Origin of the sequence: Bacteroides sp. AF20-13LB, assembly GCF_003603065.1 — a bacterium.
GTDB lineage: Bacteria > Bacteroidota > Bacteroidia > Bacteroidales > Bacteroidaceae > Bacteroides > Bacteroides uniformis.
Map to the genome: position 1 here is coordinate 171,338 of NZ_QTMH01000005.1, position 115,343 is coordinate 286,680.

General features: G+C 46.1%; 82 protein-coding genes (2 of these 82 running past the window's edge). 45 read left to right on the top strand and 37 right to left on the bottom strand.

Translation table 11 applies throughout. The features are described 5' to 3' along the window. The 4 genes from DWX62_RS07375 to DWX62_RS07395 all read left to right on the top strand — a co-directional run. Positions 1 to 476, top strand: the final stretch of a protein-coding gene (locus DWX62_RS07375; protein WP_229075267.1) for a GH32 C-terminal domain-containing protein. Its footprint begins 1,438 nt before the window's first position; the window shows 476 of its 1,914 coding nt (coding positions 1,439-1,914); its start codon lies off the left edge, out of view; its stop codon occupies positions 474 to 476. Between the two features lie 16 nt (positions 477 to 492). After that, positions 493 to 1,653, top strand: a complete 1,161-nt coding sequence (locus DWX62_RS07380; protein WP_022401570.1) for an MFS transporter — start codon at positions 493 to 495, stop codon at positions 1,651 to 1,653. A gap of 234 nt (positions 1,654 to 1,887) precedes the next feature. Next, positions 1,888 to 2,775, top strand: a complete 888-nt coding sequence (locus tag DWX62_RS07390) for a carbohydrate kinase (protein ID WP_005835617.1) — start codon at positions 1,888 to 1,890, stop codon at positions 2,773 to 2,775. A gap of 71 nt (positions 2,776 to 2,846) precedes the next feature. After that, entirely contained in the window at positions 2,847 to 5,606 is a 2,760-nt protein-coding gene (locus DWX62_RS07395) for a substrate-binding domain-containing protein (RefSeq protein WP_005835619.1), read from the top strand. A gap of 62 nt (positions 5,607 to 5,668) precedes the next feature. Here the strand turns inward: DWX62_RS07395 and DWX62_RS07400 are convergent, their stop codons facing one another. The 3 genes from DWX62_RS07400 to DWX62_RS07410 all read right to left on the bottom strand — a co-directional run bounded on the left by DWX62_RS07400 (position 5,669) and on the right by DWX62_RS07410 (position 10,725). Next, positions 5,669 to 5,857 (bottom strand): hypothetical protein, encoded by a 189-nt coding sequence (locus tag DWX62_RS07400; protein WP_005826290.1) that lies wholly within the window; start codon positions 5,855 to 5,857, stop codon positions 5,669 to 5,671. A 90-nt stretch (positions 5,858 to 5,947) separates the two neighbouring features. Next, positions 5,948 to 9,505: a pyruvate:ferredoxin (flavodoxin) oxidoreductase gene (gene nifJ / locus DWX62_RS07405; protein ID WP_120172664.1), complete on the bottom strand. Its 3,558-nt coding sequence runs from the start codon at positions 9,503 to 9,505 to the stop codon at positions 5,948 to 5,950. 41 nt (positions 9,506 to 9,546) lie between these two features. Then, positions 9,547 to 10,725: an AAA family ATPase gene (locus DWX62_RS07410; RefSeq protein ID WP_005826292.1), complete on the bottom strand. Its 1,179-nt coding sequence runs from the start codon at positions 10,723 to 10,725 to the stop codon at positions 9,547 to 9,549. A gap of 128 nt (positions 10,726 to 10,853) precedes the next feature. On the opposite strand from DWX62_RS07410, the gene DWX62_RS07415 reads away from it, so the two are divergent. Next, positions 10,854 to 12,062 (top strand): hypothetical protein, encoded by a 1,209-nt coding sequence (locus tag DWX62_RS07415; RefSeq protein WP_005826294.1) that lies wholly within the window; start codon positions 10,854 to 10,856, stop codon positions 12,060 to 12,062. Here the strand turns inward: DWX62_RS07415 and DWX62_RS07420 are convergent. Further along, complete coding sequence (locus DWX62_RS07420) at positions 12,046 to 13,503, bottom strand: family 10 glycosylhydrolase (protein ID WP_243636250.1); 1,458 nt, start codon at positions 13,501 to 13,503, stop codon at positions 12,046 to 12,048. The genes DWX62_RS07415 and DWX62_RS07420 overlap by 17 nt on opposite strands. Positions 13,504 to 13,625: 122 nt before the next feature. On the opposite strand from DWX62_RS07420, the gene DWX62_RS07425 reads away from it, so the two are divergent. From DWX62_RS07425 to DWX62_RS07435, 3 genes are read left to right on the top strand one after another with little or no spacing between them, the layout of a single operon-like run. Beyond that, positions 13,626 to 15,056, top strand: coding sequence for a carbon starvation protein A (locus tag DWX62_RS07425; protein WP_008663941.1), 1,431 nt, complete (start codon positions 13,626 to 13,628; stop codon positions 15,054 to 15,056). Beyond that, complete coding sequence (locus DWX62_RS07430; protein WP_005826297.1) at positions 15,056 to 15,277, top strand: hypothetical protein; 222 nt, start codon at positions 15,056 to 15,058, stop codon at positions 15,275 to 15,277. The genes DWX62_RS07425 and DWX62_RS07430 overlap by 1 nt, the downstream gene beginning before the upstream one ends. Positions 15,278 to 15,302: 25 nt before the next feature. Further along, entirely contained in the window at positions 15,303 to 15,791 is a 489-nt protein-coding gene (locus DWX62_RS07435) for an outer membrane beta-barrel protein (protein WP_005826298.1), read from the top strand. Positions 15,792 to 15,914: 123 nt separating this feature from the next. On the opposite strand, the gene DWX62_RS07440 is transcribed toward DWX62_RS07435, so the two are convergent. Then, positions 15,915 to 16,223 carry a HigA family addiction module antitoxin gene (locus DWX62_RS07440; protein WP_172679934.1) on the bottom strand — a complete coding sequence of 103 codons (309 nt, stop codon included), beginning with the start codon at positions 16,221 to 16,223 and terminating at the stop codon, positions 15,915 to 15,917. 8 nt (positions 16,224 to 16,231) lie between these two features. Continuing rightward, on the bottom strand, positions 16,232 to 16,549 hold the full coding sequence (locus DWX62_RS07445; protein ID WP_005826303.1) for a type II toxin-antitoxin system RelE/ParE family toxin: 318 nt from the start codon (positions 16,547 to 16,549) through the stop codon (positions 16,232 to 16,234). 192 nt (positions 16,550 to 16,741) lie between these two features. On the opposite strand from DWX62_RS07445, the gene DWX62_RS07450 reads away from it, so the two are divergent. Continuing rightward, the gene (locus tag DWX62_RS07450) at positions 16,742 to 17,920 is read left to right on the top strand and encodes an energy transducer TonB (RefSeq protein WP_009036555.1); all 1,179 of its coding nucleotides are present in this window, start codon (positions 16,742 to 16,744) and stop codon (positions 17,918 to 17,920) included. Between the two features lie 99 nt (positions 17,921 to 18,019). Here DWX62_RS07450 and uvrA read toward each other — a convergent pair whose 3' ends face one another. Next, on the bottom strand, positions 18,020 to 20,803 hold the full coding sequence (gene uvrA, locus DWX62_RS07455) for an excinuclease ABC subunit UvrA (protein WP_009036556.1): 2,784 nt from the start codon (positions 20,801 to 20,803) through the stop codon (positions 18,020 to 18,022). A gap of 184 nt (positions 20,804 to 20,987) precedes the next feature. On the opposite strand from uvrA, the gene DWX62_RS07460 reads away from it, so the two are divergent. Next, positions 20,988 to 22,937 carry a HAMP domain-containing sensor histidine kinase gene (locus tag DWX62_RS07460; protein WP_120172666.1) on the top strand — a complete coding sequence of 650 codons (1,950 nt, stop codon included), beginning with the start codon at positions 20,988 to 20,990 and terminating at the stop codon, positions 22,935 to 22,937. Positions 22,938 to 22,977: 40 nt separating this feature from the next. Continuing rightward, complete coding sequence (locus DWX62_RS07465; protein ID WP_009036558.1) at positions 22,978 to 24,489, top strand: family 10 glycosylhydrolase; 1,512 nt, start codon at positions 22,978 to 22,980, stop codon at positions 24,487 to 24,489. A gap of 52 nt (positions 24,490 to 24,541) precedes the next feature. On the opposite strand, the gene DWX62_RS07470 is transcribed toward DWX62_RS07465, so the two are convergent. From DWX62_RS07470 to DWX62_RS07495, 5 genes are all read right to left on the bottom strand, one after another. Continuing rightward, the gene (locus tag DWX62_RS07470) at positions 24,542 to 25,111 is read right to left on the bottom strand and encodes a chromate transporter (RefSeq protein ID WP_005826308.1); all 570 of its coding nucleotides are present in this window, start codon (positions 25,109 to 25,111) and stop codon (positions 24,542 to 24,544) included. Between the two features lie 70 nt (positions 25,112 to 25,181). Further along, positions 25,182 to 25,724, bottom strand: a complete 543-nt coding sequence (locus DWX62_RS07475) for a chromate transporter (RefSeq protein WP_034523117.1) — start codon at positions 25,722 to 25,724, stop codon at positions 25,182 to 25,184. A gap of 17 nt (positions 25,725 to 25,741) precedes the next feature. Further along, positions 25,742 to 29,785: a two-component regulator propeller domain-containing protein gene (locus tag DWX62_RS07480; protein WP_120172667.1), complete on the bottom strand. Its 4,044-nt coding sequence runs from the start codon at positions 29,783 to 29,785 to the stop codon at positions 25,742 to 25,744. A 170-nt stretch (positions 29,786 to 29,955) separates the two neighbouring features. Then, the gene (gene purL / locus DWX62_RS07485) at positions 29,956 to 33,660 is read right to left on the bottom strand and encodes a phosphoribosylformylglycinamidine synthase (protein ID WP_120172668.1); all 3,705 of its coding nucleotides are present in this window, start codon (positions 33,658 to 33,660) and stop codon (positions 29,956 to 29,958) included. 189 nt (positions 33,661 to 33,849) lie between these two features. Beyond that, on the bottom strand, positions 33,850 to 36,102 hold the full coding sequence (locus DWX62_RS07495) for a family 20 glycosylhydrolase (RefSeq protein WP_120172669.1): 2,253 nt from the start codon (positions 36,100 to 36,102) through the stop codon (positions 33,850 to 33,852). 140 nt (positions 36,103 to 36,242) lie between these two features. Between DWX62_RS07495 and DWX62_RS07500 the strand changes: the two genes are divergently transcribed. The 5 genes from DWX62_RS07500 (at position 36,243) to DWX62_RS07520 (ending at position 41,192) form a co-directional block, all read left to right on the top strand. Continuing rightward, positions 36,243 to 36,896 (top strand): LysE family transporter, encoded by a 654-nt coding sequence (locus tag DWX62_RS07500; protein WP_005826316.1) that lies wholly within the window; start codon positions 36,243 to 36,245, stop codon positions 36,894 to 36,896. A gap of 37 nt (positions 36,897 to 36,933) precedes the next feature. Then, entirely contained in the window at positions 36,934 to 37,479 is a 546-nt protein-coding gene (locus DWX62_RS07505) for a DUF4924 family protein (protein WP_005826317.1), read from the top strand. Positions 37,480 to 37,539: 60 nt separating this feature from the next. Next, a complete protein-coding gene (gene rfbD / locus DWX62_RS07510; RefSeq protein WP_120172670.1) occupies positions 37,540 to 38,394 on the top strand; it encodes a dTDP-4-dehydrorhamnose reductase in 855 nt (284 codons plus the stop codon). A gap of 21 nt (positions 38,395 to 38,415) precedes the next feature. After that, entirely contained in the window at positions 38,416 to 39,990 is a 1,575-nt protein-coding gene (locus tag DWX62_RS07515) for a peptide chain release factor 3 (RefSeq protein WP_120172671.1), read from the top strand. A 221-nt stretch (positions 39,991 to 40,211) separates the two neighbouring features. Next, entirely contained in the window at positions 40,212 to 41,192 is a 981-nt protein-coding gene (locus DWX62_RS07520) for a hypothetical protein (protein ID WP_120172672.1), read from the top strand. A gap of 160 nt (positions 41,193 to 41,352) precedes the next feature. On the opposite strand, the gene DWX62_RS07525 is transcribed toward DWX62_RS07520, so the two are convergent. Then, on the bottom strand, positions 41,353 to 42,483 hold the full coding sequence (locus tag DWX62_RS07525; protein WP_117681326.1) for an ATP-binding protein: 1,131 nt from the start codon (positions 42,481 to 42,483) through the stop codon (positions 41,353 to 41,355). Between the two features lie 426 nt (positions 42,484 to 42,909). Next, complete coding sequence (locus tag DWX62_RS07530) at positions 42,910 to 44,205, bottom strand: Fic family protein (protein ID WP_120172673.1); 1,296 nt, start codon at positions 44,203 to 44,205, stop codon at positions 42,910 to 42,912. A gap of 695 nt (positions 44,206 to 44,900) precedes the next feature. Between DWX62_RS07530 and DWX62_RS07535 the strand changes: the two genes are divergently transcribed. The 11 genes from DWX62_RS07535 to DWX62_RS07585 all read left to right on the top strand — a co-directional run bounded on the left by DWX62_RS07535 (position 44,901) and on the right by DWX62_RS07585 (position 57,740). After that, positions 44,901 to 46,910 (top strand): hypothetical protein, encoded by a 2,010-nt coding sequence (locus tag DWX62_RS07535; protein WP_207806021.1) that lies wholly within the window; start codon positions 44,901 to 44,903, stop codon positions 46,908 to 46,910. Positions 46,911 to 47,371: 461 nt separating this feature from the next. After that, entirely contained in the window at positions 47,372 to 47,494 is a 123-nt protein-coding gene (locus tag DWX62_RS22465) for a hypothetical protein (RefSeq protein WP_279387155.1), read from the top strand. Positions 47,495 to 47,554: 60 nt separating this feature from the next. After that, positions 47,555 to 49,324: a DUF6035 family protein gene (locus tag DWX62_RS07540; RefSeq protein ID WP_120172675.1), complete on the top strand. Its 1,770-nt coding sequence runs from the start codon at positions 47,555 to 47,557 to the stop codon at positions 49,322 to 49,324. A gap of 30 nt (positions 49,325 to 49,354) precedes the next feature. After that, complete coding sequence (locus DWX62_RS07545) at positions 49,355 to 50,443, top strand: WG repeat-containing protein (protein WP_120172676.1); 1,089 nt, start codon at positions 49,355 to 49,357, stop codon at positions 50,441 to 50,443. A 58-nt stretch (positions 50,444 to 50,501) separates the two neighbouring features. Further along, a complete protein-coding gene (locus DWX62_RS07550) occupies positions 50,502 to 50,900 on the top strand; it encodes a hypothetical protein (RefSeq protein ID WP_133303666.1) in 399 nt (132 codons plus the stop codon). Between the two features lie 7 nt (positions 50,901 to 50,907). Next, positions 50,908 to 52,986 (top strand): sel1 repeat family protein, encoded by a 2,079-nt coding sequence (locus DWX62_RS07555; RefSeq protein WP_120172678.1) that lies wholly within the window; start codon positions 50,908 to 50,910, stop codon positions 52,984 to 52,986. Next, complete coding sequence (locus DWX62_RS07560; protein ID WP_243636251.1) at positions 52,970 to 53,311, top strand: ADP-ribosylglycohydrolase family protein; 342 nt, start codon at positions 52,970 to 52,972, stop codon at positions 53,309 to 53,311. Before DWX62_RS07555 ends, DWX62_RS07560 begins: the two co-directional genes overlap by 17 nt. Before the next feature lie 374 nt (positions 53,312 to 53,685). Next, positions 53,686 to 54,177 carry an HU family DNA-binding protein gene (locus tag DWX62_RS07570; protein ID WP_008663902.1) on the top strand — a complete coding sequence of 164 codons (492 nt, stop codon included), beginning with the start codon at positions 53,686 to 53,688 and terminating at the stop codon, positions 54,175 to 54,177. 192 nt (positions 54,178 to 54,369) lie between these two features. Further along, positions 54,370 to 54,627, top strand: a complete 258-nt coding sequence (locus DWX62_RS07575; RefSeq protein WP_005826326.1) for an OadG family protein — start codon at positions 54,370 to 54,372, stop codon at positions 54,625 to 54,627. 39 nt (positions 54,628 to 54,666) lie between these two features. Then, positions 54,667 to 56,505 carry a biotin/lipoyl-containing protein gene (locus tag DWX62_RS07580; RefSeq protein WP_005826327.1) on the top strand — a complete coding sequence of 613 codons (1,839 nt, stop codon included), beginning with the start codon at positions 54,667 to 54,669 and terminating at the stop codon, positions 56,503 to 56,505. After that, entirely contained in the window at positions 56,505 to 57,740 is a 1,236-nt protein-coding gene (locus tag DWX62_RS07585; protein ID WP_120172679.1) for a sodium ion-translocating decarboxylase subunit beta, read from the top strand. The genes DWX62_RS07580 and DWX62_RS07585 overlap by 1 nt, the downstream gene beginning before the upstream one ends. Positions 57,741 to 57,829: 89 nt before the next feature. Here the strand turns inward: DWX62_RS07585 and DWX62_RS07590 are convergent, their stop codons facing one another. The 6 genes from DWX62_RS07590 to DWX62_RS07615 form a co-directional block, all read right to left on the bottom strand. Continuing rightward, positions 57,830 to 59,104 carry a TolC family protein gene (locus DWX62_RS07590; RefSeq protein ID WP_120172680.1) on the bottom strand — a complete coding sequence of 425 codons (1,275 nt, stop codon included), beginning with the start codon at positions 59,102 to 59,104 and terminating at the stop codon, positions 57,830 to 57,832. 34 nt (positions 59,105 to 59,138) lie between these two features. After that, positions 59,139 to 62,168 carry an efflux RND transporter permease subunit gene (locus tag DWX62_RS07595; RefSeq protein WP_120172681.1) on the bottom strand — a complete coding sequence of 1,010 codons (3,030 nt, stop codon included), beginning with the start codon at positions 62,166 to 62,168 and terminating at the stop codon, positions 59,139 to 59,141. Positions 62,169 to 62,218: 50 nt separating this feature from the next. Next, on the bottom strand, positions 62,219 to 63,271 hold the full coding sequence (locus DWX62_RS07600; RefSeq protein ID WP_044467721.1) for an efflux RND transporter periplasmic adaptor subunit: 1,053 nt from the start codon (positions 63,269 to 63,271) through the stop codon (positions 62,219 to 62,221). Positions 63,272 to 63,447: 176 nt separating this feature from the next. Next, positions 63,448 to 65,763, bottom strand: a complete 2,316-nt coding sequence (locus tag DWX62_RS07605) for a family 65 glycosyl hydrolase domain-containing protein (RefSeq protein ID WP_120172682.1) — start codon at positions 65,761 to 65,763, stop codon at positions 63,448 to 63,450. Positions 65,764 to 66,084: 321 nt separating this feature from the next. After that, positions 66,085 to 67,458, bottom strand: coding sequence for an MFS transporter (locus DWX62_RS07610; RefSeq protein WP_120172683.1), 1,374 nt, complete (start codon positions 67,456 to 67,458; stop codon positions 66,085 to 66,087). Positions 67,459 to 67,477: 19 nt separating this feature from the next. Next, a complete protein-coding gene (locus DWX62_RS07615) occupies positions 67,478 to 68,482 on the bottom strand; it encodes a LacI family DNA-binding transcriptional regulator (RefSeq protein ID WP_022401549.1) in 1,005 nt (334 codons plus the stop codon). A 215-nt stretch (positions 68,483 to 68,697) separates the two neighbouring features. On the opposite strand from DWX62_RS07615, the gene DWX62_RS07620 reads away from it, so the two are divergent. From DWX62_RS07620 to DWX62_RS07650, 7 genes are all read left to right on the top strand, one after another. Next, on the top strand, positions 68,698 to 69,873 hold the full coding sequence (locus DWX62_RS07620; RefSeq protein ID WP_120172684.1) for a glycosyl hydrolase 53 family protein: 1,176 nt from the start codon (positions 68,698 to 68,700) through the stop codon (positions 69,871 to 69,873). Between the two features lie 28 nt (positions 69,874 to 69,901). Beyond that, positions 69,902 to 72,379 carry a glycoside hydrolase family 2 TIM barrel-domain containing protein gene (locus DWX62_RS07625; protein WP_117680540.1) on the top strand — a complete coding sequence of 826 codons (2,478 nt, stop codon included), beginning with the start codon at positions 69,902 to 69,904 and terminating at the stop codon, positions 72,377 to 72,379. A gap of 719 nt (positions 72,380 to 73,098) precedes the next feature. Beyond that, on the top strand, positions 73,099 to 76,101 hold the full coding sequence (locus DWX62_RS07630) for a TonB-dependent receptor (protein ID WP_057256366.1): 3,003 nt from the start codon (positions 73,099 to 73,101) through the stop codon (positions 76,099 to 76,101). Positions 76,102 to 76,112: 11 nt separating this feature from the next. Beyond that, positions 76,113 to 77,732: a RagB/SusD family nutrient uptake outer membrane protein gene (locus tag DWX62_RS07635; protein ID WP_005826347.1), complete on the top strand. Its 1,620-nt coding sequence runs from the start codon at positions 76,113 to 76,115 to the stop codon at positions 77,730 to 77,732. Positions 77,733 to 77,756: 24 nt separating this feature from the next. After that, a complete protein-coding gene (locus tag DWX62_RS07640) occupies positions 77,757 to 79,367 on the top strand; it encodes a SusF/SusE family outer membrane protein (protein ID WP_008663879.1) in 1,611 nt (536 codons plus the stop codon). A gap of 81 nt (positions 79,368 to 79,448) precedes the next feature. Next, complete coding sequence (locus DWX62_RS07645; protein WP_005826350.1) at positions 79,449 to 80,774, top strand: alpha-amylase family glycosyl hydrolase; 1,326 nt, start codon at positions 79,449 to 79,451, stop codon at positions 80,772 to 80,774. A gap of 176 nt (positions 80,775 to 80,950) precedes the next feature. Continuing rightward, positions 80,951 to 83,530 carry an alpha-amylase family glycosyl hydrolase gene (locus DWX62_RS07650; RefSeq protein WP_117951732.1) on the top strand — a complete coding sequence of 860 codons (2,580 nt, stop codon included), beginning with the start codon at positions 80,951 to 80,953 and terminating at the stop codon, positions 83,528 to 83,530. Between the two features lie 12 nt (positions 83,531 to 83,542). Here the strand turns inward: DWX62_RS07650 and DWX62_RS07655 are convergent, their stop codons facing one another. Next, complete coding sequence (locus DWX62_RS07655) at positions 83,543 to 84,526, bottom strand: GNAT family N-acetyltransferase (RefSeq protein ID WP_034525497.1); 984 nt, start codon at positions 84,524 to 84,526, stop codon at positions 83,543 to 83,545. Positions 84,527 to 84,628: 102 nt separating this feature from the next. Here DWX62_RS07655 and DWX62_RS07660 point away from each other — a divergent pair, with 102 nt between their 5' ends. The 6 genes from DWX62_RS07660 to DWX62_RS07685 all read left to right on the top strand — a co-directional run bounded on the left by DWX62_RS07660 (position 84,629) and on the right by DWX62_RS07685 (position 88,944). Beyond that, a complete protein-coding gene (locus DWX62_RS07660; protein ID WP_165859002.1) occupies positions 84,629 to 85,909 on the top strand; it encodes a DUF4026 domain-containing protein in 1,281 nt (426 codons plus the stop codon). A gap of 93 nt (positions 85,910 to 86,002) precedes the next feature. Further along, complete coding sequence (locus DWX62_RS07665; RefSeq protein WP_005826354.1) at positions 86,003 to 86,539, top strand: nitroreductase family protein; 537 nt, start codon at positions 86,003 to 86,005, stop codon at positions 86,537 to 86,539. A gap of 2 nt (positions 86,540 to 86,541) precedes the next feature. After that, positions 86,542 to 86,877, top strand: a complete 336-nt coding sequence (locus tag DWX62_RS07670) for a hypothetical protein (RefSeq protein ID WP_022401668.1) — start codon at positions 86,542 to 86,544, stop codon at positions 86,875 to 86,877. A gap of 4 nt (positions 86,878 to 86,881) precedes the next feature. After that, positions 86,882 to 87,679: a Rossmann-like and DUF2520 domain-containing protein gene (locus DWX62_RS07675; RefSeq protein ID WP_120172686.1), complete on the top strand. Its 798-nt coding sequence runs from the start codon at positions 86,882 to 86,884 to the stop codon at positions 87,677 to 87,679. 79 nt (positions 87,680 to 87,758) lie between these two features. Then, a complete protein-coding gene (locus tag DWX62_RS07680) occupies positions 87,759 to 88,289 on the top strand; it encodes an HAD-IIIA family hydrolase (protein ID WP_005826358.1) in 531 nt (176 codons plus the stop codon). Positions 88,290 to 88,362: 73 nt separating this feature from the next. Then, the gene (locus DWX62_RS07685; RefSeq protein WP_120172687.1) at positions 88,363 to 88,944 is read left to right on the top strand and encodes a Maf-like protein; all 582 of its coding nucleotides are present in this window, start codon (positions 88,363 to 88,365) and stop codon (positions 88,942 to 88,944) included. Here DWX62_RS07685 and DWX62_RS07690 read toward each other — a convergent pair. The 8 genes from DWX62_RS07690 to DWX62_RS07725 form a co-directional block, all read right to left on the bottom strand. Continuing rightward, positions 88,941 to 91,133 carry a tetratricopeptide repeat protein gene (locus tag DWX62_RS07690; RefSeq protein ID WP_005826360.1) on the bottom strand — a complete coding sequence of 731 codons (2,193 nt, stop codon included), beginning with the start codon at positions 91,131 to 91,133 and terminating at the stop codon, positions 88,941 to 88,943. The two genes, DWX62_RS07685 and DWX62_RS07690, sit on opposite strands and share 4 nt — an antisense overlap. A gap of 81 nt (positions 91,134 to 91,214) precedes the next feature. After that, on the bottom strand, positions 91,215 to 92,240 hold the full coding sequence (locus DWX62_RS07695; RefSeq protein ID WP_005826362.1) for a porin: 1,026 nt from the start codon (positions 92,238 to 92,240) through the stop codon (positions 91,215 to 91,217). A 74-nt stretch (positions 92,241 to 92,314) separates the two neighbouring features. Continuing rightward, on the bottom strand, positions 92,315 to 93,574 hold the full coding sequence (locus tag DWX62_RS07700; RefSeq protein WP_085929901.1) for a phosphoglycerate kinase: 1,260 nt from the start codon (positions 93,572 to 93,574) through the stop codon (positions 92,315 to 92,317). Positions 93,575 to 93,662: 88 nt separating this feature from the next. Beyond that, positions 93,663 to 94,337, bottom strand: a complete 675-nt coding sequence (gene nth, locus DWX62_RS07705) for an endonuclease III (protein WP_005826369.1) — start codon at positions 94,335 to 94,337, stop codon at positions 93,663 to 93,665. After that, positions 94,334 to 95,530: an MFS transporter gene (locus DWX62_RS07710; protein ID WP_005826370.1), complete on the bottom strand. Its 1,197-nt coding sequence runs from the start codon at positions 95,528 to 95,530 to the stop codon at positions 94,334 to 94,336. The genes nth and DWX62_RS07710 overlap by 4 nt, the downstream gene beginning before the upstream one ends. A gap of 106 nt (positions 95,531 to 95,636) precedes the next feature. Next, entirely contained in the window at positions 95,637 to 96,671 is a 1,035-nt protein-coding gene (gene pheS / locus DWX62_RS07715) for a phenylalanine--tRNA ligase subunit alpha (RefSeq protein WP_005826371.1), read from the bottom strand. Between the two features lie 215 nt (positions 96,672 to 96,886). Then, positions 96,887 to 98,245 carry a M48 family metallopeptidase gene (locus DWX62_RS07720; protein WP_243636252.1) on the bottom strand — a complete coding sequence of 453 codons (1,359 nt, stop codon included), beginning with the start codon at positions 98,243 to 98,245 and terminating at the stop codon, positions 96,887 to 96,889. Between the two features lie 177 nt (positions 98,246 to 98,422). Continuing rightward, a complete protein-coding gene (locus DWX62_RS07725) occupies positions 98,423 to 98,674 on the bottom strand; it encodes a type B 50S ribosomal protein L31 (RefSeq protein ID WP_005835945.1) in 252 nt (83 codons plus the stop codon). 188 nt (positions 98,675 to 98,862) lie between these two features. On the opposite strand from DWX62_RS07725, the gene DWX62_RS07730 reads away from it, so the two are divergent. Continuing rightward, on the top strand, positions 98,863 to 99,870 hold the full coding sequence (locus tag DWX62_RS07730) for an endonuclease (protein ID WP_005835947.1): 1,008 nt from the start codon (positions 98,863 to 98,865) through the stop codon (positions 99,868 to 99,870). 282 nt (positions 99,871 to 100,152) lie between these two features. After that, positions 100,153 to 101,163, top strand: coding sequence for a class II fructose-bisphosphate aldolase (locus tag DWX62_RS07735; RefSeq protein ID WP_005826798.1), 1,011 nt, complete (start codon positions 100,153 to 100,155; stop codon positions 101,161 to 101,163). Between the two features lie 447 nt (positions 101,164 to 101,610). Here DWX62_RS07735 and DWX62_RS07740 read toward each other — a convergent pair whose 3' ends face one another. From DWX62_RS07740 to mce, 7 genes are all read right to left on the bottom strand, one after another. Beyond that, positions 101,611 to 103,461: a glycoside hydrolase family 13 protein gene (locus DWX62_RS07740; RefSeq protein ID WP_120172688.1), complete on the bottom strand. Its 1,851-nt coding sequence runs from the start codon at positions 103,459 to 103,461 to the stop codon at positions 101,611 to 101,613. Positions 103,462 to 103,571: 110 nt separating this feature from the next. Then, positions 103,572 to 104,924 carry a tetratricopeptide repeat protein gene (locus tag DWX62_RS07745; RefSeq protein ID WP_005826790.1) on the bottom strand — a complete coding sequence of 451 codons (1,353 nt, stop codon included), beginning with the start codon at positions 104,922 to 104,924 and terminating at the stop codon, positions 103,572 to 103,574. A 169-nt stretch (positions 104,925 to 105,093) separates the two neighbouring features. Beyond that, positions 105,094 to 106,254, bottom strand: a complete 1,161-nt coding sequence (locus tag DWX62_RS07750; RefSeq protein WP_005826789.1) for a sodium ion-translocating decarboxylase subunit beta — start codon at positions 106,252 to 106,254, stop codon at positions 105,094 to 105,096. A 1-nt stretch (position 106,255) separates the two neighbouring features. Then, positions 106,256 to 106,690: a biotin/lipoyl-containing protein gene (locus DWX62_RS07755; RefSeq protein ID WP_005826788.1), complete on the bottom strand. Its 435-nt coding sequence runs from the start codon at positions 106,688 to 106,690 to the stop codon at positions 106,256 to 106,258. A 23-nt stretch (positions 106,691 to 106,713) separates the two neighbouring features. Further along, positions 106,714 to 107,646 (bottom strand): OadG family transporter subunit, encoded by a 933-nt coding sequence (locus tag DWX62_RS07760; RefSeq protein ID WP_008663742.1) that lies wholly within the window; start codon positions 107,644 to 107,646, stop codon positions 106,714 to 106,716. A 31-nt stretch (positions 107,647 to 107,677) separates the two neighbouring features. Continuing rightward, positions 107,678 to 109,231: an acyl-CoA carboxylase subunit beta gene (locus DWX62_RS07765; RefSeq protein WP_005826784.1), complete on the bottom strand. Its 1,554-nt coding sequence runs from the start codon at positions 109,229 to 109,231 to the stop codon at positions 107,678 to 107,680. A 58-nt stretch (positions 109,232 to 109,289) separates the two neighbouring features. Further along, positions 109,290 to 109,706, bottom strand: coding sequence for a methylmalonyl-CoA epimerase (mce, locus tag DWX62_RS07770; RefSeq protein WP_119962058.1), 417 nt, complete (start codon positions 109,704 to 109,706; stop codon positions 109,290 to 109,292). Between the two features lie 289 nt (positions 109,707 to 109,995). Between mce and DWX62_RS07775 the strand changes: the two genes are divergently transcribed. The 3 genes from DWX62_RS07775 (at position 109,996) to DWX62_RS07785 (ending at position 114,292) form a co-directional block, all read left to right on the top strand. Then, a complete protein-coding gene (locus DWX62_RS07775) occupies positions 109,996 to 111,483 on the top strand; it encodes a TolC family protein (protein WP_057088060.1) in 1,488 nt (495 codons plus the stop codon). Positions 111,484 to 111,626: 143 nt separating this feature from the next. Continuing rightward, positions 111,627 to 112,988: a sigma-54 dependent transcriptional regulator gene (locus DWX62_RS07780; RefSeq protein ID WP_005835956.1), complete on the top strand. Its 1,362-nt coding sequence runs from the start codon at positions 111,627 to 111,629 to the stop codon at positions 112,986 to 112,988. After that, the gene (locus DWX62_RS07785; RefSeq protein ID WP_009036792.1) at positions 112,979 to 114,292 is read left to right on the top strand and encodes an ATP-binding protein; all 1,314 of its coding nucleotides are present in this window, start codon (positions 112,979 to 112,981) and stop codon (positions 114,290 to 114,292) included. Before DWX62_RS07780 ends, DWX62_RS07785 begins: the two co-directional genes overlap by 10 nt. A gap of 26 nt (positions 114,293 to 114,318) precedes the next feature. On the opposite strand, the gene aspD is transcribed toward DWX62_RS07785, so the two are convergent. Further along, positions 114,319 to 115,343 carry the 3' portion of an aspartate 4-decarboxylase gene (gene aspD / locus DWX62_RS07790; protein WP_009036793.1) on the bottom strand. It continues 595 nt past the right edge of the window, so the window shows 1,025 of its 1,620 coding nt (coding positions 596-1,620); its start codon lies beyond the right edge, outside the window — the gene reads right to left on this strand; the stop codon is at positions 114,319 to 114,321.

The following is a 115,343-nucleotide window of genomic DNA, read 5'->3' on the forward strand; positions in this document are numbered from 1 at the left end:
ATGTGGATACATTGTTGAATGAGAATAGTGGGGCCTATGAAATTGAAATGCAGTTTGTCAATGGTACAGCAAATATAATGGGGGTTAAACTATTTAATGAAAAAGGTGAAGAGGTTGATATTTACTTAGATTTATTAGAAAGTAGATTAGTAATGGATCGCACGAAGAGTGGTATTGTTGATTTTGGTCGTAATAGTCAATCTCATATACTTGAAACCCATGATAAACGTATGAAAACTTCGATTAATTATATCGATGATTTTGCTCTTGCTACTTGGGGGCCTATAGTAAAAACAATGAGCCATACTTTAAATATATTTGTTGATAAGTGTTCTGTTGAGATTTTCCTTGATGGTGGTAAGGTAGCTATGACTAATTTGGTTTTCCCTAATGAGCCATATAATCGTATGAGTTGTTATGCAAAAGGTGGAAGCTACAAAGTGAATAATTGCAGAATTTACAGATTAGGATTTTAAAAAATAGGATATAATTATGCAAAAAACGAATTCTTTGGCAAAGCTCTTTCCGGTCATGCTTTGCTTCTTCGCCATGGGCTTTGTGGATTTGGTGGGCATCGCCTCCAACTACGTGAAGGCCGACTTGAACCTGACCGACTCGCAAGCCAACATATTCCCGTCTCTGGTGTTCTTCTGGTTCCTCATCTTCTCCGTACCTACGGGTATGCTGATGAACCGCATCGGACGCAAGAAGACGGTGCTTCTCAGCCTTGTCATCACGTTTGCCTCTTTGCTTCTCCCGGTTTTCGGAGACGGCTACGTGCTGATGCTGCTCTCGTTCTCATTGCTGGGCATCGGCAATGCGCTGATGCAAACGTCGCTCAACCCGTTGCTTTCCAACATCGTAAGCGGCGAGCGGTTGGCAAGTTCGCTCACCTTCGGACAGTTTGTAAAAGCCATTGCTTCGTTTCTGGCTCCATACATCGCCATGTGGGGAGCTACGCAGGCCATTCCGTCTCTGGGCATGGGCTGGAGGGTACTGTTCCCGGTCTATATGGTCATTGCGGTGATTGCCATTCTTTGGCTGAGCGGTACTTCCATCCGCGAGGAAAAGGAAGAGGGACGCCCTTCCACCTTCGGGGAGTGCCTCGCCCTGCTGGGCAAGCCGTTTATCTTTCTCTGCTTCCTGGGCATCATGTGCCATGTGGGCATTGATGTAGGTACGAATACCACAGCGCCCAAAATCCTGATGGAGCGTCTGGGCATGACGCTGGCCGATGCCGGCTTTGCCACCAGCCTTTACTTCATCTTCCGCACGGCGGGTTGCTTTCTCGGAGCCTTCATTCTTCAGAAGATGGCTCCCCGAACCTTCTTCGGCATCAGCGTGTTATGTATGTTGGCTGCGATGGTAGGGTTGTTCGTTTTCCATGAAAAGACAATGATATACATTTGCATTGCCCTTATCGGTTTCGGCAATTCGAACATCTTTCCGGTTATCTTCTCCCAAGCGTTGCTTGCTATGCCACAAAAGAAGAACGAGGTTTCCGGCTTGATGATTATGGGGCTCTTCGGCGGTACGGTGTTTCCGATAGCAATGGGCTTGGCAAGTGATGCTGTAGGACAAAGCGGTGCCGTGGCTGTGATGACGGTAGGGGTAGTGTACTTGTTCTTCTATATGCTGCGTATGAAGCGGTAATCTTTGTTCGCAGGCTGCGGACACATATCCCAAGGCTGCGGATATCTGTCCCAAGGTTGCGGATGTCTATCCCAAGCCTTGGGATAGAGATAATCCTTAGTTCTTAGAGACTTTTTAATAGATAATTGGCAACTTTTCATTCTATAGTTAGGAACTTTTTTATTAGGTTTGCAGCGGGTAGGACATTGAGTTTGCCGTGAATAAAATATATCATTCATTAAACAATATAATATTATGAATAAGATAATAGTAGGTATGGGCGAGGCTCTGTGGGACTGCCTCCCCGAAGGAAAGAAGATAGGCGGTGCTCCGGCAAACTTTGCTTACCATGCATCGCAGTTTGGTTTCGACAGCCGTGTGGTCAGTGCCGTAGGTGCCGATGCGGATGGGGACGAGATTCTGGATGTGTTCGCCCGGAAGGGGCTGCGCACGCAGATTGAGCGCGTGCCTTACCCCACGGGAACGGTGCAGGTGACGCTCGATGCCGTGGGCGTGCCGTGCTATGAGATAAAGGAAGGCGTGGCCTGGGACAACATCCCCTTTACCGACGAACTGAAGCGTCTGGCACTGAACACGCGTGCCGTATGTTTCGGCTCTTTGGCGCAACGCAGTGAAACAAGCCGCATCACCATCAACCGTTTTCTCGACACGATGCCCGATGCGGAGGGGCAACTGAAGATATTCGACATCAATCTCCGCCAAGGGTTCTATACCAAAGAGATACTCTGCGAATCCATGCGCCGCTGCAACATCCTCAAGATAAACGATGAGGAGCTGGTGACCATCAGCCGTATTTTCGGCTACCCGGGCATCGACTTGCAGGACAAATGCTGGATTCTGCTGGCCAAGTATAACCTGAAGATGCTTATCTTGACTTGTGGAACGAACGGCAGCTATGTGTTCACTCCGGGAGTGGTTTCCTTCCAGGAGACGCCCAAGGTACCGGTGGCGGACACCGTTGGAGCCGGTGACTCGTTCACGGCAGCCTTCACCGCTGCCATTCTCAGCGGGAAGCAGGTGCCCGATGCCCATAAACTGGCGGTGGAAGTCTCTGCCTATGTATGTACCCAGAGCGGTGCCATGCCGGAATTGCCGGACGCCTTGAAAGAAAGGCTGGCATAGATTTTTCTTATTCTTTTCACATTTTTCGTTATCTTTGCTCATCTGCAATCTTAAATCAGAGGAAAGTGAAGATGAGACAGCATAACCTTCGGATTTTATTCTTTCTGCTCGTGCTTTGGGGAGTGGCGGTTGCCTGCTCCCGGCGCGAGGCACGTTTCCGTATCGGCGTTTCCCAATGTAGCGAGGATGAATGGCGGCGCCAGATGAACAGTGAGATACTCCGTGAAGCCCATTTCTACGAAGATGTGGAGGTGGACATCCGTACTGCCGTCGACGATAATGACCGTCAGGCAAAAGACATTCGTGAACTGATAGCCGAAGGGGTGGACCTGCTGATTGTGGCCCCTAATGAAGCCACTCCGATAACTCCGGTTGTGGAGGAGGCATACAACCGGGGCATTCCGGTGATTGTAGTGGACCGTAAAATCCTTTCGGACAAATACACGGCCTACGTTGGTGCAGACAACTACGAGATAGGGAAAGCTGTGGGAGAGTATGTGGCCAATGTGCTGCACGGGCAGGGAGATGTGGTGGAAATCTCAGGTTTGGTGGGCTCCACACCTGCCGTAGACCGTCATCAAGGATTTGTGAAGGCTATATCCGCTTATCCCGGTATCCGGTTGCTGGCCGTTGAAGACGGTGCCTGGTTGCAACTCAAGGCCGGAGAGAAAATGGATACTCTGCTGAGCCGCTTTCCGCATATCGACCTGGTGTATGCGCAGAATGACCGTATGGCGGCCGGAGCCTATGCTGCCGCTGCCCGAGAGGGGCGGGAAAAGGATATGCGGTTCATCGGCATAGACGCCCTGTCCGGCAAAGACTATGGAGTGGAGAAAGTGCTTGCCGGCGAACTGGATGCCACGTTTATATATCCTACCGGTGGCGACCGCGTGATGCAGATTGCCATGGATATTCTGAACAAGCGTGATTTCCCCCGTGAAACTATCCTGGGCACTTCCGTCGTCGACCGCGACAATGCTCTCATCATGAAGATGCAGACCGCCCACATCGGCACCCTGGATGGAAAGATAGAAACCCTGAACGGAAAGATAAACCAGTATTTGGCCAGTTATGCCACGCAGCAGGTTGTCTTGTACGGCAGTCTGTCCGCCCTATTGTTGCTGGTCGGCTTGTTGGTGGCTGTCTACCTCTCCTTGCGTGCCAAGAACCGGTTGAACCGTGAGCTGTCCATGCAGAAAAAGAAACTGGAGGAACAGAAAACCCAGTTGATACAGCAGAAGGAACTGTTGGAAGTGCAGAAGTCGCAGTTAGAACAGCTTTCCCATGAACTGGAGGAGGCTACGCATGCCAAGCTGGTGTTCTTCACGAATATTTCGCACGATTTCCGTACTCCGCTGACGCTGATAGCCGATCCCATAGAGCAGCTTCTTGCCAACCGCACCCTTGACGGACAGCCGCGCCAGCTCCTCGAGCTGATGAAAAAGAATGTGCATATCCTGCTTCGCCTGGTCAACCAGATACTTGATTTCCGGAAGGTGGAGAACGGGCGCATGGAGCTCCATCTCGAACCTTTTGATTTGCTCGACAGCTTCCGGGGCTGGAACGACTCTTTCCGCATGGCGTTGCTGAAGAAACATATTGCTTTCAGCTTTGAGGCATCTCCCGATACGGACTTCCGGATGATGGCGGATGCGGAGAAGATGGAGCGCATTTACTTCAATCTCTTCTCCAATGCCGTGAAGTATACGCCGGAGAATGGGAAGATAGCTATACGCTTGTCAATGACAGAGCAGAACTATAGCTTGTCTGTTTTCAATTCCGGCAGTTACATTTCTTCGACCGATGTGGAAGCTATCTTCGAGCGTTTTTATCAAGTGGACGGACATCAGGCAGGTACCGGTATCGGCCTTGCGCTGGTACGTGCTTTTGTAGAGATGCATGGTGGCAACATTGCGGCACACAGTGATGATAAGGGTACTACCTTCACCGTCACTTTCCCAAAGCAGGATGTTTCGCAGTACCATCCCACCATAGTGACGTTGCCTGCCGAAGAGAAGGACGTGTCGTCCACCCTGATAGATACGGAAGTGAAGGCATGCGAAGAGGTGGTTGAGGCTGATTGTCCTACTGTGCTGGTAATTGACGATAATGCGGATATTCGCAACTATGTGAAGTCACTGTTGACGCAAGAATTTCGCGTGCTGGATGCTGCAGACGGGACAGAGGGTATCCGGCTGGCCATGAAGTATGTGCCGGATGTGGTTATTTCGGATGTAATGATGCCCGGTATGGATGGTGTGGAATGTTGCCGCCGCTTGAAGGGGGAGTTACAGACATGCCATATCCCGGTGATTCTGCTGACGGCCTGCTCGCTGGACGAACAGCGTATCCAGGGCTATGATGGCGGTGCCGATTCTTATATTTCCAAACCATTCAATTCGCAGTTGCTCTTGTCTCGTGTCCGTAATCTTATTGCAAACCGCCGTCAGTTGAGGCAGTTCTTCGGAGATAACCAGACTATCGAGAAGGAAGCCATCAGTGATTTGGATAAGGGTTTCGTCTCCCGCTTCAAATCGCTTGTCGAGGAGAGGATGAAAGATGCGGAACTCAATGTGGAGGATTTGGGACGGAATATGGGTATGAGCCGTGTGCAGCTTTACCGTAAGCTGAAATCGCTGACCAACTATTCGCCGAATGAGCTGCTGCGCCAGATGAGGTTGAAAAAGGCTGCCTCACTGCTTGCCTCCTCTGACATGACGGTAGCGGAGATTGCCTATGAAGTGGGCTTTTCGTCACCTTCCTATTTCACGAAATGCTATAAGGAACAGTTTGGGGAGAGTCCTACCGAGTTTCTGAAAAGAAGGGGATAGCTGTTGTCTATCCCCCTTGTTCTTAATACACGTCTGTTTACTTCTGTAAATGATACTGGAACTTATTTCAGTATTTGAGGCAGGTTTTCCCTTCCCCAGAAGTAGTAAACACAGATTCCAATCCAGCTTGTGAGCAGGATGATAATTGCAACTAATAGTTTCTTCACGCCGTCTACCGGCCACTTCATGATTTCAAGTACGGCTTTGACACACAGAACCACACCGATAATCCAAATGATAAATCCAATCATAACCTGTGATATTTAGTATTGTTAATTAAAAACAAATAGAGACTACGCCTTATTCAGGAGCAGCCTCTATTCTTTATTTAGTAATCGGAATTACTCTGTAACTTCAGCGCCCCAATTTTCTTTGGAAAGACGCTTGTAGCTGTTGTAACGCCATTTAGCGTTTTCTTCAGCAGCCTTGAACAGCTCGTCGGCCTCCTGCGGATATTGCTTCATTACGGATGCGTAACGAACTTCACCCTTCAGGAAGTCTTGGAATCCGCTCCAATCCGGTTCCTTGCTATCCAGCGTGAACGGATTCTTGTCTTCAGCCTCCAGAGCCGGGTTGTAACGCCACAAGTGCCAGTAACCGCACTTAACGGCCTTTTCTTCCTCTGCCTGGCTCTTGCCCATACCTGCCTTCAGACCGTGGTTGATACACGGAGCGTAAGCGATGATGAGTGACGGACCGGGATATGCTTCTGCTTCACGGATAGCCTTTAAAGTCTGAGCCTGGTCGGCACCCATAGCGATTTGGGCAACGTATACGTAACCGTAAGTAGTAGCCATCAGACCGAGGTCTTTCTTGCGTACACGCTTACCGGCAGCGGCAAACTTGGCGATAGCGCCTACCGGGGTAGCCTTGGAAGACTGACCGCCTGTGTTGGAGTAAACCTCAGTATCCAGTACGAGGATGTTGACATCCTTACCGCTTGCGATTACATGGTCGAGACCACCGTAACCGATGTCGTAAGAGGCACCGTCGCCACCGATAATCCACTGGCTGCGTTTTACCAGGTATTGAGACAGACTGGCGATAGTCTTGCAGCTGTCGCACTTGTCTTTGGCAGCTTCTACCATCGGAATAATCTTTTCAGCCAGTTCCTTGCTCTTGTCTGCATCGTACATGTTTTCAATCCAAGCCTGGAATACTTCTTTGTATTCAGCCGGAGTTCCTTCTGCTGCGATGGCATCTTCCATAGCCTTCACGATACGTGCGCGCATCTTTTCGTTGGCAAGCTCCATACCCAGACCGAATTCGCAGAAGTCCTCGAACAATGAGTTAGCCCAAGCAGGACCGTGACCCTTTTCGTTCTTGGTATAAGGAGTAGAAGGTACTGAACCGGAGTAGATGGAAGAACATCCTGTTGCGTTGGCTACCATTTCGCGGTCACCGAACAACTGGGAAATCAGCTTCACATACGGAGTTTCACCACAACCGGAGCAAGCACCTGAGAACTCGAACAACGGAGTGGCGAACTGAGAGTTCTTTACGTTGGCCTTGATGTCAACCAAGTGTTGTTTGCTCTTCACGTTTTCAGCACAGTAAGTCCAGTTGGCAGCTTCCGGCAATTGACTTTCGAGGTGCTTCATAGTCAGAGCCTTGCCACCCTTCTTCGGGTTGCCCGGACAGACATCGGCACAGTTGCCACAACCCAGACAGTCGAGAACGTCTACCTGAATACGGAATGTCATACCGTCGAATGCTTTACCTACAGCCTTCAGTTGAGTGAAGTTGGCACCCTTCTGCTCTTCAGCATCGAGTACGAACGGACGGATGGAAGCGTGAGGACAAACGTAAGCACACTTGTTACACTGGATACAGTTCTCAGCGTTCCATTCGGGAACGAATGCGGCTACACCACGTTTCTCATATTTGGCAGTGCCTTGTTCCCAAGTACCGTCTTCAATACCCTTGAATGCAGATACCGGCAATAAGTCACCGTCTTGTGCGTTGATAGGACGAACCACTTCGTTGATGAATGCAGGATCGTTGTTTTCAGCCTTGGCGTCGTCTGCCAGATTGGCCCAAGCCGGGTCAACGGTCAGTTGCTTGTATTCGCCGCCACGGTCAACTGCTGCGTAGTTCTTGTTGACAACGTCTTCACCCTTCTTGCCGTAAGACTTAACGATGAATTTCTTCATCTGTTCTACAGCCAGGTCAACCGGAATAACGCCGGTGATACGGAAGAATGCGGATTGCAGGATGGTGTTGGTACGGTTGCCCAAACCGATTTCTTGTGCAATCTGGGTTGCATTGATATAGTAAACAGTGATATTGTTCTGTGCAAAGTACTTCTTCACCTTGTTAGGCAGGTTCTTGGCAAGCTCTTCGCCTTCCCAGATGGTGTTCAGCAAGAAAGAGCCGTTCTTACGCAAGCCGCGGGTTACGTCGTACATGTGCAGGTAAGCCTGAACGTGGCAAGCCACGAAGTTAGGCGTATTTACCAGGTATGTAGAGCGGATAGGAGTGTCGCCGAAACGCAGGTGCGAGCAAGTGAAACCGCCTGATTTCTTGGAGTCGTAAGAGAAATAGGCCTGGCAGTGCTTGTCGGTGTTGTCACCGATAATCTTTACGGAGTTCTTGTTGGCACCTACTGTACCGTCAGCGCCCAAACCGTAAAATTTGGCTTCGAACATACCTTCGCCGCCCAATGCGATTTCTTCTTCCTGGGGCAGAGAAGTGAAGGTAACGTCGTCCACGATACCGATAGTGAAGTGGTTCTTCGGCATCGGCATAGCCAGATTCTTGTAAACGGCGAGGATTTGAGCAGGAGTAGTATCCTTGGAACCCAAACCATAGCGGCCGCCTACGATAACCGGAGCATTCTCTGCACCGTAGAAGCAGTCTTTTACGTCGAGGTACAACGGTTCGCCGTTAGCACCCGGTTCTTTCGTACGGTCCAGTACGGCAATCTTCTTGGCAGTCTTGGGAACGGCGGCAAGGAAGTGCTTGGCAGAGAACGGACGATACAAGTGAACGGCAACCAAACCTACCTTTTCGCCATTGGCAACGAGATGGTCGATAGCTTCGCGGGCAGCTTCCGTTACAGAACCCATGGCGATGATAACGCGTTCTGCATCTTCTGCACCGTAGTAATCGAACAAACCGTACTTGCGGCCTGTGATTTTGGAAATCTCGTTCATGTATTCCTCAACGATAGCTGGAACTGCTTCATAGTAGTTGTTGCAAGATTCACGGTGTTGGAAGAAGTGGTCGGGATTTTCTGCCATACCACGTGCCACCGGGTTCATCGGGTTCAATGCACGTGCGCGGAATTCAGCCAAAGCTTCCTGGTCGATAAGCGGAGCGAGGTCTTCGTTCTCCAACATTTCAATCTTCTGGATTTCGTGAGAAGTACGGAAGCCGTCAAAGAAGTTCATAAACGGAACACGGGCCTTGATGGTGGCCAGGTGGGCAACACCTGCCAAGTCCATAACTTCTTGTACAGAACCTTCGGCCAACATGGCGAAACCAGTCTGGCGTGCAGACATAACGTCCTGGTGGTCACCGAAGATACACAGTGCATGGCTTGCCAATGTACGTGCTGATACGTGGAATACACAAGGCAGGAATTCACCGGCAATCTTGTACATGTTCGGGATCATCAGCAACAGACCTTGTGAAGCTGTGTAAGTAGTAGTCAGCGCACCGGCTTGCAGAGAGCCGTGAACGGCACCTGCAGCACCGCCTTCTGACTGCATTTCCTGTACCAATACTGTTTCGCCGAAGATGTTCTTGCGACCTGCGGCAGCCCATTCGTCTACGTATTCAGCCATCGTAGAAGAGGGGGTGATGGGGTAGATGGCAGCTACTTCGGAGAACATATACGAGATATGTGCAGCAGCCTGGTTACCATCACAAGTAATGAATTTCTTCTGTTTAGTCATAACTAAATTGAATTATTTATTTAAGTAAAAAAATCTCTCTCTTAATACAAGAAACCGAATAACCAGAGAGGTATTTGGTTGCCTCGGCCTATTTCCGCCTTATGCAGTACATAAGTAACTCCCGGATTATTCTTTATCTTTGTTCCTTCCGGACAAATCTTGAAAGGCATCACCTCATCTACCATGAAGGAGATGTTCTTGTCACCCTTGTTCACTTTGTGGTCCTTCCACATTGTGTTGGCAAAGAAAGTGTCCAGTACGTCTTGTTCTTCCACCTTGACGGGATAGATGGAATACATCAGATTTGAATTATGCATCATTATCTTCGACGGCTTCTTGGGGAATTCTTCTCCTTTCGGATAGACCATATTGATGAGTCGTGCGTCTGCCAGATACTTGATGTAATTCATTACTGTGGCGCGGGAGGTCTGTATGTCGTTTGCCAGTTGGCTGACATTCGGCGCTTTCGGTCCGTCCACGGCCAACAAATATAGTAATTTCTTTATCTTCGAAAGGTATTTCAGCTCAATTTGTTTGATGAGCAGGATATCCACTTCCACCATCATGTTCATCGTCTTGAGCAGATTCTCCGAAAAGTTACGCTTTTCAAGGAAGAAAGGGTAGAAGCCGTGGTGCATATAGTCTTGCATGTAGTCCAATGGACGTACTTTGGAGAGGATGCCTTTGGCTATCTGTTCGTGGTTGCTCAGGATTTCTTCCAACGGATAGGCATGGAACTTCATGCCCGTCTGCAGGTTCAGGTATTCGCGGAAGGAGAAGCCGCGCAGGTTGTAGCTCTTCACGATGTCGCGCAACTCCATATTCTCCTCTTTCAGACGCATCACGGACGAGCCGGTGAACACGATTTTCAGGTTGGGGAAGCGGTCGTAGCACATACGCAGTTCCTTGCTCCATTCCGGGTACTTGAATACTTGGTCTATCAACAGCACTTTTCCTCCGCGGCGCTGGAATTCGGCGGCGAACTCCACGATGCCATGTCCGGAGAAGTAAAAGTTGTTCATGTTGATGAAGAGGCAGGAGCGGTCTGTGCCGAATTTCTCTTTGGCATATTGCAGCAAGAAAGTAGTCTTACCTACGCCTCTTGTGCCTTTGATACCGATAAGACGGTCATTCCAGTCTATTTCGTCCATTAGGTCGCGGCGTACGGGGGCATTGGTATGCTCTACGAGATAAGCGTGTGTACGGTAAAATGCTTCCATGCTTTAAATTCGGTTTATCGGGCGACAAATATACGGCTTTTTTATAGATTTGCAAAGTAGAGATGGCAAAATATTATATAACTTTGCACTCTCATACAAAACGTGAGTAATTGGTTAACATTTGAAAGATGAAACTTTATGTGTTCAATCCTGATGCAGATATGGCATTGGGAAATAATGAAGAAAATTATATGGCGCCCGCTACCATCCGCCGTATGGCTGAAGACTTGGCTTTGTTGCCGATTTGGTATGCCCAGCCGGGTAGTGGGGTACTGGCCTCTTCCGCCTATAATGCAGATTATCTGAAACAGATGCAACAGTTGTTCCGGCTGGATGTGCATTTGGTGACAGAGCCGGAGCTGCCCGATTATGCTGATGTGCGGGTAATGCCTTGGGGATGGAACCCCGCTATCCGTAAACGGATGTTGAAAGGCGGTGTTCTGGAAAAAAATCTTCCTACGCCGGATGCTTTGGATAAATATCGTATGAAGGCTGTCCGTAGTAACGCTTTGGCTTTTCGCGCACTTTTCTATTTCAATAAAATAGATTATACTTGTGGTGACGGTTGTTGCTTGGTGGAGGCTGATGGTAGAATGACGGATATCTCTCCGGATATTGTTGATCGTTACAAGGAGGGATGTGTGTTCAAATCACTTTGGTCGGGAAGTGGAAAGGGATTGTGTTGGTGCCGTCATGGCTTTACGAAAAATGTTTCCGATTGGTGTAGTAGGGCGCTGAAAGAAAATAGAGGTTTTGTGATGGAGCCTATATTTGATAAGGTGGAAGACTTTGCCATGGAATTTTATTCGGATGGTCGGGGAAAGCTTCTTTTTGTCGGCTATTCCCGTTTTGTTACGGATGACAAAGGGGCATATCGTGGTAATATCCTTACTTCGGATGAGCAAGTGGAGGAATGGATTCAGCAATATGTACCCTTTGAAGCATTTGTACGCATACGCAATATGATGCAGAAAGCATTGGAAACGAGTTATGCTACATCTTATATGGGTTTCTTGGGTGTGGACATGATGGTCTGCCGTCAGAAGGAAGGGCATCCGTATGCCATCAACCCCCATGTCGAAATAAATCTACGGATGAATATGGGAATCGTTTCCCATGTGCTTAGTGATCATTTCATTGTCCCCGGTGGGGAGGGACGTTTCTCCATTGATTGTTTTCCGACCCATGAAGCTTTGATGGAGCGGCATGAGCAGGATATGCAAAGCTATCCGCTGGTGGTGAAGGACGGCAGGGTTGTTTCCGGCTATCTGCCTCTGGTACCGGTCACTCCGAAGAGCCGTTACCGGGCTTTTGTCTGTGTCACTGCTGCTGAATAGCTTCGCTTTCGTTTCCGCAACGGTCTATGGCTGTCACGGCAAAATATTTTCGGGCAGTCCACGGGCGGATGGGGGCATAGGTATATTCCGTACCTTGTACTCGTTGTGCCAGGATATTCTCCGGATTGGAGGTATCTACGGGATAGGTGTCCGAACCGTAGATTACATACATCGGAGCATTCCGCTTGTCATTGTCCGTGGCGGGTTGCCAGCTTAGTTTCCAATAGCCGTTTTCCGGTGTTTCCACCGTGAGTCCGGAGGGAGGTGTAGGAGCTACATTGTCTATCCACGGCATGGCGGGTTGCAGGGCCGGGGCGGTATAGAAGTCTTCTTCCAGCGCCTCATAAAGCCCTTGCGTATTGTCCATCAGATACTTCACGCGGTAGTGTGCCTCGCCCGCCAGACCGTGGGCGCGGATAAAGTGCATCTGCCGTTCAATCTCGTCCAGCGTCCAGTTCCCTTCGCTGGGGTCGAGGAAGTAGATGCCCAGACCGGGAATGATTTGGCGTCCGTTACTTTGTTCCTGCCAGTCGAGGGCAAAGGGATAGAAATGATTGCCACGGAAATAGAGCATCGGATAAATCTGGTCCTGGATGCCCTCGCCCAGCCAACCCTGCACGTCTTGATAGACGGTGTGGAAGGCATTCCAGCCACGGGAGGGGTAGCGGGAAGTGTCTTTGTATTTTCCTACCGGGCAGGTGCTGACCTTTACCCAGGGTTTCATGGCTTTTACACCTTTATATATATAGCGTACTATTTCCGTCAGGTTGTCTCTGCGCCATTGGGCAAGGCTGCGTCCTTTGCTGTATTTGCGGTAGTCGTAGCTGTCGGGAAAACGGGGGGCGTTTTCCGGATAGCGCAGGTAGTCGAAGTGTATCCCGTCTACATCGTAGCGTTCCACCACTTCGCGGACAAGGCTCATCAGGTACTCTTTGGTTTGCGGATGTCCGGGATTCAGGAAGTATTCGCGTTTGTAGGGTACGCAGATGGCGCGTTTCTTTTTGGTGACGGACTCTTTACCGAGGGCGGCTACATGCTTGCGGTTGCCCAGAGGGATGGTCACCATCCAGGCATGGCACTCCATACCGCGCTTGTGGCATTCGGCTATGGCAAAAGCCAGCGGATCGTAGCCGGGGTCGCCGCCCACCTTTCCGGTCAGTATGGAGTTGTAGGGCTCGATGGCTGATTTGTAGAGGACATCTCCCCGTGTACGGGTCTGGAACAGTACTGTGTTGAAATTGGCGGCTTTCAGTCTGTCCAATATTTCAATCAGTTCGGCCTGTTGCTTGCGGATGCCTTCGGGCGAAGTGGCGCGTGTCTGCGGCCAGTCCAGGCCATAGACGGCGGTTATCCAGGCGGCACGCACTTCATGCTTGGGCGGTTGCGCAGCCAGTGGCAGCAAGATGGCCATATATAGTAAAATGGAAATAATTCGTTTCATTTTTCTCTTTTCTTCTTTATTTCTGTCATATTTCTCGGCGAAGATAAGCAAAACACCCGATTATTTTGTGCTGTTTACTTGGAAACTGTTACATTTGCATACATTAAAGATATTAACACGCCATGATTACATTTACGCTTTGCCTGCTGGCGTTGATAGCCGGCTATTTTATCTACGGACGCTTCATAGAACGCGTCTTTGGTCCCGATGACCGCAAAACACCCGCCCTTACCAAAGCCGATGGTGTGGATTACATTCCACTGCCTACTTGGAAAATCTTTATGATACAGTTTCTCAATATTGCCGGGTTGGGACCTATCTTCGGTGCCATCATGGGAGCCAAGTTCGGTACGGCATCCTATCTGTGGATTGTACTTGGCAGTATCTTTGCCGGTGCAGTGCACGACTATCTTGCCGGTATGCTCTCCTTGCGGCATGACGGGGAAAGCCTGCCGGAAATCATCGGACGCTATCTGGGGCTGACCACCAAGCAGGTGATGCGCGGCTTTACCGTCATCCTGATGATATTGGTGGGAGCTGTCTTTGTGGCAGGGCCGGCCGGACTGCTTGCCAAGTTGACCCCCGACAGCTTGGATACCACCTTCTGGATTATTGTTGTTTTCGCTTATTATATCTTTGCCACTTTGCTGCCGGTAGATAAGATTATCGGTAAGATATACCCGCTGTTCGCCGTTGCCCTGCTGTTCATGGCGGTCGGTATTCTGGTAATGCTTTACGTCAACCATCCTGCATTGCCGGAGATATGGGACGGATTGCAGAACACGCATCCCGATGCGGTTGCATTGCCCATCTTCCCCATCATGTTCGTCAGCATTGCCTGCGGTGCCATCAGTGGCTTCCATGCCACGCAGAGTCCGCTGATGGCACGTTGCATGACAAGCGAGCGCCACGGACGCCCCGTTTTCTATGGGGCAATGATAACCGAAGGCATTGTAGCTCTGATATGGGCTGCCGCCGCCACTTATTTCTTCCACGAGAACGGGATGGGGGAGACGAATGCCTCTATCATTGTAGACGCCATTACAAAAGACTGGCTGGGTGCCGTAGGTGGTGTACTGGCCATTCTGGGTGTTATTGCCGCGCCTATTACCAGTGGCGACACGGCTTTCCGTTCAGCGCGCCTCATTGTGGCGGATTTCTTGGGAATGGAACAAAAATCCATGCGTCGCCGTTTATATATATGCATCCCGATGTTCCTGGTAGCCATTAGCTTGTTGCTTTACAGCCTGCGGGACAAGGATGGATTTGATATGATTTGGCGTTATTTTGCCTGGGCCAATCAGACTCTGTCCGTCTTTACGTTGTGGGCCATTACGGTCTATCTGGTACGCGAGAAGAAAGGACGTTATTATTACGTCACCTATTTCCCGGCATTATTCATGACGGCTGTGTGTACCACTTACATCTGCATTGCTCCCGAAGGTTTCGGGCTCGGTCCGAATTATGCGCTGGGCATAGCCTTGATAGCTGTTGTGCTGGCTGCTATTTGGTTTAATATTTGGTATTTTAAGACGACTAAAAAACTTTGGTAATGAAGAAAATCAAGAAATCTACCGGGCTCACGTTGGCCCTGCTTATTTACGTTTCTGCTACTGCCGCTTATTTCCTTCCCCGCAATACGGAAATCAGCGATACTGAGAAGTATGTCACCGTAGCTGCTTCGTACCTCATTGTATTTGTGCTGTGGCTGGTGCTTCGCAAGAAGGAGGCGCTGCAACGCAAGCGATTCGAAGAAGACAATAAACAACATTGATTATTTACTCAAAAAACAGAACAAGATGAAAAAACTGGCATTATTCGTTTGCTTGCTTGTTGTCACAGTGGCAGCTCAGGCACAGTTTGAAAAAGGTAAGTGGATTTTGAACCCGTCCATCACCGGTTTGGAATTTTCTCATGACACGGGAACCGACAAGACAAGTTTTGGCCTTGAAGCCAAGGGAGGTGCTTTCCTGCTCGACAACATCGCCTTGCTGGTGCATGCCGGGGCTGCTTGGAATACCGGAGGGTCTGACCTCGATGTCTATACGCTGGGTGTAGGTGGACGTTATTATTTCGACAAGATTGGCGTGTATCTGGGTGCCGATGTCAATGTGGACCGTTGGGATTGGGGACATGATTTGGATGATACCAAGTTCTCTTTCGGTCTGGAAGCCGGTTATGCGTTCTTCCTGACCCGCACGGTGACCATCGAACCTGCAGCTTACTGGAACGTCAATAGCGACCGTTCTAAATTCGGTCTGAAGGTAGGTTTCGGATTCTATTTCTAATCTTATTTTCCTGCTACTGCAAGTTTTTTTGCAGTGCCGCTGTAAATGTGTTGCAGTGGCACTGCATAAATGTTTGCAGCAGTACTGCAAAAGATATGCAGTGGTTTTGCAGTAACGTTTTGCTTAGAGCAATGCTGCATATTTTCTAACTTGTTTCAAGCGCTCCATGAGTGTTTGGTCACTTTCAGCCAATTGCATGTTATAGTCTAGCTGCATTCGCATCAGCAAGCTGGCACTGATTCCCAAGGCTGCTTCAAAGAGCAATGCTGTAGATGTTGTGAGGGGACGTCGACAGTTCAAGATGTCGTTTAGTACCTTATATGAGATGCCGGTTTGTGCAGCAAGCTTAGTTTGGGGTAATTTTCTATTTTCCACCTCTTCTTTGAGTAATTCACCCGGATGTATAGGGCGTTGGCATTTATAATTTCCCATATTCATAATCATTTATAGTGGTTCGATAATTCCAGGATATTACATATTGTCACTACGGTTTCAGATGTACTCTGCTTTACTGTGAATTCTATGCGGTATTGGTCATTTACTCTAATGGAAGAAATACCTGCTTTATCTCCTTTCAATACTTCGTAATGAAACGACCGAATGGCGTAAAGCTCTTCGATATTTTGAACGTATTCCAAGGTCTTTATGCGCAACTGATATCGTTTCACCATTTGAGGCTGAAAGCGATATTTCTTATCCTTTGTTTTTCCTTCCTCATATAGTTGTTGCAAGTATTCCTTATCAAAGTGTATTTCCATTGTTTTTAGATTGTTTTCATTGTGCAAAGGTAATGTATATCTCCAATATTCCACTATAAAAGTGGATATTTGTTGGTTGCCTGGATAACGTGAAACTTTTTATATGTTAATGAAAGTAGAGGCTGGTTTTGAACATTATAGCAAAAATCCTTATATTTATACTCGAAGTATGAATCCTAAAAGCAAAATGCCATGAATAGAGTTTGTATTACCTTATTGCTTTGCTGCTTGTCATCTTGCCGAATGAATAAGACGGAACGCATGGAAATGTCTGAAGATTCCATAGATACAGTAAGGATAGACCAAGGGGTGGGAAAAAAAACAGTGAGCGATAGCCTCAAGATAGGGATTGCGGATGATGGTGACTACTTGCAAAGACAATTGCTTGCCATTCACGAAGAACTGAGAAAAAGATTGAATAATACACCATATACACACATTCAGAGGAATGTGACCGGATATGGGGTGGGGTTGCATTGCATCGATATAGATTTGATGGTGAATACTCCCGAGCGGCAGAAAGAGTTCCGGGAGAAGATAATGGACTCCCCCGTTTTCTGTTTTCATGGTGTAGAAGTCCCCGTCATCAACGAGAGAGTAGGCAGGAACCATATTCGTGGCATCTATATCCGTCCCGAATATCCGGTCTTTTCAACGAAAGCTCTCCATGCGACATTCATCCTCAGCAATCACAGCGGCGGAGATTTGATCTGCGGCGAGCATTACTACTTGACGTTCGAAGACGAAAAAGGTACTTGGCGGGAATTGCCGATAAACGCTGCCTTTTGGGACATCGCCTATGTGCTGCGAGATGGGGAGGAAAGGGTTATGAAAGCCTCCCTTTATCCGGATGTGCATCCCAACAAGCCGGGACGCTACCGTTACTTTTATGAGATAACCATCAGGAGGAAACCTGTCTTGATGATGGCTGAGTTCAGACTGACGGACAATGAGGAAGAATGGAGAACGGCGGAAAAGACATCTCTTTCCCCTTATGTTTCGGATGCAGGGAAGGGCGGGAGCCCACAATTGATAACGGAAGAGCCAATGGAAGAACCGGTCTATAAAGTAATGGAAGTGATGCCCGAGTTTCCGGGAGGTATGAAAGCCTTAATGGATTTTATTCAAAAGAATATCCGTTATCCGGAAGAAGCCCGTAAGAATGGCATTCAAGGAAGAGTTGCTGTCAGCGTGGTGATTGACGAGAATGGTCGTGTGACGGACCCCGTTATTATGCGCAGCAGGTATCCTGCCTTGGATGAGGAAGCATTACGGATTGTAGGATTGATGCCACAATGGAAACCGGGGATGCAGCAGGGTAAAGCCGTGAAGGTGGAATTTACTTTTCCGGTTACTTTTAAATTGGAGTAGTAGCACCGGTAAGATTAAGCACAAAGACACGGAGGCATAGAGTTTTATTCTTTTTCCTTGAATTTAATATCTCTGTGTCTCCGTGCCTCTGTGTTCTATTTAAGGAAGCGAGGGGTGTAATTTCTCTTGCAAGAATTGTCCCGTATAACTTGCCGCACACTTCGCCACTTCCTCCGGTGTACCGGTAGCTACGATGTTTCCTCCTTTGTCCCCTCCTTCGGGCCCCAGGTCTATCACATGGTCCGCACACTTCACCACATCCAGATTATGTTCGATGATGACAATGCTGTGCCCGCGGCGTATCAGGGCATCGAAGGCTTCGAGCAGTTTCTTGATGTCATGGAAGTGTAGTCCGGTGGTCGGTTCATCGAAGATGAACATGGTCGGGTCTGCTTTCTCCTGGCTGAGGTAGAAGGCGAGTTTCACGCGCTGGTTCTCTCCACCGGAGAGGGTGGAGGAGGCTTGCCCCAGTTTGATATATCCCAAACCTACATCCTGCAAGGGTTGCAGCTTCTTCACAATCTTTTTCTGTCCGTGTTGCGTAAAGAATTCGATGGCTTGGTTTACGGTCATCTCCAATACGTCGTAGATATTCATGTCGTGGAACTTCACTTCCAGCGTGTCCGCCTTGAAGCGTTTGCCGTGGCAGGATTCGCATTCCAGTACAAGGTCTGCCATGAATTGCATCTCCACCGTGATGGTGCCTTCACCCTTGCATTCCTCGCAACGGCCGCCTTCGCTGTTGAAGCTGAAGTATCCGGCACTGTATCCCATCTGCTTGGCAAGCGGTTGGTCTGCCCATAGTTTACGGATTTCATCGTAGGCCTTGATGTAGGTCACGGGGTTACTTCTCGATGACTTCCCGATAGGATTCTGGTCAACAAACTCTACATTGCGCAGGTTCTGCAAGTCTCCTCCAATGGAAGTGAACTCGCCCGGACGTTCGTTGCATTCATCCAACTCCCGTTTCAAGGCGCGGTAGAAGATGTCGCGTACCAGCGTACTCTTGCCCGAACCGCTGACACCGGTGACTACGGTCATTACATTCAGCGGGAACCGTGCCTCTACACCCTTCAGGTTGTTTTCGCGGGCCCCCTTTATTTCTATATAGTTGTTCCACGGGCGGCGGTGTTCCGGCAGTGGGATTGTCTCTTCCCCCAGCAGATAGCGCACGGTATAACTGTCACTGTTTTTCTGAAGGTCTTTCATGTCTCCCTGATAGACCACCTCTCCTCCCAAGCGGCCTGCCCGGGGACCGATGTCGATGATATAGTCGGCAGCGCGGATAATCTCTTCGTCGTGTTCCACTACCACTACCGTATTGCCCAACTGTTGCAGCTGGCGGAGCACGTGTATCAGTTTGTCCGTATCGCGGCTATGCAGGCCGATGCTCGGTTCGTCAAGAATATACAGGCTGCCCACTAAGCTGCTACCCAGTGAAGTGGCAAGGTTGATTCGCTGGCTTTCACCGCCGGAGAGCGAGTTGCTGAGGCGGTTCAGCGTGAGGTATCCCAGACCGACATCCAATAGGAACTGGATGCGGCTGTTGATTTCTGTCAGGATGCGGCGGGCTATGTCGGCGTCATGCGGGTCCAGTTGCAGGTTGTCGAAGAAGAGCTTCAACTCAGTGATGGGCAAATCTACCAGTTCGGAGATGTTGCGTCCTCCCACGCGTACGTAGTTTGCTTCGGGCTTCAGGCGGGTGCCGTGGCATTTGGGGCAGAGCGTCTTTCCGCGGTAGCGTGCCAGCATCACACGGTATTGTATCTTGTACTGATTTTCCTGCACCATCTTGAAGAAGGCGTTGATGCCCTCAAAGTAGGGTGTCCCTTCCCACAGCATCCGGCGTTGCTCGTCGGTCAGTTCATAATAGGGAGTGAAGATGGGGAAGCCGGCTTTCTCGGCTCCGTGTATCACCATATCCCTCCATTCGCCCATCTTTTCGCCCCGCCAGCATACAACGGCTCCATCATAGACGGACAAGGAGCGGTCGGGTATCACGAGATGCTCGTCGATGCCGATGACTTTCCCGAATCCCTCGCATACGGGGCATGCACCGATGGGAGAGTTGAAGGAGAACATCTGGTCGTTCGGTTCTTCGAAGGTGATGCCGTCTGCCTCGAACTTGGTGCTGAAACGATAGAGGCAGGTACTCCCGTCGGGCTGGTAGAAACGCAGCAGGCAGGCACCGTCTCCTTCATACATGGCTGTTTCGGCCGAGTCGGTGAGGCGGCTGACGGAATCCTTTTCTGAAGAGGCTGTCATACGGTCAATCAACAGAAAAACTGTGTCTCCGGCTTTCGGCTTGTATTCGTCGATGCGCATCATTTCACCGTTCACTTCCAGACGGGTGAAACCTTGCTTCATGTCTATCTCCAGTTGTTGTTGCAGCGTGCGGTCTTCGCGCAGCAATATCGGGGCGAGCACGGTATACTTGGTTCCTTCCGGATATTCCAGCATGCACTTCACGATATCTTCTGCCGAGTGTTTCTTCACTTCTTGTCCGCTGACCGGGCTGAAGGTCTTACCGACACGTGCGTAGAGCAACCGCAGATATTCGTATATTTCAGTGGAGGTACCCACGGTGGACCGTGGGTTACGGCTGCTTACTTTCTGCTCAATGGCAATGGCAGGTGGAATCCCTTTGATGAAATCGCATTCAGGCTTGCTCATACGTCCCAAAAACTGGCGGGCATAACTGCTCAAGCTCTCCACGTAGCGGCGCTGCCCCTCGGCATATAATGTATCGAAAGCAAGTGAGGATTTTCCGGAACCGGACAGTCCGGTGATGACTACGAGTTTGTTACGGGGAATCTCTACGTCAATGTTCTTGAGGTTATTGACACGGGCTCCCTTTATGATAATCGATGTATTTTCTGCCATATAAAAGTCACTTATGTGATTTAGGATTTGCAAAGATAATGCAAACCGGGGTAGAATAAAACGAACCTGCTGGAAAAATCGTATCAGATAGGCAAGGTTAAGATTTGTTATACTTTAGGATGACTGCTAATTTACATTAAATAAAAGCACTAAATTCGCATCCGACTCCTTTTAATGTCCGAACATGGTAAAGCGTAATATAAAATGGCTTCTTGTTGTGCTGGTGTTAGGTTTATGCCCCTCAATCCTGCATGCCGAAGACCCTTATGGAGAGATGAAAGCTCTGGCAGATAGTGCGCAGAAAGTGTTGGGACAAGACCGATTGCCTTCCATCAATGCCCGGTGGATAAAACTTGCCCGCGAACTGAACGATACGGTACAGATTAGTGATGCCCATAACAACTTGATTTCTCATTATTATCAGTTGGGGGACATTGACCAATTGAAAGCCGCAACCTATGAATATATGGACTGGTGCCGGAAATACCAACGGATACGAGACCGGTATATGGCGTGGCGGCAGTACATTCAGCGTATGACGGAGAAAGGTATGCAGGAGGAGGCGATGGCTGAAACCGTCAGGCTCCATCAGGATGCCGAGCAAGCCCGGGACAAATACGGATTGGCATGTGGCGAAATGTGCATCGGGTATAACCATCGGGTCTTTGGAAACAACGTAAAACTGTGTATAGAGAATTACAACAATGCACTGAAACTTTTCGAGGAAGGCAGCTATTATCGTGACGCATACGTGGTGTTGCTTAATATTATCCAGACTTATCTTTCACGCAGTGAGTATGCAGAAGCCGGCGAGTATCTGAGTAAATTGTCGCAACTGGAGGACAAACTGGACCGTAAACAAGTCAGCATGGCCCCTTCCCTGCACCTGCGTTTCTGTGAATTCAGGGTTATAGGCTTATTGGCCAATGAAGGTAGAAAGGCTACTGAGCCTTATATTGAGGAGACCGACCGCTTCTACCGTCAACATCCGGAGAGCTCGACGCCCGAAGCATGGTTTGGCTATAAGATAATGTGTTGCCGTATCCTCGGTGATTTGAAAGGTAACATTGCTTACGTGGATTCACTCATGGATTATCAGCATTCACTGGGGCTTTGCTATCCTTATAACCATTATATGAAAGGAGAACTGCAGGAACAGTTGGGCGATTATCGTGCGGCTTGCCGCAGTTATGCCAGATATGCCGCCGTGAGTGACTCCGTGCGTACGGCAGAAATGGATGACAAGCTAAGCAAATATACGGCACAGTTTGAGGTGGACCGGTTGAAGATGGAGAAGCTGGAGCTGAGTGCCAGATTGAACAAGGAACGACTGATGATAGCCTTGGCCGTTGGCGGACTGGTATTGTTGCTTTTGCTGCTCATTACTTATCTGTATATCCGCACCCTCTCCATGAACCGCAAGTTGGAAGCTGCACGCAGGGCGGTGGAAAAAATGAGCCAGGTCAAAAGTTCCTTTATACAGCATATCACCCATGAAATCCGTACTCCGTTGAATTCCATCGTCGGCTTTTCTACCTTGCTGGCTCAAGAGAAACTGGATGATGTGGAGAAACGCGAGTATGTTGAACAAGTGGAGGGCAACAATACATATCTGTTGAGTCTGATGGAGAACATACTCAATATTGCGGATATGGATTCGCGAGTGTGGGAGATGCCGCGGGAGGAGATAGAAGTGGATGCGTGTTGCAAGGAATGTATTGAGGGCTTCCGTCCGGAACTGAAGCCGGGAGTTGAACTGGAATATGTGCCTGCTTCCGGCATTATGGCCTTTTATGCAGCCCGGCAATGGCTGAAAATGGTGCTGGTGTCTTTGTTGGATAATGCGGTGAAGTTTACGGAAGAAGGTCATATACGCGTTTCCTGCGAGGAAGATAAGTCCCGACATGTATTGCGCTTCGTGATAGAGGATACCGGTATAGGCATCAGGCCGGACGAATCGGACCGTATTTTCGAACGTTTTTATAAAGTGGACACGTTTACCAAAGGGTCCGGATTGGGGCTTGCCATAGCCAATGAGATAATGGAGTTGGTGGGAGGCCGGATTTATCTGGATGACACCTATTGCGGAGGATGCCGCTTTATTGTGGAATGGCCGATGAAGGACAAACCTTAATTATAAACTATTTTAAGTATTAAAAAGCTGTAATTAGAGAATGAGAGTAAAATCCCTTTTATGTGTATTCTTCTTGCTGCTAATGGCGGGAGGAGTATTTGCGCAAGTGCAGACCGGGTCTGCCTATCCTAAACGTGAATTTCGTGCAGCATGGATACAGTCAGTAAACGGACAGTTCCGTGGAATGCCGACCGAAAAACTGAAGCAGAATCTGATCGGGCAGTTGAATTCCTTGCAGAAGGCGGGAATCAACGCCATAATTTTCCAGGTACGTCCCGAAGCGGATGCTCTGTATGCTTCCAGACTGGAACCGTGGAGTCGTTTCCTTACCGGAGTGCAGGGTAAAGAGCCCGAACCCTATTGGGACCCTATGCAGTTTATGATTGATGAATGCCATAAGCGTGGTATGGAGTTTCATGCATGGATTAATCCGTATCGCACGAAGACGACCTTGAAGAGTGAGTTGGCTCCCAATCATGTGTACAATATCCATCCGGAATGGTTTGTCACTTATGGCGACCAGTTGTATTTTGACCCGGCACTGCCTGAGAGCCGCCGGCACATCTGCATGGTGGTGAGCGACATCGTTTCCCGCTATGATGTGGATGCCATTCATATGGACGATTACTTTTATCCTTATCCCATTAAGGGAAAGGATTTCCCTGACGATGCAAGTTTTGCACGTTTTGGCGGAGGTTTCAGCAATAAAGGAGACTGGCGCCGGAGCAACGTGAATGTGCTGATTAAGAAACTGCATGAAACAATTCGTGAAATCAAGCCGTGGGTGAAGTTCGGGGTTTCTCCGTTTGGCATTTACCGGAATGAAAGCAGTGACCCGCTTGGCAGTAAGACCAAAGGCCTGCAAAACTACGATGACCTTTATGCGGACGTGTTGCTGTGGGCCCGTGAAGGTTGGATAGACTATAATATTCCGCAGATTTATTGGCATATAGGACATCCGGTTGCCGACTATGAGACACTGGTGAAGTGGTGGGCCAGGAATACGGAAAACCGCCCCTTGTTTATTGGCCAGTCCGTGATGAACACCGTGCAGAATGCCGACCCCAAGAACCCGTCGATAAATCAGCTTCCTCGCAAAATGGCCTTGCAACGGGCCTATCAGACCATCGGTGGCAGTTGCCAGTGGCCTGCCAGTGCGGTTGTAGAGAATGCAGGCAAGTATCGCGATGCCCTGATTGCCGAATATCATAAGTATCCGGCGCTGCCTCCCGTTTTCGATTTCATGGATAACGAAGCCCCGGCAAAGGTACGTAAGATGAAACCGGTGTGGACGGAAGACGGATATATTCTTTTCTGGACAGCTCCCAAGTATAAAGAGGAAATGAACCGTGCCGTCCAATATGTGGTCTATCGCTTTAATGACAAAGAGAAAGTGAATATAGATGACCCTTCCCATATTGTAGCCATCACGCGCGATAATTTCTATAAACTTCCTTATGAAGACGGAAAGACAAAGTACCGCTATGTGGTGACAGCCTTGGACCGTCTGCATAATGAGTCGAAATCCGTTGGAAAGAAGATTAAACTTTAAAAATTAGGGATTAAGGATTAGGGATTAATCATTAACGTTTAATCCTTAATCCCTAATAAAGTATCAATCCTGCTATTCCACAAGCTACAATCATTCCTATCGGGTTCAGTTTATATTTCTTTGTGCCTATAAATGTCACGAGGAAGATGAGGCAGCTGATGACGAAGGAATATATGTCTTCTTTGGGAGAACTGAAGTTTTCCGAATTCATCAATACCAGCGCGGCTGAGGCCAGCAGACCGACTACTGCCGGGCGGAGCCCACTGAATACCGCTTCCACGGAAGGATGTTTCTGGTATTTCAGAAAGAATTTGCTGATGGTCAGCATCAGTAGGAAAGAAGGAAGCACCACGGCAAACGTAGCAATAATAGAACCTAAAATACCATAGCTTGTACCGTAGCAATCAGCTATCGTAGTATAACCCACATAAGTTGCCGAATTGATTCCTATCGGACCGGGTGTCATCTGGCTGATTGCCACAATATCAGTAAATTCCTGCGCTGTAAGCCAACCGTAACGGGTAACTACTTCACCTTGTATCATAGACAACATGGCATATCCGCCACCAAAGCCGAAAAGCCCAATCTTAAAGAATGTATAGAATAACTGTAAGAAAACCATGATTAGTAATTAATGATAAATGGTTAGTGATTAATGTTGCTATCCTTTTTAATTTTTAATTCTTTAATTTTTACTTCTTCGGACGTTGAAAACGTCCGAAGAAGTATCCTCCTACACCTGCCGCAATGATAATCCAGATGGGAGAGAAGCCCAACAGCCAGATGAGCAGTGCTGAAACCACCGGTATCCATATGTTGTATCGGTTTATCCGGGCCGATTTAGCCATGCTGAATGTAGGGGCTGCAATCAATGCAACCACTGCCGGGCGAATACCTTTGAATATACGTTCCACAATGGTGTTGTCCTTGAAGTTGTGAAAGAACAACGCTATGGCGAGGATGATGAGAAACGAAGGAAGTATGGTTCCCAATGCAGTGATTATGCTCCCTCGTATTCCCCGTAGCCGGTACCCTATAAAAATGGATATATTGACGGCAAGGATGCCCGGAGCGGACTGTGATATAGCAAGCAGGTCAATGAAATCTTCTTTGGCTATCCAGTTTCGTTTGGTTACGATTTCGTTTTCTATCAGCGGTACCATAGCATAACCGCCGCCGATGGTAAAGGCTCCTATCTTAAAGAAAATGGAGAATGCTTCAAGATATATATTCATATTCAAAATGTTGTAATTTACTTTATTTCTTTATCATCTTTCCCTTCCTTCCCTCTCTTGGCATACTGGCTTGGGCTCATATTGAAATGTTTCTTGAATACTTCACGGAAATATTTCGCATCACTGAAACCGGTCAGCTCTGAAATCTCGGTGATGGTATGCTTTTGTTCTTTCAGAAGTTGGGCAGCATGTTTCAGTCGAATCAGCCGGATGTAGTCAGCCGGAGCTTGGTCGGTCAGTGCCTTTATCTTATTGTAGAAGCTGGTCCTGCTCATATTCAGCAGGTTGCAGAGCACGTCGACGTTGAAGCTTGGGTTGTCCATATTGTCTTCGACGCTCTTTTTGACGGTTGCAATGAATTTCCAGTCCAAGTCGTTGGAGCAGTTGATGCAATCCGTATTGTTCTTCTCGTCGTTCAGGTCCAGGCTGGTATATTTGTGGCGCAACAGTGCCCGGTTAGTCAGCAGGTTGGCAATGTTTGCTCGCAATATACCGATATTGAAGGGTTTCACAATATATTCATCCGCTCCGCTTTGCAGTCCCTCGATGATATTCTTGTCGGTATTCAGTGCTGTGAGCAGGATGATGGGGATATGTGATGTCTCGATGTCGTTCTTCAGGATATGACACAATTCGTCTCCTCTCATTTCCGGCATCATGATGTCTGAAATGACGAGGTTGGGCATATACTCCTTGACAATGGTCAGTGCCTCTTTTCCGTTGGAGCATACTTGTATGTTGTACTGTTCAGACAATGTTCTGCGCAGATATTCCCTTAGTTCGTCATTGTCCTCTACAATAAGAATTTTCTGGTGGCTACTGTTGTTTTGCGACTGTTGCTGCGTCTTGTCGTAGATGTCGCTGGAAGCAGGGGACGATGTGGCGGAGGCATTGATAGGCACTCCGGAAGCCGAATAAACAATACGTTCGTTTTGGGGCTGAGGGCGTTGGATTGCCTTGCGGAAATGCTTGTTCCCTTTGGGGAACGTGATTTTGATGCAAGAGCCTTTCCCTTCCATGCTGCTGAAGTTGAGCTTTCCTTTATGTAAGTGTACAAGTTTCCCTACCAGAAGTAGTCCGATGCCGCTGCCGGTAACTTTGGAATTGATAGCATTACTGCCACGGAAATGCATCTTGAACAGCTTTTTCTGTTCTGAAGCCGGAATTCCGATACCGGTATCTTTCACCTCAATACTCCAGGTATCTTCTGTCTCGGAAGTAAAGACATGTACATTGCCGCCGTCTGGTGTATATTTCAGTGCGTTGGATATGATATTTTTCAAAATGGAATCCATCTTGTCCTTATCTAACCATACGTTCAGATAACGGAAGCTGCTTTCGTAGGTCAGGTTGATGTGTTTTATGTTTGCGTATGAACGGAAAGCATCGATCGTCTCTTCCATATATGTGCTCAGTTCGTATTCGGATACGTATAGACTTCCGGAATAGGTGTCTGCGCGCTCGAAATTAATAAGGTTGGTGGTCAGGCGCAACAAGGCATTTACGTTTCGCAGGGCTGTATTGATGTTGCTCTGTCCGCTGGAAGTCAGTTGCTCGCGTTCGGTGATTTCTTCCAAGGGTGCTTTGATGAGCGTCAGTGGAGTACGTATATCATGCGCCGTATTGACGAAGAAGCGTATTTTCTCATCGGATTCTTTCCGCTGTTTTCTCAAGACTATTATTCGCAGAGTGATGCTTGCAATGGATATGATAATTACTGCATAGAGTATCAGCGCCCAGAAACTGAGCCAGAGGGGTTGCTCGATAATGATGTCCATACTGCGTTCCTCCAGGACAATACGACGGTCTTCGTTGGAGATGGCACGTACGCGGAGGGTATAGTTGCCCGGACTCAGGTTGGTAAAACGGATGACGTTTTCCTCTCCCGGACGGCTCCAACCCTCATAGAAGCCTTCCAGTTTCCAGGAGTACAGAATTAGGGAAGGATAGTCATAGTTGATGTCTGAGACCTGCAATGAGAAGATGTTCTGGTTGTACTTCAAACGCAAGGTTTTTGTCTCGTCAATATCCAGAATAAGTGGAGAACCTTCATCCTTGGGATAAACGGTCTGATAGAATACCCGCAGGTCATTGAATACCATTTTGAACTTATAGTCGCGAGGCAGGACCATGTCCTTGTCGAACTCTATGGCTCCATCCGTACTGCCGAAAATGAAATTGCCGTTTTTCCTCAAGGTGCCTGAGGCTGCGTTGAAATGGTCAGACTTCAGTCCTTGTTCTTTGGTCCAGTTATGGAATGTCTCTTCGGCAGGATAGAAGGTGGACAGACCGTGTTCTGTACTCAGGAAGATATTTCCTTTACCATCGGACAATAGTGTATAGATATTATTGGAAATCAAAGCGCAGTTGTCTCTATGATAATGTCTGAATGTGTTTTTGGTCGTATCATATACCAGTAAACCGGCATTGTTGGTACCGATATACAGCATTCCGTCGGAAGCTTGGTATAGAGAATAGATGTAATAGGATTCTACCGGCATCTGGATATAGCTATACTTACCGGTCACTTTTTCCAATAGGTACAAGCCGGTGGCAGTGCCTATCCACATATGTGTGGAGTCCTTCTCTATGATAGCGGTGATACCATTCAAGCCCGGGAAGTGCCGTATGTTTTTTCTGGAATAATCTATTTCTTTTAAGTTATAATACCCTCCGGACCAGATGTTTCCTGAAGAATCTTTCATAATGGAACGAATATACTTGTCTGGCCGGATATTCAGATTGCTGAATAAGGATGGGGTAAAGAAGTCTATGGACAGTTGCTTCTTGTTTATCTGGTAGATGCCGGAACTATACCCTCCGGCCCAGATGATGCCGGGCTCCACCTCGCATAGTGAGATGAAGGTGTGATTTTTGCTATGGCTTTCGGAGTCGAAGGTGCTGAGAAAAGAATGCCATTGTTTCGTCTTGCTGTAATAGAGGCTGATTCCGTTGTTCGTGGCAAACCATAAATCTCCGTCATGGTCCTCGATGATGGCGTTTACCTGGTCATTGATGAGTGATTGTTTATTGCCGATAGAGTGTTTTATCCATTGGTAATCGGTATATCGGTTGTTGCGTACAGTTATGCCGATGGGATAATTGGCCATCCAGATACGCTGCTCGCTGTCGATGTAAATGTCATTGATAGTATTTCCGTTCATTGAGTTGTACCGATTGTAGTCGGCAACGATATACGGTTCGGATGCATAGGTATCGGTATTCATCTTGTAGACACCGGCTCCGTCCGTTGCGATGAGAATCTCATTGTCATTGAAGGCACGGATACAGTTGATGCTGATGTCCATCAGTCCGGATGGTATATGCATGACCTTGTGCTTGTTTAGGTCATAGGAGAATATTCCCCGCTGGAAAGTACCGATAAAAACCTTGTGGGATGGTTTGTGATAGTATAGTTCGTTGATTTGTATCTTCAAGGTATCCAACTGGTTGCAGGGGCTGAGGGTGAGGATGTTATTGGCCAGTTCAGCATAGTGTATGCCGATGTCGGTTCCGATGAAGAAGTGGGTCGAATCAATCTGTGCGATATCCGTAATTCGTTCTCCTATTTCGTTTTGAATGAATGTTACCTTCTGGGTATTGCTGTCGTACAGATATAGGGCATCTTCATTGCAAAGCCATATTACGCTGTTGGCATCCACAAAACCGTAACTGATAGGGGTTGGACGTCCTTTCACTTCGCTTTCGGGTAGCTTGTATACCAGGACAAAGCGATCGTGTTTTGTATCATAGCGGAACACACGTCCTTTTTTGCCTATTTCCCATATGGTGCCTTTGGGGTCAACATAGAGCCAATTCAGGTTCATCATGGAATTCACTTCTTCATCTCCATCCATCAATTTGTACGGCTTGAAGTCCTTTCCGTTGTATCGGTCGATGCCGTCGTGGGTAAGAAACCACATGTAACCTTTAGGTCCCTTTTGAATTGCATATACCCGTCTGTTGCTCAAACCGTCTTCCACACCGATGTATTTGTATGTTTGTGCAATGCCTATAATTGGCAATAATAGTAGTATGTAGAAAAAGAAGTACTTTTTCATAATTGTCGAACGGTTTTTTGAATGTTGTACTGAGGGAGAGTTGAAAATAAACACAAAAATAATGCTTTTGTTTGAGAAAAACAAAAAGAAAGCGAAGAATAGAAATGTAACAAGCGCGAGATTATTCATAACCCGCGCTTGTTACATTTCTATAAAAAAGGAAGTTCAGCTCATTTTTTATTGGCTTCCACCCACTTGCGTGCATTGACAAATGCTTCTACCCAAGGAGTGATTTGGTCGCTGTTTACGCGGTCTGCGGGGTAGCAACCGTTCTGCCAGGGGAAGATGGCACGTTCCAAGTGAGGCATCATGGCCAGATGACGTCCGTCGGCACTTGCCAATCCGGCTATGGAATAATCTGAGCCGTTGGGGTTGGAAGGATATTCGTCGTATGAGTATTTCAGCACGACGTTGTATTTGTCCTCGTCGTATGGCAAGGAGAATTTTCCTTCACCGTGAGCTACCCAGATACCCAGTTTGCTGCCACTCAGTGAGCCGAGCATTACGCTGCGGTTGGTGGGGACGGTAACACCGAGGAATCTGGATTCAAACTTGTGTGAGTCATTATGAAGCATCTTGCCGTTTTTCTTGTGCTCGGGATTGATAAGATTAAGTTCCATCATGAGCTGGCAGCCGTTGCAGACACCCAGTGAAAGCGTATCCTCGCGTGCATAATATTTGTCGAGCGCTTCTTTTGCTTTCGGATTGAAGAGGAAAGCACCTGCCCAACCCTTAGCAGAACCAAGAACGTCGGAGTTGGAGAAACCACCGCAGTAAACAATCATGTTTACATCTTCCAGCGTCTCGCGGCCGCTGATAAGGTCGGTCATTGTAACATCCTTCACATCGAAGCCTGCCAGATAGAGTGAGTAGGCCATTTCGCGTTCGCCGTTGGTTCCTTTTTCACGGATGATGGCGGCGCGTATACCTGACGGTGTACGGCGGTCCGGATTAATGCCGTATTGTGAGAACTTGCCTTTGAAGTCCGGCATGAAGGCGAATTCCACCGGTTGCATCTTGTAGTTTTCGAAACGCTTCTTGGCGCAGCCGTTCATGGACTGCTTACGGTCAAGGAGATAAGAAGTAGAGTACCATACATCACGCATATAGTCGATGCCAAACTGATAAGTAACATCGCCTTTTGATACAAGAATATGGCGTTCGTCTGTCGGTTTGCCGAGCTTCACGTAACCTACGCCTGCATCTTCCAGTATTTGCTTTACAGCTTCCTTGTGCTTGTCGCTCACCTGGATAACGATACCCGGGTTCTCTGCAAACAGAATCTTGATAAGGTCTTGCTCCTTGATTTTATCCAGGTTGATTTCCATACCGCCTTCCACATTGGCAAAGCACATTTCAAGCAGTGTAGTGATAAGACCACCGGCGGAAATATCATGTCCGGCAAGAATCAGTCCCTTGTTGACCAGTTCCTGCACGGCAAGGAAAGCATCGCGGAAGTATTCGGCATCCTGCACGCTGGGAACTTCGTCACCTACCTTGCCCAGGGTTTGAGCAAAGGCGGAACCGCCGAGTTTCAGGTTGTCGAAACTGAAGTCTATATGATAAATGGTAGTCTTTTCATTGTTAACCAGCACCGGAGATACGACTTTCTTGACGTCGGAAACTTCTCCACCGGCAGAAACAATTACCGTGCCCGGAGAAATTACTTTGCTGCCGTCGGGGTATTTCTGTGTCATGGAAAGAGAGTCTTTACCGGTCGGTACATTGATTTGCAGGGAACAGCAGAAGTCACTCAAGGCCTTTACTGCCGTGTACAGACGGGCATCTTCACCTTCTTGCGAACGGCAAGGCCACATCCAGTTGGCAGAAAGGGAAACGCTGTCCAGACCTTCGGCAAGCGGTGCCCAAACCAAGTTGGTCAATGCTTCGCTGACGGAAAGAACGGAGCCGGCTGCCGGGTCGGCAAGTGCCGCCTGGGGAGCATGGCCCAGAGAGGTTGCGATACCCTTTTCGCCGCGATAGTCCAAAGCTACCACACCACAATCGCTCAGAGGCAACTGCAATTCACCCTGGCACTGTTGGCGAGCAATTTTGCCTGTTACAGAACGGTCCACCTTGTTTGTTAACCAGTCTTTACAAGCCACAGCTTCCAGTTGGAGCACATTGGTGAGGTATTCGTGTAGTTGGGAAACTTCGTATTGGGGCATTTCGTAGTGACGTTCTACGGTCTTGTCCACCATATAGGTCTTGGGGGAAGAGCCGAACATCTGTTCTACGGCGAGGTCGAACGGACGTACACCGTCAGCTTGCTGGAAGGCAAAGCGATGGTCGCCGGTCGTTTCACCGACTACGTACATCGGGGCACGCTCACGTTCGGCTACCTTGCGTACATGTTCGATGGCCTCTTCCTGAATCAGCAAGCCCATGCGTTCCTGGCTTTCGTTGGCTATGATTTCCTTGGCAGACAGCGTGGTGTCACCGATGGGTAACTTGCTCATGTCAATCAGGCCGCCGCATTCCTCTACCAATTCAGACAGACAGTTAACATGTCCGGCAGAGCCGTGGTCGTGGATGGAGACAACCGGATTGGTCTCTTCCTCACAAAGTGCGCGTACCACGTTGTAGGCACGTTTTTGCATTTCGGCGTTGGCGCGTTGCACGGCATTCAGCTCGATGCCACTGCTGTAGCGTCCGGTATCTACGGAAGATACGGAGCCGCCGCCCAGACCGATGCGGTAATTGTCTCCACCGATAACAACCACTTTGTTTCCGGCTTCCGGTGTACCTTTCAAACAGTCACGCTGGGTACCGTAGCCTACGCCTCCAGCAAGCATAATCACTTTGTCGTAACCATAGACTTCATCATTTTCCTTATGTTCGAAAGTGAGCACGGAACCGCAGATTAGCGGTTGACCGAATTTGTTTCCGAAATCACTGGCACCATTGGAGGCCTTGATCAGTATTTGTTCGGGAGTCTGATACAGCCATTTGCGTACCGGCAGAATCTCTTCCCAAGGACGTCCTTCTTCCGTACGGGGGTAGGAGGTCATATAGACGGCTGTTCCGGCAATCGGCCAAGAGCCCTTACCGCCGCCCATACGGTCGCGGATTTCACCGCCCGTACCGGTAGATGCACCGTTGAACGGTTCTACGGTAGTGGGAAAGTTATGTGTTTCCGCTTTCAGGGAGATGACACTCTTGATGTCTTTTACTTGGAAATAGTCGGGCTTGGAGTGGTCTGCGGGGGCAAACTGTTCGATAACCGGACCTTCGGCAAAGGCTACATTGTCTTTGTAGGCAGAGATAATTTTGTTGGGATTCTCTTGTGTGGTTTTCTTTATCATCTGGAAGAGTGAAGATTCCTGTTCCACTCCATCGATGATGAATGTCCCGCCGAAGATTTTGTGACGGCAGTGCTCGGAGTTGATTTGCGCGAAACCGAATACTTCGGAGTCTGTCAAAGGGCGTCCGAGGTCTTTCTCTACTTTCTTGAGGTAGTCCATTTCTTCTTTGGAGAGTGCCAGACCTTCCTTTTCATTGTATGCCTCCAGGTCTTCGATGTGTACAATCGGTTCCGGCTGCCGGTTGGTTGTAAATACATTCTGGTCCAGCCCCTTGTACATACGTTGCAGCATCGGGTCGTGGTCTGCGTTCTCATCTTCTACGGGGAAGTACTCCTCGATGCGTATGATGCCGTCCAGCCCCATATTCTGGGTGATTTCTACGGCGTTTGTACTCCAAGGAGTAATCATCTCACGGCGCGGGCCGACGAAATGTCCTTTCAGGTTGTCTTCACTTTCGGGGGTGGCTTCTCCAAAAAGCCAGCAGAGTTTGTCGCTGTCTGCCTGGGGGAGTTCATGATTACATTCTACGGCAATCACACTCTTGGATGGGGTTCTGAAAAAAAGAATCATAGTTATATTTACGATTTTACGATTTTACGATTTTACGATTGAAGTTACTTCTTTGAGTATCTTCATCTTTTCTTCTTGGGGGCAAAGATACGTAAAATCGGTGGGGAGGAGAAAAAAAGGAAAACAAAAAACGCATGCAATTTTACTCGTATGCGTTTTTTGTTCTGTTTCATAAAAACCGGATGTGTGTTATTGTATGACGATTTCATCCGTAAATAAGAATTGCTTCTTCCCTTGTATGGCATGGAAGCGTACATATCGTGCCTCAGTGGGGGTGCCAATCCAGCCGAAATCACGGAATATCACGTCCTTTCCGGCCTCTTCCTCGCTGCAGATATCACTGTCCAGCAGGGTGAAGTTCTTGCCGTCAACAGATGCCCATACTTCCACTTTGGCAGGGAGAAATACTTGTGGGGTACGGATTTGCATGAAGTTGGCCATGACCCGATGTATGGCGGTCACTTCGCCCAGGTCGATAATGACATCCAAATCATTGGGGCAGAAGCCCTGCCATCGTCCGTCCATGTAGCTTTTGCCGCCGCGAAGTCCGTCGAGGAGACCGGCGTCACCGCCGCCTTTGTATACTTCTTTATGCTGATAGTATCCGCCGCCCGGTGCATAGATTATCTTTTTGCCTATGCCCTTATGGTAGTCGGTACGCAGGTGAAGGCTTTTTCCGATAGGCTTTTCTCCGTCGAAAAGGCGTGCGGTCAGCAATATGGAGTCTTTTACGGCAAACGGTTTCTTGTATAACTTGGAAGATACAGTCGGTTCGGAGCCGTCCGTTGTGTAGCGGATGTCAATCGGATGTTTTTCGGAGGTGAGGGACAGCATGATTTTTTTCTTGGCATAGTCAACGGTCTGGCTGGTCTGCACTTGTTCCGACAAGGTGAACGGGTTGTACCCTTTCGTCCGGATGTATCGTATTTCGTTGTTGATACGTCTCTTGAAACTCTCCGGATGCTTGTTCTCCATGGGAGTCCAGCCTACTTCTGCCAGAGCGATGATGCGTGGGTATATCATATATTCGGCATGTTCGTAAGTGGGCAGATATTCAGCCCATACATTGCCTTGCACGCCTAATATGTATTTGCAGATATCACTTCCCAATGAATCGGGAGCCGGGTCGTAGGAGTAGGTCTGTCCGATGGGGATGCAGGCGCCAAACGCCAGCGGCTGTGTCTCAGGGTCATCCTGGTAGTGGTCCAGATAGCAGTGGCTCTCCGGTGTCATGATGGCGTAATGCCCCATGCGGGCGGCGGCAATGCCACCCTCCGTACCCCGCCACGACATGACGGTTGCGTTGGGGGCCAGGCCTCCATCCAGTATCTCGTCCCAGCCGATGATTTCACGCCCTTTGTCGTTGAGGTACTTCTCTATGCGGACTATCATATAGCTTTGCAGCTCACTTTCATCTTTGAGCCCTTCTTCCTTCATGCGCTTCTGGCATTTGGGGCATGCCTTCCAGTGGCGTCTGCTGGCTTCATCACCTCCAATATGGATATACCGGGAGGGGAACAGCCGTATCACTTCATCCAGCACATCTTCGAAGAACTTGAAGGTCTCTTCGTTTCCGATACAGACTTCACCGGATGTATAAGGCTTGCCGGTACAGGACAGCTGTGGATAGGCTGCCAGTACTTCTCCCGAGTGTCCTGGCATTTCTATTTCGGGGATAACGGTGACATGCCTCAAGCGGGCATATTCCAGAACCTCACGTACATCCGCTTCCGTATAGTAGCCTCCATAGGCTCCTTCTTCATCCTTCTCGCAGAAGTGGTGGTCATATTTCCCCCAATCCTGCAGATTGGCGGCTTTTCTCCAGGCTGCGAATTCTGTCAGGCGGGGATAGCCCGGAATCTCCAGCCGCCATCCGGCACCGTCGGTCAGATGCCAATGCAGGCGGTTGATTTTGTAGGTGGCTACCAGGTCTATTTGTTTCTTGACATAGTCCGTGTTAAAGAAGTGTCTTGAAACATCCAGGTGCAGCCCACGATAGGGGAATCTGGGTTCGTCCTTGATGGTCGTGACTGGCAGTTCCTTCCCGTTACGGGCAAGTTGTGCCAGGGTTTGCAGTCCATAGAAGGCACCTGCTGCGGAGGAGGCCTGAATGTTTACACCTTGTTTGCTGACTGTCAGGTTGTAGCCTTCGGCAGCGATTGGATTATCCGTTGCGTCCGTTATTTCTATCGTTACAAAAGGGTTCTTGTCGACAAGCTTCATGGGGATGGCAAAGTCCGGCAGATAGGCCAGCAGGTCATTCATGTCGGATTTCGCCAGATTGGTCGAGAAGGTTACCGTAGATGGCAGTTCGACTGTTTTTGACGTTGTTTGGGCATACTGCGGATATGGAACCACACCGAGTTCCTTGGGGGCTTCGCATGCCGTCAGTAGTAAGACGGCCATGGAAACGAGTGTTAGAGTTTTTTTTATTCGTTTCATAAGGGGGTATTGTTAAGTTCGGAGGTAAATATACGGAATAATATGTAAAATGGATAATCTTTACTTCTTAAAATCCTTTTCCGTCGAAAAAACGTTAACACTATTCGTTCGTCTCATAAAAAAGTCCGATATTTGCAGCCATGATTCAGATAGAGACCATATTTGACATATTGTGGAAGGGGTTCATTATCGGCGTCATTGTGTCCGCGCCATTGGGTCCTGTAGGAGTATTGTGTATTCAGCGTACTTTGAATAAAGGACGGTGGTATGGTTTCGTAACGGGGATAGGAGCTTCGCTAAGCGATATTGCATATGCTTTGCTGACGGGCTACGGGATGAGTTTCGTTTTTGATTATGTCAACAAGAACATCTTTTACCTGCAACTTTTCGGAAGCATTCTTCTGTTGGCGTTTGGCGTTTATACGTTCCGCAGCAATCCAGTACAGTCCATCCGTCCGGTATCCATCAACAAGGGTTCCTATTTTCATAACTTCATAACGGCGTTTGCCGTCACGCTTTCCAATCCTCTGATTATATTCCTTTTTGTAGGCCTTTTCGCCCGCTTCGCTTTTGTAAGTGAGGGAGTGCTGGTATTCGAGGCCGTTACCGGATACTTGGCCATCGCATTGGGCGCTTTGGCATGGTGGTTTGGCATTACCTTTTTTGTCAATAAAGTCCGTACACAATTCAACTTGCGTGGCATCTGGATGCTGAACCGTATTATCGGGAGCATTGTCATTGTGGTGTCTGTGGTGGGATTGGTGTTTACGCTGATGGGTGAATCGCTGTATTGAATGGAAAGGTGAAAATTCATAATTCATACATTTTATCGTGAAGATTGCGCAACAACTGAAAGAGAAGAATATAGCCGAATACCTTATATATATGTGGCAGGTGGAGGATTTGCTCCGTGCCAACGGCTGTGACATAGACCGGATACGCCAGAACATCATCTTGCGCTATCCGGAGGAGGAACGGCCTGCGCTGGAAGAATGGTATGGAAATCTGGCAGATATGATGCGTGCGGAAGGCGTAACGGAAAAAGGACATCTGCAAATCAACCGGAATGTCATTCTGAACCTGACGGAGCTGCATGGCGAATTGCTGGCTTCTACGAAATATCCGTTCTATAATGCGGCTTATTTCAAGGCACTGCCTTTTATCGTGGAGCTGCGCCAGAAGAGCGGCCGGAAAGAGGAGCCTGAGGTAGACACTTGTTTCGAGGCACTTTATGGAGTGCTGCTGTTGCGCTTGCAGAAGAAGGAAATCAGTCAGGGCACGGCAAAGGCTATGGAGGCCATCAGCGGTTTCGTCTCGTTGCTTGCCAACTATTATGACAAGGAGAAGCGGGGAGAATTGGAGTTGATGGATAATTGATAATTATGGAGGAAAATATTGTTCATCGTAACATTCTATATATAAGTGTAACTTTATTAAATGAATATTCTGATAACCGGTGCCAACGGTCAACTTGGCAATGAAATGCGAGTGTTGTCGAAAGAAAACGGACAACATGCTTATTTTTTCACTGACGTGCAGGAATTGGACATTTGCGACGAACAATCTGTGCATGGGTTTGTGAAGGACAACCGGATAGATGTAATCGTGAATTGCGCCGCTTATACGGCTGTAGACAAGGCGGAAGACAATCAGGAGCTTTGCGACAAGCTGAACCATGTCGCTCCGGGCTATCTGGCTGCCGCTGCCGAAGCTTGCGGTGCTGCATTGATACAAGTGTCTACCGACTATGTTTTTGACGGAACCGGACACACCCCCTATACGGAAGAGGCGGCTACTTGTCCCAATTCAGTATATGGTTTTACCAAACTGGCGGGTGAGCAGGCGGTGATGAAGTATTGCAGCCGTGCCATGATCATCCGTACGGCGTGGCTCTATTCCATTTATGGAAATAATTTTGTGAAGACGATGCTCCGTTTGGGACGCGAGCGCGAGACACTGGGAGTTGTATTCGACCAGATAGGTACGCCGACATACGCCAATGATTTGGCACGCGCCATCTTTGCGGCTATCAGCCAGGGAATCGTGCCCGGCATCTATCACTTCAGCAACGAGGGAGTCTGCTCGTGGTATGATTTTACGTTGGCTATCCATCGTCTGGCAGGTATCAAGAGCTGCAAGGTAAGTCCGCTGCATACGGACGAATTCCCTGCCAAGGCACCGCGTCCGCATTATTCTGTGTTGGACAAGACAAAGATAAAGAAGACATTCGGCATCGATATACCCCATTGGGAGGCGAGCCTTGCCGTCTGCATGAAGAATTTGGAAGAGTGATTATTACTGACTAATTGATATATGGCCAATAACAACGAAATAGAGAGACGGAGAACGTTTGCGATTATTGCGCATCCGGATGCCGGTAAGACATCATTGACCGAGAAGCTGTTGCTTTTTGGTGGACAAATCCAGGTGGCGGGTGCCGTAAAGAGCAATAAGATAAAGAAGACGGCAACGTCGGACTGGATGGATATTGAAAAACAGCGTGGTATTTCCGTTACCACTTCTGTAATGGAGTTCGACTACCATGACTACAAGGTCAACATCCTTGATACTCCGGGTCACCAGGACTTTGCTGAAGATACCTACCGCACACTGACGGCCGTGGATAGCGTTATCATCGTGGTGGACGGTGCGAAAGGTGTGGAAACGCAGACACGCAAGCTGATGGAGGTCTGCCGTATGCGTAATACGCCGGTGATTATCTTCATCAACAAGATGGACCGTGAAGCCAAAGACCCGTTCGACCTGCTGGACGAGCTGGAGGAGGAACTGCACATCCACGTGCGTCCCTTGACGTGGCCTATCGAGAGCGGTGTCCGTTTCAAGGGTGTCTACAATATCTACGAGCATAACCTCAACCTCTACCAGCCCAGCAAGCAGGTAGTGACGGAGAAGGTGGAAGTGGACATCCATACCGAGGAGCTGGACAACCGGATTGGCGCCCAACTGGCCGACAAGCTGCGTGGCGAACTGGAACTGATAGACGGTGTTTATCCCGAATTCGATAAGGAGGAATATCTGAAGGGTGAGCTTGCTCCCGTATTCTTCGGTTCGGCACTGAATAATTTCGGTGTGCAGGAACTGTTGGATTGCTTTGTGGAGATTGCTCCCAGTCCCCGTCCCGTGAAGGCGGAAGAACGTGAGGTGGAGCCGGAAGAACCTAAATTTACCGGATTCATCTTTAAGATAACCGCCAATATCGACCCGAATCACCGTTCATGTATCGCTTTCTGCAAAATCTGCTCCGGGAAGTTTGTACGCAATGCCCCGTACTTGCATGTACGTCATGGCAAGACGATGCGTTTCTCGTCGCCTACGCAGTTCATGGCGCAGCGCAAGACAACTGTCGATGAGGCTTGGGCGGGAGATATTATCGGCCTGCCGGATAACGGTACGTTCAAGATTGGCGATACGCTGACCGAAGGCGAGGCGCTTCACTTCAAGGGGCTTCCGAGTTTCTCTCCGGAGATGTTCAAGTACATTGAGAATGCCGACCCGATGAAGCAGAAACAGCTTGCCAAGGGTGTCGACCAGTTGATGGACGAAGGTGTGGCGCAGTTGTTCGTCAACCAGTTCAACGGGCGTAAGATTATCGGTACGGTGGGGCAGTTGCAGTTCGAGGTCATCCAGTATCGTCTGGAGAACGAATACAGTGCGAAGTGCCGTTGGGAACCGCTCAGTCTGTATAAAGCCTGCTGGATTGAGAGCGATGATGCGGCTGAACTGGAAGCCTTCAAGAAGCGCAAATACCAGTATATGGCGAAAGACCGCGAGGGTAGGGATGTGTTCCTGGCGGACAGCGGATATGTGTTGCAGATGGCGCAGATGGACTTCAAGCATATCAAGTTCCACTTTACGAGCGAGTTCTAAGCTATACGATTTTTGCTGACTCACGGCTATAAATGATGCAAGTCGAAGAAAAAGAGGAGGTACAAAGTAATGAAAAACTTTGTACCTCTTTATTTATTGTGGGAAGAAAGTGTTACCTTTGTTTCTGTAACGATTAATATGCATTGATTATGAAAACTGTTGAAGTAAGCTCGTTCCTTACCGATTTTACACCTTACTCATTATAAACACAAAATTTCAAGATGAAACATACCTCCCTTTTTCTCCTGCTGATTCTCCTTCTGGGGCTGACAGCCTGCTCGAAACCTGCCGATAGAACTTTGATGAACTACGAACAGTCCCTTTCTCATGCTGACTCGTTGGTGCAATGCGGTGCTGTCGACAGTGCCCGGGCCGTCCGCCTGATTTCCGGTTTGCACCGTGAGTATAATCAGATAAAGGAGCTTTCTGATGGCAGGCATGTGCGGCTGAAGCCGGTCAGTGGTTACGAACGTTTTTTCTGGGGAGTGTTTTCTGTGATTATGTTCAGCATTTCCGGTGCTATGCTGTTCAGCCTTATCCGTTTCAAGAAAGAACGTAGTCACCGTAACTATCTAGTCACCCTGAGTGAAAACGAACAGCGCTTGCGCAACAATGAACGCGAGCGCGAGGAACTGGAAGAATGCCTGAAGGAGATGTCGCTGACCGACGAAGAGCGCGAAGAAGTGCATAGCTCGCTGACGAACCTCATGGAACATGGCAGCCGTCTGGATAAGGAAAACGAGTCACTCCGCGCCCGTCTCAAGGAGTATGAAGACAACCCCGTGCCCCGCGAACTGGAACTGTTGAGGAAAGAGGGCGAGCGTGTCCGGATGCTCGACGGGCAGGTGCAGGCGCTTGCTTCTGCCGTGATAGACGCAGACGAAGTGGTGAAGCAGTTGCGCATCCAGCCCAAATTCCTTGCGGACAGCCAGTGGAACTACTTGCAGAAGCTTACTGACAGAGTATACAAGGGTGCTTCCAAACGCCTTGTCTTGCGCTTTCCCCAACTTACGCCTGCCGACAGCCAGCTCTGCATGCTTATCCGCCTGCACTTCAGCAATGCACAGATTGCCACGCTCATTGCCGTGTCTCCCACTTCCGTGTCCCAGCAGAAGTTCCGCCTGAAGAAACGGATGATGCAGGCGGATGGGAGGCTGTTTGCCGATGGGGAGACGCTGGAGGGGGTGATTGGAAGCTGCTGAGGCTTTTTAATGATTTACTTTGTTGCATGATAGCAAATCCTATATCCTTTTTTCTTGCTCATAAAAAAATCGTAGCTTTGCTGCATTAGATGAAAAAGGAAAGGTAATATGACATTTGTTGCTATACAAAAAGCAGTGTATAAAACTTAACGAACTATTGTTATACACCTAATTCTCTTTTTAACCACACCTTCATCACGGGGTCGGGAATAATGGCTTGACGCTTCTCGATCTCGATAAGCTCTTTCTTGACCAGTGCCCGTTTTACGATGCTGACATTAGCCGATGAACCGAGTTGATATTTCTGCAAAACCTCTTGCGTGGTAAATTCGCTATGTACCCCATCAATAATGGCTCGCAAAAAATTCATTTGATAGGTCGTAAGGCTCTCGGTCTGCTTCTCGAACAACGGTGTATTCTGGTCGATGATATCCTGATATGCCTCCTCGAAATCTTGTTCCGTGGCAACTTTGTCCGTATGAATCCATACCAACCATGCCAACTGCTGCACATACGAAGAGTGATTGTCAACTCTCTGACAGATCTTCTCGGCTAACTCTTTTGAAATCTGTTTGCCCGTAGCCTCGAAACGCCCACAAATATAATCCACCCAATCCGCCGTCCCGATTTTTGTCAAATAGATAGCGTCTCCGAACTTATAGAACGGAAGGCTCCTTTTTTCAAAGAGTTCGTTCATCAAGTGTTTTTTGCTGCCGAATAAGCAGTAAGACACCGATTTCTGCAATTGCCAGATCGAGCGTAACCGCTTCTGGAATGTTTTGGAATCTTTGAATTCGGCAATTTGCTGGAACTCGTCGATGCAAACAACGATATTACAACCTTTCTTCTGCGCTATCTTTTCAGGGAGTTGCAGGATTTCATCGATCTCGTTGCTCTTGGGATTCATTTCAAGCGATATGGAAAAATCCGTCATCGGATCGGTCCCCAACGATATTTTAGGGCTGATACGCGAAAGGAATAATTTGGCATGCTCCAGCCATTCATCCAACTTTGAAGAGGTTTGTTTGAGAATGGCGGAAGCAAATGCGTCATAGAAATCCCTGTCGCTACGGCAAGAAAAAATATCGATATAAACGACTTTCAATTTGTCGGACTGCGCCAAGCGACACGCTTTCTGCACCAAAGAGGTTTTCCCCCAACGACGAGGCGAAATCAGTACCGTATTCACTCCATGCCGGAAATTCAATACCAGTCGTGAGGTCTCTTTTTCCCGGTCGGTGAAATTATCGCCCGATGTCGCGACACCGAATATAAAAGGTTTTTTCTCCATAATCTTCAGATGTTATTCCGGGAGCAAAGATAAGTAATATATCTATTACTAATAATATTATTACTAATAAATTTATTTTAGGCTATGCTTTTCTCTTTAAAGTCCGCTTTCCACCCCTTGATGACGGACTTCTCATCGAAGCCATGCAAGAAAGCAAAACCCTCCGACCGGAGTTCAATATCTATCGGATGCGCGAAATGACGCAATTGGAAAGTGATTTCGATGCAGCAATGCACAGATTGCCACGCTCATTGCCGTGTCTCCCGCTTCCGTGTCCCGGCAGAAGTTCCGCCTGAAGAAGCGGATGATGCAGGCGGATGGCAGGCTGTTTGCCGATGGGGAGACGCTGGAGGGGGTGATTGGAAGCTGCTGAGAATGATAGATTCTTCTTGATTCTTCAAGAATCTCGAAGTTTCAAGAAGAATATTACAGCTTGTTTTTCATTAAACTGTCAAATTTGTCCGATTTTATATAATTCCGTTTGACTTTATTTATTTGTAGTTCAGATAAATAACCTAAACTGACCAGTCCTTCCAAATCTGTCCTTGCTGTGAAATTGGAAACGGAAAAACGATTTTCAACCTCCTTTACAGACAAACAAGTGTTAGGCTGCTCGTGGATAATTTTTAATATTTGTGCTTGACGCGTATTGATTCCCTTGATGTTTGCAATCAAGACAATGCTGCTGTTCTCTTCCGATTTGCGTTTCAGGTATATCTTCAATTCTTCAAAGGCCTTCTTCATCGTCCGCAAATTGTATAGGATGAAATAAGTCAGATCGTTGTCGTCATATTCTGTATAGAGGTAGGCTTTTGCATAGTTCCTTTTGGTCTTGTATATGGTTCGTGAAATAGACATATATTCCACCAGCCAATATCCCTTTTTGAGCATATACCAGTAGAACAGTGAGCGGGCGGTTCGTCCGTTTCCGTCAACAAAGGGGTGAAAATAGGCCAGCATGAAGTGGATGATGATGCCTTTGATTATGGGATGTATAAATGTTTTTCCGTCTTTGTTGAAAAACGTTTCCAAATCGGCAAGCAAGTTCGGCAATTCTTCATGATGCGGAGGCGTATGGGCAACGTCACCGGTGATGCCGTCCATTATGAGGATGTTGTCATGTTGGCGTATTCGTCCTGCATCGTTTTCTTCGTCGAGCGTGTTCTCGGTCATTGAGCGATGAATATCCAGGAGCTGCCGGACGGAAAAATTACTTTCCGCATTTCTCTTGATTTGGCAGATTGTCTGGTAGCTGTTCAGAATCATCTGTTGTCCCTTGTCTTTGGGCTTTTCACTTTTGCGAAGCATGTCTTTCGCTACTTTTCGAGTGGTAGCAGCCCCCTCCATCTGGCTGGAAGCAATGGCTTCTTCCATGATGGACGAAACAAGATAGGCATTCTTGTTCTCAGAAGGAATCAAGTGCTCACCTGTCAGACTGCCACCGATATTCATGTCGAAATAGTGCAGCAACTCAAATATCTCATCCGTCATCATAAAGCTGAAACGGTACTTGCCGAAATGCAGGGAGGTTCTGTTCAGTTGCCGGAGGTATTTGAGCGCATGCCACAGTTGTTTCCCGCTCAGTCCGCTTTCTGTACGAATGTATTTCACTTTATCCCAATACGGATAATCGGCATTGGCGGATTGTACTTCAGCTAAAAAGTCCGGTTTCAAGGATTCCGACTTTTCCTGTGCATTTGCTATAGGTGGATGCTCTAACATAATTCCTATAAATTAGTTCTTTATGCAAAAATACGGTTTTTTCTGGAATTTCTTCTTGATTCTTCAAGAATCTCGAAGAATCAAGAAGATTTTAGTTGCACTTTCGTCTGCGAATCAGGCATAATCTCACTTGGTGTTTCTCAATTTCCATAAACTGTTTTTTGCCAACGCCTGTTCCGGACGTGGCTTTGTGGGTGGGAAATGTTTACAGAATCATGCTTTGCAAACTGCACTTCCGAACCGAAAAAGAAGATGGATTATTTTCACTCCTATACTGAACCCTATTCAGTCGTATACTGAATGCCATTCAGTCGTATATTGAATCCTATTCAGTCGTATACTGAATTACCCCCACTTCAGAAGGTGTTCTGGGAGGGGATGGACTGTGACGGCTTGATGGCTTGAAACGGATGTCTTTGGGTTTTGAAATGTTGTTACAAAATGAAATTCGGAGATGTGATTTTCAAAACATTGCTATTCATCGTTCTCTTTCTCTTTTGTATTTATGTTTAATAGGAGAATATCAATGATGATTTTGCAAGCCTTGCAAAACTTGTTGTTATTTGTTATATTATAGTACCTTTGCTACATTAAAATAAGTAAAGGATATGACTCTGCCTCATTATACAGCTTGTAAGGTAGTACAATGAAGATATGTGGTAGTTCTTTGATTAATAGTATAGGTAGAAATGGGTATGATACAGTTGATAATAGGTGCATGGACACTCCTCATGATATTTGTTTTGTGTTTTGAAGATTGTCGGGCGTATCTGAAGAATATAGTAGAATCTTTAATGTACGAATGGAACTCGCTATATAAAGATGCAAAAGATGAAAAGGGAATCTGCTTGGCATGTTTCTTGATGTTGTTTATTACTTTAATTCTTTTATTTTGTTGTCTGTTGTTTTTCCCATTGTTGCCTCTTCTTTCTGTATACTTTGTTTTTAGGAATTTTAGAAACAATGATACGGATGATACATGGTTAAGAGAGCAACAAGAAAGGGAGGAAAACTATCGGCGGAAATGGAATAAGTTCAAGAAGTTTCATTATCCTGGGAAAGTTTCTTTTGATTTTGATGCGGACACTTACATTTATGTAGAAAATCGTTATGACGATAGTTTGAACCAATGTATCCGGGAGAATTTGGATGAAATAAAAGCCATTTTTCGTCAAAACGGTTTTCGTTTTATTTATTTGCCTCAGTGGAAACCTGATACTTCTTTGAATAGTTTGGCTAATTTGACAGAAGAGAGGAATAGGGACATTGAGAATTTTCTGGGTTCAATGACCACAGTGGAATATACAAAATTGCTTTGTAAAGTACTGCATCTTGATTGGGCAGAGATGGAAAGTGGTATCTTTCATTTTGCTTGTTTCATGTATGACTCTACACCCGGCATGTGGAACATAGTGCGAGAGAGCCGTTTCACACTTTATCCAATGCAAGGAATGACAGAGGATGGTTGGGAGACTTTCTTCTTGGACTATTGCGCCTTCATAAAAGAGGATCGGCAAAGGCCTCATGGAGGTCTTTGTATGTCTGTGGTGTCGAATTTGCAGGGAGGAGAATTTTATGAGAGTGAGGGAGAACCGCAACAAGAATTTGCAGACCATGAATTTCCCATTGTTATGAAAAATATTGCAGAAAACATTAAGAAGGAGATTGAAATTCTGAAAGGTGCAGGGTATTATGAGTTATTGTTGCACACATTAGGAACTGAGACCTTAGATGAGTTGAAGAATGTAAAAGTGATTCCGGAGCTGAGTAGGCTTCAGATTACAGATGAATTCAAGATTCGTTTGCTTGATTATGATAAGGAGGTGCGGATGACCCCTTTGCAAAAGACACTGTATATATTTTATCTGCGCCATCCGGAGGGAGTAGAGTTTAAAATGCTGTCGGCCTACTATGATGAACTGTTGGCTATTTATAAAGTGCTCTCCAATAGAGAGGATGCTGAAAAGCAGAAAGAGTCCATCCGTCGCTTGGTAGATGTAACGGATAATGCGATAAATGAGAAATGTTCACGGATTAAGGAAGCTTTCTTGAAAGTAGCGGATGATTTCATTGCCAGGAATTACTATATCGTATTGGATAGACATGAATATAGAGGAGAAGGGAATAAGAAGAACTCTATATATGTGGAACTTCTGAAGAAAATAATGCTTCCACGCGATTTGATTATTTATCCGAAGGAAATTTCTGATATTGAAGTCTTGGTACCGGAGGAGAGAAAGAAAGTTATAAAAGAGGAATTGGAAGAAATGCGAGAGCAGTATTGCGCATTAAACAGGCTATTTTTCGATAAATCCTATCCTAAAGGTGCGTTGATAGAAAAATATACAGCGTTTATCAATCTCAATCCAAAATATTATGCCGCTTATCGTGACCGTGCCATTCTTTATACACATATCGGTAAATACCGTGAGGCGGTTGCTGACAATCAGTTGTTGATAACGCATAATGAAAGAGTATGGTCGGATGCTATTATCAATAAGGCGGAAGCACTGTTTTTCCTGAAAGATTATGATGAGGCTTTGAAAGTTGCCAACCATTATTTTGCAATATGTGAAAAGCCGACAGCAGAATGTTATCGTATCAGAGCGGAGATATTCAGAAAGCTGAAAATGAGTTATGAATATAAAGCGGATATGAGGGAGTCTAAGCGTTTGCGAAAAGAAGAGAAAAATAGAATATGGTAAGTTTGAATGCTGTGTAAGAATGTTTGTATTGGGCGTTGCTGTATAAGTGGTTGGAGTAGTATATTAATAGTTATCAATAAATAGATTGGACGGTGGCTATGATGGTTGTCTCAAGAAAATATTTGTAGGAGCTAAAAACTTACTCTAATTTTCTTTTTTGTGAAAGAAAATGTTTAAGTTTGCGGATGAAGCACATGGTGATGTCCTTCAATGTTTTTTAGAGATAAAATTGTAAGAAGCGTTGTGCTTGTTCTTGTGACTGAAAACCTAGGAAATTTTCAAGAAAACATAAGAATGGCATAGTATGTTTCCTACGCTGATTCAGCGTGGGACTGCTGTCCATCTATTTATGTTTTCAGGTTTTCCTAGGACCTTCAGTTACAGATAGTGGGTACGTAGTTCCACGTTTTTGTTTGTATAAATGTTTTCTTAGGGGCTGGGAAGATGTAAAATCTAATCGTATGAAAGTTAAAAAACTGGTGTTTGATGGTCAAGAACTTGCAATGTTATTTCAAGTATTTGCGAAAAAATGCTTATCGGGTATTGTGAAAGGGATATGTATAGTACTTTATTTTTTTATTTAAATCAGTCTTATAAACAATAGATATATTATTTAAATGGTATAATTTAAAAGGTGGGTGATTATGGCAGACTATATGAAGAATATTGTAATGGGGCTTCTAAAGAGAGTTTTTAAGATTGATATCAAAGGCATTCAGTTACAAAATAAAGTGTTGTCAGATAAAACGAAACAATTATTGGAGGAAAATGCAACGTTGGAAAACAAAGATAACATTCTAATAAAAGAGAATACTGTATTACAAAATGAAAAAAAACGTTTGTTGGATGAGTTGAATAGTAATATAAATGAATCTCAACAGTTACAAGAAAGTGTTAGTTCATTAAAACAGGAATTGACATTAACAAAAGAAAAAGTTAAATCTTTGGAGTTACAGAGCCAAAACCACATAATAGAAATTGGGAAAAAAGATAATACTATTAAAGAACTGCAAGCAAATATTCAAGCGTTAGAATCTGTAGATGAAGATAATGAAAGAATATCTGATGAACAGATGCAAGACCAAATAGACAGCTTGAAGATGCAATATCAAAATCTCAAAGAGCAATATGACAGTATAAATAAAGAGTATAAGGATTGTAAGGCTGAAATTTGTACTAAAGATGCAATAATTGACATTTTGAATAAAGAGAAAGTCGAATTGCAAAATAAGATTTCTGGATTGAACAAGTCAGTGCCTACGATAGAAAAAGACAATAAGGTAAAAACAGGTAGCGAAGAACAGAAAATAATAGTAGGTGAAGGTTCTATGATAACAATAGGACCAATAGGAAATACAGATTTAGGTTATGTTGATAAAACTAAACGTACCATAGATACTGTTATTGATACTGATACTGGTTTAGAAATAAGTGCAAGAGATTTTTTTGCTCAACCGGAGAACGCGATTTTTAAAGTTAGAACTGAATTGCAAAAATCAATATATTTGAGAAAACCTAAATTAGTATGCAAATATTGTCGTCAGGCAGTTAAAATATCAGGTCGGAAGATAGAACGTGGTAAAGCTAGTTTCTTTTCACATTTTAAAGATAGTGATGAATGTGATTATAAAACAACGACAGGAAGAACAAGAAGGGATATTAATAGAGAAAAATATGCCCGATGTAATGAAGGGGAGCGTCACAAAAGATTAAAAACCAAAATTGCTGAACTCTTGGAAATGACTCCTGGTGTTTCGGACGTAAAAGTAGAAAAAAACATTATAGGAAATCACCCTATACTAAATTGGAAACGTCCTGATATTTTAGCTAGTTTTAGGGGACAAGAAATTGTATTTGAATTGCAATTAAGCACAACCTTTATCAGTGTAATTGCAGAAAGGGATTTGTTCTATCGGCTAAATAAGAAATTCATTATCTGGGTTTTTAATTTTGATGAACAAGATGAACACGTCAATCTGGATAATATGATGGCAAAAGATATTTATTATAATAATAAAATGAATGTTTTCATTTTTGATAGAGAAGCTCAAAAGGAAAGTGAGGAAAGAGGTGAACTCATTTTAAAGTGCAATTGGTTAAAGGCAGATGGGAGTTGGGAGTACCTGAATGAGAATTCTTCAAATGGTTTGGGTGGAACATTTGTCTGTCTCTCTGATTTACAATATGATAGCACATACAAACCGTATTATTTTGATGCGGAACAGAGATATATTGAAGCGCATCCTGAATTTCAATCGAAAATTTCAGATATTGAGAAAGAGAATAAAAGAGTCCTTGAAGAACTGGATGAATTATGGCGACAAAAACAAGAAGATTTGAAAACAGAAGATAAGTTGGAACGCTTATCAGAAGCATTTGAGTTGGATGCCATAATGAAAAGTACTCAAAGATAGGAAATTGGAAAGAAAGATGGAAAATGTGGATTGATTACATTCGATGGCGAAATAAGAATAGCTTTTGAATATGAATTAATTACTCCTCACACAGGATGGTATGAAGGAACGAAAGATGGGTTACATGATTTGTTCGACAATAACTATACTCTTCTTAATGCTGGAATAAGGCGAATAGAAAAATTCAATCCTATAGGTAACAAATATGTAAAGGAGACAGATGGTGCATTACTTTGGGGAATTATGAAAAAGGGGGTTCCTTTAACGCCAGCTTGTTATTCCCAACTGGAGATATGGTCTTCAGACAAAATTATAGCTATGCGTAATGGATTATATTGCATTGTGGATTTTCAAGGGAATGAGATTTTAAGTAATTATGATTATATCAGTGAGTTAAACGCTGACAATATAGCAAATGTCAAATGTGATGGTTGTAATGGTTTTATAGATAGTAATTGTAAGAGCTTGAAGGAGAAGAGTAGAAGATTGGATAATGGAATGGAGAAATTTCTTCAAATGGATAAATGGGGGATTGAACGTGAAGATGGCTCGATAGTTGTTCCCGGTAAGTATGATGAAATAGGTTCCTATAAAGATAGACTTGTCGGGGTTAGTGGTGTCTCTTTTTCTATTATAGATGAAAATATAGATGCAGATTGCCCCGTAAAAGTTGAATATATATCCAGAAATGACAGAAAGATGTTAATCTTCAAACTTGGTAAACGGGAAGCTCTTATGAATCTTCGTCAACAAAATAAAGCTCGAAATTTGGGATTGCAGCCTCAAAATATGAAAGAATTATATTTTTCATTTGTTAATGTCGAAAGGTCATTGCTATACCTAAGTGCTGTTCCTGTGAGAGGAGAAAAGCAACAAATAAAAATTGAAGATAAAGATATACCATTCGGAACAATTTATACAGGAAGATTCCTTTATAAGAAGAAGGACGGTGTTATCATACGTGCGTTAAATGGGATAAAGATATTTCTGCATAGTTCGAATTTGGGTAAATATACGGTAGAAGAACTTGAAAAGAGTAAATCTATAACACTTAAAAAAATAGGTTATGACCAATTCTATAAGAAACATATTTGGGAAATAATATCAATCCTTTCGTGAGAAGTAAAGACTTGATTTTTAGATATTTAATCGTATTAATAAAATAGGAGATATAAAAATGGAAAAACAAAATTTAATTATGGATGATGAAATGGTAATGCACGAAACTATTGCTAATCAAGTTTCTATTAGTGAGCAAGAAGATGCATACGCAGCACTTGAAGCAAAGTATAATAATGTAGAAGAAGCGGTTGAACAAGATTTGTTAAGAGCGCAATTTGATAGGGTAGATGAGGATTTTGAAGGGCAAGACATGCTTGCTGCTCAATTGGATGGGGTAGAGGATATAGCAGAAAGTGGCTCTGGGTTTGTAGAAGAATTTGAAGATAATGTAATAGAGGAGAATTATATTGAGGAGGATGATTCTGATGGTTGGGGGAGTATAGATGATAATCCTTATTATAATGATAATTTGGATATGGATCAGCAATCTCCGGAGTTCTGGGATAATCTTTGAATGTGTTATGAATATTTGGTTGACTATAGGCGTCGCGTATGCTATTCTTACACTATCAGCAATGGTATGGATTATTGTAGGACACGTCAAGAATAAGAAACTTAAGGATGCTATGGAGATAGATAGGCAAGGATTGCTGATTGAAGATTCCTTGCCTAATGATATATATACTGAGATTGCAAAGAGATTTGCGTTTTGCAGATATAATCAGGATTTTTCTACACTAAGGCCTTTCCTGTCAGAAAACGTAAAACTTATTATTTATAAGCACAAAGAACTAAGTGGCATTGCTGATTTTGAATCATATTGGATAGATAAGGAAAAGCGACTAAAGCATGATTGTATCAATGTACGCACAAGTATCAAATTTTGCAATTATTATAGTCATGTAGCAGTGTACGACCAAATAGAGGGTTATAAACCGATGTATGTTCTTTTTAGAGTTAAGGATGATATTGTAACCCATGTGGTGTGTGCGCCAGACCCATTACAAGATTCAACAGTTAGGTATTGGAGTTTTAAACGGTTACCGTTTGCGTATGACTATATCATGGATAATGCGCAGGAACAAATACCGGGTGAAACCAAAAGACTTCCTTGCCTGAAGTGTGGCAATTCATCAGAGGGGCTTGTATGGTATAAAGTAAATATAGACCTTAGTCCACTATCTTATGCCGGTGTTGTGTCTGTATGCGAGAACTGTCGGAAAGTGGTTGAATTCTACCCCGATGTGTCGATTGACAACGGAGAAGTTCAAGGACAAAAGATTGATAAAGTAGAAAATAAGGTTAGACAGGAGGATGTGTTTATTTTGTCTCAGCTCATAACGAGAAACTTGTATTTTGATAATCCGTTAAAAGATACCAAGTATTTTGATAATCTTGATAAAAACTATGTAGTGGATTCAGGGAACAGGTCTTTTGCAGATTTTTCGGTATGTAAACCTTGCAGTCTTGCCGAATGTGCAGGAGATTTTAATGAGTTCATGCTTTCTCATCTCTTCAAAAAGAACATTCAATTTTATAATGACATAAAGGCTTGTTATGTGCAAGCATACAATGATGGAATCTATGAAGTAGCAAACAATATAGGCATTCTTTTGCTGAATTGTGAAAATAATATGGATGAAGGGTTGAGATGGTTAAGTCTTGCGGCATCAAATGGATCTAAGAATGCTATGCAAAATACCTTCAGTGTATTATGGGGTATTGGTGATTTTAAACATGCTATTGAATATCTATTGAAAGTTTGTGGAGAACCTTGCCCTTCTATTCGTTGCTTGTGGAATTTGGCAGTTTTATATATACTTGGAGAACGACAAAAAGGAAACACGCTCATTAAAGATGTGGGCAAAGGAATCTCTCTCTTGAATCAGATTATAGAGTATGATGTGTTGGAGAGTGACGAGAAAGAAATCGAGGAGATGCGAATGAAGGCGAAGGGCCTTGTCCGTCTAATCAAAGAAAGTAATGAGTATGGTTGGATAGGTTACGCATTTCATAGGTATTTGAAATCTCTGCATGAAGAAACAATGCCGCCTGATGGATATAATCATGACGTTTTATCCATTTTGGACGAACTGACTTTTAATGGAATACTGAAAATATATTTTGCACAGCATGTCAGTATAGGAGATAATTCTTGGTTTTATATTGATACCGGTCATTCAACAAAAGCATTAGAAAAGAGACTTTTAATTGAAAAAGTAGGTGCTACATGTTCAGAAATGAGTGCATGGCAAATATATTTGTTGACAACAGCATCAACGGTTTTGCCAGCTTTTTGGCATGGCAATTATGAGAACAGGCAATATGTCTTCTCAAAATCAGACATCTCTAACCTTTCAGGTTTTTGTCGGGGAAATATATTCTCAAAGGTCGATATTTCGAATATAGCCGATGATATTCTACCAGGGGTTGAACTAATAGGAAACATGGCTAAAGTCAGGTGCTGTTATTGGAATGATTGGAAAGGATTAGTTCGAGAAACAGTGAGCATAAACTTCAATGATAGGAAAAGGATTCGCATTAATAAAGAAATTGAATCAGAAGTCTTGTACAAATATAATTGTGGTATACGCTTTTGATACATTGGAGGAAACGTTCGGTTATAATCTTGACCGTACCTGCAATGAGATAAGGGCTACTTATAGTTATGATATTTCTTGTCAGGGTACAGTACCGGAATCTATCATTGCTTTTTTGGAAAGTACGGACTATGAAAGTGCCATTCGACTGACCATTTCTTTAAGAGGAGATGCGGATACGATGGGGGCTATTACGGGTGGCATTGCGGAAGCCTATTATGGTGGTGTGCCTACTGCCATAAGGGAAGAGGTACTTAAAAGACTGCCTGATGAGTTTGTGACGGTAATGAGAGAGTTCTCGATTAAAAAATTAAAATGTAAATGATGTCATATTGCAAGGAATAGCTTATAACAACTACCCTGTAGAGACCGGAAGATACAGGTGCCTTCATTATCAGAGGTTTGCGTGTATTGCTTGTAGAGATTACCACCTTATTCTTCTTATTTCAGCTTTATTCTCCCCTTCTTCTTGTAGAGATATGGTTTTTGTAATCCTTTGTTTTTAAGTGATTTATGAAAATCGGTTGTAGATGCCATTTTCTTGTTTTCCCTTGTTTCCTACCCTAACTTTGCAACATCGAATTTGAGAAAAGCAGACGGCTGAATCGTTGAGGCCTCACGATGAAAACTTCTGCTTCTCGGGTGAGACAAGAGAAATCAGATATACATTATTAATTAATCATTTAAAACATTACGATTATGGCATTTTTTAGAAGAATTCAGAAGAAAGTAAACGATTTGTGGTATCCTCAATCAGTAACCTGGGGCAAGGCGGTTACTACCCGTGAAGTGGCAGACGAGCTGTCTGTTCTTTCTACCGTGACCCGTGGTGACACGTATGCGGTGATGGAGAACTTGGGGCGTGTATTGAGCAATTTCATGGGGCAGGGACGTACTGTGAAGATAGACGGTGTAGGCACCTTCTACTATACTGCCACCTCTACTAAAAGAGGAGTGCCGACGGCTGCGGAGGTAAGCGCTTCGCTGATTAACGGAGTGCGCGTTCGTTTCCTACCCGAAGTGGAGCGTAATAGTGGCCGTCAAGTGACTACCCGTAGCATGGTGAATACGAAGATTGTTTGGGAAGAGTGGGGCAAGGCCTCTACCTCCACCGGTGGAAACATCGGCGGTGACGACAGTGGCAATCCCGGCGGCAACGACGGCGACCAGGGTGAGAATCCGTTGGGCTGATTCTCCTTCCTTGAAAGCAATTGATGACTGACACCGTTTTATGCTAAAAGTTTCCCGTACCGCCTCATTGGTTGTGCGGGAAGCTTTACTTTTTAGCATCTTTTATCATTCTTCTCTGCCTTTCTTTAATGGATTATCGCTAATTTCGAGCGATTTTTCGTAAATTCGGCTGAATAACTAATAATTTATAATATGGAAAACTTGAATACAGCACTTCTGCTGATGGTGGTAGGTATGGCAACAGTCTTCGCTATCCTGCTGATTGTTATTAACTTAGGAAAAGCTCTTATTGCACTGGTGAATAAATATGCGCCTGAAGAGGTGACACCGGCTAAAGCTGCGGCAAATGGTCCCGCACCTGTCCCCGGTAATATTCTGGCAGCTATCAGTGCAGCCGTAACAGTAGTGACACAAGGTAAGGGTAAAGTTGCTAAGGTAGAAAAAATCTGAAATAATAATCTTATATAAAAACACACCGAATAATTTAGTATGAAAAAGGAAATTAAGTTCAGTTTGGTATTCAGGGACATGTGGCAGAGTGCCGGAAAATATGTACCCCGTGTTGACCAACTGGTGAAAGTTGCTCCCGCCATCATTGAGATGGGTTGTTTTGCGCGCGTGGAAACCAATGGCGGAGGTTTTGAACAAGTAAATCTGCTGTTTGGGGAGAATCCGAATAAAGCCGTGCGCGAGTGGACGAAGCCGTTCCATGAAGCCGGTATCCAGACCCACATGTTGGACCGTGCCCTGAATGGCCTCCGCATGAGTCCCGTGCCCGCCGATGTGCGCAAGCTGTTCTATAAGGTGAAGAAAGCGCAAGGTACGGACATCACGCGTACTTTCTGCGGTCTGAACGATACCCGCAATATCATTCCTTCCATTGGTTATGCACACGATGCCGGAATGATTTCCCAATGTTCGCTCTGCATCACCCATTCACCTATCCATACCGTAGAATACTACACGGAGATGGCACTGAAGCTTATCAAGGCAGGTGCCGACGAAATCTGCATCAAGGATATGGCAGGTATCGGACGTCCGGTTTCTTTGGGCAAGATTGTGGCCAATATCAAGGCGGCGCATCCCGATATTCCTATCCAGTATCATAGTCATGCGGGTCCCGGTTTCAATATGGCAAGTATTCTTGAAGTGTGCGAAGCGGGTTGCGACTATATCGACGTAGGCATGGAGCCGCTTTCCTGGGGTACGGGACATGCCGACTTGCTCAGTGTGCAGGCCATGCTGAAGGATGCAGGCTTCCAGGTGCCCGAAGTCAATATGGAGGCATATATGAAGGTACGCGCACTCATCCAGGAGTTTATGGACGACTTCCTTGGCTTGTACATCAGCCCGCGCAACCGCCTGATGAACTCCCTGCTGATTGGTCCCGGACTGCCGGGTGGCATGATGGGCAGTCTGATGGCAGACTTGGAATCCAATCTGGAGTCCATCAACAAATACAAGGCAAAACGCAACCTGCCCTTCATGAAGCAGGATGAACTGCTCATCAAGTTGTTCAACGAAGTGGCATATGTTTGGCCGCGCGTGGGTTATCCCCCGTTGGTGACTCCGTTCAGCCAGTACGTCAAGAACCTTTCCATGATGAACGTCATTGCTATGGAGAAAGGCAAGGAACGCTGGGGTATGATTGCCGATGACATTTGGGATATGCTGTTGGGCAAGGCAGGTAAGCTGCCGGGTCAGCTGGCTCCCGAAATCATAGAGAAGGCCGAACGCGAAGGACGCAAGTTCTTCACCGGCAATCCGCAGGACAACTATCCCGATGCTCTGGACAAGTACCGCAAGCTGATGAAGGAGAACAAGTGGGAACTGGGCGAGGACGACGAAGAGCTCTTCGAATACGCCATGCACCCGGCTCAATACGAGGCTTACAAGAGTGGCAAGGCCAAGCAGGACTTCCTGGAGGATGTGGAGAAACGCCGTGCCGAACGTGACAAGTCTCCGCTGGACGATGCTAAACCCAAGACGCTCACTGTGCAGGTGGACGGTCAGGCTTACCGCGTGACGGTGGCATACGGTGACATCGACCTGCCCGCTTCGGCCACCGAAAAGGTGACAGCTCCCCCCGTAGGCGAAGGTCAGGACGTTCCGGCTCCGCTCGAAGGCAAGTTCTTCCTGACAAAGAATGCGCAGGAAACCCCGTTGAAAGTGGGTGACAAGGTGAAGAGTGGTGACCTCCTCTGCTATATCGAAGCTATGAAGACATACAATGCCATCCGCGCAGACTTTGATGGAACGGTTGTTGCCATCTGTGTCAATCCGGGTGACTCTGTTTCTGAAGATGATGTATTAATGAAGATAGGATAATGGAAGATATATTTGCAAAACTCTATGATATGACGGCCTTCAGCAACATCATTGCTGATCCGTCGTTCCTCGTGATGTATGCCATCGCTTTCATCCTGCTTTATTTAGGTATCAAGAAACACTATGAACCATTGTTGTTGGTACCCATCGCTTTCGGTGTGCTCATTGCCAACTTTCCCGGCGGCGAGATGGGGGTGATTCAGGCAGATGAAAACGGAATGGTCATGGTAGGCGGGGTGATGAAGAATATTTGGGAGATGCCGTTGCACGAGATTGCGCACGACCTCGGACTGATGAACTTCATTTATTATATGCTGATTAAGACCGGCTTTCTGCCGCCTGTTATCTTTATGGGTGTGGGTGCGCTGACAGACTTTGGTCCGATGCTCCGTAACTTGCGTCTCTCCATATTCGGTGCGGCTGCGCAGTTAGGTATTTTCACCGTACTGCTTTGTGCTGTGATGATAGGGTTCACTCCGCAGGAAGCAGGTGCGTTGGGCATTATCGGTGGTGCCGATGGTCCTACGGCTATCTTTACTACCATCAAGCTGGCTCCCCATCTGTTGGGACCGATTGCCATTGCTGCTTATTCTTATATGGCGCTGGTACCGGTCATCATTCCGATGGTGGTGAAGCTGTTCTGTACCAAGAAGGAATTGATGATTAACATGAAGGAGCAGGAGAATCTGTATCCTTCGAAAACCGAGATTAAGAATCTGCGTGTATTGAAGATTATCTTCCCGATTGCAGTGACTACGATTGTTGCTTTATTTGTGCCCACAGCAGTACCTTTGATTGGTATGTTGATGTTCGGTAACTTGATTAAGGAAATCGGTTCGGATACAAGCCGCTTGTTTGATGCTGCTGCTAATAGTATCATGAATGCAGCTACCATCTTCTTAGGATTGAGCGTTGGCGCCACGATGACCAGTGAGGCATTCCTGAATTGGACGACTATCGGTATTGTGATTGGTGGTTTCCTGGCATTTGCATTGTCCATTACGGGAGGTATTTTCTTTGTGAAGCTGTTCAACCTATTCAGCAAGAAGAAGATCAATCCGCTGATTGGTGCTACCGGCCTGAGTGCCGTACCCATGGCAAGCCGTGTCTGCAATGAAATAGCAACGAAGTATGACCCGAAAAACCATGTGCTGAATTACTGTATGTCCAGTAATATCTCCGGCGTAATCGGCTCGGCTGTTGCGGCGGGTGTGCTGATTTCATTCCTGGGATAAACGGTCAGTAGGAAAAATATAAAGAAACTCCGGTATGGCTTTGTAAAGCTATGCCGGAGTTTTTTGTATGTTTTTCTTTGAGGGGCATTTCATTCACTAACCACCTTCCAATATTCAGCCATCGCCATCTTCTCCGCCAGATACGCATCAATCAGGTTGGTGTGTGCCTGCGTCCACGAGAGTTGTGCGGACAACACATCTGCCATGCTGGCTTTTCCTTCATTATAAGAGAAGGTGACAAGGCCCAGATTCTCTTCGGCGAGTGTCATATTCTCTCGGGCTGTCTTGACTTGCTGTTCAGTTTCCGTTAGCTTTGTGGTGGCTGCGGAGAGCTCTTCCAGAATATTGTCCGTTACATAGCTTTGTTGCAGCTTTTGTATGCCGATATAGGCTTTCTGTTGGCGGTTTGTCTTGAAGCGGGCTCCCCAACGGAAGATGGGGATGCTGACGTTGACCCCTGCGACGGGAGTATGAGGTATATCCTGCCCCATATAGGCGATTCCCGTATCCCAACCGGTGGCGAGGAACATGCTGACTTGTGGGTTGTAGCGGCTGAGGGCAGCATGCCGTTGCGCTTCACTGCGGGCGATGTTCACGGAGGTACTGGCATATTCTGCCCGGCGGGGCAGCACATCATCCAGGCCCAAAGGGATGATGGGAGCAGTCGGTATATCTATTTCGGCTATGCTGTCTATGGGAGCGTCCGGTTCCGAGCCCATAAGGATATTCAGTTTTTGCAGGGCAAGGGTATGGTTTTGGCGTGCCTTGATGTACTGCAATTCGGCCTCCTTACGCCGGGTGGAAATCATCAGCAAGTCTGTGCGGCTGATGGTACCGTCATCAAAGCGGTCTTGGATGATGTCGTACTGCTGTTGTACAATATCCTGAAAGGTTGCCGCGGCTTTCAGACCGGCACGGGCGGCAGAGGCATTCCAATAGACGGCGTCACTTTGATAGTGTATCTGGTCGAGGGCCAGCTCTGTGGTAAGTTGAGCCAGTGCCTCGTCGGCTTGCGCCACTTTCTTTTGGGCTATTAGGGAACCTCCGGTATAAAGCGGCTGCGTCAAGGTGGCAAGTGCCTGATAGGTATAAGGGCGGTAGTCTCCTTTCGGACTGTTCCATTGGTCCAGATGATTGAGATTGGCGGTACCCTCGGCGGTGATGTCAATCTGGGGCAGGAAACCGGTGGAGGCAATCTTGCGTGCCTCGGTACTGGCGAATGTTTTCAGATGCTGTTGTTTCAGAATCTGGCTGTATGCTTCTACCTTGTCGCGGTATTCTTCGCGGCTCAGATATGCTTGTTGTGCCCCGGCATTCAGTCCTGAGCACAGTAATGATAGAATAAGTATATTTGTTTTCATCATTCAATAGGTAAACTGTAAATTGTTGAATGTTCTCTCACTTGATTTTATGAATGGCGCAATAAGCCACCGGCAGCACGAATAGTGTCAATGCCGAGGCTACCAGCAAACCACCCATGATGGTTGCCGCCATGCCGCCGAACATGGCGTCGAACAATAACGGCAACATTCCCAGGATAGTGGTACCCGATGCCATGGCCACCGGGACAATACGGGTGGTCGTTGCACTGATAACGGCTTCACGCGGTGCTTTTCCGGCAGCGGTTTCCGTATCAATCTGGTCCACCAGCACGATGGCATTCTTGATATTCATTCCAATCAGCCCCAGCAAGCCGAGGATGGAGAAGAAGTCGAATGATTTCCCCAATACCACCAGTCCCAGTACAATACCTATAAAGATAAGCGGCAGCATCAGCAGGATAACAATCGGCTTCCGGTAGCTGCGGAACAGAAACAGCAAGGTGACGAACATAAGGAAGAATGTCAGCGGCAGGTTAGCTGCCAGTGCGGCATTGCTTTCTGCCTGGCTTTCCTGCTCTCCGAAGTATTTCATGGTGTAACCTTCGGGTACATCAATCTCTTTTTGCACTTGCTTCCATATACGGTTGAAGGCGGCAATGGCATTCACACCGCGGCGTGGGTCGGCCTGCGCCATCATCACCATCTGCCGGTTGTAGTCTTTCACATTGGAGAACTTGTACTGGAAGTCGAACCGGCTGACGACTTGTTCCAGAGTGGTTGTTTCGCGTGCAGTGCCGAATACGGGGAGTGTACGCAAGTCGTTGATGCGGAAAGAGTCGATAGTTTTATCCTTCAACAGAACGGGAAGTACCTGGTCTCCTTCCCTGTATTCCCCAAGTGTCATGCCGTTCGTACCGATCTGGATACTCTGTGCCATGCTTTGACGGGAGATACCCAACGGTTGTGCACGCTCCTGACTGTAAACGGGATGCCATACCGGTATCTTATTGCCCCAGGAGTTGCGCACGTTGATAAGTTCGCCGTCACGGTGCATGATGTCCAGAGCCTTGTTGGTCAACATGACCAGCGTATCCGTGTTATTGCCGATGAACCCGATTTCAATGGCGGCATCTACAGCAGGAGAGAGTTTGAACAACATGGTACGGGTGATGGCATTGGGATAGTTGGCCTTCATGTAGGCATCAAGGTTCTCTTCCTGCTTCTTGGTATATTTGCTGTCCGTTACTTCCACCAGGATATTGGCGAAGTTAGGTTTGGGACCGACGGAAGTGGAGGCCAGATAGTAACGCAACGGTGTGCTGCCGAATGTGACGGATACCCGTTTCACTTCCGGCTGCTGCATCAGATGCGCTTCCACCTTTTTCATTTCGGTTTCTACTTCGCGGATGCTGTACCCGTCCGGATAGAATACATCTGCCCGAAAGTAGGGCTTGTCCAGAGAAGGGAAGAAGTTCTGGGGCATCAGTCCCATGACGATGAGGGAGAGGATGAACAGTGCTGTAATGCTTCCAAGGGTCAACGCCTTCTTGCGTATCAGTGTGCTGAGGATGGAGGCGAATTTATGGTAGAAAGGCTTGTCGTATGGGTCCTTGCTACCATCTTTAGCCTTTGCTTTCAGTATGAAGTTGCCGAATGTAGTGGTTTGTGTCAACGCCAGCACCCAACTTAATCCCAGGGAAATGGCCAGCACTACGAATAGCGGTTTCACGATTTCGGCTACGGAAGAGGGAGCCAGATACAGTGGCAGAAACGAACAGATGGCAATGAACGTTGCTCCCAGCAATCCCCATTGGGGGCCGGTGGCACCGTCTATCAGCGCTTTCCGGCGGTCGATGCCGCGGGCAATGGCAATTTGGGCATTATCTGTCACCACGATGGCATTGTCCACCAGCATTCCCATGGCTATGATGAATCCGGCGAGGGAGGTCCGGTTCAGACCTACGCCAAGAAACGACATAATGAGCAGTGTGCCTCCGATAGAGAATATAAGGGAAGAGCCAATCAGTACTCCTGCACGCATACCCATCACCAGCATGATGATTACAATCACAATCAGGATGGATTCTATCAGATTGATGATGAACCCGTTGTTGGCTTCTTTGGCAATCACGTTTTCGGGATACAGACTTTCCAGTTCCAGCCCCACGGGGATGAGGGGCATGAGTTCGGCAAGCCTCCGGTCTACCAGTTCACCGGTTTTTACCACATCCTTTGTCGGGTCGGTGGAGATGCCGATACCGATGGCGCGCTTCCCGTTGATGTGCATGATATTGCCGGGAGGTTCCATGTATCCCTTTTCAATGATGGCGATGTCGCCCAGCTTGACTTGTCCGCCGGAGGTAGTGATAACCTGGTTGCGGATATCATCGACAGTCGTGTAGGTGCCGTTGGCCACGATGCGTAACTGTTGTTCTCCGGCACTGATTTCACCCGTATTGATAATCTGGTTCTGCGATTGCAGCAGGCCGGCCAGCTGCTTGGGGTCGATACCCATTCCTGCCAGCTTGTTTACGGAGATGAATATATGGATGACCTCTGTCTGTGTACCGAAAAGGGCTACCTTCATCACACCGTCTGCCGTGATGACTTGTGTCTTGATTCGTTCCGCCCAGTTTCTCATTTCTTCATAAGAGAAACCGTCGTCACCCACCAGGCCGTAATAGATGCCGAAAACGTCTCCAAAATCATCCGAGACGGTCGGCACAGAAGAGCCTGCGGGCAGTTGGGGCTGTATGTTGAGCACTTTACGCCGCAGTTCGTCCCACTTCTGCGGAATGGATGCGGCAGAGAGTGACGGTTGCAGTTCGAAGGTTATCTTGGAGAGTCCGTACATAGACTCTGACTTTATCTTGTAGACGCCGCTCATCGACTGTATTTCTCGGGAGATGGGTTCGGTGACGAGCCGTTCCACTTCTGCCGGCTCCGCTCCCGGGTAGCGTGTCATGATGACTGCCGACTTGATGACGAAAGGTGCGTCTTCCTTCTTTCCCAACCTGCCGAATGACAGTATGCCGCCGATAAGCAGCACAGCCAGAAAGAAGTAGACTATCTTCGTGTTGTCTAATGAATATTTGGCTAGATTCATAATGAATATTTTTTAGATAAATGGGGAATGTAATGTGCCAATGTGATTAATCACATTAGTACCTTTATTGCTTCTCCTTCTGTCAGCTGGTATACTCCGGCCGTCACAACGGTTTCTCCCGGTTCCAACCCTTTAGAGATAAGCAGGTTTGCCTCTCCCGTTGGAGAATAAACGGTCACTTCGCGGCGACTGACTTTATTACCTTCCACCACCCATACATACGTTTTCCGGTTTTCACTGTCGCCAAATACGGCGCTTAACGGTACATTCATCAGCTTTTCTTCCAGAAAGGGAGCGACATCCGATGCCAGCTTTATTTTGCATGTGAATCCCGGTTTTACGTCATAACGTGTACGGTCAAAGTGCGGGTCGTCAATTGTTATTGTCACCGGAATACCCGTCCCTGCTGTGGAGATGTCAAGATACTCTTCCAGTCTGGCATCGAAAGCCTCTGCAGGGTAACTGTCGAACACCACCTTGAACTTTACGTCCTTGGCACGGAGCAGATAGAGATAATCATCCGGTACGGTGAACTTGATTCGTAGCTTCTGTGTATTTACCAGCTGTACAACCCCTTCTCCTGCATTGACACGCTGATAGTTCTCTACCAGCCGTTTTTCGATGGAACCCTCGAAAGGGGCTGTCAGCCGCGTATCCCGCATATTGTTGCCGGACAACTCGTAAGTGGATTTTGCTTTCTGATAGTTGGCTACGCTGATTTCGTATTCCTGCACGGAGATAGCCTGGCGGCCAAGCAGCCGTTTGTTACGTTCCACTTGTGCGGCAGCTGTTTCGTAGGCAGCCTTGTCGGCTGCATATTGCAGGGAGATGTCGCGTGGGTCGATGGCGGCAATCAGTTGCCCCTTTTTTACCCGCTGTCCCTCTACAACCGGGAGGCTGATGATTTGTCCGCTGACGCGGAAGGCAAGTCTCACATATTCCACGGCTTCCACTATTCCGGAGAAGTCTTTGCGGATAACCGACTGTGAACTGACTTGCGCAGTCTTCACCGGTCGGATAAGGGTATTGCTACCCTTTTGTTTTTGCCCGCACGACGTGATGAACAACGTCGTAACCAGGGCGAAAAGAAACATTTTTTTCATTGGTAAACAAGTATATAGTTATTCGTTCAGGTATATATAAAAACATAAAACCGGGAAAACAACCAAATGTTCTCCCGGTTATAGGATAAATGATGATTTAATGTGCCAATGTGCTAATATGCTAATGTGCCAATGATCTGCGGCGTGATAGCGCAGCATAAATATTGCGTAGCCAATTAGCACATTGGCATATTAATTTTCAATTCCGTCCCCCGTTCCAGCGTATATGGGTGTCCGTAGACTTGTATGTCCACTTTGCTGCCTGCTGTAAGCGAGATTTCGATTTCTTTTCTTACCCGTATGTGAAGTGTGTTTTTCAGATAATTCACCTTGAATGAATAGCTGTCCCATTTTTGCGGTATGACGGGGGAGAAACACAATGTCTCCTTCAGCACCTGCATACCTGCAAATCCGCGTACAATGGCCAGCCAGCTGCCGGGCATACTGGTTATGTGCAGACCTTGGTCCGCTTCGTTGTTGTAGTCGTCCAGGTCAAGCCGCGTGGCATGCAGGAAAAGCTGGTAAGCTTTTTCCACTTTGCCGATGCGTGCAGCCAGGATGGAATGGATGTGGGGAGAAAGGGAGGATTCGTGTACGGTCATCGGCTCATAGAACTCGAAATTGCGGCGGACGGTTTCCGTGTCGAAATAGAAATAATAGAGGTAAAGTCCGAGCAACACGTCGCTCTGCTTGATGTAGCAAGAGCGCAGAATGCGGTCCCATGACCAATGTTGGTTGATGGGGCGTTCTTCGGCAGGAATGTTATCTGTACTTTCCAGTACTTTATCCATATAGCCGTCATTTTGGATAAAAATACCCCGTTCCTTGTCTTCCGGCAGATACATGTGTTCGATGATGTCTCTCCACCGGGCACTTTCCTTCACTTGGTCGAGATTGGTGATGCGGCGTATGTGGGCATATTCATCCGGATATTGCTGTGCCACCATTTCCAGAAAACGGAGGGTCATCTTGAGGCACTGTATACAGGAATAGTTAGTGTACCAGTTGTTGTCCACATTGTTTTCGTATTCATCCGGGCCGGTAACCCCCAGTATGACATATTTCTGTTTGGGTTGGGAGAAGGATACCCGTTGTCTCCAGAAACGGCTGACGGCAATCATTACTTCCAGGCCATATTTAGCGATATAGTCCATATTGCCCGTCAGCGCTGCATGCTGAACGATGGCATAGACAATGATATTGTTACGGTGGATTTCCTCGAAGGTTATTTCCCATTCACTGTGGCATTCCTCTCCATTGTTGGTTACCTGCGGAAACAACGCTGCACCGTCCTTGAAACCCAGTTTACGGGCGTTTTCGATGGCTTTGGGAAGCTGGTTGTACCGATATGCCAGCAAGTTCTTTGCAATCTCTTTGGGAGTGGAGAGCAGAAAAAACGGTACACAACACAGTTCCGTGTTCCAATAAGTATTTCCGCCATATTTTTCTCCGGTGAATCCTTTGGGGCCGATGTTTAGGCGCGGATCATCTCCCCGGTAAGTCTGATACAGCTGGAATATGTTGTACCGGATACCTTGTTGCGCTTCCGGATCCCCTTCGATGACGACATCCGTTTCGTCCCAGATTTCCTGCCAGGCCCTTCGATGCTCTTCTACCAGCGTATTCCAGCCTATGCTCTTGGCTTCGCGTGCCTCGGCCACGGAGTGTTCCACCAATTCACTCCGTTCGTGGTAGAGAGAAGAAGCAATGGCGGTGTATTTGATGAGTGTCACGTTGTCTCCGGGTTTCACGTCGGCACCTACGCTGAAACCGGTCTGCTTTTCCTTTTCTATCCGTATGGGGTTGGCAGTGGTTTCCTTGTTGTTTTTGAAGAATTGGTAAGTCATGGCGTAGCACACTTGTGCATCTTCCCGGCGGGTCTGTGTCCAGAGATAGGCACAGCTGCTGGTAGAACCGGAACGCAGTATGTTCCATATTTTCAGGTTTGGCAGATCGGCATCGTCTACTATATTCCCGTCAAGGATGGGCACGAGTGAGATTCTGCCGGTATAGTTGATGGAAGACACGCTGTACTTGATGAGACAGAGGTTGGGTCTTGCCATATTTGTGATATGCTCTACATGGATGCGGAGCTGGTTTCCGCGAGGAGACGTCACCTCCATGTCCCGGTAGGAGATACCTTCCTTCATATCCAGGCGGCGGTTGAAGCTGTCGACATCCCAGCCTGCCAAATCGAGTTCCTCATCGATGAGGCGCAGGTTGATGCGGCTCCAGTCAGCAGCCTTGGGTATACGGGTGTAATATGGGGGAAATCCGTTCTTCCACCATCCTACGCGGGTTTTGTCCAGGAAAGTGATGCCGGCCACAAATGAACCACGGTAACTGTCACTGCTGTAAGGCTCCTCAAAATACCCCCGTTGCCCGAAACGTCCGTTTCCGAGACTGAATATACTTTCCGACATCCGTTGACGGTCGGGGTGGAATTGGTCTTCGATGATGTTCCATTCATCGGTCTTGAGGTATTTCTTCATGGCGACGTGTTTTCTGTAGTTATCGCCGTAAAGTTAAGCAATATGCGGAAATAAAGAAGAAATGGAAAGGAAAAAAACAAACGTGCGGTAGGCTTTTTTTTACCTGCTTTCTTGCCGGAGGGCTGGTAGGCTCGTCAATAACAGATGCTATGTACGGTCAGAAGAAGAGGTAACAATCATACGGTATGAAAGCATGAATCATACGATATGATTATGGTAATCATACGGTATGATTCATGTCTTTATTACAAAGATAACGGCTGTCCTTTGTACGGTGTGCCGGTCTCGGTTCTTTGTGTGTTATGTTTCGGAGGCGTGTGCTTACTTGCTTTTTTCTCCTTGGTTCTCTTTGATGAGGTATACGCAGGCGGCGCCGATTATCAGCATGATTCCTGCCAGCACAAGCATATTGATTTCAGGAGGCAGTCCTCCTTGGGGAGTAAACAAGGCAAGGATGGTGCCGCCCAAAGCAGCTGCTATAATCTGCGGGATACAGATAGTACCGTTGAAAAGTCCCAGATAAGTACCCATGTGTCCTCCGCTCAGTGCGTTGGTCAGGATGGTGAACGGCAGTGCCAGCATGGCAGCCCATGCACAACCTATCAGCAAGAAGGAAATGAAGAGCATATAAGGGTCGTGTATGAAGTAGGTGGAAATGAAACCTATACCTCCCAGAACAAGGCTGAGTGAGTAGACCCGGCGACGGTCCTTGAACATCGGTATGCAGATGGCCCAAAGCACAGAGCCGATGGCTTGTACGGCAAACAGTACGCCTACCCAGTCGGAGGCATTCTGATATTGCAGGCTCTTGGTGTCGAGTACCACTTTGGTGACACCATCTACCAGGTGCTCTACTGTAGGAGCATCAAAAGCATTGGCAGCGATGCTGCCGTTGGTATAGGTCCACATGAACATAAAAGCAAACCAGCAGAAGAACTGTACCAGTCCGATAGTCCAGAATGCTTTCGGAGCCTTGATGAGCAGCTTCAGCATGTTGGTCTTTTCATGTTCCTCTTCTTCGGTGATGCCGTGATACTCTGCATATTCGGCAGGCGGCATCTCTTTTACTTTGACCGAAGTGTAGATGACGCAGAAGATAAGGATGGCCGCTCCGATGTAGAATGAGTAAATCACCGAGTCGGGGATTACTCCTTGGGGAGCTGTATTGCTGATGCCAATCCATGCAAAGATGAACGGGAAGAGATATCCCACCAGGCTGCCTGCATTGCAGAGAAAACTCTGGATGGAGTAGGCGAGTCCTTTTTGTTTCTCATTCACCATGTCGCCCACCATCATTTTGAAGGGTTGCATGGCCATATTGATGGAGGTGTCGAGGAACATCAGCGATACCAGTCCGAAAATCATGGCTGTACTTACTGCCATGCCGAAGCTTCCGGCATTGGGTAGCAGGCACATGACGAGTACGGCCACCAACGAACCTATAAACAGATAAGGGATGCGCCGCCCGAAGCGTGTCCAGGTCTTGTCACTGGCGGCTCCCACGATGGGTTGTACAATGATACCTGCCAACGGCGGTAATATCCAGAAATAACTCAAATTATGCGGGTCTGCACCCAAAGTGGAAAAGATACGGCTGATGTTTGCACTCTGCAAAGCATATGCAATCTGTACGCCGAAAAAACCAAAGCTGATGTTCCACAGCTTCCAGAAACTTAAATCGGGTTTTACTTTCATGATGGTTTAATATGTTTTATTATTTCGTAGTTCCTCTTATCACCAGATTGGTACGTACTATCTTGTTGTTGCTTTTCTCTTCTCCCTCCAGCTTTCCGGTCAGAATGCTGAAAGCGCTTTTACCTACTTCCTCGCCATGCTGCTCCACGGTAGTCAGCTTCGGGTCGGTGCTTTGGGCAATGGCTCCGTCGGTGAATCCGCAGATGGATACTTCATCGGGAACTTTTACGCCGACCAGTTTGCAGGCATACAGTATGCCCGAAGCTGTCTCGTCGTTGATGGCAAAGAAACCGTCAGGGCGGTTTTCGCTTTCCAGCAGGTCGGGAGTGATGGAGATGGCGCGTTCACGGGTGTCGCACAACAGAATCATGCTGTCGTCCACCGGAATTTTATACTTCTTCATGGCATCCAGGTAGCCGTTCCGGCGATTCTTGGTAATCTCTAGGTGGGGAGCCGCACCATAGAAAAGGATACGCTTGCATCCGGTCTGTATCATGTATTCCACGGCTGCAAAGGAGCCGGCATAGTCGTCCACCACCACTCGCTCGGTTTTCAGCCCCGTACATATACGGTCGTAAAAGACAATGGGAATATCGTTGTTCAGCAGCTCCTGGTAATGGTCGTATTGGGAAGTGTCCTTGGCAAGTGAAGCGATGACTCCGCAGACACGGGCGGCAAGGAAAGAATGTACAATTTTCACTTCCTGCTCGTACGATTCGCTGCTCTGCGCCACTATGATATTATATCCGGCATCCGCCGCTGCTTTCTCAATTCCGCTCAATACGCAGGAAAAGAAGTGGTGTACCAGTTGGGGGACAATGACGCCGATGGTATTGCTGCGGCTTGCGCGGAGATTTACGGCAAGTACGTTGGGCTTGTAGTTATGCTCGCGCGCATAGGCATGGACAAGGTCACGTGTTTCCTTGCTGATGTCCGGATTGTCTTTCAGCGCCCTCGACACAGTGGAGGGGGAGACATTCAGCGCCCGGGCAATATCCTTGATGGTAATCTGCGGTTTATTCATGGTATAGTTTTGAGGACAAAGATAAGGTAAACTTCCCTAATCCGATTGCAAAAATAACGTAATAAGGTAAATTGTGCTTATCCGTTGAGGTTTATCGGGTTGTAAGTTTGTGCAAACGATTGCAGATACCCGTATTTTGACAAATTAAGGTGATATATAGTTCTATATTCCCTAAATGCTTATATTTGCAGTACGCAATTAATGATGATAACGCCATGAAACACATGAAGTTTTTGACTTTCTTTTTTTGTATTGCCTTTGCAGTATTTGCATGCAGCAGCAATAATGAGACAGACCCCAATGCTGGTGGACTTCCCGATAAGGAGGAACCTCTGGCTACAGACTTTGCTAAAGGTGCCGACATCAGTTGGGTGACGGAGATGGAACATAAGGGTATGAAATTTTACAATACCTCCGGTGTGGAGACCGATTGTTTCCAGCTGATGAAGGATTTGGGCCTGAATGCGGTTCGACTCAGAGTATGGCTCGACCCCAAAGAACACGATAACTGGTGCAATACGGCCGATTTGGTGACGAAAGCCAAGCGTGCCGCAGAGCTGGGCATGGACGTAATGGTAGACTTCCATTACAGTGACTGGTGGGCCGACCCTGGACAGCAGCATAAGCCTGCTGCATGGAAAGGACTGAACTTGGCCGACTTGAAGAAAGCCGTCGCCGGTCATACTGCCGATGTACTTAATGCGCTGAAAGCGGCAGGAGTTACTCCCAAGTGGGTTCAGGTAGGTAATGAAATCCGTTCGGGGATGCTCTGGGATGAAGATGCTGCATTGAGTGGTGCGTCCTATGATGTGAGGGAATGTGATGTAAAGGGTTCCAACAGCACTTCCGAGGAAGTGAAATACCGTGAGAACTTTGCCAACCTGGCTGCTTTTATCAATGTAGGATACGATGCGGTAAAGTCCGTCTTCGACGATGCCATTGTCATCGTCCATCTGGACAATGGATATGACAACGAATTGTATACCTGGTTCTTTGATGAACTGAGAGCCAATGGCGGTAAGTGGGATATGATAGGCATGTCGCTCTATCCTTACTGGACGATGCTCGAGCACAAGGAATATACAGCTGATAGAACTATCACCGAGTGTATTGCCAATATTAATAGTGTAGCCCGGAAATACAACTGTGACGTGATGGTGGTGGAAACCGGCATGGAGTGTGCCGACGACAAAGGGAATCTGGCAAGTGCTTCCGTGCTGGCAGAAGGGAAACGCCAACTGGCACGTATCCTGAAAGAGTGCAAGGAGAATACCGGCGGACGCTGCAAGGGCGTGTTCTACTGGGAACCGGAATGCAGGCCGAACCAATATCGGCTGGGGGCATTCACTGAAGACGGCCGCCCCACTGTGATAATGGATGCTTTTAAATAATTATATTAACAAAATCTTTTAAAGAAGAATGAGAAAGACAATACTTATCTTTTCCTGCTGCGCTTTTTTTGCCTTGGCGGCAATGGCGCAGCGTACAGAAGCATTGTTGGAAAAGAACTGGAAGTTCACCAAGGGAGATGTTCCCGAAGCAACACAAACAAATTTAGACGACAGTAAGTGGGAAACAGTGACCATTCCTCATGATTGGGCCATCTTTGGTCCGTTCGACCGCAACAACGATTTGCAGGAGGTAGCGGTTACGCAAGACCTTGAAAAACAAGCTTCCGTAAAGACCGGGCGTACCGGAGGGTTGCCTTATGTGGGTGTCGGTTGGTATCGTACGGCTTTTGATGCTTCTGCAGACAAGCAGGTCACTCTGGTTTTCGATGGTGCTATGAGTGAGGCTCGGGTCTATGTCAATGGGAAAGAAGCTTGTTTCTGGCCTTTCGGGTATAACTCTTTTCATTGCGATGTTACCGGTTTGCTGAATGCCGACGGTAAAAACAATGTGCTGGCTGTCCGTCTGGAAAACAGACCCCAGTCCTCCCGTTGGTATCCGGGGGCGGGATTGTATCGCAATGTCCGCCTAGTTACTACGGAACGTGTTCATGTTCCGGTTTGGGGTACACAGCTCACCACACCGCATGTTTCTGCTGAATACGCTTCCGTGCGTCTGCGTACTACAATACGGAATGCCGGTGATGCGGATGTTCGTATTTCTACTGATATTATTGCGCCGGACGGTAAGATAGTAGCCCGTAAGGATAATAGCCGGAAAATTAATCACGGACAGCCATTTGAGCAGAATTTTCTGATAAATGCTCCGTCTCTGTGGTCCCCTGAGACACCTTATTTATATAAGGCAGTATCTAAGATTTATGTAGATGGCAAACAGACTGACGAATATACCACGCGTTTTGGTATCCGCAGCATTGAGATTATAGCTGATAAGGGATTCTTCCTGAATGGTAAGCACCGTAAATTCCAGGGGGTATGCAATCACCACGATTTGGGCCCGTTGGGTGCGGCTGTCAATGTGGCTGCTCTTCGCCGTCAGTTGACATTATTGAAGGATATGGGATGTGATGCAGTCCGTACCTCCCACAATATGCCTACACCCGAATTGGTGGAACTCTGTGACGAGATGGGCTTTATGATGATGTTGGAACCTTTCGATGAATGGGATATTGCCAAATGTGAGAATGGTTATCACCGCTATTTCAACGAATGGGCAGAAAAGGATATGGTAAACATGCTGCATCATTATCGGAACAATCCTTGTGTGGTAATGTGGAGTATAGGAAATGAGGTTCCTACCCAATGTAGTCCCGAGGGCTACAAAGTGGCTTCTTTCCTGCAGGATATTTGCCATCGCGAAGACCCTACACGCCCCGTTACTTGCGGTATGGACCAGGTAACTTGCGTGCTTGCCAACGGGTTTGCGGCAATGATTGATGTACCCGGTCTTAATTATCGGGCTCACCGTTATGTGGAGTCTTATGAGACTCTTCCACAGAATATTGTGCTCGGTTCGGAGACGGCTTCCACTGTAAGTTCTCGTGGTGTCTATAAATTTCCCGTACAGAAGGGTGCCAGTGTGATGTATGATGACCATCAGTGCTCCGGTTATGATGTGGAGTGTTGTTCCTGGTCGAATCTTCCCGATGAGGATTTTGCTTTGTCTGATGATTATGACTGGACAATCGGACAGTTCGTCTGGACGGGCTTTGATTATTTGGGTGAGCCTTCTCCTTATAGTACGGATTCCTGGCCCAGCCACAGCTCCGTTTTCGGTATCATAGACTTGGCAAGCCTCCCCAAAGACCGTTTCTATCTGTACCGCAGCCTATGGAACAAGCAGGCAAATACCTTGCATGTCCTTCCGCACTGGACGTGGCCGGGCAGGGAAGGGGAGAATACTCCGGTTTTTGTTTACACCAGCTATCCCAGTGCCGAACTGTTCGTCAACGGAAAGAGTTATGGCAAACAACGGAAACTTACTGCTGATGAAAGCCGTGCTTTGGAAGGCCGGGACTCCCTTGCTTTGCAGCGTCGCTATCGCTTGATGTGGATGGATGTTCCTTATGAACCGGGCGAAGTGAAAGTGGTGGCTTATGATGCTTCCGGCAAGCCTGCAGAAGAAAAGGTGATTCGTACCGCTGGCAAGCCCCATCATCTGGAGCTGGTTGCCGACCGCACCCGCTTGTCTGCCGATGGTAAGGACCTGGCATATATCACAGTCCGTGTCGTGGATAAGGACGGTAATCTTTGTCCGGCAGACAGCCGCATGGTAAATTTCTCGGTGAAGGGTGCCGGAAAATATCGCGCTGCTGCCAATGGAGATGCTACCAGCCTCGATTTGTTCCATTTGCCCAAGATGCCGGCTTTCAGCGGTCAGCTGACGGCTATTGTGCAGAGTGGCGAGCAAGCCGGTGAGATTGTGTTTGAGGCAAGGGCTAAAGGATTGAAGTCCGGAAAGCTGGTACTTTATACTTCAGAGAAATAAATAGCACTATTTGCTTCCACTCTACCACACCTGCTCTGTACCCCTTTGTTCATCGGTGTTTGAGGTGCGGTGGAAGCAACAGAAAAAGGTGGAAGCAAATTTTGCTTCCACCTCTGTTTTTAGGGCCGACATGATGTTAACTTATTGTAATGTAATAAGTTAATATCATGTCGGCCATTTTGTTAATATCGTGTTAATGGCATATTAATATTGTGCAGACACGTTATTCATATCCTGAAAGTATGTTGCTTGGTTTATACATGCATGGCATTTCTTCAGTAAAAGCTTTGTGTTTCTTTTGTTTTGTCTTGATGTTGTGTAGTGCTTAACGGTCGTAAAGCGATTTGTTGACGGCCGTAAAGCGATCTGCCAACGGCCATCAACAAATCGCCTAACGGTCGTTAGGCGGTGAAAATCTCTGTACTTCAGCAGAATAAACATATATGTTATGTGCAAGAATGCCACATGTAGAGTGGAGAGAAGCGCTGTATTATGATATATCAAGTGATTTTTCTATCTTGTGCAACCGCATGCAATCGTTTGCACTGTTCGTTTCCCACATTTTACACTCTCTTTATACTTTACTAAAGTAATAAAGCATATTTTTGTTGCGTCATGCTTTGGGTACTTGAAAGACGTTAGAAAGCGAAAGTACGAAAATTATTTTTCGAATAATATATATAGGTAATTAATATTGTTAACTTTAATTTATTAAATGCATGAAGCAAGTTAATCTTAGAATCTGTCAAACGATTCTTACCCTAATGTTAGGGTTATTCTTGTCTGTAGGCGCTTATGCACAGAACATCACCGTGAAAGGGCATGTAAAAGATGCTTTGGGAGGAGTGATAGGCGCAAATGTGGTGGAAAAAGGAAATTCCACGAATGGTACAATCACTGACCTTGATGGTAATTTTACATTGACAGTTCCTCAGGGAGCTACGTTGGTCGTGTCTTTTATCGGATACAAGACGCAAGAAGTAGCTGCTGCTCCTTCAGTAATTATTACATTACAAGATGATGCGGAATTGTTGGGCGAGGTGGTCGTAATTGGTTACGGTACAGCCAAAAAGAATGATTTGACTGGGTCTGTTACGGCTATTAGTGCAGATAAAATGGTAAAAGGTGCTGTTACATCTGCTACTGATATGTTGGTTGGTAAAGCTGCCGGTGTAAGTGTGATTACTGACGGTGGTGCTCCGGGAGCTGGTGCTACAATTCGTGTGCGTGGCGGTTCTTCTATGTCTGCATCCAATAATCCGTTGATTGTTATTGACGGTGTGCCTGTAGATGACGGTGGTATTAATGGTATGTCAAATCCTTTGGCTACTGTCCATCCCAATGATATTGAGACTTTTACTATTTTGAAAGATGCTTCTGCAACAGCCATTTATGGTTCTCGTGCATCTAACGGTGTTATTATTATTAATACTAAAAAAGGAAAGTCTGGACGTGTACAAGTTGGTTATAGCGGTACATTCTCTATTAATACAAGACCCAATAAAGTAGATGTAATGTCTGCAAATGAATTTAGAGAATTTGTGACTTCTAAATTCGGTGAATCAAGTGCTCAGTTTAAAGCATTAGGTCAGGCAAATACTGATTGGCAGGATGAAATATTCAAAACCTCTTTCAGTACAGACCACAATGTTAATGTTTCTGGTGCTATACCACACATGCCCTATCGTGTATCAGTTTCTTATACCAATGAAAATGGTATATTGAAGACTTCTAATATGGAGCGTTTGACTGGTGCTATTAGCTTGAATCCTAATTTCTTTGATAAGAAATTGAATATTCAGTTGAATGTGAAAGGCATTTATAATACAAACCGTTTTGCAGATACTGGTGCGATAGGTATGGCGACGCAATATGATCCGACACAGCCTATTTACATGGATGGAAATCCCTATGGTAACGGCTACTTTATGTATATGAAAAGTGGCAATAATCCTACACCGGTTGATATTGGTTTGGCTAATCCCGTTTCTATTTTAGATTCAAAGCATGACGAATCAACTGTTTATAGAAGTATTGGTAATGCACAAATTGACTATAAGTTTCATTTCCTGCCCGAATTGAGAGCAAACTTGAATTTAGGTTACGACGTGTCTAAGAGTGAAGGTGATGTTATTATAGAAGATAATGCTCCTATGACTTGGTGCCAAGGTAACTATAAAACTGGGTTTGGGGAAAATAGCAGCTATTATCAATTGAAGCGGAATACATTGCTGGATTTCTATTTGAATTATGCTAAAGAGTTTGGTGCACATCATGTCGATGTTATGGGCGGTTATTCTTGGCAGCATTTCTATAATTCTACATGGACCAAATATCCTTATTCTACAGTAAAAGCTGAAGAAACTGGTAAGGAATTCTATAAGGATATGGAAGATTATTCAACTGAAAACTATCTTGTTTCTTTCTTTGGGCGTTTGAATTATACATTATTGAATCGTTATTTGGTGACATTTACCTTGCGTAATGATGGTTCTTCACGTTTCAATAAAGACAATCGTTGGGGATTATTTCCTTCAGTTGCTTTGGCATGGAAGATGAAAGAAGAGAATTTCTTGAAGGGAGTGGATTGGCTTTCTGATTTGAAGTTGCGTTTGGGCTATGGTATTACTGGTCAGCAAAACCTGAATAATGGTGACTATCCTTATATGGCTCGCTATATGTATTCCAAAGCTGGAGCAAATTATTATTTTGGTAATAACAAGTATTCATTGATTGCTCCTCAAGCTTATGATGAAAACTTGAAATGGGAAGAAACTACAACTTACAATATTGGATTGGATTTCGGTGTATTGAACAACAAATTGACAGGTACTCTTGATTTGTATTATCGTAAAACTGATGATTTGCTGAATACGGTTACAGCTCCTGCCGGTACAAACTTTAGTAACCAGTTGTTGACGAATGTAGGTACATTGGAGAATAAAGGTATTGAACTTACTTTGACGGCTCATCCTATCACGACAAAAGATTGGGACTGGACATTGAGTTATAACATCTCTTATAATAAAAATGAAATTACCAAATTGACATTTAATGATGACCCGGCTTATAAAGGTGTGATTCATACTGGTATTGATGGAGCAACCGGTTATAATATCATGATAAATGCTGTTGATCATCCTTATAATTCATTCTATGTATGGGAACAACTTTATGATAAGGCTGGAAATCCGATAGAAGGTGCTTATGTTGATCAAAATGGGGATAATAAAATAGACGAAGAAGATTTGGTCGCTTACAAAAAGTCTGCTCCTGACGTATTTATGGGATTAACTTCTCAATTGTCTTATAAGAATTGGGATTTGTCATTTGCTTTGCGTGCAAGTATTGGAAACTATGCTTATAACAATGTACAATCCAATCGTGAGGCTTGGGATGGTTCACAAATGTATGACCAAACTGGTTTCTTGAAAAATCGTTTGACTTCTGCATGGAAAACAAATTTCAAGACAGGGCAATATCGTTCTAGTTACTATGTTCAGAATGCTTCTTTTGTACGGATGGACAATATTTCATTAGGATACACTTTTAACAAGCTGTTCAATGATAAACAAAGTGCACGTGTTTATGTCACGGTACAGAATCCGTTTGTTATTACCAAATATGATGGTTTGGATCCTGAAATTAGCGGTAGTGGAGTTGATAATAATATCTATCCTCGCCCTCGTGTATTTATGTTAGGCTTGAATCTTAATTTTTAATCAATGAAGTTATGAAAATATTAAAATATAAATATATATTGTCGGCAGCCCTTTTGAGTACGATGTTAGGGGTTACCTCTTGTGTGAACGATCTGGATACGGTTCCATTGGATAAGGATGAATTGGTTTCGGATGTCGTTTTTGGAAAGGAGATAGGAGCTTATGAACAAAGTTTGGCTAAAATATATGCAGGTTTGGTAATAGGTGGTAATGCAGGTGGAGACTCAGACCAGGATGTTGTCGGCATTGACGGTGGTTCTCAGGCTTCATTTATTCGCGTATTGTGGAATATGCAGGAATTGGCTTCTGATATCGCTCATTGTTGCTGGAATGATCCTGGTATTCCAGACTTCAATCATATTTCTTGGGCTGCTTCAAGTCCATGGATCAAAGGATCATATTATCGTTTGTATTATCAGATTAACTTGTCAAATGCGTTTTTACGTGAAACAACTGATGATAAACTTGCCTCACGAGGTTGTTCAGAGCAAGTAAAGGCTTCTATTAAAACTTTCCGTGCAGAAGCTCGTTTTATGCGTGCTTTGATGTATCTGTATGCTTTGGATTTGTATCGTAATGTTCCGTTTGTAGATGAAAACAGCCCTATTGGTAGCGTTCGTCCACAACAAATTATGAAAGATCAATTATTTGAATACATTGAAAGTGAAATGTTGGCATGTGAAAGTGATATGCTTGATCCTGTAGTTGGATTTAATGATAATTATGGACATGCTAATAAAGCTGCTCTGTGGGCTGCATTGTCTCGCTTGTATTTGAATGCAGACACGTATGTAGGTGTAAATAAATATACTGAATGTGTGACTTATTCTAAAAAGATTATTTCAGCAGGTTACCAATTGGAACCGGTTTATGGCGATATGTTCAAAGCTGATAATGACCAATCCAAAGAGATGATTTTCCCATTGAGATATGAAGGTGAAGATACAATGACCTGGGGAGGTATGACAGCTTTGTTATGCTGGGGTTCTGCTGATTTTCAAGAAGAAACGAATGCAAAGGGAGGTTGGCAAGGTGTTAGAGCTAAGTCGTCTTTATATAATATCTTTGAAAAAGAGGATAGCAGTGATAAGGATACTCGTAAAGCAATGTTGCGTACAGAAGCTACCACAAATATTGAGATCACAAATGAAGCTGATTTTGTCAATAATGGCATTCCCGTTACCAAGTTTTATAATGTGAATAAAGATGGAAGTAAACCTGCATCTGCGGAAGCTTGGACAGATTATCCATTATTCCGTTTAGGTGAAATCTATTTGAATTTAGCAGAAGCTGTTCTTCGTGGCGGACAAGGAGCAACAAAAACAGAGGCTTTGGGATATGTAAATGATTTGCGTAAACGTGCATATTCAGACAAGGCGTCCGCACCTATTTCCGATAGTGATTTTACTTTGGACTTTATGATGGATGAACGCGCACGTGAGCTATTCTACGAAGCTCAAAGACGTACAGATTTGATTCGCTTCGGTAAATATACTTCTGCTGATTATGTTTGGCCATGGAAGGGTGGAGTTGCGGCAGGAAAATCTGTTGAAAGCTTTTATCAAGTGTTCCCCTTGCCTTCAGACGATGTTGGTTCTAATCAGAACCTGGTACAGAATGAAGGATACTAATATTAATGATTAAACATGAATGATATGAAGACAAAATATATTTATTTACTTTTGGCTGGAATCTTCGCATTGATGTCTTGTGAGGAGGATGCTACCCCCATATTGGAATTGAAGACTGCTGCTGCATTGCATGCGCTTTCCCAAACAGACATTACTATTACTAAAGACAATAAGGATGCGCAATTTCCGGAAATAGCTTGGGATAAGGCAGATTATGGAGTTTCTGCAGTAGTTAATTATGTTGTAACTCTAACAAATACTTCTACCAATAAGAGTATTGTAATAGGAGAAACAGGGGATGCAAAACTGGCATTTACAAATAGTGAAATGAATTCTTTATTGGCTAAGGTAGGAGCATATCCGGGGCAAACGTATGATTTTACTGTTTCTTTGGTTTCTGAGGCATATGATGCTTATACTGATGCAGCTAGTAACTCAATAACTTTTAAGGCTACACCTTATGACCCTAATGTAGATAATATTACATGGAAGTATGCTTATGTAGCTGTTGGCTATCCTGATTGGGACTACACTACTGCCTATTTGATAGGTGACCCTGACGGTGATGGCATTTATAGTGGTTATGCCAATTTTGATGGTGCTGCTTCTTATGCAATCATTGATGGTGCAGACCTTACGAAAGTATTGGCTAAAGACCAGCAAGTTACTGCTGATGGTAAAGGTTTCATTGAAATTACTTTAGATGCGGAAGGTAAGGTAACCCAATCAGAGAAAGGGCTGGTTTGGGGAGTAATTGGAGATGCTACGTCTAGTGGTTGGGACAAAGATACCCAGATGGAATACGATACCACTACTCGTCTTTGGACAGTGGTTACTCCGTTGCTCGATAAGGAATTCAAATTTAGAGCCAATAATGACTGGGGATTCAATTATGGAGCAGAAGAAGGTAAACTTTCTGAGTTGGCCGGTAACTTGGTTGCTGGAGGTCAAAATTTCAAAGTGGTAAAGGCAAGTCCCTATATTATTACTTTAAATTTGACTAATGCAGGAAAATATACTTATAGTATGGAAGAAACAACGATTGAGCTTTCTAGCTCTGCAATGACATTGCCTGGTAGCTATCAGAGTGGTGATGGTTGGAAGCCGGAAGCTGATGATTGCTATAAGGTAGAATCTGCAGCTCGTGATTTCAAATATACTGGCACTCACTATTTCCCTGCCGATACAGAATTCAAGTTCTATGATTCTGGTACGTGGATTGGTGTTGTTGGAGATATTACTTGGAATGAGGCTAAGACATCAACTACGTTTGTTATCGGTGATGGCGGTAATGTTAAGATTGAGGCTGCCGGTTATTATCGAGTAGGTGCCGATACTAAGAAGATGGTTGCTACTTTGGATAAGACAGGTTGGGAGATTATTGGTGATGCTACTCCTGGTGGATGGGATAAAGGCACTTTAATGGATTATGATGCTGAAACGCAAAAGTGGTCGGTGACTGTTACATTAGGTGATGGTGAAATGAAATTCAGATGGGATGCAGCTTGGACTATAAACTTTGGTGGTAGTTTAGGTGCGCTGACGCAGGATGGTGGAAATATTAAAGTTTCAGCTGGAACATACACGATTGTATTGGATCCAGAAGCTAAGAATGCTACAATGACAGCCAATTAAGGCTCTCTTATTTATAGAAAAAGGATTAAGGGGGGGACCTTTAATCCTTTTTTATTTGTCAGACCAATGAATTGTAAATAGATGAGGAATTTATTTTATACTATACTTGTATTATTGACAGTGTATGCTTGTGCCGGAAAACGCGAGATAGTTACTGAACAAAAGCAAGTATTACCTGCTGTAGAAGACGTTGTGATGTACGAAATCAATCCACGTGTTTTTGCTCTGAAGAATGCATTTAATGTCATATCAAAACATCTTGATTCTATTCAGTTTTTGGGTGTTAATGTTGTTTGGTTTATGCCAATCTATGAGATTGGTGAGGTAAATACGGTGAATTCTCCTTATTGTATCAAAGATTATAAAAGAATAAATCCTGAATTTGGAACAGTAGAAGAATTTAAGCGTTTAGTGGAATTATGCCATGAAAAAGGAATAAGTGTAATTTTAGATTGGGTTGCTAATCATACATCTTGGGACCATGCTTGGATTAAAGAACATAAAGAGTGGTATACTCAGGATAGTATCGGAAATATAATTTCTCCTGCAGGAACGGGATGGAATGATGTGGCAGATTTGAACTACGATAATGCAGATATGTGCCTTGCAATGATTGATGCTATGAAATATTGGATACAAGAAGTTGGTGTAGATGGTTTTCGCTGTGATGCTGCTGATTATGTTCCATATACTTTCTGGAAGCAAGCTGTTGATTCTCTGAGGGCTATTCCAAATCGGAAATTGTTAATGTTGGCAGAAGGTAAGCGCAAAGATCATTTTGATGCAGGATTTGATATGAACTATGCTTGGGATTTGATGGAGGCGATGCGGGATGTTTTCGTTAATGATAGTAGTGCGGCACGCTTGTTGGAGGTGGATTGGAGCGAGTATGACTCAATTCCGGCAGGAAAAATGAAATTACGTTTTATTACCAATCATGATGAGGCTTCTAAAATGTCGCCAATTGTGGAGTTAGGAAGTGAAAGGGCAGCTATGGCTGCTTTTGTTGGAACAGTTTTTTTGCATGGTGGAGCATTGATTTATAGTTCACAAGAAATTGGACATGAGGCTCCTATTAATTTTTTTGCATATACATCCGTGGATTGGTCCGAATGTTCGGATATTTATCAAGAATATGGGTGTTTAATGGGATTGTATAATAAATATCCTGCACTTCGGAAAGGAATATTAACTGGGTATCCTGCTTCAGACGTCTTGATGTATCAGAAAAGTGATGGTAAAGATGCTTTTATGATATTGGTTAATGTGCGTAATAGAGATGTTTCTGTTATCTTACCGGAGGGTTGGAAGCATCATGTAGCTACTGATATTTACGAAAATAAACCTCTGGAATTGATGAATGAAATTAAACTGAATGCATTAGAGTATAGAATAATTAGATTCTGACGGCTGGATTTTAATAAAAGAGGAGACCCTATACTATTATATTGTGTAAGGTCTCCTCTTTCTGTTTGATATGCAAACGTTTTCGTGATATTGTTCTCGTTTTCCTTTACGTTAATTGATTTGCCCTTTCTTTTCCGGTTATATTTGTGAAGTGATAACTTTAAATACTTCATATTATGAAAATTATCGTTCAACGTGAGAATCTTGTTTTATGGCATTTGATATGCTTCAGCGTGCTGCTGGCATTCACGGCATGTAGTGACAACAAAGAGGAGTTTCAGGAATATTTGACTCCTGCCTCCGGTAGTGAAGCTATTTTTGAACAAGGTTTTAGCTTTGCTGAAGCTGCTTCTTCACAAAGTGTCAGTTTTGAGGCCGGATATCAATGGACTGCTGAGCTGAGTGGTGAGGATATTGGCTGGTGCAGTATCAATCCGGCAAAAGGCTTGTCAGGAAAAGCTACGATTATGGTTTCTGTTGCTAAAAATGAAACTGGAATAGCGCGTACAGCACAATTGAATATTATATCCGGTTCAAAAAGGGAAGAAATATCCGTCACTCAAGCTGCCAATGCAATTGCAATTCCTGCTGGTCTGAGTTATACACCGGTGGTACCAGATGCTGATCAGTCTCTTGTCATTACGTTTAAAGCGGATACAAAGTCTGCCCTCTATGAGTATAAAGGAGATGTGTATGTACATATTGGTGTTGTCAGTGAAGGTCGTTGGCAATTCGTGCCTGCAGAGTGGGCAGAAAACAAAGATAAATGTAAGATGACTTTATCTGAGGCTAATATTTGGAGTATTACATTGAGTCCGAATATCCGGGAGTGGTTTGGGAGTGGAAAGACACCGGTGAACCAACTTGGAATAGTGATTCGTAGTGCGGATGGTAGTAAAAAAGGAATAGATACTGATTCCTTTATAGCGGTAACTGATACAAAATATGAAGGATTTGTACCCGGTGAGATTAAAACTGCCGCTGTACCGGCTGATATGGTCGAAGGTATCAACATAATGGATAATTCTACAGTGACACTGGTACTTTATGATAAAGATGTGAATGGAAATCATAAGGATTTTGCACATGTTGTGGGTGACTTTAACAATTGGACCTTAAGTAATGACGAAAAGTCGCAGATGTATCGTGATGATGCTTCCGGATGTTGGTGGATTACGTTGGCGGGGTTAGATGCTGGTAAAGAGTATGCTTTCCAATACTATGTGGGTACAAAGGAAGGTGAAGTAATTCATTTGGCAGATGCTTATACTGAAAAAATACTGGATCCTGATAATGATAAAGATATTTCAGCTTCTACCTATAATGAAAACCTGGTTTATCCTAAGGGAGGGGTAGGAATCGTTTCGACCTTCAAGATACAGAAAGATAGTTATAACTGGAAGTATAATGATTTTAAAATAGCAAATCCTGAGCAATTAGTGATATATGAATTGCACTTGCGCGACTTTACGGCTACGAGTGACATTAACGGTGCGATGGGAAAGCTTTCTTACTTGAAAGAAATGGGTGTCAACGCTATTGAGTTGATGCCGGTGCAGGAGTTTGACGGCAATGACAGTTGGGGGTATAATCCTTGTTTTTTCTTTGCGATGGATAAAGCTTATGGGACAAAAACAATGTATAAGCAGTTCATTGATGCTTGTCATGAGGCTGGTATGGCAGTTATTCTGGATGTGGTTTATAATCATGCTACAGGAAATAATCCGCTGGCTAAACTCTATTGGGATGGTGATAAGACTGCAAAGAATAATCCATACTTCAATGTGGAAGCACCTCATCCTTATAGCGTGTTCCATGATTTCAATCATGAAAGCCCATTGGTGCGTAAGTTTGTGAAGCGTAATCTGCAATTCTTGTTGAAGGAATATAAGGTGGATGGCTTTCGTTTTGATTTGACGAAAGGGTTCACACAAACCTCTTGCACTGAAAGTACAGCATCCAATTACGATGCGGGTCGCATTGCCGTCCTAAAGGATTATAATGCGGCCATCAAGGAAGTGAAAAAGGACTCTTATGTTATCTTGGAGCATTTCTGTGATTCAAAGGAAGAAAATGAACTGGCAGCTGATGGTATGCACTTATGGCGTAACTTGAATAATGCCTATTGTCAGTCGGCTATGGGGTATGCTGAAAATAGTTCTTTTAGTAGCCTTTATGAGAAAAACACTGCATGGGTAGGTTTTATGGAAAGCCATGATGAAGAACGCACAGCTTACAAACAGTCGCAATGGGGTGATGGTGTGCTGAAAACCGACCTTGATGCCCGTATGAATCAGTTGGCACTAAATACAACTTTCTTCCTTACCGTTCCTGGTCCTAAGATGGTTTGGCAGTTCGGAGAGATGGGATATGACATCTCTATTGAAGAAAATGGCCGTACCGGTAGGAAGCCTTTGCATTGGGAATATTTAGATAACGCCGATCGTAAAGGGCTGCACGATGTTTATGCAGGTTTGATGAAGCTGCGCAATGCTCATCCGGAGTTGTTTGATGCAAATGCAACTTTGACATGGAAGGTGGAAACTTCTGATTGGGACAACGGTCGTACATTATTGGTAAAAAGTATAACGGGTAAGCAACTGGTGGTGGTGGGTAACTTTACACATACCGCTACTGATATTGTTTTCCCTGCCACTCCTGGTAACTGGACCAATTACTTTACAGGAAAAAGTGAAACCGTAAATAAACAGGTTAATGTACCGGCTCATGGATATGTGGTCTACACTAATTTCTGATTTCGGTAAGAATCATTCATACATCTTTATCAGCACCCGATTCAGCCAGTTCCAACGGAAACGGAACCAGCGTCGGGTGCTGCTTTGTTTTCCTCCAAAGCGGAGAACGAACTCACGGTAGCCATGTTTACGGAAGGGAAGTCCCACGTCCATGAACTCTAAGTGGCGGTATCCGCGTTGTTTGGCATCATCCAGTGCTTTCCATACGGCAAGAATCCCCGGATATTGCAGGGCATAAGTCTTGCGCATGCCACCTGAGAACCATAGATAGGCGCTATCATCTGAATAAATGCATGCGCTGCCACCGATAATCTTCTCCTTATAAATGACGATGAAGATTTTGCTTTGCTGCCCTTTTGTCAACTGGTTTTCGAGATGCTGAAAGAACTTGATACTGGGGAAGTGGCGCCGTATCTTGGAAGAATATACGTGGCGCAACATCTGGGCGAAACAGAGAATCTCCTCTTTGGTACGTGCTTCCCGCACTTGGGCACCGTTTTTGAGGCCTTTCTTGATTTGCCGGATACGTGACGGGCTGAAACGCTCTTCCACCTTTTCGACGCTGTGCAACGAGTTGCGCACCCGCAGCCAATTGATGGCGATGTATTGGTTGTCTCGGAAAGATTTGTATCCGAACATGGCATTTTCCAGGTTGCGGAACTCGATGAGAAAAGAATCGCGCAATGCTTCATTGGTAAGCCTTTGCAGCATGTCACTGAAGATAGTCTCTTTGTCTGCCTCGTTATTGAAATATTCTCCCGTACCGTACACCTCACATCTTTTGATGATGCCGGGTGGAAACATGCGGACACTTTTACGTATGGCGGCAAGCAGTTTCGCAACGGGCTTGTCATCTTCGGATGCCACAATGAGTATGGGGGTATACCCCGGAGTTTCCTCGTAGATTCGGAACAACTCTGTGGAATGGAAGGTGTTGGTGCCTGGCAGGTCAGGAACCTTGCTCCCACGGTAATATGTAGTGAGTTTGAGGGGCATTGCTTGCAAACTTAACAAAAAAACTGAAATTTCGGTTGGCATGGGTAGGCTTTTTTATTAAATTTGTCACTATAGCTGAAGTCTTACATAAAAAGAATGGATATGATTTTTAAGAAAAAGAAAACGGTTCTCGAAGAACAGCCGCTGTGCTACTGGGAAGACTCCTCTTATATGATGGCAGTGCCTAAGGGGGGTGGAATGGATTTGTCGGTACGGCTTTTTGAGCGCGTGGCTGCTATCTCTGGAGTGGAATTGTTGAAAAAACGTTTGCCTGATGAAGACGAACCGGGATATATGGAAGTAGGATATGATGGCGAAGTGTATGAAATAGGTTTCTATGAAGGTGATTTTTCAATGCCTGATATGTTTAATCGTCGGGATTATTATTTCACTGACGAAGAACTATATGCTATTGGCAGAGCCGATAGGGCACTTACGGTGTTCATGAAGTTCGGCGTTGACGGGCAGAAGTCCTACCATCTGCAACTGAAGATTGCTGTAGCTATGGTGCCCGACCTGCTTGCCATTGTGGACGAAAGTGCCGAGAAACTGGTTTGTGCTCGGTGGGCCACTCTGGCTGCCGACTCGGCGGTAGTTCCCGGAACGAGTGTTTTGTTCACGGTACATGCTGTGACCGATGAAGGAGGCGAGGTGTGGTTGCATACGCACGGATTGAACCGTTGCGGTTTGTATGAACTTGAGATTCTGAAATCAGACAAGGAGAATTACAACAACCATTATTACTTGATTTCCGCCCTTGCTAGTCATCTGCTCGATAAAGACGATAGGACTTCCGAACCTGGTGTTGGCGTATATATCGGGATGTTGAATGACCGTTTGCCGATAGTGGCCACCTACGTTTCGTGGACAAAGGCGCTGGATGAGTACCGAAGCCTCGTTCTTGGCAGTGCGGACGACCGTGAGGAGGGACACAACGGCCGTACGGCACCCGTGTTCATCTATACGAGTGAGGACGACGAGAAGAAAGGCAGACTGCGGAAGGTGTCCGAATACGATAGCATGTGGGGTGAGAATCCGCTATTCTTTATTAGTACCCGTGAAACCAATCGCATGAGTGCGTTGGCTCGCGAGCGTTTCGGTCTTGTGAAATACATGGCAAAGAAGGACGAAGGCTCTATCTTGCTTAAAATTGGCTTGAAGACAGACAGTGCCGAGCAGGCTGACGACCGCGAACATATTTGGTTTAAGCTGTTGGAGTTTGATGGAGAGCGTTTCAAGGGACAGCTTATACAAGAACCTTACGACGTCAGCCACATGCACGAGGGTGATGAAGGGTGGTTTACGGTAGAGGATGTGACCGACTGGATAATCTATTTAGAGGAATTTTCGGTTACTCCGGATACCGCCTATCTGCTTGTATGATACAAAAGGAAGCGGGGAGAAGATTGTAAGGGCTTTTATTCGCCATTCCCGGATATTTTATCTAAATTTGCCTTCGCTAAACACGAATATGTTATGGAAAGTTTCAGTGAATTGATAAAAGCCCGCCGCAGCATGCGGAAGTTTACAGAAGAAGAATTGACACAAGAACAAGTCGTCACTTTGATGAAAGCTGCTTTGATGGCACCCACGTCGAAGCGTAGCAATGCATGGCAGTTCATAGTGGTGGACGAGAAGGATAAATTGAAGGAATTGTCCTATTGCAAGGAGCAGGCATCGCAGTTCATTGCCGATGCGGCACTGGCTGTAGTGGTTGTTGCCGACCCGCTGGCAAGCGATGTGTGGATAGAAGATGCCTCCATTGCTTCCATCTACCTGCAACTTCAGGCCGAAGATATGGGGCTGGGAAGCTGCTGGGTGCAGGTGCGCGAACGTTTTACGGCTTCCGGTATGCCTTCCGGCGAGTATGTGCACGAGGTGTTGGATATTCCTTTGCAGTTGCAGGTGCTTAGTGTTATTGCTATCGGCCATAAGGGGATGGAGCGCAAGCCTTTCAACGAAGACAATCTGCAGTGGGAAAAGATACATATCAATAAGTACGGAGGAAAGTAACAGTGAGTGCAGCAAAAGCAAACAATAACCGTGATACGTATAAGGCCACTGCCATCACACTGATTGTATTCGGTATTCTTTATTTGGTAGACAAATTGGTGCATTTCTCTGCAATCGGCTTGCCATGGGTGATGAATAAGGATAATTTTCTGCTGTATACCGCAGTGATTTTTTTGCTGTTCAAGCATGACAAGTCGGTGGGATTGGTATTGATAGGCTTATGGCTGATATTGAACTTCGGATTGATAACGGCTTTGCTCGGTACGATGTCGGCTTATCTGTTGCCACTGGCATTGCTGGTATTAGGGGCTATTCTGTATTGGTTGGCAACAAGATAAGTGTATGGCGGGAAGAAGTATAGAAGATACGTCTATTGCCTTTATCGGTGCCGGAAATCTGGCTACTAATCTGGCAAAGGCTCTTTATTGGAAAGGGTTTCGTATTGTGCAGGTCTACAGTCGTACAAAAGAATCAGCGCAGGAATTGGCACAGACGGTGGAGGCGGTATATACCACGGAGCTGCAGGCGGTTACGAAGGAGGCGCAGCTTTATATCGTTTCGCTGAAGGACGCGGCTTTTGTGGAATTATTACCCCAGATTGTTTCTGGAAAGGAGAATGCTTTATGGGTGCATACAGCCGGCAGTATTCCTATGAATATTTGGCAGGGGCATGTTGCGCGTCATGGAGTGCTTTATCCGATGCAGACTTTCAGTAAGCAGCGTGAAGTGGATTTTGGACAGATACCGTTTTTTGTGGAAGGCAACTCGGAAGAGGATGTGCGGCTTCTGAAGGATATTGCCTCAGCCCTATCGGAAAAAGTGTATGAAGCAAGTTCTGAGCAGCGCAAAAGTTTGCATCTGGCGGCTGTGTTTACGTGCAATTTTACCAATCACATGTATGTGTTGGCTGCTGAACTGCTGAAAAAGTACGGGTTGCCGTTCGAGGCAATGCTCCCCTTGATAGACGAGACGGCCCGTAAGGTGCATGAGCTGGAACCGCTTGCCGCACAGACAGGACCGGCTGTGCGCTATGATGAGAATGTCATTGACGAGCATCTGCGGATGCTTGCCGATGAGCCGCAAATGCTGGAACTATATCGGGAGATTAGCGAGAATATACATCGGTTGGCAATAAGATAACCGGACGCCGATGCTTGCCTCTTTTGAACGAATGTTTTGCTGCATATAGGTATATTATAATGAACAAGAAAAAAGTGCAATGAGTACCATAAACTATGATTTGAAAAAGATAAAAGCCCTTGTTTTTGATGTGGACGGTGTGCTGAGTGCCAATGTTATCCCTATGAGTTCAGAGGGTGAACCTCTGCGTACGGTCAACATAAAGGATGGTTATTCCCTGCATTTAGCTGCTAAGCAAGGGGTGTTGCTGGGTATAATTACGGGTGGACGTACAGAAGCGGTCCGCAAGCGTTTTACTTCTTTAGGTTTTGAGGATGGAAATATCTATATGGGTTCTTCTGTTAAAATCCATGATTACCATGACTTCCGTGACCGTCATGGCTTGAAGGACGAGGAAATATTGTATGTAGGTGATGATATTCCCGACTTGGAGGTGATGCGTGAGTGTGGTTTGCCGTGTTGTCCTAAGGATGCTGTGCCTGAGGTAAAGGCTGTGGCTCGCTATATTTCGTATGCAGAAGGCGGTTATGGCTGTGGTCGCGACATTGTGGAACAGGTATTGAAAGTGCAAGGGCTTTGGATGGCAGATGAAAAAGCTTTTGGTTGGTAGGATGGCAGGCAAATTAATAATTAAAAATTAATAATTAAAGTGAGGCGGCTCGCTTTTGTAATATAGTAGGCTGATGTTGGATAATCTGAAGAAATATAAGGTGATTCTTGCCTCTAACTCTCCGCGAAGGAAAGAATTGCTGGCTGGTTTGGGAGTGGAATATGAAGTAAGAACTTTGTCCGATGTGGACGAGTCTTATCCGGAGACGTTGAAAGGGGCAGATATTCCCCTCTATATATCTAAGGAAAAAGCAGATGCCTATCGGAACATGATGCAGTCGGGCGATCTGATGATTACGGCAGATACCATTGTCTGGCTGGATGGACAAGTTCTCGGAAAACCCAAGAATAGGGAAGAAGCTATGCAGATGTTGCGCGACATGTCCGGACGTACCCATGAAGTGTTTACCGGTGTGTGCATCACTACTACTGAGTGGCAACGCAGTTTTGCAGCGGCAACAGAAGTGCGTTTTGCCAAACTGAACGAAGAAGAAATTGCCTATTATGTGGACAAATACCACCCCATGGATAAAGCCGGAGCTTATGGTGTACAAGAGTGGATTGGATTCATCGGGGTGGAAAACATATCCGGGAGTTACTATAATATAATGGGGCTCCCCGTACAGAGGCTGTACAGGGAGTTGTTGGAGGTCTAAACCAGATCCATCATTAGAGGGATATCTTTTTCACTGATTCCTTGTCTGACAAGTGTTTCTTTGTCTTTACCGAACATTTCTCTAAAAATCTCCTGCCCGCCATATTCCAAAGCTGCTTTACTGTAAAGTTCTGCAGCTTTTTCTATTTTGCCCGTTCTCCAAGCAACATGTCCGGCATTGAGATAGTCTGCTGCGAGTGGTTTGGAGGCGAGTATCTTTTCGTAATACTTCATTGCTTGCTCATACTTGCCGTTGACAAACGAACACCAGCCTATAGCACGCCATGCTTTGATACAATTGCTTTCGATGAAATCAAGCTTGAAGAAATATTGCAGAGCCTCTTCATATCTTTCCAGTTCGGCAAGGCAGCTTCCGGCGTAGAAAAGGATATTATGGTTTTCCGGCTGGATTGCCTCCACTTTCTTGTAGTATTCCAGTGCAGAGGCAAAGTCCCTTATCTGCCTGTAGCACGTAGCGAGATGGCGGATTGTCCAGACATGGTCGGGCTTTAGTACATCGGCTTTCAGGTAGGCGTCTATCGCTTCCTTATACCTCTTTTCCTTTTGCAGGCAATAGCCAGCCTTTTGGAAAATGTCTGCATTTGCATGGTTCAAGGCTATCAATTCCTTATAAAGCTCCAATGCTTCTGCCGGGTGTTCTTTGCGGAAGTGGAAATCGGCGATGGTAATCAGCAGCTCGGGTTTGCACAGAATATCTTTGAGTGCCGGGATACGGTGCAGGGCAATCTCTTCCTTGAAGATGTCACGGAACTCGTGTCTGCGCTGGCTTAACTTGAAGAAACGGTATAAGTCGTGGACATACTGGTTGCTGATGACATCCGGTCGTTCGGCATACTGCCGTAAAGCGGAAGATTTGCTTTCGTCCATGAGTGCATCCAAATCCTGGGAAGTCATCTGGCTGAGCATCATCGTACGCTGTGACTGTGGTATATGTGCCATTGTAAAGCAAAGGGAATACTTGTCACTATTGCAGAAGAAACCGGATTGGAGGATAAGGGAGAGGATGGCATTGTCTCCGGTAGGCTTGAATCCGAATTCCTTGATGATGCTGGAGTGATGCATGTCGAACGGATAGAACCAGTTGTACGGTTCCTTAAAGAACGGATAAGTCTTGAGTTGTGCAAACGTACTCATATAGACGTCAGCGCCTTCCAGCTGTAATTCGTTCATCTCCCGTATCTTGTCTCCCAGTCCGGAACTTTCAAAAGCTTTCTCCCAATCCGGATTAAGATCGTTTTCCTCAGGGTTCTCTTCAAAACCGAACTTCATGTTGCGCATGATGTTCACATTCCTCATCATCTCCGGAATGATTTCTTCACGCATCTTCTTGTCTATCTTTTCCGTTTCCTGGCTACGGAGCAGCTCGATGTAAATACGGTTCAGTTGCTTGCCGAAACTGCCGTCTTCGTTGAGCAGGGAAAGGCGGGCTGTCAATTCGGGATAAAGCGACAGACGGGTGGGATGAAAAAGAAGTGCGAAAGCGATACCTACCAAAGCCCGTTGGTTTACTTGCGTATTTGCATGCGTTACGGCGTCTAGCAACCATGAGAATTTGCGGGTATCGAAGCATTCCATCAGACTGAGCATGACGGCACTGGTGAACAGGCACAAATCATTGACGGGAAGCATTTCTGATTCCAGTAATCCTTTGGCTTGCTGTTCGTCTTCTGCAGACCAGTCACTGTTACTCCATGTGGAAAGGAAAAGAACCTGGGCGGTTTGTTCGTGCCGTTGCAGTACGGCGTCCATGCCTTGGTTATCCGGCATCAGCTGACAAACGGCCAGGTCATCAGGGAAAGATTCCAATACCTTCTGCAGTGCGGCAATATTGTATTCTTTGGGGAGGCGTTCCCGGTTATTGCGCAGGGAATGGTAATAGTGCGTGGAAACTCCGTCAAGGAGAGACAGACGTGCCTGGTCAGCGACTTCCCAAGTTTCGGTCAGAATCTGGCGATATAGTTTCTGTCGTTCAGGATCGTCGATTCCCTGGCGCATGTATTGCAGCATGTACTGATAGGATGTCTGAGCTTGTTCCAAGCGGTTGCGGAGTGTCCAGTCACCGCTGTTCCAAAGAAAGGCTTCCAGTTGGGATTGTGCTTCCTTCAGCCGTTGCTGCTTGAGTAGAGTAACGATATGCTGATATTGTTCTTGTATGGCTTGTTCGTTCATAAATCAGTCTCTTTTTGGGTATGTATCTTATAAAACTACAAAAAGGATGCCAAAAAGTTCATAAATTTCCATTTCCCCAGCTCAGAAACGAACTTGCAACTGTGCTTGAAGCAGGTTTGAGTTTTCTCCTTTATGGCGGTTACAGTATGTATACTGGGCTTGCAGACGGCATTTGGGATAGAACCAATACTGTACACCTGCTACATAATTGGTCTGTTTATCGGAAATAGTTTTATTTTTGTTGAAATAGTCATAAGAGGCTATTACGTCAAATTTGGGAAGCACATGGGCAGATACGGTTGCATAGTAACCGTCACTTTTAACGTGTCCGTCTTTTCCGGCCAAGTATTCTGTACGTACATCTACGGATTTTGTTTTGATGGTGGCACCTGCCGACCAGCGGTTTCGGGTGTAATTCTCTCCTATGGCTATGTCTGGATTAATGGAAGAAACGGCTACGGCGCATCCTTTCCCTTTAACAAAGGAACCGCCGACGGACAACCATTTCAATGGATGTACCATAAGGCTGCCTACAATATCTTTCTGATTGTTTTTATCTTTTAGGTTGATGCCTTGTCCGTTCATGATGGCAAGGTTATAAGTCATCAAAGAGTCGAACAAGTCTCCATAAATTAACAATCCCATATCACGACCGCTTGCAGAGCCATACAACGGATCACTGCCATTGATACCGGCCAGGTAATTGACGGCTTGAGAATAACAGTTTATTAATTCGACAAAGCAGGGAGACATCGGGTTCTCAATGGTATACATGGTTTTGAACTGTCCGATACGTGCTGTGAGTTGAGGGAGAAAGCGGTATTCCGTGTAGGCTTCCAGAATTTTTCCGGTATTGGCAAAGCTGTACATGAAGTAAGCCGACCATTTATCGGTGATTTTACCGCGCGCCATAAAGATAACTCTCTTTATATCGAAAGTATTGCTGGTACCTTCGCCCGCATCATCGTATGTATATCCCACTTGGGCATAGCCGGAGAGTGAAATGCGGTCTTTTAAAGTGTTGACTACATCATTCAGACAAGCATCTTGTGCTTTCAGGATGCATGTGGCTGATAAAAGGATGCAGGATAGTAGAATTCGTCTCATTATAGGGATGGATAGTAGTAAAAAAGGCAACCCTTTTTTCAAAGAGCTGCCTTTGGGTGTTATTTTGCTTGTTTTTATTCGTTGATAGCAGCGATACCCGGAAGGATTTTTCCTTCGATTGCTTCAAGCAATGCACCGCCACCGGTAGATACGTAAGACACGCCGCTTGCCAAGCCGAACTTGTTGACACAAGCTACAGAGTCACCGCCACCTACGAGTGAGAAAGCACCGTTCTTGGTAGCTTCTACGATAGCTTCGCCTACAGCGCGTGAACCGTGAGTGAAGTTCTCGAATTCGAATACACCCGTCGGACCGTTCCAAAGGATAGTCTTGGAGTTCTTGATGACATCTGCAAAGATCTTTTCAGTCTCAGGACCGATATCAAGACCTTCCCAGCCATCAGGAATTTCGTCAACCGGGCAGAACTTGGTGTTGGCATCGTTGGAGAAAGAATCGGCAATCTTGGCATCAACAGCCAAAACAAGGTTTACGCCTTTTTCTTTTGCTTTCTTCACCAGGTCAAGAGCCAAATCCAGTTTGTCATCTTCGCAGATAGAAATACCGATTTTGCCGCCCATGGCTTTGGTGAAAGTATAAGTCATACCGCCGGCAATAATCAGGTTGTCTACCTTGTTCAGCAGGTTTTCAATGATTTCAATCTTGGAAGAAACTTTGGAACCACCCATGATGGCAGTAAACGGACGTTGGATATCGTTCAAAACTTTATCAACAGCCTTTACTTCTTTTTCCATCAGGTAACCGAACATTTTGTTGTCCTTGTCGAAATATTTAGCGATCAATGCAGTAGAAGCGTGTGCACGGTGAGCGGTACCGAAAGCGTCGTTTACATAGCAATCTGCATAAGAAGCCAATTTCTTGGTGAATTCTTTCTGGCTTTCCTTAACAGCAGCTTTGGCAGCCTTCTTTTCTTCGTCTGTAGCATCTTCAGCCAAACCGCGGGGTTTGCCTTCCTCTTCAGCGTAGAAACGGAGGTTCTCGAGCAACAACACTTCACCCGGTTGCAGAGCAGCAGCCTTTACGGCAGCTTCTTCGCCCATACAGTCGTTAGCAAATTGCACCTCAACACCCAACAACTCTTCGAGATGCTTCAGAATGTGCTTCAAGGAGAACTTGTCAGCCGGGCCTTTCGGACGACCGAGGTGAGAACCGATAATTACACTACCGCCATCGGCCAAAATCTTCTTCAATGTAGGAAGAGCGGCACGCATACGGGTATCATCTGTAATGTTGAAGTTTTCGTCCAAGGGTACGTTGAAGTCCACACGAACGAATGCCTTTTTTCCGGCAAAGTTAAATTGATCAATTGTCATAATACTCTATTTTATTTAAAAGTGTTACTAATTTCTTTTTAGTGAGCGCAAAGTTAGCATTTATTTCTTTTTTTTGCTATGAAACCGTTGTTTATTCTTTGTCTTTGCCGCTCTCTTTGCTAACTTTATATTTCTGGCAGTAATATTTGCACATTAATTGCAAACCGCAGGTATCACATTGTGGAGTACGTGCCTGGCATACATAGCGACCGTGCAGGATAAGCCAGTGGTGAGCTATGGGGATGTCTGTTTCCGGTATATGTTTTACCAATTCTTTTTCGACACTGAACGGAGTTGTACATTTATCTGATACGAGACCCAGGCGATGGCTGACGCGGAACACGTGTGTGTCTACTGCCATAGCCGCTTTATTGAAAACAACGGATTGGATGACATTGGCTGTTTTGCGGCCTACGCCGGGCAGTTTTACCAGTTCTTCAAGGGTATCGGGTACCTCACTGTTGAATTCTTTCACCAACATCTGTGCCATGCCTACAAGATGTTTAGCTTTGTTGTTGGGATAGGAGACGCTGCGGATATACTCGTATACCACGTCGGGAGTAGTAGCGGCGAGTGCTTCGGGAGTAGGGAAGTCCCGGTAAAGGGCGGGGGTAATCATATTGACGCGTTTGTCCGTACATTGTGCAGAGAGAATAACTGCTATCAACAGCTCGAACGGATTGTCATAATGCAACTCTGTTTCGGCTACGGGAACGTTCTCCCTAAACCAAGCAAGGATTTTTTCATAACGCTCTTTCTTTCTCATCTTAATTTGTTTTTATGATAGTGAGGAGATACTTTCAGATTGAAATAGAAGATGGAGATAACCGTGAGGCAGGCTCCGAAAAAATATGCCATATCGAATGAGGTAATCTGTGCGATATAACCTCCTGCTGTCAGACCTATACCAATGCCTACATCCCATGAAGTCAGGTAGGTAGAGGTGGCTGTTCCGCGCTGGTTGTTGGGGGCCAGGTTTACGAACAGCGTATTGAAGGCGGGGAACATCGTCCCGAAGCCTACTCCCAATAGGAGGGCAACCATAAAAAACAATATGTTTGTCAGTTCCGGGACGGTCTTCATCAGTAGTCCGCAAGCGGACAATATGAAGAAACAGCTACATACCAGATATAGTCCTAAAGTTATGACTTGGGTGATACGTCCTTTATCCACTTGTTTGCCGGAGAACATACGGGACACTGCCATGCCGACGGCCATAAAAGTAAAAAACAATCCGGAATTCAAGGTAATTCCTATTTCTTTGGCATACATGGCTACATAAGTGCTTGTCATGCCATATGGTATGGAGAGCAATAGCAGTGCGATTCCTGCCGGGATACCTTTCAGCAGCACAAAGCGGTCCAATGAGATAGGTTCTCGTTTGACTGGTTGTTTGGGTGGGGTCTTGACGAGGCATGCGGCAACAAAACCGATAGTTCCTGATATGAGCGAGCAGGCAAAAATCGTTTCAAAGGAATATATGTCATGCATGAAAAGACCAATCATCGGGCCGAAGCTCATGGCTGTATTGTTCATCAGTCCATAATATCCTACGGCTTCGCCGCGACGGGACGAAGGGGTAATGTCAATCACAATTGTATTTCCCGCTACGGTCACCATTCCAAATGCAAGGCCGTGGACAACCCGCAACATGATGAATAAAGATAGGACTCCCGCTAACATGTAACCTGCGAAAATGGTGATAAAGATGAAGTATGCCACCAGATAAAGAGGCTTGCGGGCTAGCGTGTCGAGCAGGTATCCCGAAAACGGGCGTATGCAGAGCGAGGCAATGGTGTAGCATGACAAGATGACACCTACTGCTGCATTTCCGGTATGGAATACCTCAGTCAGGTAGAATGGAAGAACCGGTAGTATCAGATAAAAGGCAAAATACAAAAGGAAATTGGCAGCCAGGATAAGGCAATAGCCGGAAGTTACAAGTTTGTCTTTTGCCATAGCGAAAAATAGTGGTTAGCGATGAGTGGTTAGCGATGAGTGATTAATGATATGCTGAAAATGCGCAACTTATTAATCACTAATCACTAGCCGTTATTCACTATATTTAGTAAGCGCTCTCGAATTCTTTCAGGAAGCGTGTGTCATTTTCAGAGAACATACGAAGGTCTTTCACCTGGTATTTCAAGTTGGTGATGCGTTCTATACCCATACCCAGGGCATACCCGCTATACACTTTACTGTCTATTCCGTTCAGCTCCAATACATTCGGATCTACCATACCGCATCCCAGAATTTCTACCCAACCCGTATGTTTGCAGAAAGGACAACCCTTGCCGCCGCAGATGTTACAGCTGATGTCCATTTCGGCACTCGGCTCGGTGAAGGGGAAGTAGGAAGGACGCAGACGAATCTTGGTGTCACTGCCGAACATCTCTTGAGCAAAGAGCAATAAGGCCTGCTTCAAGTCAGTGAAAGACACATTGCGGTCTACGTATAAGGCTTCTACCTGATGGAAGAATGCGTGTGCACGGTAGCTGATGGCTTCATTACGGTATACACGTCCCGGACAAAGCACGCGGATAGGAGGCTGTGTAGTCTCCATAACACGGCTTTGCACGCTGGATGTGTGTGTGCGAAGAATGATGCTGTGCGATACGTTTTCTGTATCATTTTCGATGAAGAATGTATCCTGCATGTCGCGTGCCGGATGGTCTTCGGCAAAATTCATGGAGGAGAATACGTGCCAGTCGTCTTCCATTTCCGGTCCATCGGCGATATTGAATCCCATACGGGCAAATATATCGATGATTTCGTTTCTCACGATGGAGAGCGGATGGCGGGTTCCTAATTCTATCGGGTAGGCTGAACGGGTCAAGTCAATATCGTCACAGCCGGTATCTTGGCTTTCGAACTGTTCTTTCAAAGCGGCAATCTTTTCTTGTGCTTTGTTTTTCAGTTCGTTCAAGCGCATACCCACCTCTTTTTTCTGTTCGGCGGCTACATTGCGGAAATCTGCCATCAAGTCATTGATGGCTCCTTTTTTACTGAGGTACTTGATGCGGAGTGCCTCTAATTCCTCGGCGTTAGCGGCTTTCAGCGCCTCTACTTCCTGCAGAAGCTGATTGATTTTAGCTATCATATCGTTGTTATCTTATTTATTTTCTAAGTTAAAAACGGTGCAAAGATACAATATTATCATTGTTTTGCCTCCACTTGGGGAAGATAATTTGGTATCAGTGGTACAAAATTTTATGTGAAGAAGAAATGATAGAGGATGGGAGAAAAAATGATATATATGTAAAAGTCTTCATATTGTTTATGGAAAAAACATAAATGAGCGTTGTTTAGTGACTTTTAAAATATACTTTTGCTATATATGTCCAGATTGGGGCTTGTTCCTGCCATCTCCTGGGCTTTATCAAGCATGGCGAGGCAGCGGTTGTTCACTTCTTCCGTATTAGACAGTGCCATTTCCGCTTTTACCAGGATGATGTAGTCATTGTCCGTGGCTAGTCTGTTGTCAATGTTCTTGCGTATCAGCCGGGCAGTTTCCTTATAGCGCTTGTTGGCGTAGTTCATACTTGCGTTGAAAGAAACGACATCGCTGGTAGTCCGTAGGTAGGGGCGGGCACTCAAGCTATGGGATTCACCGGCCTTTTCTATACGCTTTTGCAGGTCGCCGATGCTGCCGTAGCGAGGAATGTCCTTGTTGCGCTGGTGCAGGTTGTAATACCCTATAATTTTACTGAGGGCCGATGCGATTCCGTCGGGATTATAGCCCTTGAATGCCAGAAGTTGGCGCGCAAGGCGGTCTGAAGAGATTTCCTGGGAAGTTTTGTATTTCATCCCCAACCGGTCCGTTGCCGGAATGCTCAAAAGGGAAGCGATGGCTCCGATATCTGCCACCAGACTGACGGCATAAGCATCTTCATTATCGTCCCAGTAGGCCACATCGAGGGCTGCACTGGCGGTAGTGGCAAAGACATCTGCCCAAAAAGCTGCACGCTTGGCACGCCGCTCGGCACGGTAAATGTTGTTTACCTGATGGTCGAGGACGAAATGTCCCAGCTCACATGCGATGACGGCGGCCAGTTCGTCTTCGGAATCAAGAGTGCAGAGGAGGCCCGTACTGATAACCATGGAGCCGTTGGGAAGCATGAAGGCATCTGGTTCGGGCGACTGGATGATACGTATGTTCAGGCTTTCTCCACGATTGCTGTCAATGGTGGTGGCATTCAGTTTGGAGAATATTCCTTGCACGTACGAGGTTATGTAGTCGTCCTGATAGGCTATCTCGTTCAGTTTATCGAGATAGTCCAGGCATTCTTCGTCGATTTCCTGGCGCAGTTTGTGCTTGTAACCGCGGTCGTTGAAATATTCGTAAAGATGATTCTTCAGGTATATTTGCTGCCAGAATTCCCGGTCCGTTTCCGGAGCGGATATGGCAATGATACCCATCTCATCCGAAGGAATGGTTTCTTGTATGCCATTCACTTCGACGGCATAGTAAATGTTGTCGCTGTTTTCGCCGGGATTGTTCATTTTGACAACCCGGCGGATAATGACCGGGGTACCGGCGGGAGATTGCTGGTACTCTTTTGTCAATTCTCCTTTGATGGCGATGTTTCCGCTTAAGTCCTTGTGCTTGGGTTTGGCAAACCCTGCCGTTGTGACAAGGATTGTTAGGATGAATAGGGTGGCGAGTCGTTTCATGATTATGGTATGTTTTCGGTTTCGATGATACAAAAATAGGAAAGTGTTTTTCCCCTTTCTTGTTTTTTCCCCTATTCTGTGATAGGAGATTCCCTATTTATCGCTTAGCGGGAGGCGGAAACAAAAAAGGGAACCTTTCAGCAAAAGACTCCCTTTTTTCAGTTTGCTTGAAACTGATTATTTCTTACGGTTACCGTAACGGCTCATGAACTTATCAACACGACCGGCAGTGTCAACCAGCTTAGACTTACCTGTGTAGAACGGGTGAGAGGTGCTGGAGATTTCCAGCTTTACCAGCGGATAAGTTTCACCTTCGAATTCGATAGTCTCTTTCGTGTTGCAAGTGGAACGAGACAAGAATACATCACCATTTGACATATCTTTAAATACTACCGGACGGTAATTTTCAGGATGAATACCTTTTTTCATTTTGATATTTTCTTTTAAAAATTTATATTCTGTTACTATTTTGGTAATAAATAGTGTAATGGTCTTCTTTTCAGAGCGCAAAGATAGTGCAAGTTGGAGACTCTACAAAATAAATTCAGATTTATTTTTATTTAGTAGGTTTATCGCATTTTATTTCTGATTTTTGCAGGACTTAATCTTGTGAATTTATGAGGAAACTACTTGTCTTATGCTCTTTCTGGCTGTGCGTGGCAACGCTGGGGGCACAAAATGCGGAACGGAAACTGTATAGTGTTGCGTTCTACAATCTTGAGAACTTGTTTGATACGATTCATGATGCAGGTAAGAATGACTATGAGTTCCTGCCCGACGGCAGTTACCAATGGACGGCAAAGAAGTATGAGTCCAAGCTGCAGAACCTTTCCAAAGTGTTGGGTTCCCTTTCGCGTGATTTAGTGCCGGAAGGTCCGGCATTCATCGGTGTGGCAGAGGCGGAGAACAGCCGGGTGCTGGAAGACCTCGTGAAGCAGCCGGCCATTTCCAATTATGAGTTCGTGCATTATGAAGGACCGGACAGACGGGGCATCGACTGTGCCTTGCTGTACGACCCGAAGCAGTTCAGCGTTACCCACTCAAAGTTGGTGCTTTCTACTCCTTTTGAGGGGGATACGGTGCACTTGACGCGCGGCTTCCTGATTGTGGACGGACAACTGGCGGGAGAGCGTGTCTGCGTGATAGTGAACCACTGGCCCTCCCGTGGGGCAAAGTCACCGGTGCGTGTGCATGCAGCCAGGCAGGTAAAGGCCTTGAAGGACTCTCTGATGCGTAGCGACAAGAAGCTGAAACTCATCGTGATGGGGGATATGAATGACGACCCGATGGATGAAAGCATGGAGGTGCTGGGTGCACGCAAATATCCGAAGCAGGTGAAGAAAGGCGAATTCTACAATCCCTGGTGGGAGACACTGGAAGACAAGGGAGTGGGGACATTGCTCTATCGGGGCAAGTGGAACTTGTTTGACCAGATTGTCATTTCGAAACCGTTGCTGAAGGCTAAGAAAGGGTTGCGCTATGATCACAATGAAGTTTTCATCCGCGATTATCTGATTCAGCAGGATGGCAAATACAAAGGTTCCCCCTTGCGTACGCATGGGGGCAGGACTTGGCTGAACGGTTACAGTGACCATTTGCCGACCATCATCTATCTGAAAAATTAGTATTACATAATAATGTGTAAACAGATGCCGGAGAGCAAACATGTTCTCCGGCTTTTTTGTTGATAGAAGTATAGATGGCAAAAGTATGGCTGGCAGAGATAAATGCAAAGAGTTTGTAATATAGAGATTACAATAATCTGTTAAATGAAGCCAATAGCTTTAAAATAGAATGGATTTGGTAGGATGAGCCGGATATTTTATTCCTCTCAAGTTCTTTACTTTAAAGGATAATGATTACTTTTGCGTAGAATTTTAATTCACTAACAATAAAATTTAAACAAAATGGTTAATTACAAAGATTTAGGACTGGTAAACACAAGAGAGATGTTTGCTAAGGCTATCAAAGGTGGATATGCTATTCCGGCATTCAACTTCAACAATATGGAACAGATGCAGGCTATCATCAAGGCTGCAGTTGAAACAAAGTCTCCGGTTATTCTTCAGGTATCTAAGGGTGCCCGTCAGTATGCCAACGCTACGCTGTTGCGTTACATGGCTCAGGGTGCTGTTGAGTACGCTAAGGAATTGGGTTGCAAACATCCTGAAATTGTTCTTCACCTCGACCACGGAGATACATTCGAAACTTGCAAGAGCTGTATCGACTCCGGTTTCTCTTCAGTAATGATTGACGGTTCACACCTTCCGTACGAAGAAAACGTTGCACTGACTAAGAAGGTAGTTGATTATGCTCATCAGTTCGACGTAACTGTAGAAGGCGAACTCGGTGTATTGGCCGGTGTAGAAGATGAAGTTTCTGCAGAACACCATACATATACTAATCCTGAAGAAGTTATTGACTTCGCTACCCGTACAGGTTGCGATTCACTGGCTATCTCAATCGGTACTTCTCACGGTGCATACAAGTTCAAACCCGAACAATGCCACGTTGACCCTGCTACCGGTCGTCTGGTTCCTCCTCCTCTGGAATTTGCCGTTCTGGATGCTGTAATGGAGAAACTCCCGGGATTCCCCATCGTTCTTCACGGTTCTTCTTCAGTTCCTCAGGAAGAAGTTGATACTATCAACAAGTATGGTGGTAAGCTGGAAGCTGCCATCGGTATTCCCGAAGAACAGTTGCGTAAGGCTGCCAAGTCTGCTGTTTGCAAAATCAACATCGACTCTGACTCACGTCTGGCTATGACAGCTGCTATCCGCAAGACATTTGCTGAAAAACCGGCAGAATTCGACCCGCGTAAGTATCTGGGTCCGGCTCGTGACAATATGGAAAAACTGTACAAGCATAAAATCATCAACGTGCTTGGTTCAGAGAACAAATTGGCTCAACTGGACTAATCGAAAGATAATCCGAATATAGCGTCAGCCCTTGCAATATTGATGTTGCAAGGGCTGACTTGTTGTATATAGGCCGGTGTTGTGGGATGGTTAAGTTCGCCGCTTATTTCAGAAGCGGATGTTTCAACGTGTACAACAGTCTGTTTCCTTTAACAAAACAGTCTGTTTCCCTTAACTGAACAGTTTGTTTCAATAAAGAGAACACTTTGTTCCAATATGCAAAAACACTTCGTTCCAATACGTAAGAACACTTTGTTTCTCTATACTAGAACAAAGTGTTCACCGTTATGAACTAACAGATTAGCTATATTTGAGACCGGTGAAAAGCATATCCCCGTGACACCTATTCCATACTAAAAATCCCTTGCAGATGGCTGGCAGGAGAAGTGTCTGCCAGCTATCTGAAAGGGAGATTTGCAAGAATGCGCTCTCTGTGTGGAGTGCGCGTTATAATTCTATCACTAATGATTCTCTGGGGCCCATCTTCAGCTCTTCACCGAAGGTGATGGCCTTGCCGCTAAGAATATCTTTTCCCTGCTTGCTGTCTTTCAGGATTTCCTTGTAGAATTTCAAAGGAACGGTGGTCTCTGCATTTGTACCGTTCAGCATCACGAATACCGTCTTGCCTTCGTACTGGCGTGCGTAGGCATAAACACCATTCTGTACCATGAACTGCACCATGTTGCCTTTGGCAATCACATCGTTTCCTTTACGCCAGTTTAGGATGGTCTTGTAGAAGTCGTAGCACTCGTTCTGTATCTTGGTACGTCCGGCTGGGGTCAGTGCGTTTGTTGCGTCACCGGTCCATCCGCCGGGGAAGTCCTTGCGGACATAGCCGTCGCTCTTGCTCTTCACGCCATTCATCATGACTTCCGTTCCGTAGTAGAGTTGCGGAATGCGGCGGGTGGTAAGCAGCAGGGTAGAGGCTTGCTTCAGCATCGGAAGGTTGTCGCCTTCGCCCAGGAAGCGGTCGGTGTCGTGGTTTTCGATGAATGCCAGTACGGAAGCGGGGTTGGGGTAGAGGAAGTCGTATACGAAGTTATTGTATATGCGGTCCAGTCCCTTGAACCAAGTTTCGGTCTGTTCATTCTTGGCGGTGTTTATCTTGTCAAAGAAGCTGAAGTCCATGACGGTCTTGAGGTTACTGTTCTTGGGGGCTGATAGCTTGGAATCCTTCTGCCACCAGGCGGTGTAGGCGGGTTCGGTAACCCAGGTCTCGCCCACGGTGTTGTAGTTGGGATATTCTTCGTTGAGCTCTTTCATCCAGTTGCTCATGGCATCATAGTCGGCATACGGGTAAGTGTCCATGCGGATGCCGTCGATGTTGGCGAATTCAATCCACCAGAAACTGTTCTGTACCAGGTAGCGGTAAACGTGAGGGTTCTTCTGGTTGAGGTCGGGCATGGAAGGTACGAACCAGCCGTCGTTCATCTGGTCGGCATCGTACTGGGAAGTATAAGGGTCTACGTGTGGGGTCAGTTTGAAGGAGGTCTGCACGAAGTTGTTTTCGTGGTCGGGGTTGTTGAACCAGTCTTTGGAGGGCATGTCCTTAATCCATACATGCTCTACGCCGCAGTGGTTGAAAATCATGTCCATTACGATTTTGATGTCGCGTGCATGGGCTTTTTCAATCAGTTGCTTGTATTCTTCGTTGGTACCGAAGCGCGGGTCTACCTTGTAGTAGTCTGTGGTGGCATAGCCGTGATAGGAACCGCCGGTCATGTTGTTTTCCAGTACCGGAGTAAACCAGAGGGCTGTGACGCCGAGGTCGGAGAAGTAGTCCAGGTGTTGTTCGATGCCGGCAAGGTCACCGCCGTGGCGTGCATTGGGGTCATTGCGGTCTATCTTGTACTCGGCCATGCCCGCAATCTGGTCATTGTCCGGGTTGCCATTGGCAAAGCGGTCGGGCATCAGCAGGTACAGTGCGTCGGAGGCGTCGAAACCTTTATGTTCGCAACCTTTCTTGTTGCGTGCCTTCAGTTCATATTCCTTTACGAGTTTCTTTTTTCCTTCAGTGAAGGTGAGGTTGAATTTGCCGGGTTTTACATCCTTGTCCAGTTTCAGATAGACCAGGAGGTAGTTGTTGCTTTCCAGCTTGACGGTGCTGCTCAATGAGACGCCGGGATAATTGACGGATACTGCCGCGTTGCCGATGCCTTCGCCATAGACCATCAGCTGGAGTTCCGGGTTCTGCATGCCGGTGTACCAAAACGGAGGGTCGATTTTGTTCACATTCATAGCTGCATACGTACTGAGGGAGAGTAAGAGTGTTCCCAAGATTAAGAATACTTTTTTCATGATAGTAACTTTACGGTTAATTTTTGCGCTAATTTAAAACAAATAACGGAGAAAGTTAATCTTTCTCCGTTACTGTACCTTATTATATTATGCAAACGTTTTCATTGGGGCTATTTGATGGGGGTTACGCTGGCGGTATCGACCTTTCCCTTGAAGAAGTCCTCTTTCTTGCGCTTTTCTCTGATGTCCTTCAGCCAGTTTTCGGCGGCATTGTATCGGTTGTCTTCTCCGATGATGGGAACTCCGTCCGCATCTACTTCCTGCACTTTGTCCTTGCTGTTTTTCGGACGGGTTTTCAGGTAGGCCGTTAGGTATCTCTCTGCTTTGGACGCATCTTTCAGATAGTAATAATAGATAAAGGCTGCGTCGTAGAGCAGTTTGTGTTTCTGCCGGTCGTATTTTTCGTATTGCGTCAGAAGGGTATTCGCCTGGTCGGTGTATTGAAATGCCATCTTGTAGCAGTCCGCAAGCCCCACATATAGGCGGGACATGACACTGTCGCTGGGCATGGCGAGGCTTACGGCAGTTTCCAGATAAGTCACTCCATCCTCTTTCCATGATGTCTTGGAGCAGGCGCGTCCCAGATAATAGAGAACGTTGATGTTGGTATTGTCATCTTTAAGAGCCCTTTCCAGCAGGTCGTGTGCTGGGTAGAAGTCTTCGAGGGCATAATAGCTGATTCCGGCGTAGAAGCAGGTTTGGAAAGAACTGTCTTTTTCCTGTAACAGTTGTTCATATCTTTCTATTGCTTTGGGGTAATCTTTGTTCAGGCAATAGGCTTGGGCATTGATGCGGTTCACAAGGACGTTGGTGGAGTCTATGGAACGGTATTTCTCCGTTATGTTTATGGCGTCTTCATACTGGTGGCCTGCTACATAGATGTTGCCGAGTTTGGCAGCAGACAGGTAATCATTGGGATACCTTTTCTGTATGTCCAGGTAGGCATCTATCACATGCATGATTTCTGTGTTGTCATAGACTTGCCCCATACTTTCGGCTCTAAGGTGTAGTACATAGGCGGAACTGTCCCTTTCTGCCAGCAGGTTGCTTTCCTTTAGAGACTCACGGTATCTCTTCATGTTCATCAGCAGACTGATATACTGGATGCGTGCGTATTTATTGTCCGGATTTATGTGGAGCGCATTTTGGTAGTAATCCAGTGCCTCGCTATATTTGGCAAGTGATTTGCAGCATTCGGCAGCTTCAATGTATGCCCGGGGATTGAGAGAATCCTGAGCTACGACTTCCTGAAATACGCTCAGAGCTTCAAGGTTATTGCCCAGCCCTTTCAGCGCTTTCCCTTTTTGGTAGAGTAGGGGGACGGTCGGGGTTTCTTGATCGATCAGCATCAAGGCTGTTTCATAATCGTAGTTGGCCATCGCCTCTTGAATGGGATTTGTGGTCTGTGCCGCCAGAAGCGAACAGCATGCACTGAAACATAAGGAGATAAAAAGCTTTCGCATACAGTATATCATTTATATGAGGTTAAACTGACTGCAAGTTACTAAAAAGAATGTATTTACGAAATAATCGTAATCTGTTTTAGATAGATTAACGAAAAAGCCCCTCCAAAAATGAAGGGGCTCTAAAATAGTTCAGAATTCAAGCCGGATAACGGAATGAATAAATGTATTACATTAAGAATCCCAGCAGGATACCTGCTGCTACAGCGGAACCGATTACACCGGCAACGTTCGGGCCCATGGCATGCATCAGCAGATAGTTGGTAGGATCGTATTCCAGACCTACTACTTGGGAGATACGTGCAGAGTCGGGTACGGCAGATACACCGGCATTACCGATCAACGGATTAATCTTGTTGCCTTTCTTCAGGAAGAGGTTGAAAATCTTCACGAAGATGACACCGGATGCTGTGGCAATGACAAATGATAAGGCGCCCAGACCGAATATCTTGATTGAATCAAGGGTTAAGAACTCGGATGCTTGCGTAGAAGCACCTACTGTCAAACCAAGCAGAATAGTAATGGTATCAATCAGCGGACCACTGGCTGTGTTTGCCAGACGACGTGTAACTCCACTTTCTTTCAGTAAATTACCGAAGAACAGCATACCCAGCAAAGGCAGACCGGATGGTACAAGGAATGTGGTCAGTAACAAACCGATAATCGGGAACATTACTTTTTCCGTATGTGAAACCACACGGGGAGGTTTCATACGGATAAGACGTTCATTTTTACTGGTCAGCCAACGCATAATAGGCGGCTGTATCACCGGTACTAATGCCATATATGAATAGGCTGATACTGCAATGGCACCCATTAAGTTAGGAGCCAGTTTAGAAGAGAGGAAGATGGCAGTCGGACCATCGGCACCACCAATGATACCGATTGCACCAGCCTGCATCGGGTCAAATCCTATGGCAAGGGCAATCATATAAGCACCGAATATACCGAATTGGGCTGCTGCACCAACCAACATTAATTTGGGGTTCGATATCAAAGCAGAGAAATCCGTCATGGCACCGATACCCAGGAATATGAGTGGCGGGTACCAACCGGAGGTTACTCCCTGGTACAGAATATTAAGTACGGAACCTTCTTCATAGATACCGACTTTTAATCCGGCTTCCATATTGAAAGGTATATTACCAATCAGCATACCGAAACCGATAGGAATTAATAGCATCGGCTCAAATTCCTTGGCTACAGCCAAGTATATGAAAAACAAACCTACCAGAAGCATTACCACATGTCCTACCGTTGCATTGGCAAAACCTGTATAAGTCCAGAAGTCGGCAAGGTTGTTTCCTAAAAATGTGATAAATTCTCCCATATTATTCAATAATTACGAGGTCAGTACCTTCGAGAACAGAGTCCCCTTTGTTTACATTGATGGCTGTAATCTTACCGTCTTTATCAGCATTGATATTGTTTTCCATCTTCATGGCTTCCAAAATGATGATAACTTGTCCCTTCTTTACTGTATCGCCGACATTTACTTTGATATCGAGGATTACACCGGGAAGCGGAGATTTTACACCTGACTTGCCGGTAGAAGCAGCGGCCGGTTTTACTACCGGAGTAGCAGGAGCAGCAGGAGCGGATGTGGCTGCCGGACGTGCTACCGGTTTAACAACTACCTTCGGTGCTTTTTCCATTTCAACTTTGTAGGGAGTACCGTTCACTTCTACATGAGCGATGTTGTCTTCAATATCTCCAATGGCAACTTTATATACGTTACCGTTAATTTTATATTTATATTCTTTCATCGTTTTATTTTATTATGGGTGACTTACTTTTTGTGAGGAGTCTCACGCAACGTATAAATCTTTGAACTCCACGGTGAGTAACTGCGTTTTACACGGGTAATGGTAAGTATCGTGTCTTCCACATCGTGTACATCGCTTTGGAATTCGTGCATGGCCATTGAAATGGCAGCAAAAACTTCTCCCGGAGCCTGCCCCAGTTGTTTCTCTTTTGCTTCTTGTTTATCAGTAATACCTTTAGCTTTCATGGCATTGCGTTTGCTGAGGTTAACTGATATTTTACCTATAATCTTGAAGGAGATGTAGAGTAATATCAGCCCGCAGAATACAACGCTCATGGCAGAAATAGCCATACCGATACCTACGCTGTCATGCTCTTCGAATTTTTCCATTTTGGCATTGCTGTCGATAGTCTTGTTGTTGGTACTCGGAGTGACATATTTATCTTCGCTTCCACCCTTTACTTCCCATTGGTCGGCTGCATCACTGACACGGGCATAGGATTGGTTGGCTTTTAAAGTACCGGCAGGCACTATGACTTGATCAAGCAATTTCTTGCCGGAATCATACAACCCAATCCAGTTGGCATTTGTGGCATCCAGTTTGAAGTTCGTATGAAATGTACCGCGTCTTGGTTCTCCATCAGCCCAGAAAAGTGCATGCTGACGTGGTTTTATGAGTGTCAGAACGTCACCTTTGGGAATGAAATAACTGGCAGTATCACCCGGCTGGCTGCTGAATTTCAGATAGCAACCTGCAAGGTCGGCGCTGCCGTATGATCTGTTGAATATTTCAATCCATGCGCTGTGCACACCGTAGTCATCCTGATAGTTGCTCTCGTTGTTGACCAGCACTTCATTCAGCAGCAGTTTGTTGTTCGATTTCTGTTCTTTGCAAGAAGAGCAAAAGCCCAACACCAGCATCAATGAAAGGAATATTCCGATTTTTGTTTTATTCATAATCGTTCTTGTTTTAGTGTGAAAAGCTTGATTACAAGGGAATATTACCATGCTTCTTAGCCGGGTTAGTCAATTTCTTGGTTTGCAACTGTTGCAGGGCACGGATGATGCGGAAACGTGTGTTACGCGGTTCGATAACATCATCGATGTAACCATATTTAGCTGCATTATAAGGATTGGCAAACAACTTGGTGTATTCAGCCTCTTTTTCAGCCAGGAATTGAGCCGGATTTTCCTGCTCTTTGGCTTCGCGGGCATATAATACTTCTACAGCACCTGCACCACCCATTACAGCGATTTCAGCAGTAGGCCAAGCATAATTCATGTCGCCACGCAGCTGCTTACAGCTCATCACGATGTGCGAACCACCGTAGGATTTACGCAGTGTGATGGTAACCTTGGGTACAGTAGCTTCACCGTATGCATACAGCAGTTTGGCACCGTGCAGGATGACGCCGTTGTACTCCTGGCCGGTTCCCGGAAGGAATCCCGGTACGTCTACCAATGATACGATAGGAATATTGAAGGCGTCGCAGAAACGGACGAAGCGTGCGCCCTTGCGGGATGCGTTGCTGTCGAGCACACCTGCCAGATACTTCGGCTGGTTGGCAACAATACCTACGGACTGTCCGTTGAAACGTGCGAAACCGATAATGATATTCTTTGAATAATCTTTTTGGATTTCGAGGAACTCACCATTATCTATGATAGCACCAATTACCTCGTACATATCGTACGGCTTGTTCGGGTTATCAGGAATGATGTCGTTCAGGGAATCTTCCAGACGGTCGATAGGGTCTGTACAGTCTACATAGGGAGCTTCTTCCAGATTGTTCTGGGGAATGTAGCTCAACAGTTTGCGGATAAGGGCCAAACCTTCTTCTTCTGTCTGTGCAGTAAAATGAGTAACACCAGATTTGGTGGAGTGAACGCTCGCGCCACCCAGGTTTTCCTGGCTTACGTCTTCTCCGGTTACAGTCTTTACTACCTTCGGACCGGTAAGGAACATGTAGGATGTACCTTCCATCATCAAAGTAAAGTCTGTCAAGGCAGGAGAGTAAACGGCGCCACCAGCACAAGGACCGAAAATACCGGAAATCTGCGGAATGACACCCGAAGCAAGTATGTTACGTTGGAAGATTTCAGCGTAGCCAGCCAAGGCATTAATACCTTCCTGAATACGTGCACCGCCCGAGTCGTTGATACCGATACACGGAGCACCCATTTTCATGGCTTGGTCCATAATCTTACAGATTTTCAGAGACATGGTTTCGGACAGTGAACCGGCAGAAACTGTGAAGTCCTGTGCGAAGATATAAACCAGACGGCCTTCGATTGTACCGCAACCGGTTACTACACCGTCACCGGGGTAGTGTTTCTTTTCCATGCCGAAGTTGGTGCATCTATGTTCTACGAACATGTCCATTTCTTCGAAACTGCCTTCGTCGAGAAGCATGGCTATGCGCTCGCGAGCTGTATATTTACCCTTCTCGTGTTGCTTTGCAATCGCTTTTTCACCACCACCGAGACGTGCTGCAGCGCGGCGGTCTATAAGCTCTTTAATCTTTTCAAGTTGATTACTCATGAATTTATATTCTTTAAGTGTTTATACAATTTATGATTTGATGATTTTACAGTCTTGCTTATTCCGGTTTCTCGCAAAGCTCGGTCAGGACACCGAGAGTTGACTTCGGATGCAGGAATGCAATGTTCAGACCTTCTGCACCTTTGCGGGGAGCTTTGTCTATAAGGCGGATACCTTTTTCTTCGACTTCGGCAAGCACACCGGCCACTCCGTCTTCAACGGCGAATGCGAGATGATGCATGCCACCGTTACCGTTGTTCTTTTCGATGAACTTGGCAATTGTGCTTTCGGGAGAAGTAGGTTCCAACAATTCGATCTTTACATCGCCCACTTTCAGGAAAGCGGTTCTAACTTTCTGATCTTCCACGGTTTCGATGTTGTAGCATTTCAAACCTAAAACGTTTTCGTAGTACGGAAGGGCTTCTTCAATGCTCTTAACGGCAATGCCCAGATGCTCAATGTGTGAAATCTTCATAACTATATAAATTAATGTTAGTATTGTATCCTTTTTAATAAAGGTATAAAGCAGCACAAAGAAAGAGAATTCTTCCTTAATAAAGAAATTTTTCATCAATTAATTAATGGTTAATTGAACTTTAGAAGGATTTTTTCAGACTTTAGATAGAGACCGGTTGTTTTCTTGATATCGTCCGCTAACGGACATCCCCACTGTCCGAAAATGAACACTTACCCCTCTATGAAACCTTTCCGGCCACTTGGCACACTCTTTGCTTTTCTGTTTGCGACAATTTTAAAGATTGAACATGAAAAAGAATATTTTACTTGCAGTTTGTTTTTTGATGCCGTTGGCAACCATGGCGCAGAATGATACTTTGGGACATGAACGCAATATTACGCTGTCGGAGGCCATTGTACTGGCCCGTACGCAGTCTGTGGATGCTGCTGTGGCATTGAATGAATTGAAAACCGCGTATTGGGAATACCGTACATTCCGTGCGGACTTGTTGCCGGAAGTGAATTTCACCGGTACACTACCCAACTATAACAAGTCCTACAGTACCTACCAGAATTCCGACGGCTCCTATAGCTTTGTCCGCAACAATACACTGGGGCTGTCCGGCCAGCTTTCGGTAGACCAGAACATTTGGTTTACGGGGGGTAAGCTGTCACTGACTTCTTCGCTGGATTATCTCAAACAGCTGGGTTCCGGGGGAGAGAAGCAGTTCATGTCAGTCCCCGTGAGCCTGGAGTTGACGCAGCCGGTCTTCGGAGTGAATACCTTGAAGTGGAACCGCCGTATAGAGCCCGTACGCTATGCTGAGGCAAAGGCCGAGTTCATTTCAGCTACGGAAGAGGTGACGATGAAAACCATCACTTATTTCTTTGAGTTGCTGCTGGCCAAAGAATCGCTCGCTACCGCCATGCAGAACAAGACGAATGCCGACCGCCTTTATGAAGTGGCCATAGCCAAACGTAAAATGGGACAGATATCCGAGAATGATTTGTTGCAGCTTAAACTGAATTCATTGCAGGGCAAGGCCGACGTGACTGAGGCAGAGAGCAACCTGAATGCAAAAATGTTCCAGCTCCGTTCTTTCCTCGGGGTGTCCGAGCAGGAAAGCCTGAATCCGGTGTTGCCCGCCACTGTTCCCGATATAAAGATGGAGTATGACCGTGTGCTGAACAAGGCACTGGAACGCAACTCCTTTGCACAGAACATTCGCCGCCGCCAGCTCGAAGCTGATTATGAAGTGGCAACGGCACGCGGAAACTTGCGCAGCATCGACCTCTTTGCCAGTGTGGGCTATACGGGGCAGAACCATGAATTCTCTTCAGCCTACCGGGACTTGCTTGATAATCAGATTGTGCAGGTAGGCGTCAAGATTCCTATCCTTGACTGGGGCAAGCGCCGCGGCAAGGTAAGGGTGGCAAAGAGCAACCGTGAAGTGGTCTTGTCCAGAATCCGTCAGGAACAGATGGACTTTAATCAGGACATCTTTTTGCTGGTGGCTAACTTCAACAACCAGGCGCAACAGCTGGACATAGCCGAAGAGGCGGATGTCATTGCTGAGAAGCGTTACAAGACCAGTGTAGAGACCTTTATGATAGGTAAAATCAGCACCCTGGACCTGAACGATGCACAGAACTCTAAAGACGAAGCCCGTCAAAAGCATATTTCAGAGCTGTACTACTATTGGTATTACTTCTATCAGCTCCGCAGCTTGACCCTTTGGGATTTTGAACGCGATACGGAATTGGAAGCTGATTTTGAAGAGGTGGTAAGAGGATAAGTCGACGGGTTGCAAGTGATAAGTTATGAATTATTTGCCGGTAAAAGTACCGTATATGCGATATTATAGGTAAATAACTTATAACTTATCATTCATAACTCTGCTTTTTTACTTATTTTTGCGGGAAACAAACTACAATTTTTATGATACTGATAATAGACGACGATAGTGCTGTGCGCTCTTCCCTCAGCTTTATGCTGAAGCGTGCCGGATATGAGGTGAAAACGGCTCCGGGCCCTCGCGAAGCTATGGATATAGTTAGGGCCGAAGCTCCCGCCTTGATTTTGATGGATATGAACTTCACTCTTTCCACTACCGGAGAAGAGGGACTTACCTTATTGAAGCAGGTAAAGGTGTTCCGTCCCGATGTGCCCGTTATTTTGATGACGGCATGGGGAAGTATCCAGCTTGCCGTGCAGGGTATGCAGGCCGGCGCATTCGATTTCATAACCAAGCCTTGGAACAATGCTGCTCTTTTGCAGCGCATCGAGACGGCCCTTGAACTTACGGCCGCCCCGAAAGAGGTGCCGGAAGAGCAGACTACCGCATTGAATCGCAGCCATATTATAGGTAAGTCCAAAGGGCTGATGGAAGTGCTGAACACAGTGGCTCGCATAGCCCGTACCAATGCTTCGGTGCTGATTACGGGCGAAAGCGGAACGGGCAAGGAGCTGATTGCCGAAGCCATCCATATCAACAGCCAACGCGTGAAGCAGCCCTTTGTCAAGGTGAACCTTGGTGGCATCTCGCAGAGCTTGTTCGAGAGCGAGATGTTCGGCCATAAGAAAGGGGCGTTTACCGATGCCAGTGCCGACCGTATAGGGCGTTTTGAAATGGCAAACAAAGGTACCATCTTCCTCGACGAGATTGGTGACCTCGACCCTTCCTGCCAGGTGAAACTGCTGCGCGTGCTTCAGGACCAGACATTCGAAGTGCTGGGCGATAGCCGTCCCCGCAAAGTCGATGTGCGCGTCGTTTCCGCCACTAATGCAGACCTCCGCAAGATGGTGTCCGAACGTACTTTCCGTGAAGACCTTTTTTACCGTATCAACCTGATTACCGTAAAACTGCCCTCCTTGCGGGAGCGCCGTGAAGATATTCCTTTGCTGGCACGTCACTTTGCCGACCGTCAGGCAGAGGTGAACGGCTTGCCGCGTACGGATTTCTCGGCCGACGCTCTGAATTTCCTTTCCCGCCTGCCTTATCCGGGCAACATTCGTGAGTTGAAGAATCTGGTGGAGCGTACCATTCTGGTCAGCGGCAAGCCGGTGCTGGATGCCACGGATTTCGATGCCCAATATCTGCGTCACGACGAACCGGCCAAAGCTGCCGAAGGTACTTCTTTTGCAGGTATGACCTTGGATGAAATAGAGCGGCAGACTATCTTGCAGGCGTTGGAACAGCATAAAGGGAATCTCAGTCAAGTGGCAGTGTCATTAGGCATCAGCCGCGCTGCGCTTTACAGACGTTTGGAAAAATATAATATTCAAGTCCCGTGCGCATAAAATTCTTTTTCTTCATACTTGTCCTTTTTCTGCTCGGTCTGGGTGGAATGCTGGTATATCTGCTGAGTGGAAAGCCTTCTTTGTATCTGTACGTGTTGGAGGGGCTCATCGGGTTTATCCTTATCTATCTGATAGTATTCTATAATAAGATAGTGAAGCCGATGAACACCATAGGCAGCGGTATGGAGTTGTTGCGCGAGCAGGATTTCAGTAGCCGTCTCAGCCGGGTAGGGCAGTACGAAGCAGACCGCATTGTGAATATCTTTAACCGAATGATGGAGCAGCTCAAGAATGAACGGTTGCGCATGCGCGAGCAGAATCACTTCTTGGATTTGCTGATTCAGGCATCTCCAATGGGGGTTATTATCCTGACAATGGACGATGAAGTGTCGCAACTGAATCCGATGGCGGTAAAGATGCTCGGTGTCCGTATGGAGGAGGCGATGGCAAAGCGGTTGGACCAGATGGACTCCCCGTTGGCTGCCGAACTTTCGTCCATTCCCAAAGACGAGACGGCAGTGGTCCGTCTCAATGATGCGAATATTTATAAATGCACCCATTCTTCTTTTATTGACAGAGGGTTCAAACATCCTTTTTTCTTGATAGAGCGTATGACGGAAGAAGTGATGCGTGCCGAGAAGCGTGCCTATGAAAAGGTAATCCGCATGATAGCTCATGAAGTGAACAATACCACTGCGGGCATCACTTCCACACTCGATACAGTGGAGCAGGCACTTTCTACAGAAGATGATATGGAGGACATCTGCGACGTGATGCGCGTTTGTACGGAGCGTTGTTTCTCGATGAGCCGTTTCATTACCCGTTTTGCAGATGTGGTAAAGATACCTGAACCTACCCTGGTGCCCGTCCAACTGAATGAGTTGGTGTCCATGTGCAAGCGTTTTATGGAAGGAATGTGCAATGACCGCAATATAGAGCTACGTCTGGAATGCGACCCGGAGGTGGGAATGGTGCGTATGGATGCTTCTCTTTTTGAGCAGGTGCTTGTGAATATCATCAAGAATGCTGCCGAAAGTATAGAGGGGGATGCCGGAGAAAACGGACAGCAAGGTGAGATAATAGTAAGGACCACTGCCCCCGCTTCTGTCGAAGTCGTTGACAATGGTCCGGGGATAAGTAAAGAGACCGAAGCTAAACTCTTCAGTCCCTTCTTTTCCACCAAGCCGAACGGGCAGGGAATTGGCCTGGTGTTTATCCGGGAAGTTTTGAGCCGTCATGGTTGCACGTTCTCCCTACGTACCTACAACGATGGATTGACCCGCTTCCGTATACTATTTAATTGAAATTTGAAAGTTTTACCTTTCACCTTTCAATTTCTGCTTTTAAAGAATTCTTTTGCATATTCGTCCAATATCCTTTTAATGCCTTGGCCGATGGTCGCATAGTCTTTCTCGTCCAGATTGGCGAGTGAGGCGCGCACGCTCCATTCGGGGCCGTCAAAACCACCGCCGTTCAGCAGCACCAGAGAGGTTTCTTTGGCAAGGCGGAAGACTACGTTCAGCGGGCTGTAGGTGCGTTTCAGATATTCTACAAAGTCGTCCCCATAGAACTTCTTTGCCCAAACCAGCATGTCGATTTCTGTATAATAACCTACACGCAACGGGTCTTCCGTCAGCGTGAAACCGGTATTCTCCCAAAGGGCATGCAATCGGCGGCGGATAATCTCCTGCATCTTTTGCTTGTATTTGTTTTCCTTGTCCAGCAGGGCAAAGGCGGCGAAAAGGCCCATCTGCATCTGTTGTGGCAATGACAGTCCGGCGGTATGGTTCAGTGCCACCTGGCGACTGTCGGCAACCATACGGTCGATAAACTTCAGTTTTTCAGGTTCCAGAGTGAGGGTGGAGTAGCGGCGGTGCAGAATCTCCCGTTTCTCTTTCGGCAGTTTGGCTATCAGCTTGTCGAACAGATTGAATTCGTGCAGGGCGATGACCGCATTGCGCCATCCGGTGGCACCGAAGTATTTGGAGAATGAATAGACGCAAAGCGTATTGTAGGGAATTTCTGCCATGAACGAACGGAAGTGCGGACTGAATGTACCGTATACGTCGTCTGTAATAATCATCAGATTAGGGTTGTCATTTCTGACGATACTCACGATGCGCGCCATTGTATCCGGACTGAGTGTGTAGCTGGGCGGATTACTGGGATTGGTGACAAAGAGGGCCTTGATTTTAGGGCTTTTCAAGCGGTCTATGTCTTCGTCGCTGTACTGCCAGAGGTGCATCCCTTCGTTATTCATGCGGTTGGCATGTATTTTGGTCACTCGAAACTGGTAGCGGCTGAGTTGTGGGATTTCAATATAGGGGGTAAAGGCAGGAACCATGAGGACGATGC

Excerpts from the sequence above, each read along its gene's own strand:
- DWX62_RS07380 (WP_022401570.1), top strand. The coding sequence starts at position 493 with ATGCAAAAAACGAATTCTTTGGCAAAGCTCTTTCCGGTCATGCTTTGC.
- DWX62_RS07390 (WP_005835617.1), top strand. The coding sequence starts at position 1,888 with ATGAATAAGATAATAGTAGGTATGGGCGAGGCTCTGTGGGACTGCCTC.
- DWX62_RS07395 (WP_005835619.1), top strand. The coding sequence starts at position 2,847 with ATGAGACAGCATAACCTTCGGATTTTATTCTTTCTGCTCGTGCTTTGG.
- DWX62_RS07400 (WP_005826290.1), bottom strand. The coding sequence starts at position 5,857 with ATGATTGGATTTATCATTTGGATTATCGGTGTGGTTCTGTGTGTCAAA.
- nifJ (WP_120172664.1), bottom strand. The coding sequence starts at position 9,505 with ATGACTAAACAGAAGAAATTCATTACTTGTGATGGTAACCAGGCTGCT.
- DWX62_RS07410 (WP_005826292.1), bottom strand. The coding sequence starts at position 10,725 with ATGGAAGCATTTTACCGTACACACGCTTATCTCGTAGAGCATACCAAT.
- DWX62_RS07415 (WP_005826294.1), top strand. The coding sequence starts at position 10,854 with ATGAAACTTTATGTGTTCAATCCTGATGCAGATATGGCATTGGGAAAT.
- DWX62_RS07420 (WP_243636250.1), bottom strand. The coding sequence starts at position 13,503 with ATGAAACGAATTATTTCCATTTTACTATATATGGCCATCTTGCTGCCA.
- DWX62_RS07425 (WP_008663941.1), top strand. The coding sequence starts at position 13,626 with ATGATTACATTTACGCTTTGCCTGCTGGCGTTGATAGCCGGCTATTTT.
- DWX62_RS07430 (WP_005826297.1), top strand. The coding sequence starts at position 15,056 with ATGAAGAAAATCAAGAAATCTACCGGGCTCACGTTGGCCCTGCTTATT.
- DWX62_RS07435 (WP_005826298.1), top strand. The coding sequence starts at position 15,303 with ATGAAAAAACTGGCATTATTCGTTTGCTTGCTTGTTGTCACAGTGGCA.
- DWX62_RS07440 (WP_172679934.1), bottom strand. The coding sequence starts at position 16,223 with ATGGGAAATTATAAATGCCAACGCCCTATACATCCGGGTGAATTACTC.
- DWX62_RS07445 (WP_005826303.1), bottom strand. The coding sequence starts at position 16,549 with ATGGAAATACACTTTGATAAGGAATACTTGCAACAACTATATGAGGAA.
- DWX62_RS07450 (WP_009036555.1), top strand. The coding sequence starts at position 16,742 with ATGAATAGAGTTTGTATTACCTTATTGCTTTGCTGCTTGTCATCTTGC.
- uvrA (WP_009036556.1), bottom strand. The coding sequence starts at position 20,803 with ATGGCAGAAAATACATCGATTATCATAAAGGGAGCCCGTGTCAATAAC.
- DWX62_RS07460 (WP_120172666.1), top strand. The coding sequence starts at position 20,988 with ATGGTAAAGCGTAATATAAAATGGCTTCTTGTTGTGCTGGTGTTAGGT.
- DWX62_RS07465 (WP_009036558.1), top strand. The coding sequence starts at position 22,978 with ATGAGAGTAAAATCCCTTTTATGTGTATTCTTCTTGCTGCTAATGGCG.
- DWX62_RS07470 (WP_005826308.1), bottom strand. The coding sequence starts at position 25,111 with ATGGTTTTCTTACAGTTATTCTATACATTCTTTAAGATTGGGCTTTTC.
- DWX62_RS07475 (WP_034523117.1), bottom strand. The coding sequence starts at position 25,724 with ATGAATATATATCTTGAAGCATTCTCCATTTTCTTTAAGATAGGAGCC.
- DWX62_RS07480 (WP_120172667.1), bottom strand. The coding sequence starts at position 29,785 with ATGAAAAAGTACTTCTTTTTCTACATACTACTATTATTGCCAATTATA.
- purL (WP_120172668.1), bottom strand. The coding sequence starts at position 33,660 with ATGATTCTTTTTTTCAGAACCCCATCCAAGAGTGTGATTGCCGTAGAA.
- DWX62_RS07495 (WP_120172669.1), bottom strand. The coding sequence starts at position 36,102 with ATGAAACGAATAAAAAAAACTCTAACACTCGTTTCCATGGCCGTCTTA.
- DWX62_RS07500 (WP_005826316.1), top strand. The coding sequence starts at position 36,243 with ATGATTCAGATAGAGACCATATTTGACATATTGTGGAAGGGGTTCATT.
- rfbD (WP_120172670.1), top strand. The coding sequence starts at position 37,540 with ATGAATATTCTGATAACCGGTGCCAACGGTCAACTTGGCAATGAAATG.
- DWX62_RS07515 (WP_120172671.1), top strand. The coding sequence starts at position 38,416 with ATGGCCAATAACAACGAAATAGAGAGACGGAGAACGTTTGCGATTATT.
- DWX62_RS07520 (WP_120172672.1), top strand. The coding sequence starts at position 40,212 with ATGAAACATACCTCCCTTTTTCTCCTGCTGATTCTCCTTCTGGGGCTG.
- DWX62_RS07525 (WP_117681326.1), bottom strand. The coding sequence starts at position 42,483 with ATGGAGAAAAAACCTTTTATATTCGGTGTCGCGACATCGGGCGATAAT.
- DWX62_RS07530 (WP_120172673.1), bottom strand. The coding sequence starts at position 44,205 with ATGTTAGAGCATCCACCTATAGCAAATGCACAGGAAAAGTCGGAATCC.
- DWX62_RS07535 (WP_207806021.1), top strand. The coding sequence starts at position 44,901 with ATGATACAGTTGATAATAGGTGCATGGACACTCCTCATGATATTTGTT.
- DWX62_RS22465 (WP_279387155.1), top strand. The coding sequence starts at position 47,372 with ATGAAAGTTAAAAAACTGGTGTTTGATGGTCAAGAACTTGCAATGTTA.
- DWX62_RS07540 (WP_120172675.1), top strand. The coding sequence starts at position 47,555 with ATGGCAGACTATATGAAGAATATTGTAATGGGGCTTCTAAAGAGAGTT.
- DWX62_RS07550 (WP_133303666.1), top strand. The coding sequence starts at position 50,502 with ATGGAAAAACAAAATTTAATTATGGATGATGAAATGGTAATGCACGAA.
- DWX62_RS07555 (WP_120172678.1), top strand. The coding sequence starts at position 50,908 with ATGAATATTTGGTTGACTATAGGCGTCGCGTATGCTATTCTTACACTA.
- DWX62_RS07570 (WP_008663902.1), top strand. The coding sequence starts at position 53,686 with ATGGCATTTTTTAGAAGAATTCAGAAGAAAGTAAACGATTTGTGGTAT.
- DWX62_RS07575 (WP_005826326.1), top strand. The coding sequence starts at position 54,370 with ATGGAAAACTTGAATACAGCACTTCTGCTGATGGTGGTAGGTATGGCA.
- DWX62_RS07580 (WP_005826327.1), top strand. The coding sequence starts at position 54,667 with ATGAAAAAGGAAATTAAGTTCAGTTTGGTATTCAGGGACATGTGGCAG.
- DWX62_RS07585 (WP_120172679.1), top strand. The coding sequence starts at position 56,505 with ATGGAAGATATATTTGCAAAACTCTATGATATGACGGCCTTCAGCAAC.
- DWX62_RS07590 (WP_120172680.1), bottom strand. The coding sequence starts at position 59,104 with ATGATGAAAACAAATATACTTATTCTATCATTACTGTGCTCAGGACTG.
- DWX62_RS07595 (WP_120172681.1), bottom strand. The coding sequence starts at position 62,168 with ATGAATCTAGCCAAATATTCATTAGACAACACGAAGATAGTCTACTTC.
- DWX62_RS07600 (WP_044467721.1), bottom strand. The coding sequence starts at position 63,271 with ATGAAAAAAATGTTTCTTTTCGCCCTGGTTACGACGTTGTTCATCACG.
- DWX62_RS07605 (WP_120172682.1), bottom strand. The coding sequence starts at position 65,763 with ATGAAGAAATACCTCAAGACCGATGAATGGAACATCATCGAAGACCAA.
- DWX62_RS07610 (WP_120172683.1), bottom strand. The coding sequence starts at position 67,458 with ATGAAAGTAAAACCCGATTTAAGTTTCTGGAAGCTGTGGAACATCAGC.
- DWX62_RS07615 (WP_022401549.1), bottom strand. The coding sequence starts at position 68,482 with ATGAATAAACCGCAGATTACCATCAAGGATATTGCCCGGGCGCTGAAT.
- DWX62_RS07620 (WP_120172684.1), top strand. The coding sequence starts at position 68,698 with ATGAAACACATGAAGTTTTTGACTTTCTTTTTTTGTATTGCCTTTGCA.
- DWX62_RS07625 (WP_117680540.1), top strand. The coding sequence starts at position 69,902 with ATGAGAAAGACAATACTTATCTTTTCCTGCTGCGCTTTTTTTGCCTTG.
- DWX62_RS07630 (WP_057256366.1), top strand. The coding sequence starts at position 73,099 with ATGAAGCAAGTTAATCTTAGAATCTGTCAAACGATTCTTACCCTAATG.
- DWX62_RS07635 (WP_005826347.1), top strand. The coding sequence starts at position 76,113 with ATGAAAATATTAAAATATAAATATATATTGTCGGCAGCCCTTTTGAGT.
- DWX62_RS07640 (WP_008663879.1), top strand. The coding sequence starts at position 77,757 with ATGAAGACAAAATATATTTATTTACTTTTGGCTGGAATCTTCGCATTG.
- DWX62_RS07645 (WP_005826350.1), top strand. The coding sequence starts at position 79,449 with ATGAGGAATTTATTTTATACTATACTTGTATTATTGACAGTGTATGCT.
- DWX62_RS07650 (WP_117951732.1), top strand. The coding sequence starts at position 80,951 with ATGAAAATTATCGTTCAACGTGAGAATCTTGTTTTATGGCATTTGATA.
- DWX62_RS07655 (WP_034525497.1), bottom strand. The coding sequence starts at position 84,526 with ATGCCCCTCAAACTCACTACATATTACCGTGGGAGCAAGGTTCCTGAC.
- DWX62_RS07660 (WP_165859002.1), top strand. The coding sequence starts at position 84,629 with ATGATTTTTAAGAAAAAGAAAACGGTTCTCGAAGAACAGCCGCTGTGC.
- DWX62_RS07665 (WP_005826354.1), top strand. The coding sequence starts at position 86,003 with ATGGAAAGTTTCAGTGAATTGATAAAAGCCCGCCGCAGCATGCGGAAG.
- DWX62_RS07675 (WP_120172686.1), top strand. The coding sequence starts at position 86,882 with ATGGCGGGAAGAAGTATAGAAGATACGTCTATTGCCTTTATCGGTGCC.
- DWX62_RS07680 (WP_005826358.1), top strand. The coding sequence starts at position 87,759 with ATGAGTACCATAAACTATGATTTGAAAAAGATAAAAGCCCTTGTTTTT.
- DWX62_RS07685 (WP_120172687.1), top strand. The coding sequence starts at position 88,363 with ATGTTGGATAATCTGAAGAAATATAAGGTGATTCTTGCCTCTAACTCT.
- DWX62_RS07690 (WP_005826360.1), bottom strand. The coding sequence starts at position 91,133 with ATGAACGAACAAGCCATACAAGAACAATATCAGCATATCGTTACTCTA.
- DWX62_RS07695 (WP_005826362.1), bottom strand. The coding sequence starts at position 92,240 with ATGAGACGAATTCTACTATCCTGCATCCTTTTATCAGCCACATGCATC.
- nth (WP_005826369.1), bottom strand. The coding sequence starts at position 94,337 with ATGAGAAAGAAAGAGCGTTATGAAAAAATCCTTGCTTGGTTTAGGGAG.
- DWX62_RS07710 (WP_005826370.1), bottom strand. The coding sequence starts at position 95,530 with ATGGCAAAAGACAAACTTGTAACTTCCGGCTATTGCCTTATCCTGGCT.
- pheS (WP_005826371.1), bottom strand. The coding sequence starts at position 96,671 with ATGATAGCTAAAATCAATCAGCTTCTGCAGGAAGTAGAGGCGCTGAAA.
- DWX62_RS07720 (WP_243636252.1), bottom strand. The coding sequence starts at position 98,245 with ATGAAACGACTCGCCACCCTATTCATCCTAACAATCCTTGTCACAACG.
- DWX62_RS07725 (WP_005835945.1), bottom strand. The coding sequence starts at position 98,674 with ATGAAAAAAGGTATTCATCCTGAAAATTACCGTCCGGTAGTATTTAAA.
- DWX62_RS07730 (WP_005835947.1), top strand. The coding sequence starts at position 98,863 with ATGAGGAAACTACTTGTCTTATGCTCTTTCTGGCTGTGCGTGGCAACG.
- DWX62_RS07735 (WP_005826798.1), top strand. The coding sequence starts at position 100,153 with ATGGTTAATTACAAAGATTTAGGACTGGTAAACACAAGAGAGATGTTT.
- DWX62_RS07740 (WP_120172688.1), bottom strand. The coding sequence starts at position 103,461 with ATGAAAAAAGTATTCTTAATCTTGGGAACACTCTTACTCTCCCTCAGT.
- DWX62_RS07745 (WP_005826790.1), bottom strand. The coding sequence starts at position 104,924 with ATGCGAAAGCTTTTTATCTCCTTATGTTTCAGTGCATGCTGTTCGCTT.
- DWX62_RS07750 (WP_005826789.1), bottom strand. The coding sequence starts at position 106,254 with ATGGGAGAATTTATCACATTTTTAGGAAACAACCTTGCCGACTTCTGG.
- DWX62_RS07755 (WP_005826788.1), bottom strand. The coding sequence starts at position 106,690 with ATGAAAGAATATAAATATAAAATTAACGGTAACGTATATAAAGTTGCC.
- DWX62_RS07760 (WP_008663742.1), bottom strand. The coding sequence starts at position 107,646 with ATGAATAAAACAAAAATCGGAATATTCCTTTCATTGATGCTGGTGTTG.
- DWX62_RS07765 (WP_005826784.1), bottom strand. The coding sequence starts at position 109,231 with ATGAGTAATCAACTTGAAAAGATTAAAGAGCTTATAGACCGCCGCGCT.
- mce (WP_119962058.1), bottom strand. The coding sequence starts at position 109,706 with ATGAAGATTTCACACATTGAGCATCTGGGCATTGCCGTTAAGAGCATT.
- DWX62_RS07775 (WP_057088060.1), top strand. The coding sequence starts at position 109,996 with ATGAAAAAGAATATTTTACTTGCAGTTTGTTTTTTGATGCCGTTGGCA.
- DWX62_RS07780 (WP_005835956.1), top strand. The coding sequence starts at position 111,627 with ATGATACTGATAATAGACGACGATAGTGCTGTGCGCTCTTCCCTCAGC.